The sequence below is a fragment of the Bacillus pumilus genome (assembly GCF_009937765.1).
GTDB classification, from domain to species: Bacteria; Bacillota; Bacilli; order Bacillales; family Bacillaceae; genus Bacillus; species Bacillus pumilus_O.
The window spans coordinates 1959989-2075331 of the sequence record NZ_CP047089.1; the positions used below are offsets into that span (position 1 = coordinate 1959989).

Genomic DNA, 115343 nt, shown 5'->3' on the forward strand with positions numbered 1-115343 from the left:
CTCATATTCTCAATAAGAATGGATAAGTGAAGCTCTCCGCGTCCAGATACAACCCAAGCATCAGGCGAATCAGTTGGATCAACACGAAGACTAACGTCTGTTTGAAGCTGCTGCTCTAGGCGCTCTTCAATTTTACGTGATGTTACATATTTTCCTTCACGGCCTGCAAATGGGCTGTTGTTCACAACAAACGTCATTTGAAGAGTTGGCTCATCAATACGAAGGATTGGCAGAGCCTCTTGGTGTTCAACAGGACAAACCGTTTCACCTACGTTAATGTCTTCCATTCCAGATACTGCAACAAGATCTCCTGCTTTCGCTTCGTTGATTTCCACTCGTTTTAACCCTTGGAAACCAAAAATCTTCGTCACACGGAATTGTTTCACACTGCCGTCCACTTTCATTAAGGCTACTTGCTGTCCTACTTGCATTGTTCCTCTAAATACACGACCGATCCCAATTCTTCCAACATAATCATTGTAATCAAGTAGCGCCACTTGGAATTGAAGCGGCTCTTCATGGTTATCAACTGGGCAAGGGATATGGTTAACAATGGCTTCAAACAAAGATTCCATGTTTTCATCTTGCTTGCTTGCATCGTTACTTGCTGTACCATTGATTGCTGATGCATAGACAACTGGGAATTCAAGCTGTTCTTCTGTCGCATCCAATTCAATGAACAAGTCAATTACTTCATCGACTACTTCAGCCGGACGAGCAAAGTCGCGGTCAATTTTATTGACAACAACAATTGGTGTTAAGTTTTGCTCAAGTGCCTTTTTCAGCACAAAGCGTGTTTGAGGCATACAGCCTTCATAAGCATCCACAACGAGAAGTACACCATCTACCATTTTCATGATACGCTCAACCTCACCACCGAAATCGGCGTGTCCTGGTGTATCTAAAATATTAATGCGTGTATCTTTATAATGGATCGCAGTATTTTTAGCTAAAATCGTAATACCGCGCTCTCGCTCTAAATCATTTGAATCCATGGCTCTCTCAGCGATATTTTCATTCGCACGGAAAGTACCAGCTTGATGGAGCAATTGGTCAACAAGCGTCGTTTTACCATGGTCAACGTGGGCAATAATTGCGATGTTGCGAAGATCTTTTCGAAGTTTCACATTTTCATCTCCTAAAATAATTAGATAACTTTCATATTATATCACAATCCCCTTTAAATGCCGATCGTTTTTCTGTAAACTTATATTAACTCTAAAAAAAGGGATGGAGAAAAATGAAACAAATCAAATGGCTTCTATTATTATGTGCATTACTTGCGGTTGTCAGTATGGCGTTTATTGGGGTAACTCTTGCAGAAAAAAACGTGCTGGGTATTTGTCTAAGTATTGTGTTTGCCATGATTTTCATGGGTACAGGATTCACATTAAAAAGAAAATTAAACGTGCAATCATAAAATTTCTCAAAAGCCTTTTACATTCTATATGTAAAAGGCTTTTATTTTTGGTCAAAACAAGACCAACCACCTATGAAAAGGCGCGTATAAAGACAGAACATATCATTTAGACTTGGCAAAAGTAAGTCATCTGAACCTCTCCATTTTTCGACAATAACGTTTATAGTTCTCCAAAATCAAACATAAAGTTACAATTTTCCTATTCTTCCACAAAGTTTCTCGTGATATGCTGTTCTTGCAACAAAATTTAACAGAAAAGGGAGAGAAAAGAAGCATGAAGAAGATTTTGAGCAAATCGCTCAGCTCTGTTGTATTTTTCGCTTTAGCTATTATTCTTACTTTCACAACAGTAGCTCCTGGGCAAGCAAGTGCTGCAACTTTCAAAGGGATTCCTTTTGAGCAGCAACAAGTCATTAAAGAATTATTGGAGAAAAACGAGCGTGTCATCAACATTCTCATCAACTCATTTGTTGAGGAAGACAACAACTACACATTTGATGTGAAAAAAGCTGTTGAGCTCGGACTAACTGAAGAAGAAGCGGCGACTGCTGAGAAATTCTTAGATCGCGCTGCTGTTCTGACAATCGTTTTCAGTGAGAGCGTCACTAAAAACGAAAAAGGAAAATTAGTTTTTGATGCAGCGAAAGCTGTTGAACTTGGTCTTACAAAAGAAGAAGCAGCTAAATTTGAAAAGCTGTTTAAATCAGTGATCAGAATTGCTGATCTTGCTGGTGATGCACTTGTTTTAGACAAAAAAGGTAATGTTGTCATTGATTCAAAAATCGCAAAAGGTATTGGATTCAGCTCTACTGAATTACTTGTTTTCAACCAAATGCTGAAAAAAATTCCTCAAGAGCAATTAAAATCAGTCTATGATGCAATTCAAATTGCTAAAGAAAAATTAAGCTAAGCTCAGAACCCCCCCACCTGGTTTATCCAGATGGGGGTTTTTTATTTCAGCCAATAAAGAATGATCATCTAGCTTTTTCATATCGATAGCCAGTTGTGTTTTTTTAAAAATTCATCAAACACAAAAAATCACTTCATTCTCATGAAGTGATTTGGTTTATTTTTTATTTTCACTGCCTTTTATGTAATCGTGTAAAATTTTTTCACAAACGGATCGATTTCCAGCGACGATGCTGTTTTTGTCTAGGAACGTTAGGCGCTCTCCGTGTATATTTGAGTAGACTGCCCCTACTTCATCAAGCAGCACACAGCCTGCTGCATAATCCCACGGCGCAAGCCTTAACGTGACGTATGCGTCACTTCTGCCGCTTGCGATATAAGCGAGCTCCAAGGCAGCTGATCCAATCGTTCTCGTCCCTCTCACATCACGCACAAGTCGGGCGAACGGTTTCGCATCAAAATAAGGGCTTTCAATCGCCCAGGTCGGGTTAATGCCCACGATGGCTTTTTCAATCGCTACATCTTTTAATGGAGGAAGTAGGGTATCATTCATATAAGCCCCTTCTCCTTTGATCGCATGGTAAAGCTCGTCATGAATGACGTCATAAATGAGACCGATTTTCCCAATGCCATTTTCAAATATCCCGATTGAAATGGCAAAGTTTCGTTTTTGATGGACAAAGTTCATTGTGCCATCGATTGGATCAATGATCCACACGACCCCATCAAGTGAGGTCACCTCTTCCCCTTGTCCTTCTTCACCTAAAATATGATGATCTGAAAATGTCGATTGGATCTTTTCAATGAAAAAACGTTCTGTTTCTTTATCGATATTTGTGACAAGATCATTTGGATTTGATTTTGTTTCAATTGATAGACCATCCTGCATGGACGCTTTAATACGGCTTCCTGCTTCTTTTACCCAAAGCTTTGCAAGACGGTCAATTTCCACCCAGTTTGTCATCAGACTGTAAACCTCTTTTCTATGTAATACCTATTTGTAATAGCATACTGATATTATGTACGTAAAAGCAAGAAAAAAGCAGCTTCATACAAAAACGAACCGATGAATTGGTTCGTTTTTACCTCACCTTGTTCTACCCTTTAAGCTGCTCCCATTCTTTTCTTAGGCGCTCAAGCTTTCGTTTGCTGCGTTCGATTTGGATGTCATCTTTTTGCTCGATGGCTTCATGAAGCGTAGAAAGCTCATAGTCCACCTCTAATCTCCACACAGCGATGCGATTCTTCTTCTCCTGTCTATACCCCTGCTTCACGATTTGCTTCATTTGGTCAACGCCCCTTCCAGAGAATGATTCATTCCTTGTCAGTTTTCATTGATAAAAAATTCAATCGATAAGAGAATTGGTTCTTGCTTATATCGTATGAAGCGATCGCATAACCGCAACGACATTCTGAAAATTGTGTCTTTACCTATTTGTTATGTACCACAAAATCGTTGTTTTTAAACGCTGCCCTACTTCCTCTACAATCTTTGATCTGACGGTGCATCTTTTTTTGAGCTTAACCCAAGCTATGATAAAATATGATCAGCGAAAGAATACAGGAGGCATACGATGAGTGAAATGCGTTTTAGAGATGAAGATTTTGAGACATTTACAGTTGACGGTTTAGATGAACGAATGACGGTATTAAAAGAAAGAGTCCGTCCAAAGCTTGAAGCACTTGGAGAACACTTTGCACCACTTCTTTCTTCTATTACAGGTGACGAAATGTTTGTACACGTCGCAAAGCATGCTAGAAGATCAGTCAATCCGCCTAATGATACGTGGGTTGCTTTTGCAAACAGCAAGCGTGGGTATAAAAAACTCCCTCATTTTCAAATTGGGCTTTGGAAAACACATGTCTTTGTTTGGTTTGCTCTTATTTATGAATCTCCTGTAAAAGGCGAATATGGTCAGCTCTTCGAAAAAGAACTAGATACCATTCAGAAGAAAATACCACAAGATTTTGTTTGGTCTAAAGATCATATGAAACCAGATGTCATGCGTCACAGCGAACTCGATGCAGAACAGTTGAAAACACTGTTTGAACGTGTCCAAACGGTAAAGAAAGCCGAGCTTCTTTGCGGCATTCAGCTACCTAGAGAAGAAGTCGTTCAAATGAATAATGAAGAATTCTTATCAAAAATTGAAGATGCCTTCCGAACGGTGACATATCTATACCGCTTTACACAAAAACAATCTGTATAAAAAAACGAGCCCATACAGGCTCGTTTTTTCTTACATACGAATAATGGTAGACTCTTCTGCTTCTCTTGCCGTTTTCACTGTACGATAAGGAGAATACCCGCTTTCTTTTTCAAACGCTGCACAATGCGTCTTTTCTTCTGCTTTTGATGGCACAATCTCTTTAAAACGTTTATAAGTATCTAATAACTCCTGCTTCGGTATTCCTTTTTCATAGGCTTTTTCAACAGCTTGAAAAAACGAAATAACCGCAATCTTTTCCTCTGTCGTCCAGTCGACGTCCATTGGATATTGATATTCCATTTACTTGTCCCTCACTTTAACACTCATTTCTTATTTGAGCTTTTATTATAGCATCTGTTCGATCAGAAACCGATTGATTTTATGCTTTACATTCCGATCAGTTCATAATATAATTCTTTTGTTTTATGCAATGAAATCTGTCGTTATTGGCACAATAATAGCAGGTATTTCGATGAAGGTGGGAAAGCAATTGTCACAACATGATACACCCTTATACACTGGACTAAAAAAACATGCAGCAACCAATCCAGTTCAATTTCACATTCCAGGCCATAAAAAAGGAGCCGGAATGGACCCTGAATTTAGAGCATTCATTGGCGACAATGCATTAAGCATTGATCTCATTAATATAGAACCTCTTGATGATTTACACTCACCTCGAGGAATGATAAAAGAAGCACAAGATTTAGCTGCTGAAGCATTCGGTGCTGACCATACGTTTTTCTGTATTCAAGGAACAAGCGGCGCCATCATGACAATGGTGATGACCGTATGCGGACCTGGGGATAAAATTATCGTTCCGCGTAACGTCCATAAATCAATTATGTCCGCGATTGTATTTTCTGGCGCAGTTCCTGTTTTTATTCACCCAGAAATAGACAAAGAGCTTGGCATCTCTCACGGCATTACACCAGAATCAGCGAAAAAAGCACTCACAGAGCATCCAGATGCCAAAGGTCTACTTGTGATTAATCCGACGTATTTCGGCGTTTCAGCAGACTTAAAATCGATTGTAGACATTGCCCATTCATTTCATGTGCCTGTCCTTGTCGATGAGGCACACGGCGTGCATATTCATTTTCACGATAAGCTCCCACTATCAGCCATGCAAGCAGGTGCAGACATGGCAGCAACAAGTGTCCATAAACTTGGCGGTTCCCTTACTCAGAGCTCTATTTTAAATATGAAGGAAGGGCTTATCTCAAAAGATCGTGTGCAATCGATTTTGAGCATGTTGACGACAACGTCTACATCTTATTTGCTCTTGGCGTCACTTGATGTCGCTCGAAAGCGATTAGCCACTGAAGGAAAGGCACTTGCAGATGAAGCCATCCGTTTAGCGGAATCAGCGAGGAACCGTTTGAATCAAATTGATGGCATTACGTGTATTGGCAAGGAAATACTCGGTTCAGCTTCTACGTATGATTATGACCCAACAAAATTAATTATTTCAATTAAAGACCTTGGGCTCAATGGTCACGATGTCGAAAAATGGCTGAGAGAAAGCTACCGGATTGAAGTAGAGCTTTCTGACCTTTACAACATATTATGTATTGTGACCCCTGGTGATTCTGATGAAACAATCGATGCGCTGATCACGGCCATGAAAGACATTGCCGCAACCTCTACAAGTGAGAGCGGCACACAAGAGGTAACTGAAGTCTTGCTACCTGAGATTCCATCACTTGCCATGACGCCGCGTGATGCCTTTTACGCCACAACAGAAGTAGTTCCGTTTAAAGAAGCAGCGGGCCGCATCATCGCAGAGTTTGTCATGGTGTACCCGCCAGGCATACCTATTTTTATACCAGGAGAAATTATCACAGAAGAAAATATCTCCTATATCTTTAAAAACATTGAAATTGGTCTCCCTGTGCAAGGACCAGAAGATTCAACGCTGGAAATGATTCGTGTCATTAAAGAACAAAAACCAATTTTATAAAAAAGAAACATGCAGCCCCAAATGGAGCTGCATGCTTTTTTATTTATTCAGAGGCTTCATCACAGCAATGACAGTGACCACACGTTCCGTATAGTGTTGTCACTTTTTCATTTTCAAATTGATCAATGGTCTCATTGCAATCTTGACAAATAATTGTACCCACGTACATTCCCCTTTTCTTCATTCAATATTTGAAAGCGTTTAATCTATTTCACACTTCTATAATATGATGTCACATTTAAGTTGTCAACGGTTAATTGTATGACACATTTAATTATTTTTTATGAATATGTGCTATTTTCTCATCATATTGTGGGAACGTTTCAATTGTATTTTGCTTCATATCAATTCTGTAACAATTGGGTAACAATCGAAAATTGTCAAAAAGGACATGATACACTAGAGTGACTAACAGGTAACCAGCTCCTAAAAATGTTGGGACAACCCCAAAGGATTTTGAGGTGAATAGATTGAATTTTATGAGGACACTTCTCATTATATTCCCCATGCTCTTTGTACTTAGTTCATGCTCATTAGCGTATATCATACCGAATCAGACAGACCAAGTCAGTCATATTCAAAAACCAAGAATTCTCTTTTTTACAGATGCAGAAAATCTTGATAAAGAAAGTCCTTATTATGATGCAGTCCTCGATTTAAAGAATGAATACCCGAAAGAAATGTCAAAAATGATTGTGAAAGAAGATCTTAAAGGCTGGAAAAATGAAGTAGACGAATTGCCGGCTATTTTACTTGTAAATAATGAAAAAGTCATTGTGAAGGTTGAAGGAAATGTCAGTAGTAAAGAGGATATTTTATCGCCATTATGCCACGCTTTAGACCGCGTGAATACAAATTAATGACCTCTCCTTGCACTTATATATCCATATGAAAAGCCCCTCATGAAATGAGGGGTTTTTCTCATGCAGCGCTCAAAAAACCCCTCTCCATCAAGGAGAGGGGTTTAATAAGTTCATTATTTTACGATATGGATTGGGCTTCCGATTGCTACTTCAGCCGTTTCCATTGTAATTTCACCTAAAGTTGGGTGTGCGTGAATTGTCATTGCGATATCTTCAGCAGTCACTCCAGCTTCGATTGCAAGGCTAAGCTCTGAAATCATATCAGAAGCGCCAACACCTGCGATTTGTGCACCGATCACAAGACCATCCTCTTTACGAGTGATCATCTTCATGAAGCCATCAGTTGCATCAAGAGAAAGTGCACGTCCGTTTGCTGCGAATGGGAATTTCGCTGCAACGATGTCGATTCCTTCTTCTTTTGCTTCTGCTTCAGTGTATCCAACAGTTGCAAGTTCTGGCTCAGAGAATACAACAGCAGGAATACCAAGGTAATCAATTTCAGCTGGCTCTCCAGCGATTGCTTCAGCTGCAATTTTACCTTCGTAAGAAGCTTTGTGTGCAAGTGGTGGTCCATCAACGATGTCACCAATTGCATAGATGTTAGATACGCTTGTACGGCATTGTTTGTCTGTTTTGACAACTCCGCGGTCAGTTAATTCAACACCAACTTGCTCAAGACCAAGCTCATCTGTGTTTGGACGACGACCAACAGTCACAAGTACGTAATCAGCATCAACTGTTTTTTCTTCACCTTTTACTTCGAAAGTAACAGTGACACCATCAGATTTTTCTTCAACGCCTTTTGCAAGAGCGTTTGTATGGATTTCAACGTTTCCTTTTTTCTTCAGGTTACGTTTAACCAATGAGCTCATTTGCTTTTCGAAACCTGGAAGGATTTCGTCTCCACCTTCAAGAATGACAACTTCTGTTCCAAAGTTTGCATAAGCAGTACCAAGCTCAGTACCGATATATCCACCACCGATTACAACTAACTTCTTAGGTACTTCTTTAAGCGCCAAAGCACCAGTTGAGTTGATCACGCGGTCTGTGTATTTAAAAGTAGGCAATTCAATTGGCCGAGATCCAGTTGCAAGAATTGCATTTTTGAAAGTGTACGTCTGTGCTGAATTTTCATCCATTACACGTACAGAGTTGCTGTCTACGAAATAAGCTTCACCTTTAACGATGTCTACTTTATTTCCTTTAAGAAGACCTTGAACTCCACCTGTTAATTTGTTTACAACAGAAGCTTTCCACTCTTGAACTTTTGTGAAATCAACTGTTACGTTTTCAGCTTTGATACCCATGTCTTCAGAATGCTTAGCATTTTCGAAACGATGGCCAGCATTGATTAATGCTTTTGAAGGAATACAACCAACGTTTAGACATACACCGCCAAGTGTTCCTTTTTCAACGATTGTTACTTTTTGTCCAAGCTGTGCAGCACGAATAGCAGCTACATATCCACCAGGACCTGCACCGATGACAAGAGTATCTGTTTCGATTGGGAAATCTCCTACTACCATGACATTACGCCTCCATTAAAATTAATTGTGGATCATTCAATAAACGCTTGATGTGGTTAAGGGCATTTTGCGCAGTAGCTCCGTCGATCATACGGTGGTCAAAGCTTAGGGAAAGAGCTAAGACTGGAGCTGCAACGATTTCGCCATCACGAACAACCGCTTTTTCAGCGATACGGCCAATACCAAGGATCGCTACTTCTGGGTGGTTGATAACTGGAGTAAACCATTGTCCACCAGCAGAACCGATGTTTGTGATTGTGCAAGATGCACCTTTCATTTCAGCTGGAGCCAATTTACCATCACGTGCTTTTGTTGCAAGCTCGTTGATTTCGTTAGATACTTCGAAAATTGCTTTGCGATCTGCATTTTTCACAACTGGAACAAGCAAGCCTTTTTCAGTATCAGCTGCAATTCCGATGTTGTAGTAATGTTTTTGAACAACTTCATCTGTTTTATCATCGATAGAAGTGTTAAGTACTGGGTACTTTTTCAAAGCAGAAGTAAGAGCTTTTACAACGTAAGGCAAGTAAGTTAACTTGATTCCTTGATCAGCTGCAACTTGTTTGAATTGTTTACGATGAGCAACAAGGTTCGTTACATCCACTTCATCCATTAATGTTACGTGAGGAGCTGTATGCTTAGAGTTCACCATTGCTTTCGCGATCGCTTTGCGGATTCCGCTCATTTTCTCGCGAGTTTCTGGGAATTCTCCTTCAAGAACTGGAGCTGCTGCTGCCGCTTTAGGAGCTGCTTCTTCTTTTGCACTTTCAGCTGCTTGAGGCGCTGCTTCTTGAGTTGCAGAACCACCATTAACGAAGCTGTCGATATCTTCTTTTAACACACGTCCGTTTTTACCAGAACCTGCAACTTTGTAAATTTCAATGCCTTTTTCGCGGGCATATTTACGTACAGATGGCATAGCGATAACGCGTTTGTTTGGATCAGCATCTACTTGCTCTTGTGCGCCTGCACCAGTTGCTGCTGCCGCTTCTTCTTGTGCTACTTCTTTCTTCTCTGGCTCGTTACCAGCTTCAGCAGTACCTTGTACCTGAGCTTCAGTTTTTGCTTCGCCTTCTTCTTCGCTGCCTTTAAATTGAAGATTTTCGTAACCAGGTGCATCAAACGTAATGATTGTTTGTCCTACAGTTGCAACTGTTCCCTCTTCAACTTTTAATTCTAATACTTTTCCTTTAACAGGTGAAGGAATTTCTACAACTGCTTTATCGTTTTGTACCTCTGCTAAAACGTCATCTTCATTAATTTCGTCGTTTGGTTTTACAAACCACTTAACGATCTCACCTTCGTGGATACCTTCTCCGATGTCCGGAAGTTTAAATTCAAATGCCACTGTTTTTCGCCTCCTAGATTTTGTTGAATCCTTGTTGTGTATGTTTACACGGTCATGTAATTGATAAAGGGGAAGAGAAATAAATTCTTTTCCCCTCAGTCATTTAATTAAAATTCAAGAACTTTCTTAGCTGTTTCAAGCACGTCTTTATGGTTTGGAAGCCATACGCTCTCAGCTTGAGAGAAAGCAAATACAGTATCAGGTGCAGCTACACGAAGTACTGGTGCTTCTAGGCTAAGGATTGCTCTGTCATTGATTTCAGCTACTACGTTTGCAGCAATACCAGCTTGTTTTTGTGCTTCTTGAACAACGATCGCACGACCTGTTTTTTCAACAGAAGCGATAATTGTTTCAATATCAAGCGGGCTTACTGTACGAAGGTCGATTACTTCAGCAGAAACGCCTTCTTTTTCAAGTTCTTCAGCAGCTTTAAGTGATTCGTGAACCATTGCACCGTAAGTGATGATTGAAAGGTCAGAACCTTCACGTTTCACGTCAGCTTTACCGATTTCAATTGTGTACTCTTCTTCAGGAACTTCCTGACGGAAAGAGCGATACAGTTTCATATGCTCAAGGAATACAACCGGATCATTATCACGGATTGCAGAAATTAATAGTCCTTTTGCATCGTAAGGTGTTGAAGGAATGACCACCTTGATACCAGGCTGTTGAGCGATAAGACCTTCTAAGCTGTCAGCGTGAAGCTCAGGTGTGTGAACTCCCCCACCGAATGGAGAACGGATTGTCACTGGAGAATGCCAGCGTCCGCCAGAACGGTAACGCATACGAGCCATTTGTCCAGAAACAGAATCTAATACTTCGTAAACGAATCCGAAGAATTGAATTTCCATTACTGGGCGGAATTCTTGTAGTCCAAGGCCAATTGCAAGACCGCCAATACCAGATTCAGCAAGTGGTGTATCGAATACACGATCCTCACCAAACTCTTTTTGCAATCCTTCAGTCGCACGGAATACGCCGCCGTTTTTACCAACGTCTTCTCCGAAAACGAGAACGTTTTCGTCATTTTTCAGTTCTGTGCGTAACGCATCAGTGATCGCTTGAATCATTGTCATTTGCGCCATGGCTTACTTCGACTCCTTCTGTTTGTAAATTTCAAGCTGTTCAACTAAGTTGAATGGTTTCACATCGTACATGTTTTCAATCAAGTCAGTGACTTTTTGCTTAGGCTGTTCGTCAGCTTCTTTGATCGCTTGTTTGATTTGTTCTTTTGCATCTTCGATGACTTTATTCTCTTCTTCTTCAGACCATAGGCCTTTGTTTTCCAAGAATTTGCGGTAGCGTACTAATGGATCTTTTTGCTCCCACTCGTTTTCATCTTCTTTTGTACGATATCTTGTTGGATCGTCACCAGCCATTGTATGAGGGCCGTAACGGAATGTAAGAGTTTCAATTAATGTTGGACCTTCGCCATTAACAGCACGCTCACGAGCTTCAGCAGTTGCTGCATATACAGCTAATGCATCCATACCGTCAACTTGTACGCCTACGATACCAGCTGCAGCCGCTTTTTGTGCAATTGTTTGCGCAGCAGATTGCTTCTCAACAGGAGTAGAGATCGCATATCTGTTGTTTTGGACAACAAAAATCGCTGGCGCTTTGTAAGCCCCTGCAAAGTTGATACCTTCGTAGAAATCACCTTGTGAAGCTCCGCCATCACCAGTGTAAGTGATTGCAACAGCATTTTTACCGCGCTTTTTCAAACCAAGAGCTACACCAGCAGCTTGAATGATTTGTGCACCGATAATGATTTGTGGTGAAAGTGCATATACATCTTCAGGCATTTGGTTACCAACAAAGTGTCCACGAGAGAACAAGAACGCTTTTGTTAATGGAAGGCCATGCCAGATTAATTGTGGTACATCACGATATCCTGGAAGAATGAAATCTTCTTTCTCAAGTGCAAAGTGAGTTGCAAGCTGAGAAGCCTCTTGTCCAGCTGTTGGCGCATAGAAGCCAAGACGTCCTTGACGGTTCAATGAAATTGAACGTTGATCTAATACTCGTGTAAACACCATACGGCGCATTAATTCTTTTAATTGGTCATCTGAGAGATCCGGCATTGCCGCTTCGTTTACGACTTCGCCTTTTTCGTTTAAAATTTGAAACGTTTCAAACTGCTTTTTGATGGCATCAAATTGCTTTTTGCTATCAACAATTGCTTTTTTTGTTTTTGCAGCCATTCTAAAGTCACCTCTTCCTTTCTTTTAACAGTCAATTTGTCGTGAATCCATTTATACATACAGATATAGGATAACCCAAAATACGCATATGACTCCTGTATATAATAGCCACTGGGATCGTTGTCGAAACATTGAATGATCACTCGTTTTTGAGTTCTTCTAACTGTATTAACGATAGTTCACAAATAACTAATACAACTTCTGTTAACAAGGACTAGTTTACAACAAGAAAAATAGTCCGTCAATTGATTTAACGGCTTTATTTAAATAAATGTATTCGCTTTACTTTTTATGGTGAGCTGTATCAATCTGTTTAACAAACAACTCCATCTGTACTAGTATAGAGTGTACTGCTGTACTACAATAGAAAATGTTTGTTTTTGTCGAAAAATAAAAAAAGAGCTGTTTTTTCAGCTCTTTTTCGACTCTTGATCTGCCGCTTTAGACAAAGCCTGTTTATGCTCATTCAATTGCTTTGTATATTGATTAAACTTTTTACCTTCTTTTCTGACTTTGCTATAAGAACGGTTCACCGTCTTCAGTTTGGATTTTAGCTCTTTATATCCTAAGTCCTTCTTCTTTAAAGATTTATATAAGTGCTGATCTTGTTTCAGCGCTTTTTGATATTCCTTGTAAAGCTGGTCATACGATGCATATCTTTTCTCAAGCGATTTGACCGTTTTATCTGCTTTTTCTTTTAAATCCGTATCTTGTATACGTTCCGCAGATTCTTTGACCGTTTTCAATTCTTTTTTCGATTCATCCATGCTGTCTTTTTCTGTTTTCAAATGTTCTTCTCTTTTCGCTGCAGATGCTAGCGCCTGATCAGAAAGGCTTGACACTGTTTTTGTGTGATTCTTCGTGGTTTGAATCATTTTTTTATAGAGCTGTTGCTCTTTTTTCTCATAGCTTTGCAGTGTACCTTGCTCTTTTTCAAAGGATGCCTCTTTTTCGCTCATTTTCGTCATTGCCTCTCGCATGTCATGAAACGGGTTTTGACCTCCGCATCCCGTCAGCAATAGGGTACATATCCCCGCTAAAGCAGCACCTGCTTTCATGCTTCTTCTTATTTGTTTCATCACAAGGTTCCCCCTTTATATCTCCACATACCACTATAATTTTTATAGGCGTTTGTGACAAGGAAAGAGGTCATTTTGAGGAGCCGAAGAAGATTTTTTTCAAGTGATAGGCGCATGACTATACAAATAGTGCATTCATACATAGTTTATATTACACGCTTCGCCTTCACTTATGAGAGGCCGAGTGTATTTCCAAAGGAGGTCAAAAGTATGTCTAATTATAGTCATGGAAGTATGTATGGTGGATACGGCGGTTACGGATATGGATACGGTGGTGGATATGGCGGTGGCTGTTGTTACCCAAGTTATGGCGGTGGGTACGGATACGGTGGAGGACGCACATTCGCTTTAATCGTTGTCCTTTTCATCCTATTAATCATCGTTGGCGCAGCATTCTTAGGCGGCGGTGGCGGCTGCTGCTAATGGCTGTTTAAGCCTCTGACCGGTCTCACAGGACCGGTCTTCTTTATTTCATTGCATATGTTGTGTATCATTTTATATACTTTACATACAAAGGAAATAGGAGTGAAGATTTGTGATTACCATGGAAGATATCGTACGGGATGGACATCCCGTCTTAAGACAAACAGCTGAAGCGGTCGAGCTCCCGCCAACAGAAGAGGAAAAACAGCAATTAGCTGATATGATTGAATTCGTCAAAAATAGTCAAGATGCTGAAATGGCTGAAAAGTATGGACTCAGACCCGGCGTTGGACTCGCTGCTCCGCAAATTAACATTAGTAAACGAATGATCGCTGTTCACTGTGAGGATGAAGATGGAGAGGAATACAGCTATGCCCTTTTCAACCCACGCATTGTCAGTCATTCTGTCAAAAGAGCTTATTTAACGACAGGTGAAGGCTGCTTATCTGTTGATGAAGCCATTCCTGGATTTGTCCCTCGATACCAAAAAATCAGGGTGAAGGCCACAACGCTTGAAGGTGAGGACATTGATATTCGCCTAAAAGGGTTCCCAGCCATTGTGTTTCAGCATGAAATCGACCATTTAAACGGCATTATGTTTTATGATCATATTCAAAAGGATCAGCCATTCGCTGAGCCAGACAACTCTGTTGCGATCGGCAGATCATAAAATAAAAAGAAGACCCAATAACCTATGGGTCTTCTTTCAGACCGTAGACAAACCCCACCTTTACTTCAAGTAAAAGTGGGGTTTTCGCATTTTTTTGAAAAAACATCATGTGTTTTACGCTGGACACGGTACTTTCCATGTCCAGTTTGCTAGCTTTTTAAGGTTCATGGCAGCGAAAGTAAGCATCGCTTGCATTGAAACTTTTTTTAGTCCACGAATTTTCGTCCAACGCATACCATGCTTTTCTTTTGCATCCGCAAAAACGCGTTCAATCGTTTCTTTCCGTTTTGCGTAGATGCTCTTATTTATTTCAGTGAGTCTCAGATTGTCTGCTTCATCTAGGTAATCCTGCCAAATATGCCGATGAATTTGTTTGGTGTGGTTTTGACTTTGGGTACAGTTATCTAAAAACGAGCAGGACTCACATACTTCTGAATCGGATGCATATTGCTTATAGCCTTCTCTAGTCGTTGTACGATAAGAGAGAATTTGCCCGTTGGGGCAAATGTAACAATCAAAATATGCATATCAGGTTGATAGGTCTGAGGTGGAAGCGTGGTGACACGTGGAGCTGACAGATACTAATAGATCGAGGACTTAACCTATATTCTATTGTGAAGTTTGAACATTGTTATCTAGTTTTGAGAGAACATTTTTTAAATATCTCTTGATTTATTTTCAATACATAGTATAATATCTTTTGTCACTAAATTGTCTGGTGATGATGGCGAAGAGGTCACACCCGTTCCCATACCGAACACGGAAGTTAAGCTCTTCAGCGCCGATGGTAGTTGGGGGTCTCCCCCTGTGAGAGTAGGACATCGCCAGGCTTTCTTCATTCCGCAGTAGCTCAGTGGTAGAGCTATCGGCTGTTAACCGATCGGTCGTAGGTTCGAATCCTACCTGCGGAGCCAATTTGGAGAGCTGTCCGAGTGGCCGAAGGAGCACGATTGGAAATCGTGTAGGCGGTAACCCCGTCTCAAGGGTTCGAATCCCTTGCTCTCCGCCACAATTTACATAATAGAGGGCCCGTTGGTCAAGCGGTTAAGACACCGCCCTTTCACGGCGGTAACACGGGTTCGAATCCCGTACGGGTCACCATTTTACAGAATATACACCAGTGTTTTTTATTTGGAGGATTAGCTCAGCTGGGAGAGCATCTGCCTTACAAGCAGAGGGTCGGCGGTTCGAGCCCGTCATCCTCCACCATATCTTTTATATCATCGCGGGGTGGAGCAGTTCGGTAGCTCGTCGGGCTCATAACCCGAAGGTCGCAGGTTCAAATCCTGCCCCCGCAACCAAATAATTTTATACAACCAAAATGGTCCGGTAGTTCAGTTGGTTAGAATGCCTGCCTGTCACGCAGGAGGTCGCGGGTTCGAGTCCCGTCCGGACCGCCATTTTTAAAAAGAATACATGGCTCGGTAGCTCAGTTGGTAGAGCAACGGACTGAAAATCCGTGTGTCGGCGGTTCGATTCCGTCCCGAGCCACCACTATTTGCCGGTGTAGCTCAATTGGTAGAGCAACTGACTTGTAATCAGTAGGTTGGGGGTTCAAGTCCTCTTGCCGGCACTGTTTTTCATATGTGGAGGGGTAGCGAAGTGGCTAAACGCGGCGGACTGTAAATCCGCTCCCTCCGGGTTCGGCGGTTCGAATCCGCCCCCCTCCACCATTTTTTCATAGGGGCATAGTTTAAAGGTAGAACAGAGGTCTCCAAAACCTCCGGTGTGGGTTCGATTCCTACTGCCCCTGCCAATTTTCTTAATATGATTCATAACATCTATGGCGGTTGTGGCGAAGTGGTTAACGCACCAGATTGTGGCTCTGGCACTCGTGGGTTCGATTCCCATCAATCGCCCCATTTTATTATTGGGCTATAGCCAAGCGGTAAGGCAACGGACTTTGACTCCGTCATGCGTTGGTTCGAATCCAGCTAGCCCAGTTAATTTGCGGAAGTAGTTCAGTGGTAGAACACCACCTTGCCAAGGTGGGGGTCGCGGGTTCGAATCCCGTCTTCCGCTCCAATAATGGCGGCATAGCCAAGTGGTAAGGCAGAGGTCTGCAAAACCTTTATCCCCGGTTCAAATCCGGGTGTCGCCTTTTTGAAAAGACTGCCGGGGTGGTGGAATTGGCAGACACACAGGACTTAAAATCCTGCGGTAGGTGACTACCGTGCCGGTTCAAGTCCGGCCCTCGGCACCATGTTTTTAATTATAAGTTGCGCTCTTTAATGATCATGCCGGTGTGGCGGAATTGGCAGACGCGCACGACTCAAAATCGTGTTCCTCACGGAGTGCCGGTTCGACCCCGGCCACCGGTATCTACTTTTAGATATTCTTTATGATCGTCAAGTACAGAAGAATAAAGGAATATCTACGTTTCAAACGTCTTTCTACAAATTGTAGGAGGGCGTTTTTTTATTTGTTTTTTAGCTGATTTTTCACACGAAAAAATTTCTTCAAATCGTGTTCAAAGGAAATTAACTTTTACTTTAATGATGGTTACCTTATGATTAAACTAAAGAGGCAGGATAATTGAAGAAGGATTGTATAAATTGTACATAGGTGGTGTTGTAATGATTACGGTTAAAAATGCTGAAAGTTATCTTAAAGATAGCATTGGTGAAGATATCGATGATATAAAAAAGGTTTGGGAAACATTTAAAGCTTTTTCAAAGGAGACTGTTGAGGGCCAAGAAGATAAAGAAATTTTATTTCAGTGTGGTGTCTATAATTTTACAGGAGAGGAACTATTTCATTTTGACTTGGTACGTCAGTTTACAGTTTATGAAGAAGATGATTATTCACACATGGAACAACTGCACTGTGAATTTTTATTTAAACCAACAAGCGAGTTAAAAAAGTTAAAGGTGGTAGAAGAATGGTCAATGGATTATGACGATATAGATCATTTTTTTAATCATATTGAAAGTATTCATGAGTTTACAATACCTTTGAGTTTAAAGCCGATAAAATTAGACATATACCAAGAAGAACTTTAATTCTTATTTTATTAAGAGGTGCTTTACTTTAAAAGGGGATACCGTGCCTTTTTGGAATAATTGATCGCGGAGTGCCGGTTTGACCCCAGCCACCAGTATCTATTAAAAGTTTCATAATCGGTTTTTACCGTCAACCTAACGTTCCACCCTCGTGGTGAAGCGTTTTTTTGTGGTTTAAAAGAGTTATTTAAATAAAAAATAGAAACCTATTAGAAAATAAAGAGTATGTACTTCTTTTAGCAGATTAATCTTTAGATGATTTGCAACATTTGATAAGATACATTTAATCATGGAAGGAAACAAAACGGTGTAGCACATTCACATCAAACAGTGCACTTTCTTTGAATAACTAAATGAATATTTGTGGGTACATTCACATCTTTAGCTGACATCATCATTGTGACCCAGTTTGAGGGGGAGAATTTATGAAAAAACAAAATAATCATGAGGAGTTATTGAAAGGTGGAAATGTCTCGAACGTTTATCGTTCGGGAGATACGGTTCGTCGAGAAGTAAAGTCAGACAATATCAATATACGAAAGCTGCTGAAACATTTAGAAAAAAAGAATTTCTCCTATGCTCCAAAGTTTTTAGGGGTTGATGAAAAAGGCCGAGAGATCTTGTCCTTCATTGAAGGTGTAGCCGGTCATGATCCCTTAGAAGAATACATGTGCTCTCACAATGCTTTAAAAGAAATAGCGAGAATGCTTAGACGGTATCATGATGCTATTTGTGATTTTCCCATTTCAGACGATTGGGAACGAATGGACAATACGCCTAACAACATAGAGGTTGTGTGCCATAATGATTTTGCGATGTACAACATTATTTTCAAAGATAAAAAGCCAGTGGGGATCATTGATTTTGATGTAGCTGCTCCGGGTCCAAGACTTTGGGATATCGCTTATACCCTTTATACATGTGTGCCTCTCAGTAGATTTTTTCGCAATGAAGCGGGGGAGATCGTTCATTATCACGCATTAGAACATGCAGGCCATATAAAGTATAGAGTCAACCTGTTTTTTGAAGCTTATGGTGAGAAAATAGCAGAAGGTTATGTGGAGATGGTGCTGCTGCGTTTAAAAGGGTTATGTCAGTACATGAAACGAAAAGCGAGTGACGGGGATATTGCTTTTCAAAAAATGATTGATGAGGGGCACCTTGAACATTATCAAAAAGACATACAATTCATTCATGAACACAGAAAAGAATGGGTTTGAGGATGCCAAGGGCCCTCTAAAAGAGAAGGAACAATTAGGTGTTTATACCACTCTTATCACGCTTACGTAAGAGACTAAAAGAAATTGACTTTATCTAGACCTAAAGTTATTTTTGAAATAGAGAAGATATGAAGGGGGCTGGAATTGTTGTTTGAAGTGATCGTTTATGATAAAGCAAAATATCATTATGATGGGGATTTTCCAAAGGACTTATCTATTGAACAAGCCTTCGTACATACAGGCATGTTTTTGGGTTGGATCATTGATAATGATTTGTTCAGTGAAGAATTTGAAGAAGACATTGAGGGTGAAATTCAAAAATTTAAATCACGAGAAGTGACAGGGACTCAAATTTATATGGACTGTGATGGAGTGTTTTCAAATGATATGCTGAATGATGAAGGAAATGAATTTGCCCAAGATTATTTCGATTTTGAAAATGGGTTGTATTTAGATGACTACGAGGAGACATTTCCAGAAGCTGAAGATGTATATGATGTTAAAGATAGTTGGGAGAACTACGAAAAAATCAAAAAAGTGATTCAAAAACGTTATTTAGATTGGGTAAATCAGCGTTAAGACATCAGATTTATGATTCAATTATAAATGAGTAATAGAATGTTAAAAAGGCGGAGTTGTTAACTTGCAAATGAAGACAATTTTACAGACCATCATTGAAGACGAGAGGTCACATGATTATCCGCTTTTTAGACAGTACTGTGTGAAGAAAGAACAGGGTCTGCGTAAAGATGCGTTAAAGGTTCTCCAGTTATTTGTTGAAGAGATGAATGAGAATGAATTTGCAGCACGGCGTTCATTTGTTGCTTGGCTATTTGAGAAAATTGAACGGTGTGACGATGGTCATCATGTGCTTGTGTATCCATTGATCATTGGGGTGATTCAGCCTGTTCTGCAAGAGTGGGAGAAGGTTGATCCGTTTGATGTGAGACCGTATCGCTGGCAAGGCTTGTTTGTGCAACAGGGAGAAGGGCTGCCCTATTTATTGAAAGCACTAGAGCTTGGAGGCAGCAAGGAGCAGCGTGTCATTTTTCAAATTTGCGAAACCTATTTATCTGCTTTATGGTATTCGTATCATCATATACATGAAGATCTTTATTTAAGCACCTATGAGAAAGACCAAGAGCGAATTCAAGGTATTGAAGATGTCATGATGCTGATTGAAGATAAGAGGATTCGCACTAATGTTGAAAAACAAGTAGCCTATTATGGTCAGCTTTTATCAGACTGGATGGAATTTCAGCAAACGGAGACAAGAGGTTTTATGAAATGGTGTGCGGAGCGTCAGAAGCCGTATGAGTGGGTAGAGGCTTTTTATTATCAACAATAGGTGAGGAAACGGCAGAGTTCATTCTGCCGTTTCTTTATGCCATATTCGCTCTATTTCTACATGATCTGGTTTGTAATATGTCAGGACATAGACATCTGGATTGCTTAGTTTCTCCCACTCTTTGAATCCAATCGTGGGATCGGCGTGTTTAAGAAGCAAGCTCATGATATTGCCATGTGTGACAAATAGCGTATGATCTTTTTCTGAATTTATTTGTTCGTAGAGTACTTCTACAATGCGATTCATGGCTTCAAGGCTTGATTCTCCGCCCTCACAAGTCAAATGTAAGTCCGTAAAACTGCGCTTTAGTTTCTCATACCAATCGTCTATTGGTTTGCGGCTTAGCACACGTTCAGAAAGACGCTGATCAATTTTGACTCTGAGTTGTTTTGCATGAGCAAGAGGTTCAGAGGTTTGGATCGCTCGCTTATAGGGACTTGAGATGATCTGGTTGAGATGGATGCTGGAAAAGAACTGTGCTAGTGCGTGAGATTGTGCGATGCCTTGTGGCGTTAAAGACGCATCCTCGGATTGTCCATTGGCTTGGCAGTGTCTAACAATATAATATGTTTTCATAGGTCACACCTTTCATCGAGTATAAAAAAATCATCCAGGATTGGATGAGGATAGGTTCATTTGTTCGGGTCTATTTCTTTATAGGGATCTGTGAGCTTCGAGGTGAGGTCTAAGTTGAACAAAAAATCATCTACGGTGTCTGTGCCAAAGGGAAGTGCGGAGAAGTTAATTGGGATGCTGTCTTCTTGTTTTTCAGAGGTGACCTGCTGTGTTTGCTGCTTTTTTTTCCAGTACTTAAACAAGCGCATGTGAAGCCCCCTTTTCTATGAAAAAGATGGATTTATACATAATATACGGGGAGAGTTGTCCAAGCGTCAAATGTTTTTTTCATAAGAATATATGAAAAGAGCCACACAGGATAGTGCGGCTCTTACATAGCACGATGTAATGCTTTTAGCAATTTGCGTTCGCATTTTAAGTTGTATCGCTTGCGATGGAGTTTATTCGTGTTACATCTGCCAATGACGTGTCTGACATCTTGATGATAAATGATAAGTTGTCTGTAAGCTGGATTATTTAATAATGCATGAAACCAGCTATACCTTTTGAGCTCGCTTGCGTTTCGAGAAATATCCTCTTCATCTACCTGTAGAAAAGGAATATACACAGCTAGTGAGAAGATATCAAAAATGAATCCCATGTTAATTCCTCCTTCCATATTATTTCCTACGCTTAGAAGGAGGGAAGGTTTCATTCAATCAAACTTTAAAAACAATCCCAATGCATAAACCATTCTTTTGTGTCTTTGTCGTAATAGAAATACATCGTGCCGTTATCACCAATCATAAACCGAGGTTTTTCTTCTGAGGCGATTTGTAGCATGAATTCGCCTGGTTGATGATGGGGTGGGGATTGAATATATGCGCCATACCCACCAATTTTTGTGAATGAATAATTGGTGTATTGATCAAAGAAGTGTTCTGTCGCTGCATCACTTTCATTTACTTCTGATAAATCGACGTATGACCACGCTTCTTCCCAGCAAGGGTGGTCTTCTTGCTCACTTTTCTTCCATTGAATTTGAAAGGGTTTTAATCCTCTCACTTCTTCGGGAGTCTCAACTACTTCTAATCCATCCATAGTTGAATATTCAATGAGTTTCCAGCCTTCGCCGTTTTTGGTGATATCTATCGGAAGTGCTTTCTGATTGAGAAAGATTTGAATCAATTTACATTCATTGAATCCGTTTAATCCTCCTGGCACTTCAGGTAAATGAATTTGTAAGATCGGAATCATGGCACCATCTTCATCTATGGGCCAGCCTTGAGCAGGGTGGATGAAGAAATGACCGGCCAGCTGTGTGCTGTTGGATCAGGACGAAAGCCACCAATCTTAGCCATGACGGGTGTTTTTCCTATTTGTTTTAATTCATGAAAAGCTTTGATCTCCATTACTTACCCCTCCAATCTTTAGCCTGCAATGTGAGCGTCATGAAAGGTGCCATTGATATTACCTGAGACAATGATGACATGTCCCCAAAATAAATCACCGTCGTGACAGTAGACCTCAAACTCTCCATCTGGGTAGGCATGCAAGCTTTCGAGTGAGATGCGGCTTATAAAGTGATCCAGCGTAAGCTCTTCTTGTGTTTCGGCGGAGTCATCTTGTGCCTGCCAGTCTTTAGCTAGTTCAATCAGTTGATTTGCTGCAAATGATTTAATAGAAGCATCCCATGTGCTCTGCTCTTCCATGAGCTGTCTAGCGGTTCGAAGAGAGTCGTTTATTTTTTCGTCTTCTTCGAGGTTGAAGTAGAGAAGGCACTCTTCATTGCTCCATTGGATTGTTGTTTCAAACAAGTCTAGTCCTTTCACTAATTCAAAGGTGCCTAGCAGGTCATCATGATAAAAGACAGGTTTTTGGGCTTCTTCTAGAATCTCTTGTAGCTCTTCATCCTGTGTATTTGTATCGATAAGTGATACTAGCATGAACTCACCTTCACCTTTTCGGACCTGAAGTGTCACAATTGATTCTTTATGTAATTGTGCCTGCTTTTCCCTTAACCCCTCTTCATCTGTTAACCAACATAGCCTTATGTTTTCGGTTGTGATGAGGTCTTTATCTTTCCAAGCAATTAGTGGAATAGAAGCGGTCCAAAGGGCTTCCTGTCCGGCTTTTCCTGCACCTACTCCTGAAGGTCCTGTGACAGCAATGATGTGGACTATTTCTTCTGAAAATCGTTCTTCAAATGCGTTTATTTGTTTGTTATGTTTCATGTGAATGTCCTCCAGCCTGATTTGTTGAAAATCTATATCTTTATCACACCGCATATGAGGAGGAGAAATCAAGCTTTTTCTGCTAAAACTTTTTTAGATTGTCAGAGAAGGGAAAATACATGGATGGCCTTGAGGTTGAGTCACAATAAACACGAATAAGATATGTAGCGAATTTTGTATAAAATTAGGATAAAGAGTCGAAAGACCTAGGTGATTCTTCCTTTTCTTTATAATTACTTTGACACGAATAGATGAAAAAAGTAAAGTAGTACTGAGTGATTTACAAACCCTTCTTCATCCATTGAATTGCAAAGTGTATGTAAATCAAACGTAAATGGATATTTTTCCTTTTATTTACTCGAATTTTTTTGAAACCTATGATGCTTCTCATACGTTATATTAAAGGAGCACACATATCCGGCGGAAACAGAGCATCGGAATGCTTGGTGAAGAAGATTTACATTTGCAATATCAGTGTAAATTTTTTATGATTTCATTTATATTAGAACGATAATAAGAAAGAAGAGGTTTTATGAAAAAAATATTTGCGAACAAATATAGCTTTTTTGTATTGGCTGTCCTTTTATTTTGGGCGAAATCGTATGCAGCCTACAAAATGGACTTTAATTTAGGAGTGAAAGGTTCTTTTCAAGAGGGTCTTCTTTTATTAAATCCATTTAGTTCAGCCATTGTGTTTTTGGGACTGGCTCTCTTTTTGAAGGGTCGTAAATCTGCCATTGTTTTAATTGTGATTGACTTTATTATGACCGCACTTTTATATGCGAATGTAGCGTACTACCGTTTCTTTGATGACTTTTTGACTTTCTCTACAATGAAGCAAGCAGGCAATCTTGGAGGAGGCATGACTGGCGGTGTGTTATCTAGTATTAAGCCACATGACCTTTTGTACTTCCTTGATATTATTATCTTGATTGCGATTGTGATCTGGAGACCAGAAGTGAAGAAATTCCAAATGAAAAAGACATTTGCACTGTTGATTGTGGCTGCAGGTGTAGGACTATTCTTTGTAAACCTTCATTTAGCTGAAAAGGATCGTCCAGAATTATTAACAAGAACTTTTGATCATAAGTATGTTGTCAAATATTTAGGTGTTTATAATTATACGATTTATGACGGAGTACAATCTGCACAAAATGCAACACAGGTAGCAAATGCGAGCAGTGAAGATTTAACGGATGTTGTCAACTATACAGCTTCTCACTATGCGAAACCAAACGCAGAGTACTTCGGTAAAGCTAAAGGGAAGAACATTATTAAAATCCATTTAGAAAGCTTCCAGTCTTTCTTAATTGACTACAAACTAAATGGAGAAGAAGTGACACCGTTTTTAAACAAGCTGGCTCATGGGAAAGAGGACTTTACGTATTTCGATAACTTCTTCCATCAGACAGGTCAAGGAAAGACAGCTGATGCTGAGCTGATGATGGATAATAGTATGTTCGGCTTGCCAGAGGGAGCAGCGTTTGTGACAAAAGGTGAAAATACTTACCAATCACTCCCTGCCATCCTAGATCAAAAAGCAGGCTATACGAGCGCAGTGCTTCACGGCGACTATAAATCTTTCTGGAACCGTGACACGATTTATAAGCATATGGGATATGATCAATTCTTTGATGCTTCCTATTACAACATGGATGAAGAAAATCTTGTGAATATGGGTCTGAAGGATAAACCATTCTTCAAAGAATCAATTCCGATGCTAGAATCAATGAAAAAACCATTTTATGCACATTTAATGACATTAACTAATCACTATCCATTTAATTTAGATGAAAAAGATGCGACGATTGCTAAGGCAACAACTGGTGACAAAACAGTAGATAACTACTTCCAAACAGCAAGATATCTAGATGAATCATTAGAGCAATTCTTTAAAGACTTGAAAAAGTCAGGTATGTATAAAGACTCTGTCATTTTATTATATGGTGACCATAATGGTATTTCTGAAAACCATAACCGTGCAATGAGCGAGATTCAAGGGAAAGAAATTACACCTTATCAAAATGCACAAAACCAGCGTGTACCACTCATGATTCGTATTCCTGGCAAACAGGGCGGCGTGAACCATACGTATGGTGGTGAAGTAGATGTGATGCCTACGCTTCTTCACTTACAAGGTATTGATTCAAATGAGTATGTGAATTTTGGAACAGATCTATTCTCTAAGAAGCATGATCAAACTGTTGCATTTCGTAACGGAAACTATGTGACACCAAAATATACACTTGTAGATAACACTGTCTACGATACAAAAACAGGTAAAGTTGTGAAACAAAATAAAAAGACAGAGGCGATTAAAGCCCGTGTCGATAATCAGTTAAGCCTTTCAGATAAAGTGCTTTATAGGGATCTTCTTCGATTCCATAAGCTGTCTGACTTTAAACCAGTGAATCCATCTGATTATTTCTATGGTAAATCAAAAGATAAAGAAGAGGATTCTTCTGCTAAGTAACTGAGTTTTGGGCAAGCACAGAAGGGTGCTTGCCTTTTTCTCTCTCATCGCTTGATTTGTTGGCAAAATTTGTTTATATTTAGGGTGATACAAGAGTAAATGCTGGCGTAAAGCTGGCAGAAACTCATTTCGTCCTAGGGGATTTCAGGAGGAGCTTATGACAACAAATACAAAAACACAAAAAAAGAAGTCAGAAGTATGGGGCTGGCTTAAAGCGATTTTAATCGCATTCATCGCTGTTTTTATCATTCGTAACTTTTTATTCGCACCGTACATTGTAAAAGGAACCTCTATGGAACCAACATTGCATAATACAGAACGGGTTTTTGTGAATAAAACGGTTGATTACTTCGGTGATTATAAGCGGGGACAGATCATTGTTCTTGATGGGGAAGACCGCAGCACTCATTATGTTAAACGATTAATTGGTTTACCTGGTGATAAAATTGAAATGAAAAATGACCAACTGTATGTCAATGGTCAAAAAGTGGCTGAGCCTTACTTAGCGTCAAACAAAAAGAAAGCAGCAGCAGATGGCATCTTGTTGACACCTGATTTTGGTCCTCTTACTGTACCAAAAGGAAAGTATTTTGTCATGGGTGACAATCGTCAAAATTCAATGGACAGTCGCAATGGCTTAGGTCTTTTTACAAAGAGTGATATTCAAGGAACGACATCATTTGTGTTTTATCCTTTCCAAGACGTTCGACTACTTAACGATTAATAACACGTAAAAAAGCACACCACAGTGTGCTTTCAGCTTGTAGACAAAGTCTACAAGCTTTTTTGTATAATAAGGGTAATAACAATAATCTGTGGGGGATAAACATGTTATCGAAACGTGAAGAAGAAAGAAGAAATCAATTAGAAGTAGTGGCTTTAGATGAATTAGTGCCTGAAGATCATCTTGTGCGGAAAATTGAACAAGCAATCGATTTCGATTTCATTTATGATCTTGTCAAAGATCATTATAGTTCTGATAATGGTAGACCAAGTGTTGATCCTGTTGTTCTCATTAAGATGGTCTTAATCCAATATCTATTTGGCATTCGCTCCATGCGTCAAACCATTAAAGAAATTGAAACCAATGTGGCTTATCGTTGGTTTATTGGGTATGGATTTTCGGAGAAAATTCCGCACTTTTCTACCTTCGGTAAAAACTACGTGAGACGCTTCCACGATACAGATTTATTCGAACAAATTTTTTATCGAATCTTAAGAGAAGCGATGAAAAAAGGGCTCGTTGACCCGTCTATCGCCTTCATTGATTCGACTCATGTCAAAGCGAACGCCAATAAGAAAAAACTTGAAAAGAAAATCGTTCGAGTTGAGACAAGAAGTTATCAAAATCAGCTTCATGAAGAGATCAATATTGATCGTGAAGAACATGGAAAAAAGCCCTTACCCCTACAGAATAAAGAAGAAACAAAAGAAATCAAGGTCAGTACAACTGACCCAGAGAGTGGCTATTATGTAAAGGATGAACGTGAAAAGTCATTTGCTTATTCATTTCATACAGCGTGTGATTCAAAAGGATTTATTTTAGGCTCGCTGGTCACAGGCGGAAATGTTCATGATAGTCGTATGTTGGATTCACTCGTATCAAAAGTGACAGAGAAAGTCGGAAAACCAAATGTAGTCGCAGTAGATGCGGGGTATAAAACACCTTACATCGCTAAGTTCTTAATGGATCAAGAGATAAGACCTGTCATGCCCTACACTCGTCCAAGAACAAAAGCTGGTTATTTGAAAAAGAATGAATACGTATATGATGCATATTTTGATTGTTACATTTGCCCCAACGGGCAAATTCTCTCTTATCGTACAACGACTAGAGAAGGCTATAAGCAATATGTATCCGATTCAGAAGTATGTGAGTCCTGCTCGTTTTTAGATAACTGTACCCAAAGTCAAAACCACACCAAACAAATTCATCGGCATATTTGGCAGGATTATCTAGATGAAGCAGACAATCTGAGACTCACTGAAATAAATAAGAGCATCTACGCAAAACGGAAAGAAACGATTGAACGCGTTTTTGCGGATGCAAAAGAAAAGCATGGTATGCGTTGGACGAAACTTCGTGGACTAAAAAAAGTTTCAATGCAAGCGATGCTTACTTTCGCTGCCATGAACCTTAAAAAACTAGCAAACTGGACATGGAAAGTACCATGTCCAGCGTAAAACACATGATGTTTTTCAAAAAAAATGTGAAAACCCCACTTTTACTTGAAGTAAAGGTAGGGTTTGTCTACGGTCTGAAAGCACACCACAGTGTGCTTTTTCTATTTTATTCAGCCTGACTTTTTGTGATTGCTTGTTCAAGGTCTGCGATAATGTCTTCAATCGCTTCTGTTCCAACAGATAAACGAATAAGCTCTGGTGTGACGCCTGTCGCTATTTGTTCTGCTTCACTTAATTGCTGATGCGTTGTGCTGGCAGGATGAATAATGAGTGATTTAGAATCGCCCACATTTGCAAGGTGTGAAAATAACTTAACGGAATCAATGAGTTTTTTACCTGCTTCTCGTCCACCTTTAATACCAAATGTGAGAATAGCGCCTTGTCCTTTTGGCAAATAGGTTTGAGCAAGCTCATAAGATTCATGGCTTTCAAGACCTGGATAGCTTACCCAATCTACAAGAGGATGATCTTGTAAGAATTGCGCTGTTTTTAATGCATTTTCACTATGTCTCTCCAGGCGCAGATGCAGAGTTTCTAGGCCTTGCAAAAGTAAAAATGAGTTAAAAGGTGATAAGGCTGCTCCTAAATCCCGTAAGAGCTGCACACGTGCTTTTGTGATATAAGCCGCTTCTCCAATTGCTTCGGTATACGTCAGACCGTGATAACTTGGATCTGGTTCAGTCAGCCCCTTGAACTTATCACTGTCAGCCCAAGGAAACTTGCCGCTATCGACAATGACACCGCCAATTGATGTACCATGACCGCCAATGAATTTCGTAGCGGAATGGACAACAATGTCTGCACCAAACTCAATTGGTCTTAATAAATAAGGACTTGCAAGTGTATTATCCACAATAAGCGGGATATGGTGCTTGTGTGCAATGGTTGAGATGGCTTCAATATGTAGAATATCGCCTTTAGGATTCCCAATGCTTTCTGCATACACTGCCTTCGTTTTGTCTGTAATGGCTGCTTCGAGTTCTTCTAAATTGGATGAATCAACAAATTTCACTGTAATGCCGAGTTTTTTGAGTGTATGAGCAAATAAATTGTACGTGCCTCCATAAAGGCTGCTGGATGAGACAATTTCGTCGCCAGCTCCTGCAATGTTTAAAATAGAATAAGTGGTCGCTGCTTGTCCAGAAGAGACAGCAAGTGCACCAATGCCGCCCTCAAGCTCGGCGATCCGTTTTTCAAAGACGTCATTTGTAGGGTTCATAATGCGAGAATAAATATTTCCGGGTTCCTGCAGTCCGAATAAATTCGCCGCATGCTCACTATCTCTAAAACCGAAAGAGCTTGTTTGATAAATAGGCACGGCTCTTGAATAGGTTGCTGAATCAAGCTCCTGACCTGCGTGAATGGCTTTCGTTTCTAAACGGAATGGACGTTCTTCTGACATGTGTGTATCCTCCTTTTGTTAGATAGAACCAACTACTTTGATAAGAAATATTTAATAAGACTATAAATCTTGTTTCATGCTTGGTCAATCATTTTTTAGATAAATCTGAAAAAATAATAAATAAAGTTGATAGGCTTTTTTATTTCAATAAGAAAAGGTAGGGACATGCTGGATGAAAAAGAGGGATGGTTTCATTAGAGAATACGGATCCGTTTTTTGAAAGCAATTAATCATTGACAGCTAGTGAAATCATGGAATGTTTATGTTGTATTGCTCTTTCATAGTAAGAAGCGAATCATATGTTGAATGTGACTTAAGAAAAGGAAGGGCTTTTTTCCCAACGGACTTTCTTGTATATACATATTTTAAGTGACAAGAGAAGAAGGAAAATAGACTCACTCTTTTGTCGGAATTATCAGTAAATATTTCATAAATAATGTGTTAACGACATATAATCAGGACTTTTTTATCTGATATATCGGGGGAATTCTTTCTATTTCACAAAAAAGAAAGAATATATAAAGGGATTGATAAATAAGGACTATTTCAAAAAATGAAGCTTTTATTGCCATTATATGGGTTTGGTGGTTCTTAAGGGGTGGGAAAATCTAGATAATAAGTTAGAGGTTCTACACTTAAAAGTGAAGAATTGAATAAAAAGTCACATTTTACCCAAAAGTACGTTCGGTCAAAAATGGGATCTTCTGTTGATGCTTGGAGAGTAGAGCCTATGATACGATCATCATAAGCTGGGAGGTGAAAAGTATGACTTATGCAGCGCCGCAAGTTGACTATTCCACTATGGAACCTGCTATTATGGACCAAGCTTGGTTCTTAGTATTTGTTGCTGTCCTTCTTGGATTGGGAGCAACAGTTGTTCTAGGAGCAGCAGTTTGGTGTATAGCTAACGGCAAGGGTAGCTTTACAGGAGCCGTTCAGTGGGAAAGTGGCTTAAAAGTCCAAATTGAATGTAAGTAGCTATACTTAGGATTCATCTTTTTACTTCTATGAAATGACACCAGGGCTAAACCGTCTGTGGCGGGCGGTTTAGCCTGATCTGTTTTTAAAGAATATGCAGACACTTGGAGGTTATATGTTTACGATCGAGAAATTAACCAAGACGTATAAAAATAACGTGACTGCTGTCAAAGATTTTCATTTAAAGATCGACCCTCATCAAATCGTTGCTGTCGCTGGACCGAATGGTTCTGGTAAAACAACGATGATTAACTGTATACTCGGCATCATCAAGCATACAGAAGGAACGATTTTTTTGCAGGACGTCACAAATGACGAACCATCCTTTAAAAAACAAGTAGCCTATGTTCCAGATGATCTGCTGCTCCCTGAAGCATTGACTGGTGCTGAATATTTAGATTTTGTTTCTTCTATGTATGAATGTAAAACAATTCATAGAAGAAATCAACTAATTGAACTGTTTGATATGGACTCAGCTTTATCAAGACCGATTGAAACCTATTCACATGGTATGAAAAAAAAGACACAGCTGATTGCCGCCTTTATGCTTGATAGTCAATTGGTGATTATGGATGAGCCCTTTAGAGGACTTGATATTGAAGCGGTTATAAACACAAAGAAACTGATGAAACGTTATGCCGAGCACCATGGTGCGATCTTGCTTTCAACGCATGATATGCTTTCAGCGGAAGAGCTGTGCCATAAAATCGCCATTATTTCTAAGGGAAATAAAATGGATGAAGGAACGGTCTCAGCCTTAAAGGAGAAGTATCAATCAAGCACATTGGAACAGGTGTTTCTGAAAGCTTCAATGTTAAGTGATAGGGGTGCACATTTTGATGAAATCATTAATCATTTCTAGAATGATGCTTAAAATGTGGCAGCAGGAGATGTATAAGCTCTTTGATACTCAGACGAAGCGGATCATTGTGATCTTATTCTTTTTATTTGCCGTCACAATGGGCGCCATCATCGGATACAGTTTTACGGGTGTCTTTATGAAGGCATTCTTACATGGCGATGAACGTTCACTTGGATTACTCGTTGTGTCAATGGCGATCAATGCATCCATCTTTACAAGTCTGTTATTCATTTTGATCAAGGTCAGAACGCCTGAGCAAGACCGTTTTTCTATGCAGCTCAGCTGGTTCCCGCTTTCTACTTTTCAGAAAAGCCTTGGATACTTTATTCCGATGGTGACAGTGGTGGCAGGGCTTGTTTTATTTTTTATCGGTATTCTGCTTTTACCTAATTTTATTGCCCAGGGAATAGGTGTTTATTTTATTGTTACGTTCTTTTTGATGGTGATTTTGCAATCGCTTTTTGTCTTAATGCTTTTGCAACTCATTTACAATATGACGTATTTGGTCGTTCTAAAATTAAAATTACCGTTGCAAAAATTTGCAGCGATCTTTGTTTTATTAGCACTGGTTGTAGCGTATGGAATGACGCATTTTGATATAAGTCAAATTCAGCAATCATATATACAGTTTGATTATCATTTGATGTATTTCACAGCACCGTTTTTCTTAGTGGCTCAAGGAATGTCTCCTGAAGGGGTAAACTATGCAATCTTGATTCTGTTTATCCTTTTATCGACGTGTGGCGCTTTTCTTTCTCTTGCGATGATGCCGATTATGGCAGAGAAAAAAGCGTTAACCTTTTTAAACAAATTGCCGTTCTCTTCTTCAAAAAAATGGTCACTGATTGTAAAGGAAATGAAATCACAGGTGCGAAATGAAGAAAACATTTTAAATTTTCTCATTCTCCTCATTGTGATCTTATTCGTCCGTTATCAGTTTGGGTTCCGCTTTGAAGAAGAAGCATTTTTTGTTCTCTGTGCTCTCGCTGGATTAACCGCCTTCAATTCATTTGGCAATGATAAACGAATGCTGGGGATGTACAAAACATTTGGCCTAAGATCGTGGGAAGTGGCTCTGTATAAGTTTATCGGGCTTTTGCTTGTTGGTGTAATGCAAATTGCCATCTTCATGCTGACAACGCTGACCCTTCCTGATCAAGTTTGGAACGTATTGATTGGGGCCGCTGTGCTATGCAATGCCACTGCGCTCTTTTATGTGGTAGGTATTTTACTTCCGCTTGATCGGAACAATCCCTACACAGGCATTTTTTCATTTGGAGCACTTATTTTACTCATGATTCCAATTGTTTTTATTGGAAACTATGTCATAGGGGAGTCGAGTCAAACGCTTCAGTGGCTGCTTGTAGCTGCATTTGAAGGTCTGCTCATCTTTGCCATATATAAAGGTTTTTCATGGAGGTATTCACATGATTCAACTTCTTAACAATAAGCTAAAGATTGAGCGGGTACCGGCACTCGCGCCGTATGTGACTTTACAAAAGAGACATCTCACGGATACGCAATATGGAAGCACACTCCCGATTAATGAAAGTGCCTATCATATGTTAACGAAAGTAGATGGCAAAAGGACAGAAGCGAGTATTACAGCAGAGCTCGCCGATTTGTTTCAAGTCGATGAGTCTGTGATTTCTCGAGACTTTTATCAACTGATGATGGGGTTGAATCAGCATCATTTACTGTCTATTCATTATCAATCACCGTATCGGATTGTGACAGCTTGCTGTCAATTTTTCAAACAGTATCAATTGAAAATGAAGGAACGATTTGATTGCACTGGTCACTCGTTCCTTCATATTTTTGGGACAGCATTACTCATGGTGACACGTAAAATCATCTTTTTCTGGATGCTTTTTATGGTCATGGCAGGAATCGCTTTTTTATTCATTCCTGATCGATCAATTGCAGCCATTGCGATTTATTTTACAATTATTTATTTTGGATTAATTACCGGGACCGCCTTACATGAGGCAGCACACGGCTATGCGCATCGTAAATTTGCGGGACGGGATGGTCCACAAGGTTTTTTTGCGAGTGATATGATGTCTGTGAAATTTGTGAGACCTGTATTAGATCCGTTTCAGAAAAAGCAGGTATGGATTACCTTGCTTGGGCCGCTTGTCCCAGGTGTGATCGGAGCAGCAGGGATCATTTTGACCGTATTATGTCTAAAAGAAAATCCAATTTCAACAGGTTTCTTTATTTTTTCTATCACGTATTTTATTCAATTACTCTATCTTCTTCCTTTTATGGGGGATGGTAAATCTATTATGAAGCAGCTATTGCTTGGGGGAATGGGAGGACAACGATCATGAACGTACAGGCGATGAAACAAGGTGCAATTGTTGGTGGTTTTCTTGGGTTTTTAGGCTTTCCGATGCTGACAATCGGTGTATTGTTCTATCATTTATTTCAATCAAAAACGAATGATGCTTTATTATTTAACAGCCTCGCTTTTGAGATGGAAGGTTCATCCGCATTTACTTTTCAGATCAAGCCAAACTTTTTTATTTATATGATGGTGATTTTTGCCGCGAGTTTTCTCATTGTGGCCATCTTATCAGCCATGAAGCAGAAAAAAGCGAAAGGTTAGGAGAATTCTCCTAATCTTTTTTTGTATATTAAACCAAATATTAGTATAATAGAAAATAAAAAACATCAAAGGGGATCTCAATGTTAAAAAAATGGAGTGTTCTTATATTCACTTTTGTTCTATTAGCAGGATGCGGCGAGAAGGCCGAAGAAACCACACAAACTGAGAAGACGGTATCAGAAAAACCTGCAACAGAAAAAAATAAAAAAACAGCAACTCAAAATGAAATAACTATCGAACCTATGAAACTAACAAAAAATGAAAAAAATCTTCTGGAATCATTATCAGATAAATCATTTGAAGCGATGACAGTGAAGGGATTAAAAGAAAGTGTCAAAAGTGTTTCCTTGATCGGTTTGCATTACAAGGATGGACAATTATTGAAAGAAGATACAAAAAAAATTACCCTGAAACTTCATCAAAATGGTGTCGATAACAGTGTCAAATTTATCTATCAGCTAGAAGAGAAAAAAGATGATCTGCTAAAAGTAACGTATAGCTTGTGGAAAGATAAGGAGCAGAGCGAACAAACGAAGCTCGCCACTAGCGTTGATTTTAAACAGGACGTGGGAGGAAACACAACGATATCAGAAACAGATATTTTTCACATGTCTCCTGGAGAGAAAAAATTAATTTCTATTACCATCACGACTGGAATGAACTATGAGTTTTCTGGTTTAACAAATTCTGAAAAGATTCTAAAAGAAGAATTAAAAAATGTGAAGCAGGCTTATTTGGTGTATTTGCAACTCGATAAATAACTATCGTAATATATACGGAGAATATGAAGTTTTTTGACGAAAAATCTTCATATTCTCTTGACGAATTGTTAAGAAAGTTGTAACATAATAAAAGTCAACGCGATGACGTTGCTTTTTAAAAATTGATGCGGGTGTAGTTTAGTGGTAAAACCTCAGCCTTCCAAGCTGATGTCGTGAGTTCGATTCTCATCACCCGCTCCAATACATAATTTTGTTTATAACGCAGTATTTCGTTTCATAGATAAACGAAGTGTTGCGTTTTTTATTATGTCAGTATAATGTGAAAAAGCACTGTCAATCTAAAGTGCTTTTTCAATAAGTTCATATTTACTTTCTCCACCATGTATCTGTACAAACATCTTCGTCAAGGATTGAATGAGAGCTTCACTCTTTTCCCGGGAAATAGATGGCGGAAACAGGATAATTTGCAGAATGTTTTTTGTGCCTTGAGAAATGTGAGCTTTACTTGGTTGAGAAAATAATCCTTTAAGTCCTGCTTTGTCTTGCCATTCAATGTGACCAGTCTCATGTTTTGCTAGTGAAAGTGGCTCTTCTACGCGATCAGCATCGAAGGTCAATATAGGCAAGAAATATTTTAAAGAGAAAAAGATCGACAAATCCTGTACGGAATTGGTCGAGTCAATAAATTGTTCCTTTTGGATATCCGCAAGAATTGGCAGGAAAGGAACGTCTTTTAAAAGATCCGTCCATTCTTTGATTGCTGGTACTTCCTCTAAGACTTTATCTTCGTATTCAAAGAATAAAGATTCTTGAAACAGGCGTAACCGGCCTTTTAACATTTGAGGGGATGTGCCAACTTCAATATGAGAATATTCAATCTGTCCAACATGGATAGACGGGTTTTCAGGATGAGAAATTTCCATATGTATCTTCACAGTGACTCACTCCAATCGGTCGTGATACACTCGTATTATACTGAAAACAACAGAAGAAACAAAGAAAGGAGGTTTGCAAGGTGATTCATGTTGGAGAATTAAAAGAAGAATTGATTCAATATGCGAAAGAAATTGGTGTTGATAAAATCCGATTTGCAAGTGCTGATACATTTGATTCATTAAAAGACCGCCTCATCTTACATGAATCGTTAGGGTATTTGTCAGGCTTTGAAGAGCCTGATATCGAAAAACGAACAAACCCTTCTTTGCTGCTTCCGAAGGCCAAATCAATTGTTGCGATAGCGCTCGCATATCCTTCTAAAATGAAAGATGCTCCTCGAAGTACAAAGGATGCAAGAAGAGGGATCTTCTGCCGTGCCTCTTGGGGAACAGACTATCATGTTGTGCTGAAAAAAAAGCTCGACATGCTTGAAGAATTCTTGCGTAGCAAACATGTCGACATCCGAACAAAATCAATGGTGGACACAGGTGAACTGTCTGATCGTGCAGTAGCGGAACGCGCTGGCATCGGTTTTAGTGCGAAGAACTGTATGATTATCACGCCAGAGTTTGGGTCTTATGTGTATTTGGCCGAAATGATCACAAATGTCCCCTTTGAACCGGATGAGAAAATTGAAGACCAGTGCGGGACGTGTAATAAATGTGTCGATTCGTGTCCAACTGGTGCACTTGTGAATCCAGGGCAACTGAATTCACAACGATGTATTTCCTTTTTAACGCAAACAAAAGGGTTTTTGCCTGACGAATTTCGTTCGAAAATAGGAAATCGATTGTATGGGTGTGATACGTGCCAAATTGTCTGCCCGATCAATAAAGGAAAGGACTTTCACCTGCATCCTGAAATGGAGCCGGACCCAGAAATTGCGAAGCCGCTCTTAAAGCCGCTTCTTACGATCAGTAATCGTGAGTTTAAAGAAAAATACGGTCATGTTTCAGGTTCATGGCGGGGGAAAAAGCCGATTCAGCGAAATGCAATTTTGGCACTCGCTCATTTTAAAGATACCTCTGCCTTACCAGTGTTAATTGAGTTGATGCACAAGGACCCAAGACCGGTCATTCGGGGAACGGCTGCTTGGGCAATTGGCAAAATTGGCGACGATCAGCAGCTTCCAGAGCTGGAAAAAGCCCTTGAACGGGAAAGTGATGAAGAAGCAAAAGAGGAGATTGTGAAAGGGATTGAGCTTTTACAGACACCTTTAAATACTAAATAACATCCCTGTGAACATAGAATGAACCAAACAGAGATTTTAAAAAATGTTTGGTGGTGTCTGTGTGAAACAATTATTAGAGAAAACTTTAGAAGACAGGCTGGCGTATTTAATCAATGACCGTGCAATCAAACAACCACAGCTCATGTCTGATGTGGAAGCAGTCGAACGGAAAAAAGAACTTTTTGCTAGAAGACAGGTGGAGATTGTCAAAGCGAAAGCCAAAGCAACACTCCTCGATTCTTCGATTCAGGATGACGGGGCTCAGCATGTGCAGTATCTCGCTCATCTTACTTATGTATGCAAGGATGTAGACGAATCTTTTTATTTAGAGGAGCAGGTAGAAAAAAGAGAAGCGTTCCTTTACAACGACATGCTTGTGAAAGACCGGTTGATGATAGAAAAGCGCCAAATGGAAGATCAAGTGGATGAGCGTTTTCAAACCGAAGAACAGTTTGGGAGAGCCTTTCACTATGACCGACGGGCAGCTGTGCAATATGCGGAGACGTACTGGAATAAACGAAATCCTGCCTATAAAAATTTTGAAGATAACTGCACAAATTTTATTTCACAATGCTTGAAGGCTGGAAATGCGCCAACGAGAGGGTATCCGAACCGCGGATCTGGCTGGTGGGTACGGCCGCATACGTGGAGCTATAGCTGGACAGTAGCTCATTCGATGAAAAATTATTTAGCAAATTCGAAAGCGGGTTTAAGAGCACAGAAACTCAAAGATGCACAGGAACTTCAAATTGGTGATGTCATTTGCTACGATTTTGAGGGAGATGGCAGGTATAATCATACAACCATTGTTGTCGATCACGATAAAGGTGGAATGCCTCTTGTGAATGCTCAGACATATGACAGTCGAATGCGTTATTGGTCGTATGAGGATTCAACCGCCTATACACCAGCTATTCGATATATGTTTTTTCACATTTTGGACGATGCCGCGAAGGATAGTTAATGGTATAATGTTGAGCGGAAAAGAAAATTAGAGGTGAACTTTTTTGGGACTTCATGTCGTTTTATATCAACCAGAGATTCCAGCTAATACTGGAAATATTGCGCGTACATGTGCAGCAACAAATACAACCCTTCATCTGATTCGTCCGCTTGGTTTTTCGACAGATGATAAAATGCTGAAGCGTGCAGGACTCGATTATTGGAAATATGCCAATGTAGTCTATCATGACTCGCTTGATGAATTGTTTGAGGCTCATCCAAAGGGGCAATTCTTCTATATCACAAAATTTGGCCAAAAGCCGCATACGACATTTGATTACTCTCAGCTAGATGAAGACTATTTCTTCGTATTTGGCAGAGAGACAAGTGGGTTACCGAAAGATTTGATCGAGCGGAATATGGACCGCTGTCTTCGTTTACCGATGACAGAACATGTTCGTTCTCTGAATCTATCGAATACGGCAGCAATTCTTGTGTATGAAGCACTTCGCCAGCAGCAATACCGTGATCTGATTTGAGGTCATAATGAAAGCCGGGATACTGATCTCGGCTTTTTTTATGTGAGATAAGAAACAAAAAGAAGGAAAATACGACACTTTTATACTTTTTTTGACATGTAAAAAAATAGGTAGTATGATAGATAATGATAACGTTTTCAAATAATGAATCCATTAGGAGGAAAAATGAGATGAAAAAGCTACTGATCACTAGTGCCATTAGCTCAGCTATTTTATTGGGGGCGATTCCAGTCAGTGTCCCAGGTCTTTCTCAGACGCAGGAAATAGAAGCAGCGCAATTATCGAAAGGTATCGGCGGACGTACTTAAATCAATAGCAATGGGTCCATATTGGTCACAAAGATTCAACTCCCTTCCGCAATGAGTGTATCAAATGGGACAGCTTATATTTATTCTGGATTCACAGGGTCAAAGGAAGCGGATATTGGTCTTCAATACAGTTCAACATATAATGTGTGGAAACCTACGATGAAAGTAGGAGCAAATAATCAAGAAACCTATATCGAAGGAAAAAATGATTTTACGTATACAAAAGGGTTTAAGCCTGGAAGTATTGTGCAAATGACCATTTATAAAAACTTGAATGGACATACAAGAGCAACGTTCTGGGGGACAAATAATGTTGGTTATACTGGGCGTATTATCACGGAAATCCAAAACTCTAACATTGGTTCTGTGACGAAGTGGAAATTACTGTCGACAGTAGCAGTGACTGACGATATCTATCGGAAAGATATTCGTGCGAACTTCTCTACTCGTTTTACTGACATCACATTAGACAGTCGTGCCGTCACACCTGTGATTGATACGCAAGACTTTACGTCCATTCAAGTATCAGGGAATACAGTAAATATGCAGGTGTTAAAAACAACGAATTAAATAAAAAAGGATGTTCCCTCATGGAACATCCTTTTTTTCATTTACCAGGCTTGCCTTCGTAGCCAGCTGTGAAAATGGATACTAAAAACGTAATGATGACGCCCATCATAATGACCGTTCTCATGTAAGCTCCCCCTTATCCCTTTGTTTCGATCGCTGCCTGTTTCATATGATGTGAAGTTCGCCTTGAAAAGCAGGAGAAGAAGATCATTTTTCTCCTGTTTTTCCTTTATTATGAAGGGTCTTGCGGATGGTTGTCAATTCAGTTTGCCAATTCGTCATTTTGAAGAACGAAAGCATGTAATAGGACGCCTCCGCATAGATTGTAAAACAGTATCTGATTACTTGCTTCAATCTTGAAAGAGGAGGTTCATATGGATATTTTAAAGAAAATCGAACAGCACAGAGAAGAAGAGCAGCGTCTTAAATGGGAAGGAACATTTGGCGAGTATTTAGACATTATAAAGGAAAATCCACTTGTCGCTCAATCTGCTCATTCTCGCGTTTATCATATGATTAAAGACAGCGGGATTGAAGAGGAGAATGGGGTCAGAACGTACAAATTTTTTGATCAGGAGCTTTTTGGATTAGAGGAATCGTTGGAAAGATTAGTGGAAGAATATTTTCACCCTGCTGCCAAACGGCTTGATGTGAGGAAGCGTATTTTGTTGTTAATGGGACCAGTGAGCGGTGGGAAATCTACACTTGTTACTAGGCTGAAAAGAGGACTAGAAGAATATTCACTGACAGATAATGGCGCAGTCTATGCGATCAAAGGCTGCCCGATGCATGAAGATCCGCTTCATCTTATTCCGCAAAATCTGCGTGAGGATTTCTATAGAGAGTATGGCATTCGTGTACAGGGGAATTTGTCCCCTTTGAATATGATGAGGCTGGAAGAGGAATTCGGCGGGCGAATTGAGGACGTAAGGGTTGAACGGATCTTTTTCTCAGAGGATAAACGGACCGGGATTGGTACCTTTAGTCCGTCTGATCCGAAATCTCAAGACATTGCTGATTTAACAGGAAGCATTGACTTTTCCACTATTGCTGAATTTGGATCAGAGTCAGATCCAAGGGCCTACCGCTTTGATGGAGAACTCAATAAAGCAAACCGGGGAATGATGGAGTTTCAGGAGATGTTAAAGTGTGATGAGAAATTTCTATGGCATCTTCTGTCATTAACGCAAGAAGGAAATTTTAAAGCAGGCCGTTTTGCCTTGATAAGTGCAGATGAATTGATCGTTGCTCATACGAATGAAACCGAGTACCGGTCGTTTATTTCAAATAAAAAGAACGAGGCTTTGCATTCAAGAATTATTGTGATGCCGATCCCTTATAACTTGAAGGTGACAGAGGAGGAACGCATTTATCATAAAATGATTTCAGAAAGTGATGTCGCAGATGTGCATATTGCACCGCACACGCTAAAAGTGGCAGCGATGTTCTCCATTCTGACAAGACTCAAAGAGCCGAAGCGTTCTGATATTGATTTGGTGAAAAAAATGCGTCTGTATGACGGAGAGAGTGTCGAAGGCTTTCAATCTGCTGATATTGATGAGATGAAAAAGGAATTTCATGATGAAGGGATGAGCGGAATTGATCCACGGTATGTCATTAACCGCATTTCCTCCACTATTATCAGGAAGAACATGGAATCGATTAATGCCCTAGATGTCCTTCGTTCGTTAAAAGAAGGACTCGATCAGCATCCGTCTATCTCCAGTGAGGACAGGGAGCGCTATTTGAATTTTATTTCTGTTGCTCGAAAAGAGTACGACGATATTGCGAAGAAGGAAGTACAAAAGGCATTTGTGTATTCCTATGAGGAGTCTGCGAAAACGCTCATGGATAATTATTTAGATAATGTCGAGGCATATTGCAACAAAAACAAGCTGCGTGATCCATTAACCGGTGAAGAAATGAATCCTGATGAAAAGCTTATGCGTTCAATTGAGGAGCAGATCGGGATTTCTGAAAACGCCAAAAAAGCTTTTAGAGAAGAAATTCTGATTCGTATTTCGGCTTATGCAAGAAAGGGCAAACGCTTTGATTATAATTCTCATGAAAGATTGCGTGAGGCGATTCAGAAGAAGCTGTTTGCTGATTTAAAAGATGTGGTGAAAATTACGACGTCAACGAAAACGCCGGATGAACAGCAACTGAAGAAAGTGAATGAAGTAGTAGCTAGATTAATTGATGAACATGGCTATAATTCTACAAGTGCAAATGAACTTTTAAAATACGTAGGTAGTCTTCTCAATCGTTAATCAATGAAGGAGGCATTATTGGCGCACCTGCACCGGTAATGTCTTTTTTAGAAATGACCGTCAACTTGGGTGACGAGCAGCATAAGATAAAGAAATCGGTGGTTAGAAGAATTGTGCAAAACAGGTGAGGAGGGGGATGGATGTCCCGGCAAGGAAAAAGTCAGTTTATTGTATCTCAGGAAGACTGGTCCCTCCATCGAAAAGGCTATGACGACCAGCAGCGTCATCAGAAAAAAGTCAAAGAAGCGATTAAAAACAATTTGCCGGATCTTGTCACAGAGGAAAGCATTATCATGTCTAATGGAAAAGATGTTGTTAAGATTCCGATTCGTTCGTTAGATGAATATAAAATTCGTTACAACTACGATAAAAATAAGCATGTGGGTCAGGGCGATGGAGATAGCGAGGTAGGCGATATTGTCGCACGTGATGGATCAGATAGTAAGCAAGGGCAAGGAAAGGGTCAGAGTGCAGGGGATCAGGCTGGAGAGGATTATTACGAAGCAGAGGTCTCATTAATGGATCTTGAGGAAGCGCTGTTTCGGGAATTAGAGCTGCCAAACCTTAAACAAAAAGAGCTTGACGACATCATTGTTGAGCAAATTGAGTTTAATGATATTCGCAAAACCGGGTTAACAGGGAATATTCATAAAAAACGAACGATGCTCTCAGCATTTAAACGAAATGCAATGACAGGTAGCCCTTCCTTTTATCCAATCTATCCAGAGGATATCAAATATAAGACGTGGAATGAAGTGACCAAACCAGAGTCGAAAGCCGTCGTTTTAGCAATGATGGATACGAGCGGAAGTATGGGGCTTTGGGAAAAATATATGGCGAGAAGTTTTTTCTTTTGGATGACACGTTTCTTACGGACAAAGTATGAGACGGTCGATATTGAATTTATTGCCCATCATACAGAGGCGAAGGTTGTCGATGAAGAACATTTCTTCTCGCGCGGCGAGAGCGGGGGAACGATTTGCTCCTCTGTCTATCGAAAAGCACTAGAGCTCATAGACGAACGTTATCCGCCATCGCGATATAATATTTATCCTTTTCATTTTTCTGATGGAGACAATTTGACATCAGATAATGCACGTTGCGTGAAGCTTGTGTCTGAAATTATGAAAAAAGCTAATTTATTCTGTTATGGTGAAGTGAATCAATACAACAGGCATTCTACATTAATGTCAGCATATAAGCATATACAGGATGAGAAATTTAAGCATTATATTTTGAAGCAAAAATCAGATGTCTTTCTCGCCTTAAAAAAATTTTTTCAGCAAGAAGAAGTTCTTTCGTAAATAGCACATTTGAAAAAACCTTTCAGCATAAGGGCTGAAGGGTTTTTTGTATGGAGAAGGAAGGGATCACCAGAAAAAAAGTAAAACTTTCTCTTTGACATTTCAATTTTCATTTATTAATATTTAATCTTGTTAAATATAAGTTTTTCAAAAAAGATGCCGATCGTCTTTTCTTCTTTTTCTACTCTTTGCTCATGAGTGAACAATAAGTATAAATGGGCTGCACACCATTATTCATGCGGGGAAGATGAAGGAGAAATAACAGTTTTATGAGCTTACTTCATATTCTGTCAGATGATGGGCATTCTAAGTTTGCTAAAGCAGATGACACTATATTTTTATACATGAAAGGAGAAACAAAACATGAACAGAGGGCGTTTATTGCTAACGAACATTATTGGCCTTATTGTGATTCTTGCCATTATTGCCGGAGGTGCTTATTACTATTACGAAAGCACAAATTTTGTCAAAACTGACGAGGCAAAAGTAACAGGTGACATGTATCAAATCACAGCACCAGCAGCTGGACAAATCAAAGGCTGGGATATCAATGAAGGTGACGAAGTGCAAAAAGACAGCACAGTTGCAAAAGTTGAAGGAGAAACAAAAACAAACATTAAATCAGTGGCTGATGGCACATTAGTCAAAAAAGAAGTACAAAACAATCAACAAGTGCAGCCTGGTACAGTTCTTGGTGAAACCATTGATTTAAGCAAGCTATACATCACAGCGAATATCAAAGAAACAGATATTAAAAACATTGAAAAAGGCGACAAAGTCGACATCGTGGTAGATGGTGATCCTAGTACAACATTTGAAGGAACAGTTGAACAAATTGGTTATGCGACAAACTCAACATTCAACATGCTACCAGCAACAAACTCAAGTGGTAACTATACAAAAGTGACACAAAAAGTAGCAGTGAAAATTTCAATTAAAAATCCATCAGACAAAGTACTTCCTGGTATGAATGCTTCTGTCAAAATTTCATCTTAATGATGATTGATATCAAAAAATGAAAGGAGGTTGTCTGAGATGGCAAATCAACCTGCAGCAACAAAACAGGGAGCAGGCTCCTTGTCTTTACTGATCATTTTAATGGCCGGGTTGTTCGTCGCGATTTTGAACCAAACGCTTCTGAACGTAGCCATGCCCCATTTAATGACTGAATTTAATGTGAGTGCAACGACAATTCAGTGGCTTACAACAGGTTATATGCTTGTCAACGGTGTGCTCATTCCGTTATCTGCGTTTTTAATCACACGCTTTGGACAGCGTAGCTTATTCCTAGTTGCCATGATCTCGTTTACACTAGGGACCTTTATTTGCGGGATTGCGCCGAACTTCTCGACCATGCTCATCGGCCGTTTGATTCAGGCAGTCGGCGGCGGTATCTTGCAGCCACTCGTGATGACAACAATCCTTTTTATTTTCCCTCCAGAAAACAGAGGGAAAGGAATGGGGATTTTCGGTCTTGCGATGATGTTTGCTCCTGCGGTAGGACCAACATTATCTGGTTACATTATTGAACATTATTCTTGGCGTATTATGTTTTATGGACTTGTTCCAATCGGAGCAATTGTCATTATCGCGGCTTTCTTTATGTTTAGAAATATTGTAGAGCCTAAAAAGATCAAGCTGGACAGCCTTGGTGCGATTCTTTCCATCGTTGGTTTTGCTTCGCTTCTATACGGAGTGAGTGAAGCCGGAAGTGATGGCTGGACAGATCCGATCGTCTTATCGACGATTATTGTTGGTGCGATTGCGATTATTCTCTTTATTTTCCAACAGCTGAAAGCTGATAATCCGATGCTTGATTTCCGGGTGTTTAAATACAGTATTTTCTCACTATCAAGTGTCATTAATATTATTATTACAGTTGCCTTATATACTGGGATGTTCTTACTACCAATTTATCTGCAGAACCTCGTTGGGTTTACGGCATTGCAATCTGGGCTATTAATGCTTCCAGGGGCACTTGCGATGCTGATTATGTCCCCGATTTCAGGGATTTTGTTTGATAAATTTGGACCTCGTCCGCTTGCGATTGTGGGAATGCTCATTACCGTTGTCACCACATTCGAGTTTACAAGGCTGACGATTGATACATCATATAGTCACATCGTGCTCATGTATGCAGTGCGTGCATTCGGTATGTCACTCCTTATGATGCCTGTGATGACAGCTGGGATGAACCAATTACCACAGCACTTAAACAGCCATGGTACAGCGATGTCTAATACATTGAGACAAATCAGTGGTTCGATCGGTACGAGTTTGATCACAACGATTTATACGAATCGGACAACATTCCATTATTCCAATATGGCGGATCAAACAAATACAGCGGACCCGTTCTTCATGAATTCGTTCCAGGCAGCTGTGTCGAATGTGATGCATCATATGGGTATGACAGCTGAAGCTGCTCAAAAATATGTATCTACCCAGCTCTTTACGAAAGCTCAGGTTGATTCAAATGTAATGGGTATCAATGATGCTTACATGTGGGTAACGTTATTCTGTGCCGCTGGTGTCATTCTCAGCTTGTTCCTGCGTGATGTACGTAAGGATAAAAAGCGAAAAGATCAGCAGCATAAAAAACAAGAAATGACACTGCTTCCAGCACCTAAGGAAGCAAACCAAGATGCAAGATAAGTGTGGAGGGACCGTACATGAAAATTTATGTCGTATACGATAGTGAAGGTGACCATACAAAAGCACTGGCAGAAGCAATTGCAGCGGGTGCAGGTGAAACGGAGCAGGCTGAAGTATTCGTTGATCACGTGAAAGATGCGGATATTCGCAAGCTTGATCAAATGGATGCAATTATTTGGGGCTGTCCTGGTCACTTTGGAACCATTAGTGCTGGATTAAAGACATGGATTGACCGTCTTGGCTACCTATGGGCTGAAGGAAAATTAATCGATAAAGTCGGTGCCGTTTTCTGTACAACTGCTACAACGCACGGCGGTTTAGAAATGACGATGCATAATTTGATTACCCCAATGTTCCACCAAGGGATGCTTGTCGTTGGTCTTCCTGGAAATGTGCCAGAGAATGCGTTATATGGCTCTTACTATGGAGCAGGTGTGACATGTCCGATTGATTCTGATGAAGTGATTTCGACAGAAGGTATTGAACTCGGAAAAGCATTAGGAAGACGTGTAGCATCAGTCACTGCGTCATTTAAGCGATAAGGAGAGGGTTCTTTTGGCGACGATTATTGTAGCGTTAGTAGCTGCTGTTCTAGTCATTATCGGATTAGTAGCATTCAATGTCAGACACGCTTCGGTCGAGAAGAAAGAGATCAATGAAGATGTGCCTCATCAGCCTGACGTGCCCCGTAGCGAGTCAGAAGCTGCGGCGAGACCTGTAGAGCCTGAAGTAGAAGAGGAAGCGTCAACGCCTCCTCAAACGAATGAACGAGTGTCTGGCGATGATTTCTATAGACAGGCGCTTCAAAAGTTTAAGCAACCAGAACCACCTGTCAAAGAAGAAGAGCCAAAGACAAAAATGAATGATGATATGTATCGTTCTGCCTTGCAGAAGCTAAAGCAGAAGGACAAATAAAAAGGAGAACCTCTCGTCAGGTTCTCCTTTTTTTTATGGGACAAAAAAACCGCCGGCAGAAGCCGAGCGGTTTTCCTTCACTCTATAAAGTGCTAAAGAGCAGATGCTCTTAAATTACGCTTTGTTAACGTTAGCAGCTTGTGGTCCACGGTTACCTTCAACGATTTCGAAAGAAACTGCTTGACCTTCTTCTAAAGTTTTGAAGCCTTCGCCTTGGATAGCAGAGAAGTGAACGAATACATCGTCTTGACCTTCTACTTCGATGAATCCGAAACCTTTTTCAGAGTTGAACCATTTTACTTTACCTTCTAACATGAAATTTCCTCCTAAAGCGATCTTAACGCTTAAATTCACTATTCTTGCTCTTACACAAACTTCAAAGACGAAAACTCTTTCAAAACTTTCTTCTTAAAGATGATACGAACAAAAATAATTACCTTTACTTTACCAGTGTTTGCGGGAAAAAACAACTGTTATACGAAAACTTTTTTAAAAATAATGATCGCTAACAAATTGAGGAAAAAGCCTATATTCATTGGCCTCTTTTTCTCCCTGAGAAGCTCACTTGATTTCGACCAGACTGCTTCGCTTTATAGAGCTCCTGATCAGCTATAATCGGTAATTGTTTGATGTCTGGACTTGTCCCAGAGTAATACGCACACCCAAGTGATACTGTAATATGAATGGACATGCCATTTTGTAAATAAACCGGCTGATCTGCTATTTTTCTCCGTAAACGTTCTGCAATCTGCCATGTTTTTTCAACTGTACAATTTGGTAGAAAGACAGCAAATTCCTCGCCACCGATCCTGCCAATATAATCAGAGCTTCTTGTGTTTTTGATCAGCCTTTTTCCGATTTCTTTTAAAACCATATCTCCCTCATGATGTCCATATTGGTCATTGATGGATTTGAAGTAATCGATGTCTAAGTAAATAAGGGACATTTGATGGGTAGGGTGCTTAAATTTCATCGAAAAAGCATCATTTAAGACCTCATCGAACTTCCGTTTATTTAAAACACCTGTTAAAAAGTCATAATGAGCTTGGAATTTATACAAATTCAACAGCTGATATGCTTTTGTTTGATGTTCAATGACGTAAAAGTTAAACAAAACTGCAATATATGAGAACATCCAATAAGTAAAATGCAGTTCAAATGATGTCTCATGCACGATCATGATAAACAGGCTTGTGGCAATCACATTACCGATCGTAATGGACAAAAGCATTTTCACAACATGATTCATATGTCGTTCAGCAATTAAAAAAGAAGCTGTAGCAATGATCATCATGGAAAAAATATTGATGAAAGAAGCGATGTTGGCTTCGATTAATAATCGACCAATGATCACAACAACGGCTGCAATAATGGTTTGGGCAATGCCTCCGTAAAAGGCCGTTAAAATAAGGGGGATATGTCTTAAATCGATGATAGCTGGTCCAGCTTTGATAGAGAAGAACATTAAGAGGACACCGAGTAACCCAGAAAGAATGCCTTTGCATAGTTGTCTGAGCAGGGTATCTTCTTTCTTTAGAAAATTCTCTTTAAACACAAGCATAAATAAATAATGGAAAGTGACAAGAATTGTTAAATTAATAAAGAGGTCTCTTAGCAAAATTAAATCACCTTTTTAAAATTACTAAAATTTGTTGCAAAAGAAAAGGGGAAAAAGGATAATTAATAAAAATTTCACTTATGAGGGGATCAAAACACATGCATGGAAAACGCTTCCCGGATGAACCGGACTTGTTTTCTTTTTTTGAAACGGAGCCTGATGAAAGGTTCGAGAAAGGGATGCCGATTGAATATCAAAACCTGACATTTCGATTTGAGAATCAAGACGAGCGCTTCGTTGTCACGATGTACCTTGGAAGTCAAGAATTTACGTTAAAGGCTGTTCGAAAAAAAGATGGATCTATTTTAGGCATCTATGATTTTAAAACCGTGCAGCATGTAGAGATAAAAAAGGACAATCAATACGAGAAAGAGCTTTTGATCATAGTAGAAGCTTATGGTGATTTTATGACAACAGTTGAAATCGCTTTTTTACCTTTCTTCTCTGTGATGGTGAAAGAGCATTTTTCAGAAGAATAAACAGGAGCCTCAATATTTGAAGGCTCCTGTTTTCTTATTTGTGCTCGATGTCATTGATTACTTGCTGGATTGATTCATCATCCATCACATTCATGACACTTTCATCAATGTGGAGAGACTGTGCATAGGACTCTCTTGGCTGATGGTTTCTTGATGTTGATTCGTGCTGATTCGAATGATTTGGCTGTACAGCTGTGAATGCCTGCTTCATCATTTGTCCGATTTCCGCAGTGCCCTTTGATTCTCTTTGTGCGTGTGACTCGTGTCGAGGCGAGTCATGGTGCTGTTGATCTTTTCCCTTCATCATTGAAGACATATTCATTTGCGTCATGCTTTTCAGCCTTCTTCGTAAAGCCGGGGAAAATAATGCAATGATGGCTGTTGATACTGCGATCATTGCGCCAGTGCTCATGCCTTTTCTTTTTTTAAACAAACGAATCCCTCCATTTGATCGTGATGATCTTTCATCAAGTTTAGGATGACCAAACACAGCTGAATTATGAATTCATTTTGCGGAAACAGAGGATGTATGCATAAAAAGTCGGCTGGATGAAAAACCTAAGAGCAAAAGGAGGGAATAAATGATGAATAAGAAATGGATGCTATCTTTACTACTCGTTCCAGCATTGATCACCACTGGATGTGGTATGAACAACCAGGGCGATGAGCGAAGAGGAACAATGAAACGACAGTATGAAAATGTCACATATAAGAATGACAACATGAGGCAGGATGAGCCAGATGTTCAAACACCTCAGAAGGTCAAAGTGGCAGACAAAGCGTCAGAGCTTGTAGCCAACATGCCTGAAGTAAAAACAGCGAACGTACTGGTTACAGGAAAGAATGCATTTGTTGCCGTAATGCTTGAAGGCGATAAAAGCGGTAATGTGACAGATGATTTGAAAAAGAAAATTTCTGATAAAGTCAAATCAACAGATCAACAAATCGACAATGTGTATGTCTCTGCCAATCCAGACTTCGTTGATCGAATGGAAGGATATGGAAAGAGAATTAGAAGCGGAGAACCCATCTCAGGATTTTTCGATGAATTTACTGAAACAGTCAGACGTGTCTTCCCTGAATCAAAATAGCTACGACAAAAGCCGTATGTCATATGCGGCTTTTTTGTTTGGAACCGCACCTTGCGCACCTGACTGCATAAAGTAAAAAATATATCACCTCTTGTTGATCTTTGTTTCTTCATAGAAAGAGAAAGAGGCTGCAGGATGAATTCAGGTGGGGAGCAAATGAAAGCCAAGCCGTCAATGATTCATAAAAAGCTTGTAGGCGGAATGATAGCAGCAGGTCTCATTTTTTATGCTTTCACCGCGTACTTGATTTATGTTGCGTTTCAGCTGACAGGACAATATTTAGAGCAGCAGTCTTCTCCTAAAACGATTTTAACGGAGAGACTCAATAAGCAAGTCTATGAACATATTAGAATATACTATACAGAGAAAGAGGACGCTTTTGTTGATTTGACAATCGAGGCCATAGAACAGGCAAAGAAGAGGACAGCGTCAGTGTTTCAATTTGATACTGACAAACCTTTAGACATTATTTATTTTGATGATAAAGAAACAATTGAGCAATATGCTGGGATCAAGCATATTACGGGTTTTTATTCTGATCATGATCAAATGATAGGGTTATATCCAGATAAACGGGAAGCATTATTGAAGAAAGAGACACTGCCTTTATACTTTTTCAACACGTTATTGATTCATGAATATGCTCACTTTGTTTTCTATGAAAAAGTTCATTCTTACGAAGTGTCTCCGGTGATCTTCCCACTTTGGTTCCATGAGGGAACAGCAGAATGGACGGCCTATGACGTGTTAAATGCCACGTCTGAACGGTTCGACGTCATTCCCTTCCAGTCTCTTCATTCTGATCAAGATTGGCAAGACTCTCGGATGACGTATGAGACAGATGTTTATGTGCAAAGCTACTATATGATCTATGAGCTGGTGCAGCTTTACGGACGAGATATCATACACGAGATTATGCAGGAAACGGCGAAAACAGGTCTATTTGCTAAAGGCTTTGAACAGGCGACAGGGCAACGGCTCGCAGATTTTGAAGATTATTTTCACAAGATATATCAAAGAAAAAACGGCTGACCAGTGAAAATGGCCAGCCGTTTTTTTAATGAAGGGGCTTTTGCTGATTCGCTTTGCTTGGCGGCATTTGAACCTGCCCTTGAAGCGGTGCAAAAGCTGATGTCATGGCCGTCATGTCTTGTCTGGAAAGCTGAGGGACTTGATAGTAGCCATGCTTGTTTTGATACAAGAATATTTCATACGCCATTTCGATAAAGTTCGGGATTTGCGCAGCAAGTACACGTCTGACAACTGGATTCGTTACTTCTAATGCTGACATGGAAAGTAATCCAGCATGTGATTTGACGAGGCTGAGCATATGCCCTGTGATGCCCAAGTCTTTGACATCCTGTAACGATTGATTCGGCTTCTTCGGCTGAGAAGGCTTGATTCCGTATGTCACTTGTGTGTGTTCTTTCATCATATAAGTAGCGGTTTCTTCACTAGGCTTTTGTCCAGTAGAAAAACAATCTACAGTGACATTGTACTGAGATAAAACGAATTGGTATTGTCGATCCAAGATGTCGGATAATGCAGGATCTTGAATAAACTGCCGTAGGATCATATACTGATCCAAAATATTAATTGTGCCGGCTAAAATTTCATGTAAGTCGAATAATTCATGTCCGCCATGATTGAGTTCAGGCTGGGGAGCGCTTCCTTGAAACATTGGTTGTTGATCGTTTTGCACTTGAGATTCCTCCTTCTATTTATACAATCTGTTTTAATGTGAGGATGTTTTCCTTCTTTCATGCAAAAACATTATTTACAATTAGAGGGTTTTCTTCCTTTTTGTCGAAAAAAAGTATCAGACGAATGAACATGGGGGTACCAGATGCAGGACAAAATCATTAATCGTTTGATAGAAGACGAACATGTGCAGACACCAGTGATTGGCATCGGTGTTTCGCCGTTTGAACAGCATCATCTTGAGGCTTTCTTTCAATCATTTCCACATGAATTAAATGCCTCTTTTATTGTTGTGCAAAATCATGTGACAGGCGATTGTATAACTGATTTGGAAGCACTTGTTTTACCGATTGGCTACCGGGCAAAAACGATTAAACATGGTGAGAAAGTCATGAAGAAGACGATTTATTTTTGTCCACAGCATGCGGTAGTGACGTTAACAGAAGATCAGCGGCTGCACCTATCAGAGCAGCTGCCTGCGTGCATGGCTTGCTCTGTGGACTTGCTTTTTCAATCTCTTGCCAGCGTTCAAAAAGAGGAGGCTTATGCGATTTTCTTTCAAAAAGGTCATTGCGTGGGAAATGGCTTGCTTCAGTTGGTTGAGCAGGGCGGTACAGCTTTATCGTGCAGTGAGGAAGAAAGTGGTTTTGATACTTTGTATCAACAATCATTCAAGGACCCTTCCACCCTTGCGGCATACATCTCCAATATCATGAATGTTCCGCATATTGATGAGGCAGATCCTGTTTTACTGAGAATCATTGAACGTCTTGAAATGTATAAAGGCATTGCCTTTTCAAACTATGAAAGGAAAAGGCTGCTATCTGTCATTCAAAAGCGAATGAAGGCTACAAAAAATCAGATTTCATTGTTAGCAGAGTACGACTACTTATTAGAAAGAGAACCAGATGAGCTTGACCTTCTGCACGTACAGCTTCTAAGCGGCATGACATCTTTTTTTAGAGATAGGGAGGCTTTTCATGTATGTGAACATCAAATCATTCCGACGATCATTGAAAATGCGGTGAAAAACGGGAAATCTCGTTGCCGTATTTGGATTGCTGGATGTTCGACAGGAGAGGAAGCCTATTCTTTTACGATCTTATTTTTAGAAGAAATGAAGCGAAGACAAGTGACCATTGAACTTCAAGTATTTGCAACAGATATCAATCGGAAAGCCATTCAAAAAGCTAGTAAAGGTCTTTACTCAGTAGAGTCTATGGCAAGGATGCCGGAAAAATGGCGGGCGCGATATTTCGAAAGGAAAGGTGACGCTTTTATTGTGAAGCAGTCGCTTAGAAAACATATTGTCTTTGCACCTCACAATTTATTGATCGATTCACCTTTTATCCACCTCGATTTTATCAGTTGCCGAAATGTTCTGATGTACTTCCAGCCTGAAGTGCAAAAACGAGTATTGTCCCGATTCCAATATGCTTTAAAAGATGAAGGGATATTAATATTAGGGCCAAATGAAACTGTACCCAATATCCCTCGTTTATTTCATTTATTTAATGAAAAATGGAACATTTACACCCATTCAAACATTTCAAAACCACATGTCCCTTGGACATCAGACGCTCGTGATATCGAGTTGAAAGCGCGAGCTGCACAATATATGAAAGAAGTAAGCGAGGATTATGATGCATGTATGGTCATCAATGATAGTGACAAAATCCTGGCAGTATCAAAGGGTGCATATTCTTTTTTAGATCATACAGAAGTGTCAGATCAATCATGTGAATATGTGACACCTGATTATATGAAAGAGATGCTCAGTCAAACCTTTCAAAAGGTGTGGACAGACGAGACAGAGGTTGTGTTTCAACATGTTCTCATTTCAGAAAAAGGCAGCAAGCAGTATGCAGATTTTACCGTGAAAAGTTTTGACCGCCGTTTTAAGGGAGTATACGTCATTCTCATACGAATGAATGAGAGAGGGAAAAATCAAAAGAACGGCAGGGAAATAGGGATGTCAGATCTGAATTCAGTCTATCAACAGCGTATAGTCGATTTGGAAAATGAACTCAATGAAGTCAAACAAAAGGAGCAGGAGGCAAGGGCTCAATTAAAAGAGAAACACACGCAGTTAGAGGAGATTGAGAAAAAACACGAGCATTATATAAATATCATAAACAATTTAAGGGTGACAAGAGAAGAACTGTACAAACCCTCTATCAAGCCGGAGCTTGCAACGCTGTTTGTAGACAAGGACATGAATATTCGCTATTACACTCCTACAGCTGCCTCTTTATTTACTTCAGCGAAAATTAGACATCAGCAATCCTTTCAGTCGATGGCTAAAAAACTCACGAAGGAAACGCTCTGTCATGATATCCAATCCGTCATATCGGATAGGCGCGCGATCGAACGTGAAATTGAAACGAACGAAGGCGAGCAATTCACCGTTCACATCACACCCATCTTCGATGAAGAACATGAAGGAGCGGTGATGACTTGGATGAAAATGACTGAAGTAACGAAAATTAAGCAGTCGCTTCATCTAGCGGTGACGGCACTTGATAACAGCCATATTCATATTGTTGTGGCAACTGAGGAAGGGGTCATCCAATGCGTGAACCAGCGTTTCTGTCAATTCGTCCAGCAACACGAATATGACCTGATCGGCAAAGATATTTTTTCCGTCTATCATTCACTATGTCAATGTGATGATTTAGAGAAACAATGGAAAGTTTGTTTAAGAGAGGGCAGCTGGACAGGTGAGTTGTACTTTCAAGATTTATGTGGACGTGAACGATGGGAAAGAGTCTCTTTACATCGAATTGATGATCCTGACAAGATGCAGTCAACCGTCATGCGGATTTCAGAGGATATCACCAATCAAAAGCAGTCAGAGAAGATGCTGATGAAATCAGAGATGCTGTCAGCAGTAGGGCAGCTTGCAGCAGGCATCGCTCATGAGATACGGAACCCGCTGACCTCATTAAAAGGGTTTTTACAGCTGATGATTCAAAGTAAAAAGTATCAGAAAGATTATGCAGATGTCATGATGTCAGAGTTTAATCGGCTCGAGTCAATTATTAATGAATTTCTCGTACTTTCGAGAAGCAAATCGGTGAAATTTGAACCGGTACATGTCAATCTTCTGCTCGAAGAAGTGATCATGGTCGTTGAATCTCAGGCGGTCTTAAAAGGCGTATCTATTCAGAAAAAGCTGTCTCCATCGCTCCCTAACATTCAAGGCATTCCGAATGAACTGAAACAAGTTTTCCTAAACATCCTTAAAAACGGAATAGAAGCGATGGATGGTGTGACAGGTGTCATCAAGGTGACCTCTCTCATGAAAGATCATCAGATGATGTTGATCTTTGAAGACCAAGGAAAGGGAATACCAGAGGACGAAATAGGGAAACTCGGTGAACCATTTTATACAACAAAAGAAAAGGGAACAGGCCTCGGTTTAATGATGACCATTAAAATCATTGAAAGCCATGGTGGCACCATTCGTTTTGAAAGTAAAAGCTTTGAGGGAACACGAGTGATAATTACCTTTCCGATGAGTTAAAAAAGACAAGTTTTACATGAAATCCATTCAACATCAATATTTACTTTGTACACTATGAGAGATGAAGCGCAAAGGGGAGAGGTCTAATGAAACGAATGTTATCTATTCGAATGATTTGTTGTTTGGTTTTGGTGATCTTTAGTTTGCAGTCCTTATTGCCTGGCATGTCCGCAGTGAGCGAGGTCAGTGCATCTGAAAAGAAAGAAATAAAAAAGATTGTGCAGATCAAAAAAGCCCGTCAGCTCATAGGAGAGACCGTGACGGTAAGTGGCATTGTAACAGCAGATCAATCAGCTATAGGCAATGGAAAACTGTCCACATACATTCAAGACAAATCAGCCGGAATCAATGTTTATTCAGCCCAGCCCAATCACTTCCCGGAACTAAAAGCAGGGATGAAGGTGACAGTGACTGGTAAGATCATGTCTTATAAAGGACTGATTGAAATTGTGCCAGATCAAGGTAGTCTGAAGGTAGATACTGTGAACCAACCCTTGCCAAAGGCGAAGCGAGTGTCTGTGAAGCAGCTAGAAATGGAACAAGCAGGTAAACATGAAGGAAGACTAGTGAAGGTCAAAGGCTATGTAGAGACAAAACCAGCTCAGCCGGCTGGCGGTGGATACAATGTGGTGATCATTGATAAAAAATATCACAGCACCACACTGAGAGTGATGGTCGATACGAATGTGATTGATAAAGTAAAGACAGGGAAATGGTACGAGTTTACAGGGGTGTTAAGCAGGTATGATACGCTGCAGGTGCTTCCAAGACATCAGGATGATATCAATCTTCTCAAACGCCAGCCAAAGCCGCCAAAGATGAAGAAAGAATACAAAGCAACGGTTGACCGTGTGGTGGATGGAGATACGATTCATTTAAAGAAGCCCGTTCTAGGTACAACAAAGGTGCGTTTTGTGAATATGGACACGCCAGAAACGTATCATCAGCCAAAAAGTGAATTAGACAAAAACCAATTGCGTTTTGGACAGCAAGCGACTGACTATTTAAAAACACTACTTTCGAGCGGTGACCAAGTCACATTAAAAATTGGTCCTGAAGCTAAGGATCACTATGGACGTCTTTTAGCTCAGGTGAAAACCAAAAAAGGGTTAAATACAAATCTAGAGCTTGTGAAAAAAGGATATGCCCCTACTTATTTCATCTGGCCAATTGGAGATGAAAAGGACTATCATACGTATCAAAAAGCAGTAAAAGAAGCAAAGGAAAAAGGACTGGGCATTTGGGACGAAGCGGTCCCTCTGCTTGAACAGCCGTTTGAATTTAGAGCACGTGAACAGAAAAAAGGACTGACACGCTATGTTGGCGATTCATCTGTCAAAACCTACGTGTCCCCTGACAAATGGAAAGAAATCGATGTGGATAAACGGATCTTTTTTGCTTCTAAAGAAGAAGCAGAGCAGGCTGGTTACGAGCCGGTAAAGGATGCGGGCGAAGTACCATTAACGATTTTAAGTATGAATGATTTACACGGTAAAATTGATCAAGAATACGAATTGGATTTAAAAGGTGACGGCAATAAAGCCATGTACGGGCGGATGGATTATGTCGCAGCCTATATGAAGCAAAAACAAGCAGCGCACAAAAATACGATTACGGTCCATGCTGGAGATATGATTGGCGGGAGCTCTCCAATATCTTCACTTCTGCAAGATGAACCAACCGTTGAACTCATGGAGAACATTGGATTTGATGTCGGCACGGTTGGCAACCATGAATTCGATGAAGGGGTAGACGAGCTATTGCGTATCTTAAATGGTGGAGATCATCCAAAAGGGACAAAGGGGTATGACGGACAGAACTTTCCGCTCGTTTGTGCGAACTGTGAGTACAAGGATACAGGTAAACCGCTTTTACCGGCTTACGAAATCATTGATGTTGAAGGAATCCCTATCGCATTTATCGGCGTTGTGACCAAGTCTGCGGCAGGAATGGTCATGCCAGAAGGGATTAAAGACATTCAGTTTACAGATGAAGTCAAAGCCGTGAATGAAGCCACGAAGGAATTAAAACAAAAAGGAATTAAAGCTATAGCGGTTTTAGCTCATATGACAGCCTCTCAAAATGGCGATACCATCACTGGAGAGAGTGCAAAGCTTGCCAAAGAAGGTGATGAAGAAATTGATGTCATTTTTGCAGGTCATAATCACGAAGTGGTCAATGGAGAGGTCAATGGAAAATTAATTGTGCAAGCCTTTGAATACGGGAAGGCGATTGGCGAAGTCAATGTGACACTTGACCGTAAAACGAAGGATATCGTCAAAAAGAGTGCAAATATCCAGTATGTAGATCAGGCTGGAATAGAAAAGGACAAGGAAGCAGCAGACATCTTGGCTCATTACGGGAAAGAAGTGGAGCCGATTATTAGTGAGGTTGTTGGAGAAGCCGGGGTCAAAATGGAAGGCGGCTATTCAAATGATGGAGACACGCCGCTTGGTAATTTGATTGCGGATGGTATGAGATATTCAATGAAAAGTGACTTTGCCATGATGAATGGAGGCGGTATTAGGCAAAACCTTGAAAAAGGGCCGATAAAATGGAGAGATCTCTTTAATATTCAGCCATTTGGCAACGTTCTAGTCAAACTAGAGATCAAGGGAAAAGACTTAGTAGAGATCATAGAAGCACAAATTTCTCCACAATTTGGACCAGATTATAGCATTTCAGGCTTTTCATATTCCTATGATCCTGTAACATATAAAGTAGTCGACTTGAAGCTGCCAGATGGTTCAGCCCTAGCTCTCGATCAAACGTATACACTCACTGTGAATAACTTCATGGCAACAGCAACTGGCAGTAAATATGCACCAATCGGCAGGCTTGGACAAAACCCTGAAACTGGCCCAGAAGATTTAGAAGCCACTGTCGATTTTGTGAAAAGCTTTGAGGGAGCTTCCATTGTGTATCAAAAAGAGGGACGAATTCAAAAAGCAAAACAAGAAGAAAAAGCAGCAAGCTAAAAAGCGTATCATCTAAGAGAAATGTAACAGGCAAAGGAGTTTAAGCATGAAAAAGTGGCTTGCGCTGACTGTGATGACAGCCGGGATTGTGCTGCTCGGCTGGGGGATATGGCAAATCGCATCAACTCATCTTCAAACAGCCCAATCATTAGACGAAGCGAAGAAGGTCGTGGCGACCGATCAAGGGATGTCCAAGAAGCAGTTTGCTCCTGAAATAGGTAAAGCCTCTGGCATCCTGACGATTCCAAAATTAAAAGCAGACCTTCCGATTGTCGAAGGGACAGATGCGGATGACCTTGCAAAGGGAGTAGGACACTACAAAGACAGTTATTATCCGGATCAAAATGGACAGATTGTCCTTTCTGGTCACCGTGACACGGTGTTTCGCCGGACAGGCGAACTAGATATTGGAGATCAGCTGAAAATCACTGTGCCGTATGGTGAATTTATATATGAAATCACACATACGAAAATTGTTGATCAGCATGATACATCCATCATTACGTTGCAAAATGAAAAGGAAGAGCTGATATTAACGACATGCTATCCTTTTCATTTCGTCGGCAATGCGCCAGAGCGGTATATTATATATGCAAAAAGAGTGTCTGAATAAAGAAAAAGAGCCTGCTTTCGTACGCAGGCTTTTTGTTAATGGATGATTTGACTCATGAGTTGGTCCATATCAGGTGGTAAAGGAGCTTCTATGATCAGATGCTCACCTGTAAAAGGATGTTTCATGTCAACTTGCTTGGCGTGAAGAGCACACCTGTTGATGTATTCACGAACTCCGTCATATAACGTATCTCCAGCTAGTGGGTGCCCGAGACTGCTAAGGTGGACACGAATTTGATGCGTTCTACCCGTCTCTAGTTGTAGTTTAACCGCTGTTAGTTGCAGACGTTTATTCATGTCCATGACCTGAAAATGAGTCACAGCTTTTTGCCCTGTAGGAGAAATTCTTCGTCTCACTGCGTGGTGTTTGTCACGACCGATCGCTGCATCGATGGTGCCTTTCTTCTTTTTGAAAAGTCCCTCTGCTATGGCGATATATGTGCGTTTAATTGTTTTTTTAGAAAGCATTTGATCAAGAGCCGCATGAGCTAATCTATGCTTTGCAAAAATGACGGTTCCGCTTGTGTCTTGATCTAGCCTGTGGATATGTCTTACCCGCTTTTCTTCTCCATTTGCTTGGAAATGAAATGCCACAAGATTTGCCAGTGTGCCAGTTTGTCCTTGTTCATTCGGATGAGTTGGTCGTCCGGCAGGTTTTTGTACAATTAATAAATGCTCGTCTTCGAAGAGTACTTCTAATTCACCGTATTCCGGTGTCACATCACTTTCTTCTGTTTCAAATAAATCAATGATGATCTGATCGCCTTGACTGACTTTAGCCGCGTGATGGGCAGGCTTTTGATTTAAACGAACCTTTTGATGCTCCATCCAAAAATGAATAATCGGTTTTGATGCAGATACGGCTGTCTTTAAAAAATGACTGAGTGAAGTGTGATGATACTGCTCGTCTACTTTTAGTGAGAGCGTGTGTCCTTTTATAATCATGATATCCGTTCCTCTCTTTGGGTATATATAGGAAACACTTACCTTGGCGAATGCCTTTTTTTCTGTGCTATTCTGAATGGAGAAATAACGACAGAGAGGTAGATGTCACGTGAGATTAATGAAAGCTGCTACAGACCTGCAAGAGCAGGCAATTGAAGAAATATCAAAGGATGTTGAAGATCTTCTTTCTCATGCTGTCAATGGACAGGAGCGGGATACGCGCCAGAAAGATCGCTCGCTTACCTTTATTGATGGCGTATATAACGGAACGATGGATGATGCTTTTCGTATTTTATCGGGACTTCAGCTATTACATACCATTATTGTAAAACCGAAACGTCATCTCACCAAACGAGATCGTGAGTTATTCGAGCGAAACCGTGAGCAGGTCAACGCCTGCGGCTTTTCTTTTCCTTTTGATCTAGACGATTTTGCTAGCCGTCACCTTCAAAATGCGTAAAAGATGGTGTGAACTTCCTTGTTAACTTACAAGGCCCTCGCACATACTATTTTTAAGGGAACGGAGAAACCTTTAAGATCTGTAATACCAAACCCGCTCTTTTTCAACATCGTCTATTTCTCCACGAATCGGAGCGCTTGGATCTCTTGCAGAATGAACCGAACACGGATAGGAGCCTGACAAACGATGCAGGCTCCTTTTATACATAATCATTTTAGCAGACATTCATCTTTGAAAGTCAATTTTATTCACGATATGATAGCATTGGGTATATGTTTGAGACTTTTGTAAAAAAAGGAGTGGCCTCGTTGGTAAAGGCGATTATATTTGATTTCGACGGATTAATTTTAGATACAGAAACACATGAATATGAGGTTTTACAAGAAATGTTTGCGGAGCATGAATCAGATCTGCCTCTTTCTGTATGGGGCAAGGTCATTGGCACGCAGGCAGGCTTTAAGCCATTTGAATATTTGGAAAAGCAGCTAGGGAAGACGCTGGATCATGAGACACTCACAGCAGATCGGCGTTCTCGTTTTCAACAAAGAATGAAGGACGAATCAGCAAGACCTGGTGTAGAAGCTTATTTAGAAGCAGCAAAGGAGCTCGGTATCAAGATTGGCCTTGCTTCCAGCTCAGACTATAAATGGGTGTCTGATCACCTAAAGCAGATTGGTCTTTTCGACTACTTTGAATGTATCCGCACGTCAGATGATGTGGAAGAAGTGAAACCAAATCCAGAGCTTTATTTGCAAACCGCACGATGCTTAGGGGTCGAGCCAAAAGATTGCGTGGCATTTGAGGATTCTGTGAATGGATCAGTAGCTGCCAAACGAGCAGGTATGAAATGTGTGATCGTTCCAAACAAAGTCACGAGCACGCTTCAATTTGAAGAATATGATGTCAGATTAGAATCCATGGCTGAAATCGAATTGCTCCAGCTATTCCATCAGCTTGAAAAAGAGGATCAGTAAGGGGGCAAATACATCATGGCAGAAAAACTAGACTTAACGCGTTTTGAAAAAAGAATGGTGATCCGTAATATTCGGGAAGAGGATATTGACCGAATCATTGCGTTGCAAGAGGTATGCTTTCCAGGCATGGACCCTTGGAAACGAGAACATCTTGAAAGCCATCTTGAGCATTTCCCAGAAGGACAGTTTTGTGCTGAATTCGAGGGAGAAATCATTGGCTCTTGTTCAAGTTTATTAATTAACTTTGACGAATACGATGATCGCCACACGTGGCAGGACATTACAGATGATGGGTACATTACAAACCATAATCCGGATGGAATGAATATGTACGGAATCGAAGTCATGGTGAGTCCTGAGTACCGACGAATGAAAATTGGACATCGTTTGTATGAAGCGAGAAAAGATTTAGCAAGAAGATTAAATTTAAAAAGCATCATCATTGGCGGACGCATTCCGAACTATCATAAATACCAAGAGGAAATGACGCCTCGCCAGTATGTGGAGCAGGTCATGCTTCATCAAATCTATGATCCTGTTTTATCTTTTCAGCTATTAAATGAATTTAGTCTTATGCGGATCAATCCGAATTACTTGCCAGATGATAAAGCATCGAGCACATATGCAACGTTAATGGAATGGAACAATGTCGATTATCGCCCGCAATCGAAAAGGTACTATAAATCGGCATTCCCTGTTCGAATTTGTGTGATTCAATATGCAATGAAACAAATTCATTCCTTTGAAGAATTTATGAATCAGGTCGAGTATTATGTAGATGTCGCATCAGATGCATCAGCTGACTTTGCCGTATTCCCAGAAATTTTCACGACGCAGCTCATGTCTTATTTAGAAGAGCGGTCACCAAGTCTTGCTGTGCAGCGAATTACGGAATATACAGAAGACTACATTAATTTGTTCACAGACCTTTCTGTGAAATATAACATTAATATCATCGGCGGTTCTCACTTCGTGGAAGAAGAAGGGAAAATCTATAATATTGCCTATTTATTTAGACGTGATGGAACGATTGAAAAGCAATATAAGCTTCATATCACGCCGAACGAAAGAAAATGGTGGGGGATTTCAGCTGGTGATCAAGTCAGGGTATTTGATACGGATTGCGGCAAAATTGCGATCCAAATTTGCTACGATATTGAATTTCCAGAGCTTGCAAGGATCGCAGCTGACAAAGGAGCAAAAATTATTTTCACTCCGTTTTGTACAGAAGACCGCCAAGGCTATTTAAGGGTACGTTACTGTGCACAGGCGAGAGCGGTTGAAAACCAGATTTATACCGTCATCTCTGGAACAGTTGGCAACCTTCCGCAAACCGAAAATATGGATGTTCAATATGCACAATCGGCTATTTTCGCCCCATCAGACTTTGAATTTGCAAGAGATGGGATTGTAGGAGAGTGTAACCCAAACATTGAGATGGTCGTCGTAGGTGATGTCGATTTAGAAATTTTAAGAAGACAAAGACAAGATGGGACTGTACGTCAGCTGAAAGACCGAAGAAGAGACGTGTACCATATTGAATATAAGAAATAATGAAGGAAGCGCCTATCGTTGAGGCGCTTCTTTTTGATAACATCAGATTTTTTTCAATGGCCAAAGGGATGCTGGAGAAAAAGCTGAATATACTGAAAGGAGATTATGTGTTCAAGAAGGGGAGGAACATGGGGCGACAATCTAAACATCTGTATATTAATTTGCCGGTAAATCATGTGAAGGAATCAATCGCTTTTTTTGAGCAGCTAGGCTTTGAATTTGAGGAGCAGTTTACGAGTGATCAGGCGGCCTGTATGGTCATTGATGATGCGATCACTGTCATGCTGTTATCTCTTAGGCATTTTCAATCCATTTCAGAGAAACAATTAGTGGATGCAAAAAAGGCATCAGAGGTGATTATCTCTATGCGCGTGCATTCACGAGAAGAGGTCGATGATCTTGTTGAACAGGCAATAGCGGCAGGCGGTTCACCTTTTAAGGAAAAGCAGGATCATGAGTTTATGTATGGATGGAGCTTTCAGGATCTAGATGGTCATTTGTGGGAAGTATTTTATATGGATGAGGAAAGAAGCGGCCTTTCTTAAGGGTGCTTCTTTTTTATTGTTTATCAGTGGTATGATAATGAGGAGCAGAAGGAATCTGGAATACAACTAGAGAAAAGTAGGTGCAGCATGGAGTTTTTACTTGTCTTACTGCCAGTGTTCGGCATATTCCTGATCGGGTATATCGGGCAGAAGGCGATCGGTTTTGATATACATACGCTCTCAACAATGTCTTTATACTTAATGTCACCATTTCTTGCGTTTGAAACCTTTTATCAAAACAAAGTGTCGATGGACTATGTATATCTATCCATTTTTGTTGTCGGGCTTTGTCTTGCACTTATTTTATGTGTCTTTATTTTATCTCGTATTTATGGGTATTCGAATGAAACGTATTGCGCCATGATTCTGTCGTCAGCTTTTATGAACAATGGAAATTATGGTACGCCTGTTGTGCTGCTTGTCTTTGGAGCAGCAGGTTTGGATATTGCCATCGTATTGATGGTGCTGCAGCAGCTTGTCATGAGTACAATCGGCATGTATTATGCAGCAAAGGGCGGAGAGGATGCAGGAGATGGAAAGGTCGTTTTGAAAAAAGTGCTGCGTATGCCAGTTGCTTACGGTGCGCTCATCGGTCTATTATTTCAGCTGATTGACCTTTCATTACCTAAAGAGCTGATGACGGGTATTCAGCTTGTTGGGAATGCTGCCATACCGACGATTATGCTTATTTTAGGCATGCAGCTTGCAGTGATCTCGTTTAAACAAGTGGATTATCGCCATATTTCTTATGCTGTTTTGCTGAAGCTGTTTATCTCCCCACTTATCGCATTTGGCTTTACGCTTATTTTACCGGTAGACGATATGGTGAAACAAATTATGATTTTAGTGGCAGCCATGCCGACAGCAGCAAATACAACGCTGATGGCTGTACAATTTCGAACGAAGCCTGAGTTTGTCTCAAGCACGACATTTCTCAGTACCATCTTAAGTATCGTGACATTACCAGTTTTATTATGGATTTTATCCATGCACCCTCTGGGATAGGGGATAGGCGGCAAACAAAGGGGGACATATGAATGAATGTAGATGTTCATTTCCAAGTGAGTGACGTGTTGAAAACGAAGCATTTTGCGCATGCAAAAGTGCTAGCAGGGGAAAAAGGATTGTTTCGGCAGGTCAAATGGATACATGTGTTAGAAGTGCCTGATGTAGAGGATTTGTTAAATGGAGGCGAGCTGATATTAACGACAGCCGCAGGCTTCCATGATCAACTGGATGTGTTTCAAGCGTTTTTACGTCAATTGATTGATTCAGGGGCGGCCGGCTTGTGTATTGAATTTGTTCCGCTAAGATTCGAAGTGCCGAAAGAATTACTGACTTATGCAGAAGAAAGGGATTTTCCACTTATTCTGTTTACAAAAGAAGTGAAGTTCGTCAACATCACACAGCACCTTCATACGATGATGATCGAGCGTCAGTATCAAATGATGGCTGATTTAGAAGCACTATCATCAAAGCTGAATGAGCTTTTACTGACCCCGCATCCGCAAATGGATATATTGGATCAAGTGTATCAGCACGTAAGGGGGATTCTTTTACTCCTTCCTGTTCAGGGCGAGCCGATTATTTTATGTGATTCTTCCAAACAAACGGAAGAATTGGTCATGAATTATTTGCAGTTTGCTTCCGTGCCAAAAGGATACGAAGTGACACAAAAACAAGTGCTTGCGCTCAAGCAAACATTTGCAGATCTTGTGCTCATTCATCAAGCAGACACGCTCTCAGAATTCGAACTGCTAGTCATGGATAAAGGAGCGAATGCTCTTGCCCAGCAAACATTAAGAGAACTTTATACAGAAGAGATAAAGAAGACAAAGGAAAATGAATGGCTGCAAAAATGGTTCCAAGAAGAGCATACAGAACAAGAGATCATAGAGCACCTTGAAGAAACAGAAGGTGTGAAAAAGCCAACTGGCTGTGTAGTCTTGCTCTTTCAAAAGCATCATGAAATGGAAGAAATCGCAGGGAACCTTTACTTTCTTGTCTCTTGCCGCTCCATTTTTCAGCGTGCTGGTTTCCATCTGATTGCATATGAGCATCAAGGTCAAACCTTGTTTATTTTATTAAACACGAGAAAAAAAGAGGACTGGAAAGCGCGTGCAGAAAAGGCTGCAAACGACATCAAACAATTGTATAACCGGGAGCAGCCCCGAGGAACCGAGATCAATTTTGGTATCGGTCAATATTGTGAAAAGTTTCAGCACATGAGAAAAAGCTTTCAAGCAGCCAAAGAAGTGCTGCATTTAAAAAAAGTGATGCCTCAGCGGGTGGAAAGTCCATTTTATCAAGATCTCCATATGCTCCGTCTCATGCCGATGATGAAGGAAAGCGGTCTGCTTGAATGTATGGTGAAAGAGTATTTAGAGCCCGTGATTGTATACGATAATCAAAACAGCGGAAGACTCTATCAAACGCTGAATATCTTTTTACAGACAAATGGTTCTAAAAAAGAAACCGCAAGCCAGCTTTATATTGTCAGACAAACCCTTTATCATAGACTGGATAAATTGCATGCCTTGCTTGGTGAGGATATGATGCAGGCGCCGAAACGACAGGCGCTTGAATTTGCGATCCTTGCTTATGAATTCCTACAAGGAAATCGACGTTAGCAGTTTTGCCAAGGTATCAAGAAAAGTGTCTTATGATGGTGTTCAATCAGTTGACGATCTGTCTAATGTATTCGGCCTGACCCCTTTTTTATAATGAGAGTAACGATTGGTTCTCTTTTACAGGCGTACTAGTGCCAGTTTCATAAGCCTCACGTTTCATCCATATAATGAATGGAGAGGCAATGTGCTGCTGAACTGGTCTAAGCTTCTTTATTGATGAAAACGGATACATGGGGGCGGGAAGATGAAAATACATGAGCAGGCTCAAAATCTTCAGGCAAAAGATGATCAGTTGATCTGGCACCATATGAAAGGGACAAACAAGGACAATGAAAGTATGGTCATTCACGAGGCAGAAGGCGCATGGGTGACAGATATTCATGGGAATCGCTGTTTAGACGGGATGTCAGGTCTTTGGTGTGTAAATGTCGGATATGGCAGGAAAGAGCTTGCAGAAGCGGCGTATAAGCAATTAAAGACAATGCCTTACTATCCGCTCACACAAAGCCACGTACCGGCGATTCAGCTGGCTGAAAAACTAAATGAGTGGCTTGGCGGTGATTATGTCATCTTCTTTTCTAACAGCGGTTCTGAAGCCAATGAAGCCGCATTTAAAATGGCCAAACAATATCATGCGCAAAAAGGAGAGAGTACAAGGACAAAATTCATCTCTCGGTATCGGTCGTATCACGGCAATACAGCAGCAGCTCTTGCCGCAACCGGTCAAGCGCAGCGTAAATATAAATATGAACCATTAGGTCAGGGTTTTATTCATGTCGCACCGCCTGATATGTATCGTCACCCTGAGGATCAAGAGAATCTGGCAAGTGCAGCAGCAATAGATCAAGCCATGACGTGGGAACTAAGTGAGACGATAGCTGGGGTCATTATGGAGCCGATCATTACAGGCGGAGGTATCCTAATGCCGCCAAAAGGGTATTTGAAGAAGGTCAAAGACATCTGTGAATCCCATGGAGCGCTTCTCATTGTAGATGAAGTCATCTGCGGATTTGGCCGGACAGGGAAGCGGTTTGGTTTTATGCATGAGGAAGTAAAGCCGGATATTATCACTATGGCAAAAGGGATCACAAGCGGCTATTTACCGCTTTCTGCAACGTGTGTGAAACGAGAAATCTATGAAGCCTATGCAGGAGAAGATACGTATGACAGACTGCGCCATGTGAATACATTTGGCGGTCATCCTGCTTCCTGTGCGGTGGCACTTGCCAACCTAGAGATAATGGAAAACGAGCAATTAGTGGAACGGTCCGAGACGCTCGGCCGAGATATGCTTGAACGTTTGCAAGAGTTAAAAGAACACCCATTTGTCGGAGATGTCAGAGGAAAAGGTTTGCTGTTTGGCATTGAGCTTGTTCAAGATCAACAAACCAAGAAACCAGCTGAACCTCATGTCGTTGGTCAATTGATTGCTGAATGTAAAAAACGGGGGCTGATTATCGGGAAAAATGGGGATACAGTGGCCGGCTTTAATAACGTTGCCCAGCTTGCACCGCCGCTGAATATAACAGATGATGACGCCTCATTTATCATCAATACATTAAAAGAAAGCATGGCACAGCTATAGCAGAGAGACTTCTCTGCTTTTTTTATGGAATAAAGGTTTGAATTTCATCATTTTGAGTTAGTTATAGGAAGAAGATGCGAGATGAAAGCGGTATTGGGCACACTACGTGTATTGAAAAATAGAAGAGTTTCTATTACTGTTAGGAGAAGACACTTTTGAAGGAGACGGCTTATGAGTTTTCATGATCAACCCATTTTACCTGCTGTTCGCAATATGAAGCAATTTGAGGAATTTTTAAAAAGTCCATTTACATATGGTGTTTTACTTGATGTTCACTTAGGCCGGCTGAAGGGCATCATGAATGAGGCAAATGCTCATCACAAAAAAATGTTTGTCCATGTCGATCTTATTCACGGGATTAAACATGATGAGTATGGGACCGAATTTATTTGTCAGGAAATGAAGCCAGCAGGAATTATTTCTACTAGGTCTTCTGTCATAGTAAAAGCCAAGCAAAAAAAGGTATACGCCATTCAGCGAATGTTTTTACTTGATACGAGCGCCATGGAAAAAAGCATGGAGTTCGTTGGGAAACATCGTCCGGATTTTATTGAAGTATTACCGGGCGTCGTGCCAAATTTAATTACAGAAGTGCGTGAGCGAGCTGGGATCCCGATTTTTGCAGGCGGATTTATCCGTACAAAAGAAGATGTAGAAAGAGCGCTTGAAGCAGGCGCTACAGCTGTGACGACCTCAAATACCACCCTTTGGAAAGCGTTCCAAAAGTGACAAGATAAAATGTGAATATTTATTGACAACGTTTTCATCCTCTGATACTATAGCACTAAGTTAATATCATGTGATGGAGAAACGGAGATCCACAACAACGCTTTACTAGGTGACAAATGACCCTGATGTAAAGTATGTTTGTTGTGGATCTTTTTCTTTATCTTTTCTACACATTCATAGGGGATGGCAACTGAACCAGAGGAGGAATTTTTCATGACACCATTTTGGGGAGAAGTCGTAGGTACAATGCTGCTCATTATTTTTGGAGGCGGCGTGTGTGCGGCAGTTAATTTAAAGAAATCACTCGCATATCAATCCGGTTGGATTGTAATCGCTTTCGGATGGGGATTTGCAGTAGCTATTGCAGCATATGCAACTGGTGGAATCAGCGGAGCGCATTTAAACCCCGCACTCACCATTGGGCTTGCGCTAGAAGGAAGTTTTCCTTGGGCTGATGTTCCAATGTATATTGTTGGTCAAATGCTTGGCGCATTAATAGGGGCTACTATTGTCTTTTTACATTACTTACCGCACTGGAAAGCAACAGATGATCCAGGTGCAAAACTAGGTGTATTCTCAACTGGTCCTGCGATTCCGCATACTTTTGCAAACGTACTTAGTGAAGTCATCGGTACATTTGTATTGGTTCTAGGAATCTTAGCGATTGGTGCAAATAAATTTGCAGACGGAGTCAATCCGCTGATTGTTGGTTTCTTAATTGTTGCAATTGGACTTTCTTTAGGTGGAACAACTGGTTATGCAATTAACCCTGCTCGTGATTTAGGTCCGAGAATCGCGCATGCGATCTTGCCGATTCCAGGGAAAGGCCCATCGAACTGGAAGTATGCTTGGGTACCAGTCGTTGGTCCAATTTTAGGCGGCGCATTTGGCGGTGTTTTCTACAATGCAGCCTTTAAAGCGAACGTCACTCCAGCCTTTTGGATTGTAAGCGTTATTTTGATTGTGGTATTGTTAGGACTCTATGTCTCTACGAAAAACCAAACAAATGCTGTAAATGAAAGTATGTAAGGGGAGGAAAACATCATGACAAAAGAAAAATATATTCTTGCATTAGATCAAGGGACAACAAGCACAAGAGCGATCTTATTTGATCAAGAAGGCAAAATTGCACATACAGCTCAGAAGGAATTTAATCAATACTTTCCGAACCCAGGCTGGGTAGAACATAATGCAAATGAAATTTGGAGCTCTGTTCTATCAGTCATTTCAACTGCTTTAATTGAATCAGGAATTGAAGCAGATCAAATCGCTGGTATCGGAATTACGAACCAGCGTGAGACGGCGGTTGTTTGGGATAAACATACAGGCGCACCAATTTACAATGCCATTGTTTGGCAGTCAAGACAAACGTCTGGCATTTGTGAAGAGTTAAAAGAACAAGGACACAATGAAACATTTAGAAATAAAACAGGGCTTCTCATTGATGCTTATTTCTCAGGTACAAAGGTAAAATGGATCTTAGACAATGTTGATGGTGCCCGTGAGAAAGCAGAAAATGGCGACTTACTGTTTGGTACAATTGATACTTGGCTGATTTGGAAGATGACAGGCGGTAAATCACACGTCACAGATTACTCTAATGCGTCAAGAACATTAATGTTCAACATTTACGATCTGAAATGGGATGAAGAATTACTTGATATCCTTGGCGTACCGGCTTCAATGCTTCCAGAGGTGAAACCATCTTCACACATTTATGGTGAAACAACAGACTATCACTTCTTTGGCAGAAATATTCCGATTGCAGGAGCCGCGGGAGATCAGCAGGCTGCTTTATTCGGTCAGGCTTGCTTTGAAGAAGGAATGGCGAAGAACACATATGGTACAGGATGTTTCATGTTGATGAATACAGGGGAAAAAGCCATTAAGTCGGATCATGGTTTATTAACGACGATTGCATGGGGCATTGACGGCAAAGTTGAATATGCTTTAGAAGGAAGTATTTTCGTTGCTGGCTCAGCGATTCAATGGCTGCGTGATGGACTCAGAATGTTTAAAGACTCGAAAGACAGCGAAGCTTATGCAGAGCGAGTTGAGTCAACAGATGGCGTATACGTCGTTCCGGCATTCGTTGGTCTAGGCACACCATATTGGGATAGTGATGTCAGAGGCGCTGTATTCGGGTTAACACGCGGTACTTCTAAAGAGCACTTTGTCCGTGCAACGTTAGAATCACTTGCTTATCAAACGAAAGATGTGTTAGATGCGATGGAAAAGGATTCAAACATTTCATTAAAAACATTGCGTGTTGATGGTGGAGCTGTAAAGAATGATTTCTTAATGGGCTTCCAAAGTGATTTACTGGATGTGCCTGTAGAGCGTCCAGAAATTAATGAAACTACGGCACTCGGTGCGGCCTATCTTGCGGGAATAGCAGTTGGCTTCTGGAACGACCGTTCAGACATTGCAAAACAATGGAACCTTGACAAGCGCTTTGATCCTAAGATGGAAGAAGGCAGCCGTGACTCGTTATACAGCGGGTGGAAAAAGGCTGTAAAAGCAGCTCAAGCTTTCAAATAAACCAAAAGTATGATATACTTTAAGTAAGTTAATAGAACGGTTGGAGAACTGGAGAGACCGCAGGCACTGAAGTGTAGAAATACGCTTTGGGTGTTTGCGGTCTCTTTTTCTTTACCGTACAACATGGGAGGAACAAGAGATGACTTTTTCTAGCTTAGAAAGAGAACAAATGCTGCAGGAAATGACAAAAAAACCATATGATGTGTTTATCATTGGTGGGGGTATTACAGGCGCGGGTACAGCACTTGATGCGGCTTCACGAGGAATGCGCGTCGGTCTTGCAGAAATGCAGGATTTCGCAGCAGGTACATCTAGCCGCTCAACGAAACTAGTGCACGGTGGACTTCGTTATTTAAAACAATTTGAAGTAAAAATGGTCGCAGAGGTCGGTAAAGAGCGTGCCATTGTATATGAAAACGGTCCTCATGTGACCACACCAGAATGGATGCTTCTTCCGATGCATAAAGGCGGCACATTCGGTAAATTTTCAACATCCATCGGGCTGAGAGTGTATGACTTTTTAGCTGGTGTTAAGCATAATGAACGCAGAAGCATGCTAAGTGCAAAGGAAACACTTGCAAAAGAACCGCTTGTGAAAAAAGACGGCTTAAAAGGCGGCGGCTATTATGTTGAATACCGTACGGACGATGCACGCCTCACAATCGAAGTGATGAAAGAGGCTGTGAAATTCGGAGCAGAAGCGGTCAACTATGCGAAAGTAAAAGAATTTATTTATGATAAAGGCAAAGTGGTCGGTGTTGTCATCGAAGATGTCATGACGCAGAAAACCTATGATGTATATGCGAAGAAAATTGTCAATGCGACAGGTCCATGGGTCGATCAGCTAAGAGACAAGGATCACTCAAAAGAAGGGAAGCACTTACAGCATACAAAAGGGATTCACTTAGTATTCGACCAATCAGTCTTCCCGTTAAAACAAGCGATCTACTTTGACACACCTGATAAACGGATGGTCTTTGCGATTCCAAGAGAAGGTAAAACGTACGTTGGTACAACCGATACAGTGTACAAAAAACAGCTGGAACATCCGCGTATGACAAAAGCAGATCGTGACTATGTGATCAAAGCGATTCAATACATGTTCCCTGATCTCAATATTACAGAAAACGATGTTGAATCTAACTGGGCTGGTCTTCGTCCACTCATTCATGAAGAGGGCAAAGACCCTTCAGAAATTTCTCGTAAGGATGAAGTATGGACATCATCTTCAGGCTTAATCACCATTGCTGGCGGTAAATTAACAGGCTACCGCAAAATGGCTGAGCACATTGTAAATCTTGTACGTGATGGACTGAAAGAAGAAACAGGCAAAGACTTTGGACCATGTAAAACAAAGCATATGCCAATTTCAGGCGGTCACGTAGGCGGATCTAAAAATATGGCTGCCTTTGTCCAAGCGAAAACATCAGAAGGAGCAGCTGTTGGTCTAACAGAACCAATTGCTCAAAAACTGGCCGAAAAATATGGCTCAAACGTTAGCAGTCTCTTCAAGCGTGTAGATCAGCTTCAAGGTGAAGCAGACAAACGAAAGATTCCAGCGTATGTACTGGCAGAGCTTGTCTATGCAATTGAAGAAGAATTAGCTGTTACTCCTGTCGATTTCTTCTTAAGAAGAACAGGAAGCCTACTATTTAATATCAACTGGGCAAAAAAATATGCACAGCCTGTCGTTGATTATATGGCAGAGCGTTTTGGCTGGGATGAAGCAGTCAAACAGAAGCTTCAAACAGAATTAGATCAACTATTCCATGAAGCAGTTGTACCGCTTGATGCTGAATAAAAGAAAAAGCCGATCATATATCGGCTTCAGCGTGTAGACAAACCCTCGCATTCGTTGTCAGTCCTGCGTGCTGGTGCTCACGAATGTCAAATTCGCTCCGCGCCAGTACTCGTCCTTCCTAGATTGCAAAGGTTTTCTATCACGCTGAAAAGAAGACAAAGAGCTAAAATAAAGATCATTTTAGCTCTTTGTCAACAACCTGAAGCCGATCATATATCGGCTTTTTTTATTTGTTCATCATATTTTTAGATATAGCATGACATTAAGGGTGATTAGATATAAAATAAAAATAGATATTATTTATATTTGATGGAGATATATAGGAGGAAGACCATGAATTGGAAGACGAATTATGAGCGATGGATCAATGAGAAGCACCTGAATACTGAGCTAAGGGAATGGCTGGAGGCACATCAAGATGATCAACAAGCACTTGAAGACTGTTTCTACAAAAACCTTGAGTTCGGCACTGGAGGAATGCGTGGGGAGATTGGTGCTGGCACGAATCGAATGAATGTGTACACGGTTCGTAAAGCATCAGCAGGTCTTGCTGCGTATATTGCAAAACATGGGGAGGATGCAAAAAGAAGAGGCGTCGCCATTGCATACGATTCACGCCATAAATCGCCTGAATTTGCGATGGAAGCAGCTAAGACTCTTGCCGCGCAGGGCATTAAAACATACGTATTTGACGAACTGCGTCCAACACCAGAGCTTTCCTTTGCTGTTCGTGAGCTGAATGCATTTGCTGGGATTGTCGTAACAGCAAGTCATAATCCACCAGAATATAATGGCTATAAAGTATATGGAGAAGACGGCGGACAGCTGCCGCCATTTCAAGCAGATCAAGTCATTCAGGAAGTAGATGCAATAGAAAATGAACTGTCGATTTCAGTTGATTCAGAAGAAACGTTAAAACAACAAGGGCTGATCAACATGATCGGAGCAGAAATCGATCTTGCTTATATTGAAAAATTAAAAACCATCAGTGTTCACCCTGAGCTGGCAGATGAAGTCGATGTTAAAGTCGTTTTCACCCCGCTTCATGGCACGGCCAATCAGCCTGTCCGAAAAGGGCTTCAAGCTTTAGGCTATCAACATGTGACCGTTGTGCCTGAACAGGAAAGGCCAGACCCACAATTTTCAACAGTGACATCGCCAAATCCAGAAGAGCATGCCGCATTTGAATATGCTATCAAGCTTGGCGAAAAGCAGAACGCTGATATTCTTATCGCAACAGATCCAGATGCGGATAGATTAGGTATTGCGGTCAGAGATCATGATGGCGAGTTTACCGTCTTAACAGGCAACCAAACAGGAGCCTTATTGCTCCATTATTTATTGTCTGAAAAACAAAAACTTGGTCAGCTGCCGCCTCGTCCTGTTGTGATGAAAACGATTGTTACAAGTGAGCTTGGGCGTGCAGTTGCTTCCGCATTTGGTGCCCATACGATTGACACACTGACCGGCTTTAAATTTATTGGAGAAAAAATCAAGCAATTTGAAGAGAGCGGAGAATACACGTTTCAGTTCGGTTACGAAGAAAGCTATGGCTATTTGATCGGTGACTTTGCCCGAGATAAAGATGCGGTGCAAGCAGCGCTGTTAGCTGTCGAAGTCGCTGCTTTCTATAAAAAACAAGGCAAGTCCTTGTACGATGCGCTTGTTGATATTTTCAAGGAATTTGGATTTTACCGAGAAGGGTTAAAGTCGTTAACCTTAAAAGGAAAAGAAGGAGCAGAGCAAATTTCAGCGATCCTTCATACCTTTAGAACAAATCCGCCAGCTGCTATCGCGGGTCAGCGCATCACTGTCATCGAGGATTATCAATCAAGTCAAAGACATCTCGTTGCTGAAAAAAAAGAAGAAACCATTCATCTGCCAGCATCAAATGTGCTGAAATATTTCCTTGAGGATGGCTCGTGGTTCTGTTTAAGGCCTTCCGGCACTGAGCCTAAAGTGAAATTTTATATGGCTGTCAAAGGTACATCTTTAACAGATAGCGAAGAAAAGCTGAAGCATTTGTCAGAAGAAGTGATGAAAGTCGTTTATGAGATCGTGGAAGAAACAGCTAAATAAACAAACAAGGCCATCGTGTGAATGCATGATGGCTTTTTCTCCATCAAAAGGATGAGAAAAAATCATCCTTTTAGAGAAAGAACCGGCAGAATGCTCATGATATAATGAGCATAATGAAAAGAGAAGGCAGAAAATGCCGGGGGTAAACAGAATGGGAGAATATCAAGAGAAGGTTGAAACATTAAAAACGTTAAAAGAAATTGCTGAAAAGCTGAATGAAGGCACGGAAATGAAAGATACGCTTCATGAAGTGCTCCATATGCTGATGGATGTCACAGGCTTTCACTCCGCATGGATTTATTTTATAGAAAAAGACGGCTCGTACGAACTGATGGCAGAGGTTTCCTTACCGGAAGCGCTGGCAACTCATCAAAAAGAGCTCATGTGCCAAAACGATTGCTATTGCATCAATCGATACACAAAAGGTTCACTCCAATCAGCCACAAACATTATGAATTGTAAACGCATCGAAACGGCGATGAAAAAGAAACTTGGGGATACTGAAGGTATTACGCATCATGCGACAGTTCCCCTCAAAGCATGTAAGCGTACATTCGGATTATTAAATGTGGCAGCAAAGGGAAAAGTCACATTTACGCAAGAAGAATTGAACTTGCTTGAAAGCATTGCGCTTCAAATTGGTACGGCCATTCAACGGATGAAGCTTGTGCAAAACGAACATCAACATGCTCTTTTGGAAGAAAGAAACCGGCTTGCACAGGACTTACATGATTCCGTCAACCAAATGCTATTTTCTGTTAGTCTGACTGCTAAAGCTGCTCGTCAAATGACGAATGATCAGAATCTAGGGGAAATGATTGATTTTATTCAGCATTTGTCACAAGATGCCTTGGTTGAAATGCGGTCACTCATTTGGCAGCTAAGACCAAGAGGACTTGAAAAAGGATTCACAACAGGAATCCAAGAGTATGCAAAACTTTTAGGATTACGCTGTACATTATCTTTATCAGGCTGTATGGAGATGGATCATTCACAGCATGAAACGTTGTTTCGAGTATGCCAGGAAGCGCTGAATAATTGTCAAAAACATGCGGAAGTAGAGGAAGTCAAAGTTCAGCTTGAACAATCAAAAGACACGTTTGAAATGAAAATTATTGACCACGGAAAAGGGTTTCAGTATGACGAGCAAATGAACCTCCCTTCACTTGGTCTGAAAGGGATGTCTGACCGCATCAAAAGAGCGGGTGGTACATTTTGTATCGAGTCTGAACTCGGTAAAGGAACAACGATTCAAGTGAAGGTGCCATTTTCTCAAGAAAGGAAGGGGTCGTCATGAGAGTTGTCATTGCAGATGATCATCATATTGTGAGAAAAGGGCTTGTGTTTTTCCTCCAGACACAGCCTGACGTTGAAATCGTTGGTGAGGCTTCTAATGGAGAAGAAGCATTAGAAATTGTTAGGCAAACGCGGCCTGACATCGTTCTCATGGATCTATCAATGCCTGTAATGAATGGCATTGAGGCAACGAAACAAATGACGCTGGAAATGCCTGATACCCGCATTGTGATCCTGACAAGCTATGCGGATAAAGATTATGTTATCCCAGCCATTCAAGCAGGGGCAAAAGCCTATCAGCTCAAGGATGTAGCACCAGAAAAACTCCTTACGACCATGATTGACGTACAAAAAGGTACCTATCAATTAGATGGTCATATCACCAATTTTCTTGTGCAGCATTTGACTGAGCCAAAAGAGCAAAAATGGGAGTTAATGAAAGAGCTGACCAATAGAGAGCGAGATGTCTTATTCGAAATTGCAAAGGGGAAAAGCAATAAAGAAATTGCCTCATCCTTGTTTATTTCTGAAAAGACTGTCAAAACGCACGTATCTCATGTATTATCAAAGCTAGAGCTGGCAGATCGTACCCAAGCGGCTCTTTATGCAGTGGATTATCAAAAAAGTCAGCCTAAAGAGCTGCTATAACAGAAGGGAATTTAGTCGTTATGCTAAAACTTTTAAGCGCACATTCAGTTCAATGAATTGAATAAAAAGAGCACGGTAGCTGGTTTATTTAACGTGCCCTTTTGCGTGAAAAGAGAAGCATGTTCAGTCTAATTTCTATGAGATAAACGTTAAAAGACTTGATGAGTATATGCTCATCAAGTCTTTTTTTATTTTGAAGGAGGTGATAAATCGGCTGACTAAAGGTGAAATGATAAAAGGAGGAAATGAGCATGGAGACATATGAATTAGTGAGTGATTATCGCCATGATGACAAATTGAAAGAAAGCTTTAATCAGTTAGCGATCCATACATTTGATGTGGATTTTAGTGACTGGTACAAAAGAGGATACTGGGATGAGAAATATATTCCTTATTCCTTTGTCCATCACGGGAAAGTGATCTCAAACGCTTCCGTTTATCTCATGTCACTGATCATTGATGGAAAAACGTATCGAGCTGTTCAAATTGGCACGGTGATGACGGATCAAGCTCACCGCAACAAGGGATTAGCATCAAAGTTAATGCAGCACATTATGGATACGTACGAACATGATTGTGATTTGATTTTTCTTTTTGCCAATGAAACTGTACTGGATTTTTATCCGAAATTTGGCTTTACCCGTTACCACGAAAGTGAATTTAGTCTCGATATCGGCAAAAGTGCCATTCAAATAAAAAAGAACGTGCGTCTCAAGCAGCTGACATTGGATCATGACCTGCCATTACTTGAACAGTTCGCAGAAAAACGCCAAATCGATTCAATGAAATTAGATGCTAAGGATCATGGCAGCTTATTGATGTTCTACTTTACATTAGTTTGGCCGGATGCCATTTTCTATATTGAAGCGTTGGATACGATTGTTCTGATGAATGAAGAAAATGAAACCATACATGTCTTTGATATCATTTCTTCAGAGCCACAAAATATAGAGGAAGTTGTTGCACATATTGTGGGTGAAACGACGGAAAAAGTGATGTTCTATTTTACACCTGATACGTCAATTGATGGCTTACATGCGGTGATGGTGCCAAATGACGAGGATGCGCTGTTTGTTTATACAAAAAAAGATTGGGGCAAAGGCCACTTTATGCTTCCAATCACTGCGCACTGCTAAATGTATGTAAAAAGGCTGATGATCAGCCTTTTTCTTTATGTGTACATCGGTTGTGAATAAACTTCAGCAGCAGCAGCTTCTGAAGCATGGTCAATGTACTGCAAGAGCCCATATAAACATTTTTCAACATCAGCATCGTTCCGGTTAAATTGATACGCGTGTAAGAAATGCTCAATACGTTTCGAGAGCAAGTCATCTTGCGTACGTACCATAAGAATAAGTAAATTATCCCACTGCGAGCGATGCGTATAATAAAGTGCTTTATCATAATCCGCCACATTCATTAAACCTTCTCCTTTCCCTTGAGAAGTCCTCATTAGTTTGCTCGGAACATATCGACATTTTCAGGGGAAAAGTTGGTGTCCGCATCAATCGTGTACCGGGAATTATAGGCTGAATAAATGCTTCATGTATGAAAATGGATCGATCAGCAAAACATAAACAAAATATACATGAAAGTGAGATCAATGATATTATGCAGCCGAAATGGTGGGTGCCTTTTGTAGCGGCAATGGTTTTGTTTGGCAGTTTCATGATCCATCCTGCAACAAATGCAGCGACGCAGCCTGTTGAAAATTGGGAAAGACTTGCGTACACAGCGTTGCAAGAGGAATATGAAGGCGCCGCTCTAAACGATTATCAATATATCGGGCGTACACAAGTAAATGAAGATCAGACAAAGGATGTCTTTCGCGTCACCGTGAAGGAAGGCTCAGCACTTTTTGCTGCGCATGCAGAAATCTATTTTCACCCGATCACCGGTCATTTGATTAGTATTAACGTTTTCCGGCTATAAAAAAAGCACCTCTTTATTAGAGGTGCTCCAGCGTGTAGACAAACCCTTGCATGCTTGTGCTCAAAGAATGTCTATCATGCTGAAAAGTAGACAAAAGGCTAAAATCAAGATTATTTTAGCCTTTTGTCAATATTCTTAAGCCATTATTTCATGTTTCCTTGAAGGTATGAGCGGATATCTACGCCAAGTGAATCGGCTAATCGTTGTCCGTAATCTTCATCTGCACGATAGAAGTTGCAGATCGCAAGTAATTTTGTTTTATCATTTACGTCTTTCAGATCAGCTGTTAGGTTTTTGATCAATGCTTGTTTCTCTTCTTCTGAGTAGCTTCGATATTTTTCCCCAGCTTGTTTGAAATCGTTTGGTTTTTCAATTTTTTGTCTCACCATACGATCATCGTGAAGGACTTGTTCACTTTCCTTGTAGTGAGGGTTTTCTTTTGGCTGATCATCGTAACGGTTTGGTTCATAGTTAATATGACCGCTTGGACGAGTCGTTGTCATAAAGCCATCCTGCTGATTATTGTGTACAGGTGCATAAGGACAGTTCACCGGAATGCGCATATAGTTGGCACCAAGACGATGACGCTGCGTATCTGGATATGAGAACAGACGACCTTGAAGCAGTTTATCTTCAGATGCTTCAATTCCTGGAACAAGTGCACTTGGTGTGAAAGCAGATTGCTCTGTTTCAGCAAAGAAGTTCTCAGGATTGCGGTTCAGTGTCATGCGTCCTACTTTTTGAAGCGGGTAATCTTCTTCACTCCATGTCTTTGTTGGATCACATGGATCATAATCAAGATCATCATAATCGCTCAGCGGCATCAACTGGACATATAAGTCCCAGGCTGGATAGTTGCCGTTTTCAATGCGGTCATATAAGTCTCTTGTCGCATGCTGGAAATCATTCGCTTGGATTTCTGCTGCTTCTTCCATTGATAAATTACGAATGCCTTCTGAAGGTCTCCAGTGATATTTCACATATTTTGTTTCTCCATATTTGTTGACCCATCTAAATGTATGCACACCAGAACCGCGCATTTCAGCGTAGTTCGCAGGAATTCCTTCATCAGAGAAGAGCCATGTGAGCATATGAGTGGATTCAGGTGTTAAGGTCATAAAATCCCAATAACGGTCAGGATCTTGGATATTCGTTACAGGATCTGGTTTGAGAGAGTGAACCATATCAGGGAATTTCAATGCATCACGTATAAAGAAGATCGGCAAGTTATTACCAACTAGATCATAGTTGCCTTCTTCTGTATAAAATTTGACAGCAAAGCCGCGCGGATCACGCAATGTTTCAGGTGAACCTTTAGGATGAATAACGGTAGAGAAGCGAACAAAAACATCTGTCTGTTTTCCATCTTCACTTAAGAAGGCAGCTTTTGTATGTTTCTCCATGCTATTTTCAACTTCAAACACACCATAAGCGCCGGCGCCTCTTGCATGAACAACACGCTCTGGAATGCGTTCACGATCGAAGTGTGCAAGTTTTTCAATCAAATGGTAATCATCAAGAAATGTAGGACCGCGGTGACCAGCTGTTCTTGAGTTTTGATTATCGCCAACAGGTACGCCTTGGTTCGTTGTCAAATTTTTATGATTTGAATTTGTCATTCTTTTTCTCCTCCTGTAAACAAAAAAATAGTATCTAGCAATCTATATACCCTAATTATATTGAATCAAACATGATAGTCAATATCTATTTATAATAATTTTAAATTAATTATTATTACAAGAAGGTAAAGAAAAAGACGAAAGAATAGAATTCTTTCGCCTAAAGGAGGAGCTCTCTAAGAGCATCTTTGTTTTGAGTTAAATCTTTTAATGTGTATTGGTCAAGAACGCGCAAGTAAGCAGAGAGTGCTTCATGAAGTACATGCTTTAATGAACAAATCGGAGAGATGATACAGCTGTTTTTCCTAGGATCAAAGCATTCAACCATGACTAAATCATCCTCTGTATAACGGACAACCTCTCCAATGTTAATGCTTTCTGGGCTTTTCCCAAGCCTAATCCCGCCATTTCTTCCACGGATCGTTTCTACATACCCGCGTTTTCCAAGATGATAAATCACCTTTGTCAGATGATTTTTAGAAATGTCATAAACATCGGCGATCTGCTGAATATTTGACAGTTCATTGTTCTCTCTTGATGCTAAATAAATGAGTACTCTTAATGAGAAATCGGTATAATTCGTTAGTTTCATTTTGACGACCTCTAAACCTGATAGAGTTTTGTATCATCGTAACACATTTTAGACAAAAACTGTTCGAGAAAGTGTTAAATGTGACAACATTTAAAACATGTATTATAAATATTGCTTTTATAAGTTGTCATCCGTTACGATAAAGATGTATTTAAAATACACCTTTTGAAAGAAGGAATGACGATGTTATCTAAAGATCAAATGAATGCTATTAAACAATCAGCCCCTCTATTAAAAGCCGAGGGAACCAAACTTGTGACTGTTTTTTATCAAAATATGATTCGTCAGCATCCAGAGCTACTCAATCAATTTAATAAAACAAACCTCATGAACGGAAGTCAGCCAGAGGCGCTTGCTGCAACACTATACCAAGCTGCACTGCACATCGATCGATTAGAAGAATTACTCCCTGTGGTTAAACAGATCGCCCATAAGCATGTCAGTGTGATGGTCAAAAAAGAGCAATATCCAATCGTCGGATATCACCTGATTGAAGGAATGAAAGAAGTGTTTGGTTTAACGGAAAAAGATGACACGCTTTTAGCTTGGAAGGCGGCATATGACATCATTGCGAATATCTTTATTACGATTGAAGCAGAAATGATGGAGGAGAATGTAAAACAAAAAGGCGGATGGTCAGATGTGAAACCGTTTGTGATTAAGAAAAAGGTACAGGAATCTCCAGCGCTGATCTCCTTTTATTTAGTACCAGAAGATGAATCAGAGCTGCCGATGTTTGAAGCCGGTCAATATATTACGGTTCAGGCAGATATGCCAGGTGAGGCTTATATGTGCAGTAGACAATACAGCTTATCAGATCAGCATCATCCATCTTATTACCGCATTACAGTGAAGCGCGATGGTCATGTGTCTACATTTTTGCATGATGAAATGGAAGAAGGAGACGTTCTTCAAGTGAGTATGCCGCAGGGAATGTTCTGCTTGCAAGAAGACACAAAAGAGCCTGTTTATTTCATTAGTGCTGGTTCTGGCGTCACGCCAATGATCGGTTTATTGAAAACAGCAGCGCAAAACAGTCATCCATTTACAATGATTCATGCAGATCGATTAGAGGATGTGACCGCCTTTGAACATGAATTTGAAAGCGTTCTATCATCAGCTCCGCATGGCCGCATCCTCTTATGTAATGAACAATTTGCGCAGTCTGGTAAGGGAGAGCTTGTTGAAAAAGCAGCTTCCCGCATTGACCGTTCATTCCTTCAATCAGTGGTTGGAGAAGGGAAAGGTCAATTTTATCTATGCGGTTCCCCTGTGTTTACCGAAGAGATGATTCATATACTAAAAGAGTTGGGAATTCCAGAACAGAATATTCATTTCGAATCATTTGGAGGGCAATCCACAAAAGAAATGGAAGTCGTCTAAACGAATGCTGGAACATCATGTTTTATTAGATGCGCTCATATAGTAGGAATAAGTCCGATGAGGAGGGATGGTTTCCTTGAGCGTATCTGAAAAACGTCTTTTACAAAAAGCCATTGATGAAATTACAGAAATTGCAGAAGGATTTAGTCTAGATTTTTATCCGATGAGATATGAAATCTGTCCCGCTGAAATTATTTATACGTTCGGTGCATACGGAATGCCAACACGATTCAGCCACTGGAGCTTCGGGAAACAATTTCATAAAATGAAGCTTCATTATGATTTAGGATTAAGCAAAATTTATGAGCTGGTCATCAATTCAAATCCTTGCTATGCCTTTCTACTTGATAATAACACGCTTGTTCAAAATAAATTAATTGTGGCTCATGTATTGGCACATTGTGATTTCTTTAAAAATAATTGCCGTTTCCAAAACACAAAACGAGACATGGTAGAAAGCATGTCAGCAGCGGCTGAGCGGATCAAAGAATATGAGCATCTTCATGGAACAAAAGAAGTTGAATCTTTTTTAGACGCCGTATTGGCTCTCCAGGAGCATATTGATCCGTCTCTTGTTCGCTCAAAACTAAGCTGGAACATCGGCGATGAAGAAGAATATGAAGATGACCAGCCAAAGCGCCAGACGCCGTATGATGATTTGTGGGGGATGGATGAGCCAAAAATACGTGAGAAAAAGAAAATCGTCAAGCCATTTCCACCAAAGCCGGAAAAAGATATTTTACTCTTTATTGAGGCGCACTCCCGGGAGTTAGAGCCATGGCAGCGTGATGTTCTCACGATGCTGAGGGAGGAAATGCTCTATTTTTGGCCGCAGCTAGAAACAAAGATTATGAATGAAGGCTGGGCATCGTATTGGCATCAGCGGATTATGCGAGAGCTTGATTTGGATTCAAGTGAATCGATTGAGTTTGCCAAATTAAATGCTGGCGTTGTGCAGCCGTCAAAAACAGGCATCAATCCTTACTATTTAGGTCTGAAGATTTTTGAAGATATCGAAGAGCGCTATGATAATCCATGTGAAGAATTAACAAAAGCAGGGGTGACAAAAGGATCAGGCCGCAGCAAAATGTTTGAAGTCAGGGAGATTGAATCAGATATTTCCTTCATACGAAATTACTTAACAAAAGACCTTGTGATGAGAGAAGATTTGTACTTGTTTCAAAAACAAGGGAGAGATTACAAAGTCATCGATAAAGAATGGAAGGCTGTTCGTGATCAGCTAGTCAGCATGAGGGTCAATGGCGGCTTTCCTTATTTGACAGTGATGGATGGCGACTATTTAAAAAACAATGAACTTTATATTAAACATTGGTATGAGGGCATTGAACTAGATCTGAAATACTTAGAAAAAGTACTTCCTTATTTGCATCAACTATGGGGAAGAAGTGTGCATATCGAATCCATTCTTGAAGGAAAAGAAGTCATGTTTTCGTATGATGGAAAAGGAGTTCATAGAAAATATCTCGCATAAAAACAAAAAGATGTCTCTGAGCAGACATCTTTTTTGCCGATTTTATTGGTTTTTCAGCAGTTTGAAAATGTGTTTTGCTTGATCGGTGTTTTCCATCAAACCTTTTAGCTTTTGGCTTGTTGGACCATACGCAAAGAATGGCACTTCATCACCCGTATGACCTGATGTGGTCCAGCCTGTATGTGATCTCACGTTGATTACTTCTTCAATTGCATCATCAATTTTAACCGCATCCTTTGTTTCAGCAGCTTTTTGAATGGAGGCCATTTCTTCTTTTGTGAAATCAAGATCGATATATTGTTTCAGTGCTGATTCAACAGTCATGCCACTGACGATTTTGTTTGCGATAAAATCAGGGGTCTTTTTCGCTGCTTTTACCGGTTTGTAATCCCAGCTACCCGAGCCGTCTGCCCCAAAGGAGAGTCCGCCAGTTGAATGATCGGCAGTGGTGATAACTAACGTATTTTTATCCTTTTTTGCAAAACGAATCGCTTCTTCAAATGCTTTTTCAAAATCCTTCATTTCACTCATGGCACTCACAATATCATGATCATGGCCAGCCCAGTCAATTTGGCTGCCTTCAACCATAAGGAAAAACCCATTTTTGTTTTTAGACAGCTGTTTAATGGCTGAGTGCGTCATGTCTTGCAGGGAAGGGGTCTTTTTATCACGATCAATCGCTTTATCAAGGCCGCTATCTGCAAAAATGCCTAACACCTTTTGGTTCTTGTTTTGTTGTAAGTCATCTTTATTGGTGACATAATCATATCCTGCTCGCTTAAATTCCTTCGTTAAATCCCGATCCTTCCGGACAAAATCGACGAGTCCTCCGCCAAGCATGACATCGACTGTATGCTGTTTTCCGATTTTTTCATCGAAGAAATCATCAGCGATGGCTGCTGTGTTTTTTCTCGATACATCATGAGTCGCATACGCAGCAGGGGTAGCATTCGTTAATTCAGAGGTCACGACAAGCCCCGTAGATTTTCCCTTCCGTTTTGCTTCTTCTAGTACTGTTTTTAATTTTTTGCCGTTTTTATTTACACTAATTGCATTGTTGTAAGTCTTTTTACCAGTTGCCATAGCTGTACCAGCCGCTGCTGAATCCGTGATATTGCTTTTCGAATCATTAGGGTATGTTTTATGCATGCCTGTGAGGTAAGGGTCAAACGCTGTTTGCTTTGAAAGGTCTCCGTTGTGCTTAAATGAACGGTAAGTTGAAAGATACGGTGTTCCCATGCCATCCCCGATCAGCACAATCACATTTTGCACGTCATTTTTTGGCTTCTTTTTAGCCTCTGCTTTGTCAGCCTGTCCAAATTCAATTCCTGAAAAAATGCCAATCGATAGCACAGATGCTGCCGCCACTGCAGCTATTTTCGTTTTCGAGCTTTTCAACACACTCATTCATTTTGCCTCCTCATTGTTTATGTATCGCTCTTACGTTTACAATGGTAGAGCAGAATTGTGGATTCCCATTTACAGGATCGTAAAAATCCCTTTAAAATTGTAAAGGACCACTTTACATAGAATGGACTAAAAAGAGAAATGAATGTATCATTTATCCATGACAAGATGCATTTATTTTGTCATGATTGTGTAATGAAAATGAAATATAAAGAACCCTAAAAAAAAATAAATTTTGCCGAATTAATAAGCATAATGTCGTAGGAAGTCAAGACTATTTCTTCTGGTATTTGATCCTTATAATAGTAAGTAGATAAAAATTCGGATCACGATAGATACATACAGGAGGAACAAATGAAAAAACAATTGATCACAGCTGCAAGTGCAGTTCTACTTGGGACGACATTATTTGCCGGAGCTGCCTCAGCACAATCAGTAAAAGTTCAAAAAGGTGACTCTCTTTCTGTTCTAGCGAAAAAATATAAGACAAGCGTAAGCAAGATTAAATCAGACAATAAACTGAAATCTAATACGATATATGTTGGACAAACGTTAAAAGTAAATGGTACTGCCGCAAAAAAAACAACGAAAACATCAAAAACAACGACTAAAGTAAAAGCGGCGTCAACGGCAGCGACTCATAAAGTTGTAAAAGGTGATACGTTATCTAAAATCGGCAAAAAATACGGCATGACCGTAAAAGAGCTGAAATCGTTAAATAAACTCAAAACAAACCTGATCAAAATTGGGCAAAAGCTAAAGGTCAAAAAGACGTCTAAAAAAGTGAAGACAACACCTGTGAAAGAAAAAACAGTTTCTGTTTCTTCTTTGAACACGTCTAAACTTGTAGCGGATGCTAAAGCGCACAATGGCACACCATATAGATGGGGTGGAACGACACCAAAGGGCTTTGATTGCAGCGGGTTTATGTGGTATATCATTAACAAGCAAAAAAAGATTTCAAGACAAACAACTGAAGGTTTCTGGGGATCAATGAAAAGCGTATCTTCTCCAAAGATTGGCGATTTTGTGTTCTTTACAACATATAAATCGGGTCCATCTCACATGGGTGTCTACATTGGGAACAACAAGTTTATCCATGCTGCTTCTGATGGTGTGACGATCAGTGATATGAATTCAAGCTATTGGAAGCCGATTTACCTTGGAGCGAAAACATTTGTGAAGTAATTTATTTTAAAAGACTGCTGATGAAGCAGTCTTTTTTATTTGCGCTATAGACATAAGAATATAAATTGATATTCAAAAAAGCCCGTGCTACTTGGCATTAGTCAAGTAACACGGGCTTTTCATGTTGAGAATGGCTTAAAAACCTAATTGAAGATCAACATCGATTGATACGATGGCATAGACACATACAATGACAAAGATATTCAGTACGACACCGAGGAATCCAGGGCCCGTACGGCCTTTTTTAATGAACAGTTCAATAATGCCAAATGGAACTGCGGCCATTGCAAAAGGAAGCATCTGAAAAGAATAAAATGTCACATTACTGATAATGGCGAGGTTCAGCATGAGCAGGGATAATATCGCAGTACCGACAGAAATCCAGCCAAATACATTATGCTCTTTAAAAATTCTTACCAATTCCATAATTCCACCTCGCTCACTTTTGCCGTTTTAATGCGTTTTGTCTTCACAAATTTCTCAATTTCTTTTGAAGGACCTGTGATCACAGAGCCATAAATCGTAACACCATTTTGGTTGATATAGCGTATTCGGTTTGACAGATCCAGTTCAGGTCTGCCAGATATCGTTTTTGCCCAGGTTGGGTGCTGATTGACGTAAGTAAGGGCATCTTTAAATTGATCGACCTCTGTTTTTGATGTGTGCTGAAGTTCTTTTAAGAATTCAGAGTCTCTCCCAGGAAAGCCAATTGGCCGCTGATTCCCACTTAAAGAATCCTCTGTTTTAATCGCATTCCAGAGCACTTTCATATCATATTTTTTAGCAAAGGAATAAACGTCCTTTGGTGTATATGCTTTGTCATAAGAAACATACACTTCACTGACTGTTCCTTCAGGAAGCTTGTCTAAAGTAGTCAGTGTTTGTTTTTTAGATGCATCTGCCTGAGTAGAAGGATGGGTAAAGAAATCCTCCGTATCACGTGAGCTGTCACCATAATATGAAATCATAGGCTGCTTTAATTTATCGAAAAACATCTCGATTTGTTCACTGCCAATGGCTTCTGTTTTATTGCCAATTTGTTTTTGCAGCTTCAATTCGGTGTTCATTCCAAAAAGCTTGACTTGGCCTTTTAAATCCTTCATATCAATCGCCACGTTTGGTTTCGTCAAAGCGACTGTTACAGCAGCTGTTTCCATGAAGTGATTTCCTTTACTCTCTGCTCCGCCAACACCGTAGTATAGATAACTTCCTAATGTACAAAGCGGTAAAATAATAAGTGTAGAGATGACAGCAAGTACAGAAATACGTAAATAAGACTTTCTTTTTCCGTATTGTAAGATGGCTTTTTGCTTTTCAGGACTGATAGAAAAATCGGTCCAATCCGAGTCGTTCAGTTCCTGACTTAAGCGTTTTTCATTTTCTTCTAGCTCTTCTTCAAAAGCCATCATTTCTTCCTCGTTCATCTCACCATTATTATATTGTTCCCATCGCTTGTTAAACTCTTCATTCATCATTAACACCTCTGTTGTAAAGTGCTTTTAGGCGCTGCCTTGCACGAAATAAAACACTTTTAAAATTTGCTTCAGTAATATTCATGACCTTGGATGCTTCCTTGTAATTCAGTTCTTTTAAATAATACAATGTCAACGCTTCCTTATAGTTATCTGGAAGCTGTTCCAAATACATGTTGAGGACTTCTTTTATTTCAACCTGTTCAGCAGGGCTTTGTACAGATGTTTGTAAAAGGCCGCCAATAAGATCATCCGATATGGTCACTTCTTTTTTATGTTTCCTGACATAATCAATAAAAGCATTTCGTGCCACCTGAAATAACCAAGGTTTCACTTTGCTATGGTCGTAGGAATGAATATGTATATAAGCACGCATAAAGGTTTCCTGCAATAAGTCTTCTGCCAAATGTTTGTCTTTTGTCATGGAGAGCAGAAACCTGTAAACATCGTTCATATACATTTGATAAATTTCATCGATCGTCACTGATTTTTCTCCCCTCTATGTTATACACGCATAAGAAAGGCATAAAGTTGCACGAAACTTCTCAATACCGTACAATACTCATCTCTTTCGCCGAATCAAAATCATTTCTCCTTATCATAGCGAAATTTCCACCATTTATAAAGCATTTTCAATAGAACAAAGCAGGAAAAAACCTTAAAAAACGACAAAATTGGACACAATTCCTCTTCTATTCTCTCCTAAAACCATGGACCTGAATACAGAAAGAACAATCATTCTGAACGAAAAATGATGTGATGGTTTAGTTGTTTCAAGAAATTTTTAGTACCAGGTAATAAAAAATTTGTTATAATAGAAACAAATCCTTCATTCTTCAAACAAAGGAAGTGCACTATGTATAAATTTTCAGGTTATACCATTAAAGTATTATTTACTCTTCGAGGCGGAATCAAAGTATATCAAAGAGAGAATCTGCCAACGGATCGGGGATTTGTCATTGCATGTACACATGAGGGTTTTGTGGATGTTCTTGCATTAGGCGCAGGGATTCTTCCATTTGAGATCCACTACATGGCGAAAAAAGAATTGTTTGCAAATAAATGGATCGGTGGATTTTTAAAGAAGATTCATGCCTTTCCAGTTGATCGAGAGAATCCTGGGCCAAGCAGTATTAAAACGCCCATTAAATTATTAAAAGAGGGAAAAATCGTTGGGATTTTTCCAAGCGGAACACGTACAACAGAAGATGTACCTTTAAAAAGAGGTGCGGTTACCATTGCGCAGCTTGGTAAAGCGCCAATCGTCCCAGCAGCGTACAAAGGACCGTCCAATGCAAAAAGTCTTTTTAAAAAGGGAAAAATGCGCTTAATTATCGGTAAACCGATTGAGCAGTCAGAATTTGAGCATCTACCGCCAAAAGAACGATTAGGTGCCATGACAGAAGTTTTAAACACAAGAATCAAGGAACTTGAAGCTCAATTAATGGAAAAAGCATAAGAAAAACGACCGCTTGCTTTGGCAAGGGTCGTTTTTTTATTAAGAAGCGCCTTCTTCAGCGGCTTCTGCTAACTGTTCATTTAACTTTTTAACTTCGATATATACCACATGGTGTCCATCGACTTCATTAATAATAAATTCATAGCCTTGTTCACGAATGGTGTCATTTTTCTCAACTTCATATTTCTGAGTAAGGAACCAGCCGCCAATCGTATCGACTTCTTCATTATCAAGCTGCGTACCTAAGAGCAGGTTGACTTGGTCAACTAGAACCTTTCCATCAAAGATATAATGGTCTTCTCCAAGTTTACGCACTTCGTTGATTTCATCAATATCGAATTCATCACGAATTTCACCGACGATTTCTTCAAGGATGTCTTCTACAGTCACAAGACCAGCTGTACCGCCATATTCATCTGATAAAATCGCCATGTGTACACGTTCGCGCTGCATTTTGAGCAATAAATCATGTACAGGAACGGTTTCGATCACATGAATAATTGGATTGACAAACTTTTCAATCGTATCACTTGTAGAACACTCACCGCTAATACAAGCTGTGAGAACCTCTTTGATGTTCAGAACACCAATCATATTATCTTTATCGCCATCTTCAATTGGATAACGTGTATATTTCTCAACCTTGGTCACTTTCAGCATTTCCTCAATGGTAATATCATGAGGGAAACTGACAACTTCGGTACGAGGAATCATAATTTCTTTCGCCAGACGGTCATCAAATTCAAAAATTTTATTTACATATTTGAATTCAGACTGGTTAATTTCGCCGCTTTTATAGCTCTCTGATAAAATAATCCGCAATTCTTCTTCAGAGTGCGCCATGTCATGCTCAGAAACTTGCTGAAGACCGAACGCTTTTGTTAACAAACGAGCAGATCCATTTAATACCCAGATAAACGGGAACATCACTTTGTAAAAAATCATGAGCGGTCTAGCAAAAAGAAGAGATACTTGCTCTGCCTTTTGAATGGCGAGTGTTTTTGGTGCAAGTTCTCCAACCACAACGTGTAAAAACGTCATAATACTAAACGCAATAATAAAAGTGACAATCGAACTAGCTGATTGAGGGATTGATAGCTCTACAAAAAGTGGAGCCAGCATGTGCGCAATGGTTTCTTCCCCTAACCAACCAATACCAAGGGCGGTAATGGTAATACCGAGCTGACAGGCCGACAGATACTCATCAAGGTGAGTGGTGACATGCTTGACAGCAACTGCTGTTTTATTACCTTCTGCGATTAACTGATCAATTCTTGAGCTTCTTAAGCGAATGATCGCAAACTCTGATGCAACGAAAAATGCGGTTAAAGCTATAAGCAAAGCAACTATAAGTAAATTAACTATGTCCAATTAAGGCCTTCGTTCTGACTTTGAGAACGAAGGTAACACCTCCTGTTTAGTAAAAATTTTAACTTAACAGCAGTAAAAATGATTGGACAGCCGTCATCTTCTCAGGTGTAAGCTGTTCTTTTAATTTTTCACGTTGTTCTGGTTCAAGCTGCTTACAACGTACCAAAATGCGGTCCATATGCTCGTTCATCCGATCGATATCAGAGGTTAAATGGACAAGTTCATCAGAAGCTTCCTTTTGAGAAGGGAATTGTTCATCTAATCTGGATTTGATGTCAGAAAGAGCCAATCTCTGCTGTTTGCAAAGAACGATTAATTGTAATCGTTTTAAAGCATGTTCATCGTAATAACGATAATTTGAGCAAGATCTAACAGGCGCAAGCAACCCTAGATTTGTATAATAATCTACAGTACGTTTCGTCACCTGTGCAATCTGTGCTAGTTCACCAATACGATACTTTTTCTCAGCCCCATCTGAACATCTCCTCCTAACCGTCACGTTATAGTTTATGAAAATAGTTTAATATAATTCTAGCCTGAAATACAAGTTAATTGTTCAGATTTCCTGCCGATATGAAGAGGAGAGAGGGATTTCTCAGTCTAAATGGTCCTGTCAAATTTCACATAGTGATACAGGAATTTTCAGATTATTTATGGTAAGATAAAATGAATACCGTTTCATATATATGTAGAGAAACGGATTTATACGTGAACCGGAGGTGGTTAAGTGGGGCCCTCAATATAGTCTTATTTAATCAGTTAACCGTTTTACAAAACATAACATCATCAATCAGGAGGTGACTCCTTGTTCTTCTAAGAAAGAGCAAGGTTAAATGGACGATATTGTTAATCTGAGTATAGTCGGTGTTTTGATTGCTTTAACAGCTTTCTTTGTTGCATCTGAATTTGCCATCGTAAAGGTGAGAAGCTCAAGAATTGATCAGCTTGTTGCCGAAGGGTCCAAAAAGGCGATGGTGGCGAAAAAGGTGACATCAAGGCTGGATGAATATTTGTCAGCCTGTCAGCTTGGTATTACTGTGACATCACTTGGTTTAGGGTGGATTGGTAAGCCAGCTGTAAAAGAACTTTTGGTTCGAGGTTTTGGTTTGACAAACATTCCTGATTCAGCAATCAGCCTGATCTCAGCAACACTTGCGTTCTCTATTATTACCTTTTTGCATGTAGTCGTCGGTGAGCTTACACCAAAAACACTAGCGATTCAAAAGGCGGAAAAAATGACGCTTTGGTTGTCAGGTCCGCTACATGCATTTTATATCCTAATGTTCCCTTTCATTTATGTGTTAAACGGGTCAGCCCGTGTTTTAACCAAAATGATGGGCATCGATATGGGGTCTGAAAAAGAACATTCCCATTCTGAAGAAGAATTAAAGATTTTACTATCTGAGAGCTTAAAAAATGGGGAAATCAACCCGTCAGAATATAATTATATGAATAAAATTTTCGACTTTGATAATCGAATTGCCAGAGAGATCATGGTCCCGCGGAGAGAAATTTGTGCCATTCCAGAAGATATGCCGCTAGATGAAATCCTCTCCATCATGACGCAGGAGAAGTATACACGCTTTCCCGTGTTTTCAGGCGATAAAGATCATGTCATCGGCATGCTGAACAAAAAGCAGCTCTTTGCAGATCTTGTGTATCAAGGAGAAAAGGATCAATTGAAGATCCAAGATTATATATATCCAGTGATTGAAGTCATTGATACGATTCCTATTCAGGAGCTTCTCGTCAAGATGCAACGCGATCGAATGCACATGGCGATTTTAACCGACGAATATGGCGGAACGTCTGGACTTGTCACAACAGAAGATATTTTAGAAGAGATTGTTGGAGATATTCGAGATGAATTCGATGAAGATGAGCAGCCGGTTATTCAAAAAAGAGCCGATCATCATTATGTTTTAGATGGCAAAGTCAGATTAGAGGAAGTACAAGATTTGATCGAAATGTCATATCATGATGAAGAAATTGATACAATAGGCGGGCTCATCTTAAATGAGAACATTGATATCCGAGAAGGACAATCCATTTATCTTGACGATATTCGGATGAAGGTCTTGGAGATGGATGGACGCTATGTGAAAAAGATCGATTTGAAGAAAGGCGTCACGTCAACAGATAAAGGAAATACACGCACAGGGCTTGATATAAAAGAGCCGCTGTTAGTAAATGAAATGACCTTGAGCGAAAAATAAGCTCAAGGTTTTTTTAGGTATTTAGTCTCTTTTTACGAATGTTTGTTCGGGTTATAATAGGAACAAACGTTCGATAGAGGGGGATGGACATGCTTTGGTATGAAACAGCGAGTATCACGGAGAAAAAAACCTCAATGAAACGAATTGAGTTTCATTTGAAGAATTTCAAAAATTACCAGGCGGCGATTTTAAATATCGAAAGACAGCTTGAAAAAAGAAGTTCGCATCATTTGGAACACATGACACGGAAGAAGTTAGAAGAGCAAAAAAATCAGTATGAACTCATCGTTGCTTGTATTGAAACAGCACTAAAAGAGTTGGATGAGATAGAGAAGCAGCTCATCGATTACAAATACTTTCGAGATTGGCGGATGGCCAAGTGTGCGATGGAAATCGGCTATAGTGAAAAAACTCTTTTTTTAATGAAACGCCAGCTTATGGATCAACTGCTCATTAGCTTAGCTGCGATAACCAATGTTTAAACAAGGTGTTGTCCTATTTGATAGAACGTGGCAAAGAGACAGAAAGACCCGATGATTGTGATCAATAAGTAGACAGCTAGTTTTCCAATTTGCCGCTGCTGTAGCATGGTCGCAGACTCTACACTAAACGTAGAGAATGTTGTAAAGCCTCCGAAAAAACCTGTTCCAATGATCATTAGTAGCGGGTGATTGGCAGTCACGGCACCTGTTAGTAAACCTAAACCGGCAGCACCTAATAAATTAATGAGAATAATACTGTACGGGAAACGAGCATGAGACTTAGTTTTCTGCATCAATTGGCTAATGAAAAAACGAAGGGCGCTGCCAATCCCGCCGGCAATAGCTGTATATAAAACGATCATTTATCTGCCTCCTCTCTCCTACTTATTTCGTTGAAAGAGCCGCTGAGCTAGCATTAGTCCACATAAGGCAGCCGCTAATCCGGCAATGACTGAGAGCAGGATGTAGGTCACACTTAAAGTGAATTGCCCAGTCTGTAATAAAAGAATTGTTTCTTTAGAAAAAGTGGACATTGTCGTAAAGCCTCCGCAAAATCCTGTTCCGATCAAAGCGGCAAGATATTTTTTTCTCTTTTGGAACATAAAATATCCTGTTGAAAAACCAAGAAGCAGACTGCCTGCCACATTTTCGATTAGTGTTGCATAAGGAAATGTTTGGCTGACAACAGATTGGCTAAGTTCATATCTGCAAAGTGTCCCAATCAGTCCGCCAATAAATACGGCAAGATAAGCTTTCATTTACATCATTTCTCCTTTAGAAAAAATGGCGGGTGATCCGTCACGACACCATCAACGGAATATTTTTTGATCCGATCAGCTGTTTTTTGATCTTTCACAGTCCATATAAACACATCCATCCCGAATGAGTGGATGCGGTCTATCCACCATCTGTTGATCATTGTCTTCTTCATATTAAGGCAATTGGCAAACGAGCTGTATGCCATTAACTTTCTTTTCGTCAGTTTAAATGCATTAGGCTTTATAATCAAAGCTGTTCGAAGAGAAGGGGCGAAAGCTTTGATTCTTTGAAGTGCATGATCATCAAAAGATTGAATCATCATATGGCGAGAATAGGCAAACCGGTTGATGATGCGGGCAACTGCCTTTTCAATTCCTATCTGCCGTTTTGGGTGTTTGATCTCAATCAATATCCCGATCCTCTGGCTGTATCTTTCAAGAATTTCTTGTAATGTTGGAATTCGTTCATTCGTGTACTGTTGGTCAAACCAGCTTCCTGCGTCCAGTTTTTTTAGCTGATCAAGTGTATAGCTTTTGACTAAGCCGTTCCCGTTCGTCGTTCGGTCTACAGTATCGTCATGGATCACGACGACATGCTGGTCCAATGTGAGCTGTACATCTAATTCAATATAATCTGCACCTTGCTGAACAGCTAAATCAAATGCGGCAATTGTATTTTCTGGGGCAGTGCTTGATGATCCTCTATGCGCAATAATATACACATGCTCCAGCTCCTGACTTAAGTTCTGGTTTTATCATATCAAATGCTTTACCATTTTTCCTTGTTTACTATATGGCCGAAAGAAGAGCTGTATGTAATGGTGAATCACAATGTGAAAAGTTGCAGGAATATCCCAAGCCATGATTGAGTAAATCTGAAGTACATCAATTTTTTCTTCGATCAATTTTGTCCAAATCGTCAGCGTTCGCCAAAATATTAGTGCTTTCGTCATGTTGACTGAAAATTCTGATGTTTTATAATGATGAAAAGGAGGCGAGATGATTGGGTAAAGGGAGAATTAGAGTGGAAGAACGTATTAAGGTCGAAACGGATGCTGAAATGTTTAAAGCGACTCTCCTTGATCAGGCTCAGAAGAAAAAGTAGTTTGCTGCCCGTCGATATGTCTCTAGCCAAAATTTCATAATTGAACATCATGCCTCGGGACTCGTCCCGAGGCTTTTTATTTAGAGGTCAGACATTTATGAGAGGACATAAACGAAGGTTATATTATAAACTAGAGAGGATTGTTTTAAAGGAGAGAGACAAACATGTTTACACAAAAATGGATGGATACATATTTTACAGTAGATGTTGCGATCCAAATCGGTATTAGTCTTTGTATTTTATTGCTTTTTTTATTGCTTCGGAAAGTATTTACGAAGTACTTATTTCATCTTCTCTTTAGGCTGACCAATCGGTCTAAAACGGAGGTCATTAATCAAATTGTTGTGGCATTCGAAAAGCCAGCCAGACTGTTTTTTGTCGCACTTGGGTTATATTTTGCGTTAAGACAGGCACCATACTTTGAGCATCATATGGATGTCATCATCAAATTATATAGATCCTCCATTATATTGATGCTGACGTGGGGGCTTTGTAATTTAACTGCAGCTTCTTCTTTCTTATTTCAAAAAGTAAATTCGAAATTTGAATTAGAAATGGATGATATTTTAGCGCCGTTTTTATCGAAGGTGTTTCGCTTCATTATCATTGCACTCAGTATTAGTGTCATTGCACAGGAATTTAATTATGATGTAAATGGACTTGTGGCAGGTCTCGGTCTGGGTGGTCTAGCTTTTGCACTTGCTGCACAGGATACGGTGGCGAACTTTTTTGGAGGGATCGTCATTATTACAGAGAAGCCTTTTACGATGGGCGACTTTGTGGAGACACCAAGTGTTCTTGGGACTGTCGAGGACATTACATTTCGAAGTACAAAGTTTAGAACACCTGCTGAAGCTGTCGTGACAGTTCCGAATTCTACGCTTTCAAAGGAACCAATCACGAACTGGACGAGAATGAATAAACGCCAAATAACGTTTTCCGTACGTGTATCCTACAATACACCAAAGGAAAATTTGGACCATTGTATCAAGCGACTTAAACAAATGCTTGATGAGCATGATGGGGTACACAAGGAGACAATCATGGTGAATCTCGATGTACTGGCAGACAGTTATTTGAATTTATTTTTCAACTTTTACACAAACACGACGGTCTGGGCTGAAAACCTGAATATTAAACAGGACATTAACTACCGTATCATGGATATCTTCCATGAAGAAGGTGTAGAATTTGCCTTCCCTGGACAGACCATTTACATGAAACAAAAAGGTGAAAAACAGCTGAGTGAATAAAGGAGGATGGATGAGTGGATCAAACAAAGGTGGCAGTGCTAAAAGAAAAATTAACGCAGTCTTCACATATTATGGTACTTTCAGGTGCGGGTATGAGCACGGAATCAGGTATTCCTGATTTTAGGTCAACGGGCGGTTTATGGACTGAAGACACCAGTCGCATGGAGGCGATGAGCAGGTCCTACTTTTTATCAAATCCTCATCAATTCTGGCCGAAATTCAAGGAATTGTTTCAGATGAAAATGAGCGGGGCGTACGAGCCGAATAGCGGGCATACCTTTTTAGCCAACCTTGAGAAACAAGGAAAGCATGTGGATATTTTCACCCAAAATATTGACGGATTACATAAAAAAGCAGGAAGCCAGCATGTATATGAACTCCACGGTTCCATTCAAACCGCTACTTGCCCATCGTGCCATGCAACATATGATCTGCCTTATTTATTACAAGAAGAAGTGCCTGTATGTCTCAAGGTTTCCGCAGACGGACGGACATGTGGGCAAGTGCTGAAAACAGATGTTGTCCTTTTTGGAGACAGGGTCAAACATTTTGATCAAGTAGAGAAATCACTTCAGCAAGCGGACCTTCTGCTCGTCATGGGAACCTCCCTAGAAGTAGCGCCAGCAAGATATATTCCAGAAGATGCAGGTCAAAATCCTTCCATCTTCAAGGTGATGATGAATTTGAGTGAAACAGAATACGATCCATTGTTTGATCTTGTCTTTCATGAACGAATTGGCGATCTCGTGAAAGATTTATAAAACATTAAAACACCCGCATCCGATAGGTGCGGGTGTTTCTTTATTGCTGCAGCGGCTTCATTGTTTCATCAAGAACTTCAAATGTATAGCCCTTGGCTTTTAGCTGTGTGAGCAAACTGTTTAAGTATTTTGCTGTCGCTGGCTGATCGTGCATTAAGATGATTTTTGGTTCTTTTGGATGTTTTGTCTCTAGCACTTGCAGCTGATTCAAAACTTCTGGTACATATTTTGAGCTTTTATATTTCCAGTCAAGACTGTCAATTGTCCAATCCCAGTAGATAAAGCCTTTTTGTTTTAAACGTGCTTTTTGCTGATCGGTTAAATTGGGGGCGCTGCCATAAGGTGTCCTCACAAGGTGCGTATACTCTCCTGTGACAGAAGCCAAAATGCGCTGATCTTCTTTCATCTCATTGACCGGAGAATCACTTTTTTGATAAAAACGTTTCACATCATGTGTGATCCCATGAAGCCCTAACTGATGACCTTCTTGATGAAGTCTTTTCACAGCTGCCGGATGTTCCTTAATCTGCGGCCCGAGCATGAAGAATGTGGCCTTTACTTGATGCGCTTTGAGCACATCCAAAAGCTGGTTTGATGTGGCTGACGGACCATCATCAAAGGTTAAAAAGATCGTTTGATCTGTTACATGTTTGTTTGGGTTGATCTTAAAATGTACATCTAATGTTTTTGTAGAATCATCTTTTGCTTTCAGACTTGTGCTTGTGTCTCGAAATTCACTGCTCGCAGACATTTGAGCTGGCTGATCTGCTGCCTGCATATTGGTTTTAGATATATCCCAAATAAAAAAGAGGATCAGTGACAGAATCACTAAACCAATCGCCTTTGAGAGCAGCATCGTGTTTGAAGGTGTCTGTTTTTTCGTAACCCGTTGCATTACAATCGCTCCAATAAATCAAAAATTTGTGTCGAATCATGTAGTAGATTCTGTCTTTTTTCGATGTTTTTTGTCGTGTCCATATGGAGTAAGTATACAGGAAAAAAGAGCCTATGAATATAGAAGATGCTAAAAAATTGGAATCTTTTTGGTTATGAGTCTATGTTTGTTACAATAGAAAGTTGACCATTTATCATGATGTGAAATAATTCTGAATAATCATTGAAACATACCCATTTATCCGCTAAGATAGCATCAGATTCAACCATTATTGCGAAGCGAAGGGGAGATTCCGTATGAAAGTATTGTATAATGACGATTTCATTGAAAAAGAGGATGCTCGTGTTGATATTGAAGACAGAGGCTATCAATTTGGTGATGGTGTCTATGAGGTCATCCGTGTATACAATGGGACTTTGTTTACATTAAAAGAGCATACAGAGCGTCTGTTCAAGAGTGCAAAAGAAATCGGCATTCATCTTCAAGGTGCAGTATCAGATATGGAAGAAAAATTAAAACAGCTCGTCGCCCATAACCAATTAACAGATGGTGGAGTGTATATTCAAGTGACTCGTGGCGTCGCACCTCGTAAACATCAATATGGAAATTCTCTCACTCCTCAAATCACAGCATATACGTTTCAAGTGAAAAAGCCTGTTCATGAGCAGACAGCTGGTGTAAAGGCCATCATATCTGAGGACCTTCGCTGGTTAAGATGTGATATTAAAAGCTTAAATCTCTTATATAACGTCATGGAAAAACAGAAAGCATCTGAAGCTGGTGCATTTGAAGCCATTCTCATTAGGGATGGTTTTGTGACAGAGGGTACCTCCTCGAATGTATATGCCGTCATTGATGGCGTGATTCGCACACATCCCGCAAACAATTTAATTCTAAATGGTATTACCCGTAGAAAGCTTCTTGAAGTATGTGAAGAAGAGGGAAGCAGTGTTAAAGAAACGCGTATCAGTAAAGAAGAGCTGCTGGGAGCGCAGGAAATCTTCATCAGCTCGACGACTGCTGAAGTCATTCCGATTGTTGAAATTGATGGTCAGCCAGTAGGTGAAGGCGTTCCAGGAGAGTTAACAAAACGTATACAAGAAGGCTTTCAGCAAAAAATTAAACAGGAAAGTGAAGCATCAATTTCTTCGTAAATAAAAAGAGGCTGTAAACGAATGTTTACAGCCTTTTGTGATTCTTTTATTTTACAATGAGCACAGGTATATCTGATTTTGATGATAATTTTTCACTTACACTACCAAAGAGCATTTTTTTCAATCTGCTTTGGTCACGGGCTCCCATGACGATGAGGTCTGCTGAAATCTCTTCAGCATATTCGATAATCGCTTCTGCTGGTTCTCCCTCAACAATTTCAATGGCAGCTTCAAACTGCTCCTCATTTAAAAGCATTCTTGCTTCTGCAACGACCTCTTCTGTATGATCTTCAAAAATCAAGGGACTTTGCTGTTCATCATGAGGTACATACACAGGGGGTGTTTGAAGGTCTGCCATACCGCCACCGATATAAGCTCCGCCAGTCATTGGGCGAGGTGCATCAAACACCTGTCTGCTTGATTTGCCATCATGTGCATAGGCAATGGTCAGTTTGGCATGCAGGGTTTTGGCTAAAGCGATTGCCTTTTTTAATGCTTTCTTACTGTCTTCATGTCCATCAAACGCAACGACCATCCGATCAGCTTGAAACAATGTCCTCATTCCTTTCAAAAGGAGTCTTTACACTCATGGTATACCCGTTATCTGAAAAAGATACACATCAAGGATGTGTATCTTTTTGTTAGAAAATTTCATTTATTGAAAAATATTTATTGACAAAATGGTGACAGCCACTATAAGATAAAAAAAGATTCAAGAGCCAAAAGGAGGAAATGTCATGTGCAACATCATTGGAAGAATGAAATCAAACTGCATGAATGGGTTGATTCACGTGACAATTACACCTTCATTGGTCATTGAAAAGGGACTCGTATGTTCCAATTGATCGGATGAATCAAGGCGTATGTTGCGTATTTGTCAACATGCGCCTTTTTACATGAAGAAAAGAGGCGTACCAGATAGCTGGTTGCCTCTTTTTTTGTTGTATTCATTTCGTATTTCGAAATAAAGGGATGGAGATCAACAAGTAAATGAAGAGGAGTGAAAGCATGTGAACATGCCAAAAACAAGACAAATGACAAAAACCAAAAAAACAATTCAAGGTGACAGCCAAGAAAATTTAGAAAGCGGCTAGCTTTAAAAGGAGAGACAAATATGTTTTCGGTATTTACAAAATTAGGCTGGTTCTTCAAACAAGAGTGGAGACGTTATACGATCGCCATTACGCTCCTGCTCATAGTGAATGTGCTTGAAATGCTACCCCCAAGATATCTTGGGCAGGCAGTTGATGACATTCGTTCTGGTCAATTTACAACTTCGAGTATGATGTTTTATGTAGCCATTTTTTGCTTGCTAGGTGTTGTCGTCTATACGCTGACCTACTTTTGGATGTATCAGTTATTTGGCGGCGCAAATGTCATGGAGCGTGTGATGCGCGGGAAGCTCATGCGCCACTTACTTAAGATGACACCCACCTTTTATGAAAAGAAAAAAACCGGTAACTTAATGGCATTAGGTACAAACGATTTGAATGCTGTAGCTTTAACGACAGGTTTTGGCGTTCTGACATTGGTGGATTCCACTGCTTATATGCTAATGATCTTTTTTACGATGGGACTGACGATCAGCTGGAAATTAACATTAATGGCGATCATCCCTATGCCGCTGATGGCGCTTTTGATTGCGTATTATGGCAGTAAGATTCATGATCGCTTTACAGTTGCTCAAGATGCATTTGGTGATATGAACGATCGCGTGCTTGAATCGGTCGCAGGCGTCCGGGTCATCCGGTCTTTTGTACAGGAGAAACAAGATGTCGAACGCTTTCGTGAAATGACAGATGATGTATTTCAAAAAAATATGAGAGTGGCGGTCATTGATTCATTATTTGAGCCGACAGTGAAATTACTTGTCGGTGTCAGCTACTTAATAGGAATTGGATACGGAGCCTACCTTGTATTCCAAAGCGATTTAACCATTGGTGAGCTTGTCGCTTTTAACGTGTATCTTGGGATGATGATCTGGCCAATGTTTGCGATCGGCGAGTTGATTAATATTATGCAAAGAGGAAATGCGTCGTTAGACCGGTTGAATCATACACTCAGCTACAAGCCGGATGTTACAGACGCTTCTCAGCCAAAAACGTTACAAGAGCCTGGGGATATTCAGTTTGACCATGTGACATTTAGGTATCCAACTTCCCCTAAAAATAACTTAATTGATGTGTCCTTTACCGTTCGAAAGGGACAGACAATCGGAATTACAGGCAAAACAGGAAGCGGAAAAACAACTATTGTAAAACAGCTTCTGCGCCAGTATCCAACAGGTGATGGTCAAATCCTGCTATCAGGAGTCCCAATCCAAGAGATCGAATTGGATCAGCTATTTCAATGGATCGGATACGTACCGCAGGATCATATTCTTTTTTCTAAAAGTGTAGAAGAAAATATGCGTTTCGGTCATCGAGACGCAAAACAAAATGAATTAGCACAAGCGATCAAAGATGCTTATTTTGAAAAAGATTTACGCCTTTTGCCAGAGGGACTCGAAACGATGGTCGGAGAAAAAGGTGTGGCGCTATCAGGTGGACAAAAGCAGCGAATTTCCATTGCGCGCGCTTTATTAATAGATCCCGACATTTTAATACTGGATGATTCCCTTTCTGCGGTAGATGCAAAAACAGAAACCGCTATTTTAGAAAATCTAAGACAAAATCGTCATGGAAAAACGACGTTTATTACGACTCATCGTCTATCAGCTGTTGAGCATGCGGATCTCATACTTGTTATGGAAGAAGGACGCATCGTCCAAAAGGGAACTCACAAAGAGCTCATTCAGCAAGATGGATGGTATAAAGAACAATTTCTGCGTCAGCAGCTGACAAACCAGCTGGAAGGAGGGGATGAGGCATGACAACAGGAAGAAGACTCCTTACCTACGCACTCCTTTATAAGAAAGTATTGTCTGTTGCCTTGATCTTTCTCATCATTGCAGTAGGTGCTGAACTGACAGGACCATTTATTGGGAAGAAAATGATTGATGATCATATTTTAGGTGTAGAAAAGCCATATGTCGAGGTCAATGAAAAAACAGACAAAACCGTTTATTACCAGGGAAATAACTATATACGAACCGATCGATTAGACAGTGATATGGAATCCGGAAAACAAATCAATGTGGTGCAGGTCGGATTTGGTTACTATTTTGTGAATGAGCCGATTCGATTTGATGGAAACCGAAAGATATCGGGGGATCAGCTTACCATTGAAAATGGAAAAGAGCGCGAGACCTATCAAGTACAGCGTTTATCAAAAGAGGAAATTTTCTCTTTTTATGAGCCTGAAATTAGTGGTTTGGTGCAGCTTGTTCTATTTTATCTAGGGCTTCTCGTTATTGCGATTTTCTTTCAATATGCGCAGCATTACTTGCTACAGCGAATAGCCAACCGAATTATTCAAAAAATGAGGGTTGATGTATTTGAGCATATTCAAACACTACCTATTCGGTATTTTGATAATTTACCGGCTGGAAAGGTCGTAGCTAGGATTACCAATGACACTGAAACCATTCGTGATTTATATGTGACAGTTCTCGCCAATTTTGTGACGAGTGCGATTTACATGATTGGGATTTATATTGCCATGTTTTTATTAAATGTGAAGCTGGCACTTATTTGTTTGGTGGCGGTACCGATTATTTTCCTATGGTCAATGACCTACAGAAAGTTTGCATCGGTTTACAACCACCGCATTCGTTCAATCATTAGTGATATCAATGCCAAGCTAAATGAAGCCATTCAAGGAATGACCATTATTCAAGCGTTTCGTCATGAAAAAGTGACAAAAGAGGAATTCGATGAGCTGAACAACAATCACTTTCGATATCAGCGAAAGATGCTTCATTTAAATTCACTTCTATCACATAACTTGGTTAACCTGCTTCGAAATTTAGCCTACGTGGCACTTATTTGGTATTTTGGCGGTGCGTCTTTAAGTGCTACGGGGATAGTGTCGATTGGTGTGCTTTATGCGTTTGTCGATTATTTAAATCGATTATTTCAGCCGATTACAGGCATTGTGAACCAATTCTCGAGATTAGAATTAGCACGGGTTTCATCAGAAAGGGTTTTCAGATTATTGGATGAACCAGGAACAACAGTGGAAGAACCTGTCCATAAGGAAATGGAAGGACACGTTCAGTTCCAAGATGTCACCTTTGCTTATAATGAAGGGAAGAATGTATTAAAGACCATTACATTCGAGGCCAAAAAAGGCCAGACAGTTGCACTTGTGGGGCATACTGGATCTGGGAAAAGCTCGATCATGAACTTGCTGCTTCGTTTTTATGACATTCAGCAAGGAGACATTCTCATTGATGGGGAAAGCATTTATCGCCAGTCCCGGCAAACCTTGCGGAAACAAATGGGCATCGTACTTCAAGACCCGTATTTATTTTCTGGAACGATTGCATCCAATGTTAGCTTAGGAAATGAAGACATTAAACGAGAAACGATTGAATCATCATTAAAACAAGTAGGCGCAGTAGAGTTATTGAAGCACCTACCAGAAGGATTTGATGAACCGGTCGTTGAAAAGGGAAGCACTCTTTCCTCAGGGGAACGTCAGTTAATTTCATTTGCTCGTGCACTAGCGTACGATCCAGCGATCTTAATTTTAGATGAAGCCACTGCAAACATTGATACAGAAACAGAAGCGATCATTCAGCGAGCGCTTGATGTCGTCAAAGAAGGACGAACAACGTTTGTCATTGCTCACCGATTATCTACCATTAAGAAAGCCGATATGATTTTGGTTTTAGAAAAAGGTGAAATTGTCGAGCGGGGTAGTCATGATCAACTCATGCAGCAAGAAGGGCTATATGCGCAAATGTACGAACTGCAAAAAGGTGCTGTGGCAAACTAGATGATGAATCACAAAAAAGAGCCTCACATTGAATGAGGCTCTTTTGATTTGCATAAAAAAGGCGAGGATTCGTTTTTGACCTCGGTCTTTACTCGTTATGAATCATTAGTAGGCAATACCGACGCGTTGATGTACAAATTCCTTCGAATTTAACTGCTGATATAAAAAGTGTGCGGTGTCTTCAACTGAAATTTTCTTTCCATCTATAGGGAGAAAATCTTTCTCATAGCGATATGACCGTGTCACTTCTCCATCTGGTAAATAGGTTGGACAAATAATGGTCCAATCTAAATCAGTCGATTGAAGGAGTTCAAACGCTTTGGCATGCTCCTTAGCTGCTCGGGAAGTGGTCCGCTTTGATTCATTTGTTTCAAAACGGTAAAGCTCCGGCTGCTGCCTTGCTTTTAAAATGCCTGCCGTACCTATTGTAATAATTCGTGATGTATTTGATTGCTTCATGGCTTGTACGATATGCTCCATTGAAACAGATAATGTATCATCACCATCTGTCGATAGACAGCTCACAACAATATCTGCTCCTTTGATTGTCTCAAGCACATCATCTCGATTTCTTGAATTGCCGGTGACTTGAAACATACCCGCAAGCATTTCTTCTCGGTTTGTCCGAATCAATGAACGAACTATGTAACGATCATCTACTTGAATGAAACGAAGAAATGCTTGTCCTACACGTCCATGAGCACCGAAAAGAGCTATTTTCATCTGTTCGATCCCTCCACTACATACTATAAGTGAAAAGAACCGAAAATGGTACAACTTTTATGTGATGCTTTTTTTATAAAGGTGAAAGGACCGAATGCTATGAGCATATTCACATAATAGAGAGATACCTACGAATTGTAGAAGTTCAAAGTTCATACCGGAAATAATGTCCATGAAGATCCGCTCCTTTCTACTACATGATATGAGATGGAAAGGAGGTTGGTGAGGGATAATAACAAAAAAAGAAGACACCTTAAGAGGTGCCTTCTATGATCCAAATATGAAATTAAGCTTTTGTTCCACCCATGTGTTGTTGAGCGTAAGACACAAGACGTTTTGTGATTTCTCCACCAACTGAACCGTTAGCGCGAGCTGTAGTTTCTGCTCCAAGGTTAACGCCAAATTCAGAAGCGATTTCGTATTTCATTTGATCGATTGCTTGCTCTGCTCCAGGAACTAGTAATTGATTTGAACTATTAGAATTAGCCATGATGTGAATCTCCTTTTTGTATATGATTTTTTTATGGTTGGGTTTGCTGGAGTCGCACCAGCGAAATGATCAAGTCATTTGCCACTTGGCGAAACCCAATGCAGTAACTTCTTTGTACTAAGTATTATGGTGATTTTCATAAAAAACATACGAGAAAAGGACATGGTAAATGTTGTTCAACATGCAAAAAAACCATCACTCAATCATGAGTGATGGCACTGCATATATTTCTTTATTCAGCGGAACGAATGCGGAGCTCCGTATCCGAGTCAAAGAAGTGGGCTTTGTTCATATCGATGGCAAGAGGTATAGATTGTCCAGCCTGAACATCGGTACGAGAATCAACACGTGCAATAAAAGATTGACCATCGAGAGAAGAGTAAAGCATCGTTTCTGCTCCCATTAATTCAGCAACTTCTACGCTCGCATTGATCTTTGTGCCCTCAGATGCTTCTATAAACACGGGTTCATCATGAAAATCTTCTGGTCTGATTCCAAGGATGATCTCTTTTCCGATATAACCTTGGCTGCGTAATACCTTCATCTTTCCTTCTGGTACACGTATATGCGTTTTTCCAACTGCAATGGCACCGTCAGAGAGCTTTCCTGTGAAAAAATTCATCGCAGGAGAGCCAATGAATCCACCTACAAATACATTCTCTGGATTTTCATATACATCCTTCGGCGCTCCAACCTGCTGAATAAAGCCATCTTTCATTACGACAAGACGAGTAGCCATTGTCATTGCTTCAGTCTGATCATGTGTGACATAGATAAATGTCGTTTGCAGACGTTGATGAAGCTTAGATATTTCAGCACGCATTTGAACGCGAAGTTTTGCATCTAAATTAGAAAGCGGCTCATCCAAAAGAAAGACCTTTGCATCACGCACAATTGCTCTACCGAGTGCAACACGTTGTCTTTGACCGCCGGACAGCGCTTTTGGTTTCCTGTCTAAATATTGCTCAAGCCCTAATATTTTAGCGGCATTTCGAACCCGCTCATCAATTTCTGATTTCGGGAATTTTCGCAACTTTAATCCAAAAGCCATATTATCGTATACATTCATGTGAGGATATAATGCGTAATTTTGGAAAACCATTGCGATATCCCGGTCTTTTGGTGCTACATCATTCATCCGTTTTCCATCTAAAAGAAAATCCCCTTGTGAAATCTCTTCAAGCCCTGCAATCATGCGAAGGGTTGTTGATTTTCCGCAACCAGATGGACCAACAAACACAATAAATTCTTTATCTTCTATATGTAGATTAAAGTTGTCTACTGCTGTTACCTTGTTATCGTACACTTTATAAATTTGATTAAGCATCATTTCAGCCATAGATGATAACCTCCCCATTCATTTATTGAAAGCGCTTCACTTGTATATAAAGTGTATAAAATGGGGAAGTGTCTGTAAATGGACAACGTGCACAACATCTCATTTTCATTTTTGGGCAGGGTGCTCATGTCACTGATTGTTATGAAACGTCGAGAAGATTCATCATAAAATAAACAGCAGATGCTTCTGGAAAATGTCGTATATCAATTGCTGTGCGCTCAATAAATTTATCGATTCGATATTGAAGGCTGTTTCTGTGAACATATAAAGCTTTTGCTGCCTTAGATGCATTTAAGTTACATTGCATATAAGTCATGAGGGTACGGTAAACATCCCGATCAAGAATCGCCTCTTTAAAAGCATCTGAAATGGCATGAGAGAGGATGGGTTCATCGTAACGCAACAGTGAGGGCAGACATTGATAAAATGTGCTAATCCCTGACCTAACCTTGCCTCGCTGCATATGGTCCAACACAAGCTGCTGTTCATTTAACAATTTCTTCTGTAAATGTTCATTTGGCAAATGGAGCTGTCCTTGTAAAAAGACTGAGTCTGTTAAAAAGTCACTTGTAATGGCTAGAGACAAATCATATAGCAGTTCTAACTGACTGTTTTCTGATGTAGCGTTTGTTTGAATCAGCATCGCTGTATCAGCGCCTGTCCAAATGAAATGAGTATGTTCGAGGCTGTGGACCACAGCCTCTTTTATTTGCTGCCTTTGTTCAGCTTGATGGGACATTTTAAAATAATACACACGGACGGGGTGCTGTACAGTTAGTGATGTGTTATCGAATAGATAGCTGTACCATTTTTGTTCATCCTCAGTTTGCTTTGTATGAGATAGATCAATTGGTGTAAGGAAAGTATTGAGAAGAATTATTTCTCTTGCTGTAAGCTTTGATTTGTCTACTCCAAATAATTCGCCTTCGTCTGTTTGATACCAAAGAATTTGATGATCATTTGTAGGGGAGCTGATGATATGCTCTCCGTAAACATGCTTTAATTTTTCTAACATGGCGAAGCTCCTTAAACAGTTTAATCATAGACATGGAACAGCATTAATTCGTGGATTTCTTCTTTTAAGGTTGGTTCGACTTCATGGGGCGGAAGCTGAGAGCCCCATTCAATATCACCTGTTTTGTGGTAGATACCTTCGTAGTGTGCACCATTGTGAAAAAAGGATATTTTCCACCCTGGCAATTGTGCTTTTTTAAAGAGAGGTTTCCATTGAAAATGAGAAATCATATCATTATTGCCTCCTTGCTTTTATTGATGAACCAATAAATAAACACGACAATACGGAAACAACCTTGAACTTGATTTTATTGTATCTCATCTGATGAAAAGAGCATAGGAAAAGCATAGATTTCATAACATCATCATTTAAAACAAAAACAGTCAGTAGACGTTAGTGTAATCTGAAGTTGTTAAGTCTGTTTGTGAAAGGTAAGCTGCGTAATCCATCAAATTTTTTCCGATCAGTCTTTCTGAGTTTCGCAATGAGACATGCTGGAAAACATCGCGGCCAGGTCGAGAATTGGCTTCAAACATCCAGATAGCTCCTGTCTGGTCAATGCCTAAATCAAAACCGATTTCACCAATATGACCGGACACTTTTTCATCAATGACTTGGCTAAGTGTAATGGCAGTATAAGAAAGCTGCTCTAACATTTTTAAACGCGTCTTCTTTTCTGGAAAAACATCATATAGAGTTTTCACCGTACCGCCATATGAATGATGAGTCGTGACGGTGTGATGGCCAGATATTTTTGCTACTGCTGCCGTGACTGTCCAATGACCGTACTTATTTTTATTGGTATGAACTCTGAAATCCATTGGTTGATTGTCTATTTGTAGTAGTGCTATGCCTTGTTGAGCCATAAAGTCTTGAATTGCATGGTCCTTCCGAAGATTGGTCACGAAGTGCTCTACTGAGTCAAATGGAACAGCCCTTCCTTGATTTGAGCTTACAGTGATTCCATAAGTCGTTTTGTTTAATTGATAAATACCGTCGCCATGACTTCCATTTGACGGTTTTAAGTAAATGACCTCATGTAGATGGAGGAGTGTTTCTATTTTATTAAGAGCGTCTACCGGATCCAATTGTATGGAATGGGGAAGAAAAGGACATGTTTTTTCATCTGTTAACAATTGTTCATGAATATCCCATTTATTAAAAAAAGAAGGGTTGAACCAAGGAATGTCATAGTCTTGCGTGAGTTTGCGTTTTGTTTCTTGAACGAATGCTGACTGAGCTGCCTTTCTATTTGGAAGACGATCGTAAATGACTGAGGGCAAGGGCATCTTTTTTTTAATCCATGTTTTCTGTTGATACAACAATCCTTCAACTATTCCTTTATCCCAGTCAATCGAATGAGTACCAAAAAGATAGGCAAAACCGACATGCTGTTTGAAAGAGTGCAGCAGGTTAATAAAAAAATCTGATCTCGTTCCTAGTGGCTGCGTGCTTTTCTCAAAACCTGCGGTGAAAATACCAAGCAGCGGCCCTATAAACAAGGTATGATCGATGGCGATCACATCAGCTCTTGATTGATAAGGAATGAGTAAATCTTTATATAGATCTTCTGATAATAAAATTTTATTTGGATGTTGATGATAGGAAACGGTGAAGTCATCTACTAGACGAGAACCTAAAGCAAGAGAATAGATCACCTCCTGCTGTTTAAAATGGACGGGAAGATGAATTGTTTTTTCACTTGCGGGATGAGTGGCGATGATGCAACGATTTTTGTTCACGAGAAATCTCCTTCGGTTGTGACTTCATCGATTGAGCATGTGCAAGAATGGTACGAATCAATTCATTTTCCTTGTCAGGATAAGCTTTTAAAAAAGCGGATCGACCTGGCTTTGATCTTATATTTGATATAAAAAGCCTGCCTTCCCTTGTATGGAGTAAGTCTACAGCGAATTCAAAGCAAGGAGAAAAGGTTTTATCTATATATGCTGGCAGAAATGCTTGAATAGATGCTATATCATCTAAAAGAAGCTCTCTGATGTGCGGTTGCAAGGTATTGATATAGTGATCAAAGCCTATCATGGAGGCTGTTTTTTGTGTAATGCTTAAATGACTATTTTCTGCAGGTAATTTTGTGTGAATCCCTATGCGATTCCATTGATTTTGTGAATCTTTCATCAGGAAAATCCTTATTTCATTGAATAAAAAGTCTTTTTGATCACTCGTCTGGAAAAATTGAAGGAAATATCGGCCTACATACTTTTCGCACCAGCGCTCTATATCTGATGGACGCGAAAATGTGATGACTTGCCCAGGATTTTGCTGAACAGTGAAAGTGTTGTCTTTTAAGAATATGAAGTAAGTAGATGTTGCATGGTGTTGAGAGAGCGGCTGCATTTTACAATAACCGTCTTTCCTTAACATGCTAAGAAGGTCTGATGGGTCTTTTAATAATGAGCAGACAGGTAAATATGGCTGCAAAGATGGGAGAAGGCGGAGCTGCTCGAATAGCATCATTTTATTTGAAATACCTGTATTTAGAAAATCTGTTTTCGGATACTTTTTCAGCCATTCCATGATTGGTTTTGCTTTTTTAGATTGTGCGTCATGCTTGTAAAGGCATCGATCGTAAATCAAGTCAGGAATCTCAAATTCTGCTGCTGCGAATCCTTGACCATCCGTAAAAGTTTGACCTTGTATCATATTTGAAGCTGGCTTTAAATCAAATGGTGTAAAACGAACAACCTTTAAACCATAAGCAGGGGCAGCTTTGGCTAGCCCACGAGTGAATGCCTCTTCATACTTCGGAGAAAGAGTCACAATACCTAATGTTGATGTCATTAAAAAACACCTTCTTTTCAACTTCTTTTTTTAACAGCAGAAAAACACTTTTTCACGATTTTACATAAAGATTGCGTTCCTTTATCATTACGATAGATCAATTGATCATATGTCTAGCAGCATGCTTCATTTGCTTGAGGACATGACAAGAACTATAATACGAATAGATTAAACCAATAAACATCGGGTGTTGTTTGAAAGGTAGATGACGACTTTGAATATATTCACAACGTTTCTCTTTATGATTGTTATAGGAGCCGTTATAGGAGCAGCGACAAACCATCTTGCGATTAAAATGCTTTTTCGCCCTTATAAGCCGTATTACTTATTCGGGAAACAGCTTCCTTTTACACCGGGGCTCATTCCTAAAAGAAGAGATGAAGTAGCGAAGCAAGTTGGAGTCTTGGTTATGGAGCATTTGCTCACACCAGAAGGTATTCAAAAGAGATTTGAATCATCTGAGGCAAAGCAGGAGATCTTGCATACAGTCCATCGATTGATTGACAAAGGCGCTGACATGGAGATTACAGTGCTCTCTTTGTTAGAAAGATTCGGTGTATCACATGCTGACGTCAAAGCAGATGAATGGCTTCATCATTGGTCTGATCGGAAGCTCGCTTCACTGCTAAAAAAATATAACGAGCAAACGTTATCTGAGTTACTCCCATTAGAAGTGGAAAACAAAATTTCGTCAAAAATTCCAGATGCAGCAGATTATATTTTAAAGAGAGGCATTCATTACTTTGAAAGTGAAGAAGGTAAAGCGAGGCTTGGCAATATGATTGATGATTTCTTAAAGGAACGAGGCATGCTTGGCGGTATGGTTCAAATGTTTTTAGGAAATTCAAGCTTAATTGACCGAGTACATCCTGAAATCATTAAGTTTTTAAGAAATGCAGAAACAAAGAAGTTCTTAACAGATTTACTAGTTCAGGAATGGGAAAAGGTGAAACAATTTTCACTTCAGGAACTGGATGATAAATGGAATGTAAAGGAGCTTGCTTATAGTGTGAAAAAGCAATTGCTTTCACACTTCTCTACAAAGGTGATATTGGACAAGCCAGTTGGATCTTATGTCAGTGAAGTAGCTGTTGATCTCAAAATATACTTGGCACCAGTGCTTGTCGATAAGGGAATTAAAGCAGCATCAAATGCATTAGAGGGACTGCTCGCAAAGCTCAAGTTTGAAGATATCATTCGTGAGCAGATTGAACTTTTTCCGCTTAAAAAAATGGAGGAGCTTGTCATTAGCATTTCCAACAATGAACTTAAGATGATCACGTTTTTAGGCGGTTTTTTAGGAGGATTAATCGGCGCAATCCAAGCAATCTTTGTCACGCTCTTTTAAAACAGACTAGAGAAAATTTCATGAATTCGTTGTATATATGTGAAACGAAAGCCATAGTTTGTTATAGTGGAGTGGTGTCCGCCGATCATATCGGTGATAACGGATAGAAAGGAGACATAACATGTCTGTAAATGTTTATGATGTTGCATATGACCTTGAAAAAGCACTGCGTCATAGCGAAGAATACTCAACTCTAAAAAATCTTTATGATGAGGTTAACGCGGATGAGTCCTCTAAAAGAATGTTCGAGAACTTCCGTGACATTCAAGTAAACCTTCAACAAAAGCAAATGACTGGTCAAGAGATCACACAAGAAGAAGTGGAGCAAGCACAAAAAACAGTGGCACTTGTTCAACAGCACGATAAAATCTCTCAGTTGATGGAAGCAGAACAACGTGTGAGTGTTCTCATCGGAGAATTAAATAAAGTGATCATGAAGCCTCTTGAAGAGCTTTATGGGAATCCAGAAGAAAATTAATGAAAAGGGCGATGATATTCGCCCTTTTTTTATTTAACAAGTTCCCTGTCTAACTTTTCAAAAAAAGGTTGTCGAAGCTCATAAATTCTGCGATAATACTTATATTGAAAGTGCTTTCAACAAGCGCTCTCATGGGGCAATTGGGTGCGTTTCACTTGGGATTTAAGGCGATTAGCCAAACGAGAGAAGCGCTTCTGGGAGAAACGCAAAGCATAAGGGGATCTGATATAAGCAATGCTTTGGTGTGTGAAAGATAAGGGGATCATGGGGAGCTTCATCACCTCATTGTGACGCATCCAAACCATACATAAAAAAAAGCCTAGGGGTAGGCTTTTTTTATTTGCAAAAGATTCATAACAGACAGAGCTCTTTCAACTGCATGTTCTAAAGCACCAAGCTAGGGCATATCCTCATCGTAAGTACAGTCATCAAGAAGGGGGATGCCTCAGTGTCAAAAAAACTACTTGCACTCAATATAGATGGAACGTTACTTCGTTCCAATGGAAAAATCCATTCCGCTACAAAAGAAGCTGTGGAATACGTGAAGAAAAAAGGAGTTTACGTGACGCTTGTCACCAACCGGCATTTTCGTTCCGCACAAAAAATTGCCAAGGCGTTGAAGATTCCAACGTCAACCCTTGTGACGCATAGTGGTGCATTTATAGCGAATAAACTCGATGAGCCACTTCATGTGAAGAAACTAACGGAAGAAAAAACATTTAATCTTGTACAAATTCTTGAAAGCTTTGATTGTAATGTTCGCTTGCTACATGAGAAATTCTCAATTGGCAACCGGAAAAAAACGCAGTCACAGCTGATGGGAAAGACGTTGATTCATCCGTCTGATCCGATTTTCTATCCCGTGCAATTTGTTGAATCGTTAAGTGATATGCTGATGGATGAACCGGTTAGTACACCAGTGATTGAAGTATATTCAACCAGTGAGCTTCAGCCTGAAATTCACCAAACCATTCAACAAGCTTTTCCATCTGTCGATCTTATTCAGATCAGTGATGAGAAAATGAATATTGTATGCAAAGGTGTATCGAAAGAAGCAGGGCTTTCTCTTTTGACCTCAGCTTTAGGTTTAACTTTAGAAGATACGGTGGTCATTGGGCATGGAACAGATGATATCCCAATGCTCGAATTGGCTGGCTTAGGCGTTGCGATGGGAAATGCAACTCATACTGTTAAGCGTAAAGCCGATTGGGTGACACGCTCGCACGATGAACAGGGAGTCGCTTATATGATCAAAGAATACTTTAGAATGCAGCAAAGAGAAGGATTTTTACATCAATTCGATATTAAACGATAATTAGACGAAGGCTCTGTCAATCAAGAAATGGCAGGGCCTTCAACTGTTCCAGTCATTGCTTTTCCTACATAGATTTTGTAAAATGAAACAAGTTTGAAGATAAAGGTGATACGATGCGAATTTTAATTAAAGGGCTGTCAGATGATCGATTTCATCGCCCGCTTGTCAATATAGCCAATTTATTTGAAGAAGATAGTGAAGTGCTGTTTGATCCAGGTGAATTGGAAGATGGCTTCACCATGGTGTTTAGCTGGGAAGAAGAAAATGGAACGGTGAAAGCATCTGGTTATATCGCTGGATCAGACATCACTAGTCGTTTTTCGCGAGACGTCCCAGAGGGTTTGAACGACAAGGAGCGCTGGAAGCAAATCAAAAACACAGTGCTGTCTGTTTATTTACATCTGCTTCAGGAGTACACAGGAATGACGCAAAAGTGGGGTATTCTCACAGGGATACGTCCTACAAAATTACTTCATAAAATGCTGAGAGAAGGTATGACAAAGGAAGATGCGCATGCCGCATTAAAGCGTGATTATTTGATTCATGATGAAAAAATCGATTTGATGCAGGAGATTGTGGACCGTCAGCTTCAAGCGATTCCGGATCTGTATGATCTTCAGCAGGAAGTAAGTATTTATATTGGTATTCCTTTTTGCCCAACAAAATGCGCTTATTGCACGTTTCCTGCTTATGCAATTAAAGGACAAGCCGGAAGAGTGGGGACGTTTTTGTTTGGTCTGCATTATGAAATGCAAAAAATTGGTGACTGGCTAAAAGAACATCGGATCAAAGTGACAACCGTTTACTTTGGCGGTGGTACGCCGACGAGTATCACGGCGGAAGAAATGGATTTGCTGTATGAAGAAATGTATCGCTCGTTCCCTGATGTGAAACATATACGGGAAGTGACTGTCGAAGCCGGGCGTCCTGATACGATTTCGCCTGATAAGCTAGAGGTGTTAAACCGATATCATATTGATCGAATTAGTATCAATCCACAATCGTATGAGAATGAAACACTGAAAGCCATTGGCCGGCATCATAGTGTAGAAGAAACGATTGAAAAGTATCACTTATCAAGAGAGTATGGTATGAATAACATTAATATGGACTTAATTATTGGTTTGCCAGGAGAAGGGCTCAAGGAATTCCAGCATTCCTTGAATAAGACTGAAGAACTTAAGCCTGAATCGTTAACTGTGCATACGCTCTCCTTTAAAAGGGCGTCTGAGATGACGCGTAATAAAGACAAATATCAAGTAGCAGACCGAGAAGAAATCACACGTATGATGGATGAAGCAGTTGCTTGGACGAAAGCACATGACTATCACCCTTATTATTTATATAGACAAAAAAACATCTTAGGGAACCTTGAAAATGTCGGATACTCATTAGATGGACAGGAAAGTTTATATAATATTATTATTATGGAAGAAGTGCAGACAATCATTGGGATTGGATGCGGTGCTGCTAGTAAGTTCATTGATCCGCGTTCAGGAAAAATTACGCAGTATGCCAATCCAAAAGATCCAAAATCGTATAATGACCGTTATGAACACTATACTGAGGAGAAAATTCAATTTCTTGAGTCATTATTTGTTCCTCACGTTTAAACACTGCGGTGACGCAGTGTTTTTTTCATCTGTAAAAGGGTATATAAGTGATAAAAAGTTAAAGCAGGTGTACATATGATTGATGTGATCGGAATTGGGGTTGGGCCTGCCAATTTAGGGTTGGCGGCTTTGTTAGAGGAGTATGAAGATGTTTCATGCTGTTTTTTTGAACAGGAGACGGAATTTGCCTGGCATCCTGGCATGCTGATCAAAGGAACGGATTTACAAGTCTCCTTTTTAGCTGATCTTGTGACGATGGCGAATCCAAGGAGCAGATATACATTTTTAAATTATTTACATGAATCAAATAGACTTCACCGTTTCTATACATTTGAACAGTTTGACATTCCACGAAGAGAATTCAATGAATATTTATCATGGGTCGCACATGAATTAGATAGCTGTCATTTTGGGATGAAGGTAGAAGAAGTGACGGACTGCCAAGGTGGTTATCTTGTGAAAGTCAGGTGCTTGAAGGATGGATCGCTTTCTGAGTATCGGGCAAAGCATGTCGTGCTCGGAACAGGGAGCAAACCGATGATTCCGGTTGATGTACCTGATGCTGCACTGCCTTATGTGACCCATAGTAGCCGTTATTTAGACCAGCAGAAAGAACTTCAAGAAGCTGATGCAGTGACGGTGATTGGTTCTGGGCAGAGTGCAGCCGAAATCTTCTTAGACCTGCTCCAGCATCAGAAGAAAGGGCAGCAGCTTTCTTGGTTTACACGATCTAGTGAATTTAGAGAGCTAGAGACGGCTGAGCTTGGTCAGGAGCTGTTCACACCAAAGTACGTCGAGTATTTCCATTCACTTCCTTATGAAGAACGAATGAACACATTGCCTAGGCTGACTGGATTAAGAAATGGGATAGATGCATCGACGCTCTCACGTATTTACCAGGAATTATATCATCGGTCTGTTTCAGGTGAGGAGCCATCTGTGATCATTCAACCCATGACCGAGCTTGAAGCCATTCAGGTGGAGGAGAATCAGTCCCTCAAACTGAACCTAAAGCAGTGGCAGCTAAAGAAAGAAAAGAGCATAATAGTAGATCGTGCTGTATTGGCTACAGGATACACACCGAATATCCCGGCGTGGTTTAGTGCGTATGAACCTTTAATTGAATGGGAAA

At 40.2% G+C, this 115343-nt stretch carries 112 protein-coding genes, 17 tRNA genes, 1 rRNA gene and 2 pseudogenes (2 of these 132 running past the window's edge); 87 read left to right on the forward strand and 45 right to left on the reverse strand.

Annotated features, from left to right (window positions below):
- Positions 1-1127: the 5' portion of a translational GTPase TypA gene (gene typA / locus GPS65_RS09510; RefSeq protein WP_012009833.1), read on the reverse strand. It extends 712 nt beyond the left edge of the window; the window shows 1127 of its 1839 coding nt (coding positions 1-1127); the start codon lies at positions 1125-1127; its stop codon lies beyond the left edge, outside the window.
- Positions 1128-1240: 113 nt separating this feature from the next.
- Between typA and GPS65_RS09515 the strand changes: the two genes are divergently transcribed.
- Positions 1241-1420 carry a DUF5325 family protein gene (locus GPS65_RS09515; RefSeq protein WP_003211596.1) on the forward strand — a complete coding sequence of 60 codons (180 nt, stop codon included), beginning with the start codon at positions 1241-1243 and terminating at the stop codon, positions 1418-1420.
- 274 nt (positions 1421-1694) lie between these two features.
- Complete coding sequence (locus GPS65_RS09520) at positions 1695-2330, forward strand: hypothetical protein (RefSeq protein WP_012009832.1); 636 nt, start codon at positions 1695-1697, stop codon at positions 2328-2330.
- 156 nt (positions 2331-2486) lie between these two features.
- On the opposite strand, the gene GPS65_RS09525 is transcribed toward GPS65_RS09520, so the two are convergent.
- Both GPS65_RS09525 and GPS65_RS09530 read right to left on the reverse strand, forming a co-directional pair.
- A complete protein-coding gene (locus GPS65_RS09525; protein ID WP_012009831.1) occupies positions 2487-3293 on the reverse strand; it encodes an inositol monophosphatase family protein in 807 nt (268 codons plus the stop codon).
- 133 nt (positions 3294-3426) lie between these two features.
- Positions 3427-3615: a hypothetical protein gene (locus GPS65_RS09530; protein ID WP_003211901.1), complete on the reverse strand. Its 189-nt coding sequence runs from the start codon at positions 3613-3615 to the stop codon at positions 3427-3429.
- A gap of 288 nt (positions 3616-3903) precedes the next feature.
- Here GPS65_RS09530 and GPS65_RS09535 point away from each other — a divergent pair, with 288 nt between their 5' ends.
- Entirely contained in the window at positions 3904-4539 is a 636-nt protein-coding gene (locus GPS65_RS09535; RefSeq protein WP_012009830.1) for a DUF1054 domain-containing protein, read from the forward strand.
- A gap of 30 nt (positions 4540-4569) precedes the next feature.
- Here the strand turns inward: GPS65_RS09535 and GPS65_RS09540 are convergent, their stop codons facing one another.
- Positions 4570-4839, reverse strand: a complete 270-nt coding sequence (locus GPS65_RS09540) for a UPF0223 family protein (RefSeq protein ID WP_012009829.1) — start codon at positions 4837-4839, stop codon at positions 4570-4572.
- 190 nt (positions 4840-5029) lie between these two features.
- Between GPS65_RS09540 and GPS65_RS09545 the strand changes: the two genes are divergently transcribed.
- Positions 5030-6502, forward strand: coding sequence for an aminotransferase class I/II-fold pyridoxal phosphate-dependent enzyme (locus tag GPS65_RS09545; RefSeq protein ID WP_119184394.1), 1473 nt, complete (start codon positions 5030-5032; stop codon positions 6500-6502).
- 43 nt (positions 6503-6545) lie between these two features.
- Here GPS65_RS09545 and GPS65_RS09550 read toward each other — a convergent pair whose 3' ends face one another.
- Positions 6546-6665: a GapA-binding peptide SR1P gene (locus GPS65_RS09550; protein WP_003212464.1), complete on the reverse strand. Its 120-nt coding sequence runs from the start codon at positions 6663-6665 to the stop codon at positions 6546-6548.
- A gap of 316 nt (positions 6666-6981) precedes the next feature.
- Between GPS65_RS09550 and GPS65_RS09555 the strand changes: the two genes are divergently transcribed.
- Entirely contained in the window at positions 6982-7362 is a 381-nt protein-coding gene (locus GPS65_RS09555) for a hypothetical protein (protein ID WP_224925233.1), read from the forward strand.
- A 116-nt stretch (positions 7363-7478) separates the two neighbouring features.
- Here GPS65_RS09555 and lpdA read toward each other — a convergent pair whose 3' ends face one another.
- The 5 genes from lpdA to GPS65_RS09580 all read right to left on the reverse strand — a co-directional run bounded on the left by lpdA (position 7479) and on the right by GPS65_RS09580 (position 13522).
- Complete coding sequence (lpdA, locus tag GPS65_RS09560; RefSeq protein WP_003211097.1) at positions 7479-8891, reverse strand: dihydrolipoyl dehydrogenase; 1413 nt, start codon at positions 8889-8891, stop codon at positions 7479-7481.
- 4 nt (positions 8892-8895) lie between these two features.
- The gene (locus GPS65_RS09565) at positions 8896-10239 is read right to left on the reverse strand and encodes a dihydrolipoamide acetyltransferase family protein (protein ID WP_088001598.1); all 1344 of its coding nucleotides are present in this window, start codon (positions 10237-10239) and stop codon (positions 8896-8898) included.
- 107 nt (positions 10240-10346) lie between these two features.
- Positions 10347-11324 carry a pyruvate dehydrogenase complex E1 component subunit beta gene (gene pdhB, locus GPS65_RS09570; RefSeq protein ID WP_012009824.1) on the reverse strand — a complete coding sequence of 326 codons (978 nt, stop codon included), beginning with the start codon at positions 11322-11324 and terminating at the stop codon, positions 10347-10349.
- Between the two features lie 3 nt (positions 11325-11327).
- Positions 11328-12443: a pyruvate dehydrogenase (acetyl-transferring) E1 component subunit alpha gene (gene pdhA / locus GPS65_RS09575; RefSeq protein ID WP_012009823.1), complete on the reverse strand. Its 1116-nt coding sequence runs from the start codon at positions 12441-12443 to the stop codon at positions 11328-11330.
- 410 nt (positions 12444-12853) lie between these two features.
- Positions 12854-13522 carry a YkyA family protein gene (locus GPS65_RS09580; RefSeq protein WP_119124796.1) on the reverse strand — a complete coding sequence of 223 codons (669 nt, stop codon included), beginning with the start codon at positions 13520-13522 and terminating at the stop codon, positions 12854-12856.
- Positions 13523-13756: 234 nt separating this feature from the next.
- On the opposite strand from GPS65_RS09580, the gene GPS65_RS09585 reads away from it, so the two are divergent.
- Together GPS65_RS09585 and def are read left to right on the forward strand one after the other, a co-directional pair.
- The gene (locus GPS65_RS09585) at positions 13757-13945 is read left to right on the forward strand and encodes a YjcZ family sporulation protein (RefSeq protein ID WP_041816227.1); all 189 of its coding nucleotides are present in this window, start codon (positions 13757-13759) and stop codon (positions 13943-13945) included.
- Between the two features lie 112 nt (positions 13946-14057).
- Positions 14058-14615 carry a peptide deformylase gene (def, locus tag GPS65_RS09590; protein ID WP_088003895.1) on the forward strand — a complete coding sequence of 186 codons (558 nt, stop codon included), beginning with the start codon at positions 14058-14060 and terminating at the stop codon, positions 14613-14615.
- A gap of 114 nt (positions 14616-14729) precedes the next feature.
- Here the strand turns inward: def and GPS65_RS09595 are convergent.
- Positions 14730-15140, reverse strand: a pseudogene (locus GPS65_RS09595) (transposase); the annotation flags it as partial.
- A gap of 189 nt (positions 15141-15329) precedes the next feature.
- On the opposite strand from GPS65_RS09595, the gene rrf reads away from it, so the two are divergent.
- The 21 genes from rrf (at position 15330) to GPS65_RS09700 (ending at position 20185) form a co-directional block, all read left to right on the forward strand.
- Positions 15330-15445: ribosomal RNA gene (gene rrf / locus GPS65_RS09600) — 5S ribosomal RNA — on the forward strand.
- A gap of 9 nt (positions 15446-15454) precedes the next feature.
- Positions 15455-15529: transfer RNA gene (locus tag GPS65_RS09605), tRNA-Asn, on the forward strand.
- A 4-nt stretch (positions 15530-15533) separates the two neighbouring features.
- Positions 15534-15624: transfer RNA gene (locus tag GPS65_RS09610), tRNA-Ser, on the forward strand.
- A 17-nt stretch (positions 15625-15641) separates the two neighbouring features.
- Positions 15642-15716 (forward strand) — tRNA-Glu (locus tag GPS65_RS09615).
- A 32-nt stretch (positions 15717-15748) separates the two neighbouring features.
- Positions 15749-15824 (forward strand) — tRNA-Val (locus tag GPS65_RS09620).
- Between the two features lie 15 nt (positions 15825-15839).
- A tRNA-Met gene (locus GPS65_RS09625) sits at positions 15840-15916 on the forward strand.
- Positions 15917-15938: 22 nt separating this feature from the next.
- Positions 15939-16015 (forward strand) — tRNA-Asp (locus tag GPS65_RS09630).
- Between the two features lie 18 nt (positions 16016-16033).
- Positions 16034-16109: transfer RNA gene (locus GPS65_RS09635), tRNA-Phe, on the forward strand.
- A gap of 6 nt (positions 16110-16115) precedes the next feature.
- A tRNA-Thr gene (locus GPS65_RS09640) sits at positions 16116-16188 on the forward strand.
- A 15-nt stretch (positions 16189-16203) separates the two neighbouring features.
- Positions 16204-16288: transfer RNA gene (locus GPS65_RS09645), tRNA-Tyr, on the forward strand.
- A gap of 9 nt (positions 16289-16297) precedes the next feature.
- Positions 16298-16371, forward strand: a tRNA-Trp gene (locus GPS65_RS09650).
- Between the two features lie 30 nt (positions 16372-16401).
- Positions 16402-16477: transfer RNA gene (locus GPS65_RS09655), tRNA-His, on the forward strand.
- A 9-nt stretch (positions 16478-16486) separates the two neighbouring features.
- Positions 16487-16558, forward strand: a tRNA-Gln gene (locus GPS65_RS09660).
- Between the two features lie 7 nt (positions 16559-16565).
- Positions 16566-16640: transfer RNA gene (locus tag GPS65_RS09665), tRNA-Gly, on the forward strand.
- A gap of 5 nt (positions 16641-16645) precedes the next feature.
- Positions 16646-16716 (forward strand) — tRNA-Cys (locus GPS65_RS09670).
- 13 nt (positions 16717-16729) lie between these two features.
- A tRNA-Leu gene (locus GPS65_RS09675) sits at positions 16730-16818 on the forward strand.
- A 36-nt stretch (positions 16819-16854) separates the two neighbouring features.
- Positions 16855-16936, forward strand: a tRNA-Leu gene (locus GPS65_RS09680).
- Between the two features lie 255 nt (positions 16937-17191).
- The gene (locus GPS65_RS09685; RefSeq protein ID WP_119124609.1) at positions 17192-17617 is read left to right on the forward strand and encodes a hypothetical protein; all 426 of its coding nucleotides are present in this window, start codon (positions 17192-17194) and stop codon (positions 17615-17617) included.
- A gap of 425 nt (positions 17618-18042) precedes the next feature.
- Entirely contained in the window at positions 18043-18837 is a 795-nt protein-coding gene (locus GPS65_RS09690) for a phosphotransferase (protein WP_119124610.1), read from the forward strand.
- A 147-nt stretch (positions 18838-18984) separates the two neighbouring features.
- Positions 18985-19416: a DUF7832 domain-containing protein gene (locus tag GPS65_RS09695; RefSeq protein WP_119124611.1), complete on the forward strand. Its 432-nt coding sequence runs from the start codon at positions 18985-18987 to the stop codon at positions 19414-19416.
- 64 nt (positions 19417-19480) lie between these two features.
- Positions 19481-20185, forward strand: a complete 705-nt coding sequence (locus GPS65_RS09700; RefSeq protein ID WP_119124612.1) for a hypothetical protein — start codon at positions 19481-19483, stop codon at positions 20183-20185.
- Between the two features lie 18 nt (positions 20186-20203).
- Here the strand turns inward: GPS65_RS09700 and GPS65_RS09705 are convergent, their stop codons facing one another.
- From GPS65_RS09705 to GPS65_RS09725, 6 genes are all read right to left on the reverse strand, one after another.
- Positions 20204-20761 (reverse strand): histidine phosphatase family protein, encoded by a 558-nt coding sequence (locus GPS65_RS09705; protein ID WP_119124613.1) that lies wholly within the window; start codon positions 20759-20761, stop codon positions 20204-20206.
- A gap of 56 nt (positions 20762-20817) precedes the next feature.
- Positions 20818-21009 carry a hypothetical protein gene (locus tag GPS65_RS09710; protein ID WP_088003881.1) on the reverse strand — a complete coding sequence of 64 codons (192 nt, stop codon included), beginning with the start codon at positions 21007-21009 and terminating at the stop codon, positions 20818-20820.
- A gap of 122 nt (positions 21010-21131) precedes the next feature.
- Positions 21132-21401, reverse strand: a complete 270-nt coding sequence (locus GPS65_RS09715) for a hypothetical protein (RefSeq protein WP_041815304.1) — start codon at positions 21399-21401, stop codon at positions 21132-21134.
- Positions 21402-21466: 65 nt separating this feature from the next.
- Positions 21467-22057, reverse strand: a complete 591-nt coding sequence (locus tag GPS65_RS09720; protein ID WP_313958013.1) for a DUF1963 domain-containing protein — start codon at positions 22055-22057, stop codon at positions 21467-21469.
- Entirely contained in the window at positions 22012-22152 is a 141-nt protein-coding gene (locus GPS65_RS19455; RefSeq protein ID WP_238389089.1) for a hypothetical protein, read from the reverse strand. Before GPS65_RS19455 ends, GPS65_RS09720 begins: the two co-directional genes overlap by 46 nt.
- 18 nt (positions 22153-22170) lie before the next feature.
- A complete protein-coding gene (locus GPS65_RS09725; RefSeq protein WP_012009358.1) occupies positions 22171-22974 on the reverse strand; it encodes a DUF2262 domain-containing protein in 804 nt (267 codons plus the stop codon).
- A gap of 532 nt (positions 22975-23506) precedes the next feature.
- Between GPS65_RS09725 and ltaS the strand changes: the two genes are divergently transcribed.
- From ltaS to GPS65_RS09740, 3 genes are all read left to right on the forward strand, one after another.
- A complete protein-coding gene (ltaS, locus tag GPS65_RS09730; RefSeq protein WP_012009359.1) occupies positions 23507-25447 on the forward strand; it encodes a lipoteichoic acid synthase in 1941 nt (646 codons plus the stop codon).
- A 157-nt stretch (positions 25448-25604) separates the two neighbouring features.
- Positions 25605-26171 carry a signal peptidase I gene (gene lepB, locus GPS65_RS09735; RefSeq protein ID WP_041815306.1) on the forward strand — a complete coding sequence of 189 codons (567 nt, stop codon included), beginning with the start codon at positions 25605-25607 and terminating at the stop codon, positions 26169-26171.
- A gap of 104 nt (positions 26172-26275) precedes the next feature.
- Positions 26276-27631 (forward strand): IS1182-like element ISBpu1 family transposase, encoded by a 1356-nt coding sequence (locus tag GPS65_RS09740; RefSeq protein ID WP_012008915.1) that lies wholly within the window; start codon positions 26276-26278, stop codon positions 27629-27631.
- 106 nt (positions 27632-27737) lie between these two features.
- Here the strand turns inward: GPS65_RS09740 and GPS65_RS09745 are convergent, their stop codons facing one another.
- The gene (locus tag GPS65_RS09745; RefSeq protein WP_012009373.1) at positions 27738-29033 is read right to left on the reverse strand and encodes a homocysteine synthase; all 1296 of its coding nucleotides are present in this window, start codon (positions 29031-29033) and stop codon (positions 27738-27740) included.
- Between the two features lie 765 nt (positions 29034-29798).
- Here GPS65_RS09745 and GPS65_RS09750 point away from each other — a divergent pair.
- The 7 genes from GPS65_RS09750 to GPS65_RS09780 all read left to right on the forward strand — a co-directional run bounded on the left by GPS65_RS09750 (position 29799) and on the right by GPS65_RS09780 (position 34446).
- Entirely contained in the window at positions 29799-30011 is a 213-nt protein-coding gene (locus GPS65_RS09750) for a hypothetical protein (RefSeq protein WP_012009371.1), read from the forward strand.
- A gap of 115 nt (positions 30012-30126) precedes the next feature.
- Positions 30127-30873, forward strand: a complete 747-nt coding sequence (locus tag GPS65_RS09755; RefSeq protein WP_041815311.1) for an ABC transporter ATP-binding protein — start codon at positions 30127-30129, stop codon at positions 30871-30873.
- A complete protein-coding gene (locus GPS65_RS09760; RefSeq protein WP_119124615.1) occupies positions 30851-32317 on the forward strand; it encodes a hypothetical protein in 1467 nt (488 codons plus the stop codon). Before GPS65_RS09755 ends, GPS65_RS09760 begins: the two co-directional genes overlap by 23 nt.
- On the forward strand, positions 32301-33206 hold the full coding sequence (locus GPS65_RS09765) for a PqqD family protein (protein ID WP_119124616.1): 906 nt from the start codon (positions 32301-32303) through the stop codon (positions 33204-33206). Before GPS65_RS09760 ends, GPS65_RS09765 begins: the two co-directional genes overlap by 17 nt.
- Entirely contained in the window at positions 33203-33484 is a 282-nt protein-coding gene (locus GPS65_RS09770; RefSeq protein WP_012009367.1) for a hypothetical protein, read from the forward strand. Before GPS65_RS09765 ends, GPS65_RS09770 begins: the two co-directional genes overlap by 4 nt.
- An 80-nt stretch (positions 33485-33564) precedes the next feature.
- Positions 33565-34245 (forward strand): hypothetical protein, encoded by a 681-nt coding sequence (locus tag GPS65_RS09775; protein ID WP_119124617.1) that lies wholly within the window; start codon positions 33565-33567, stop codon positions 34243-34245.
- A gap of 127 nt (positions 34246-34372) precedes the next feature.
- Positions 34373-34446: transfer RNA gene (locus GPS65_RS09780), tRNA-Gly, on the forward strand.
- 98 nt (positions 34447-34544) lie between these two features.
- On the opposite strand, the gene GPS65_RS09785 is transcribed toward GPS65_RS09780, so the two are convergent.
- On the reverse strand, positions 34545-35141 hold the full coding sequence (locus GPS65_RS09785; protein WP_238389090.1) for a hypothetical protein: 597 nt from the start codon (positions 35139-35141) through the stop codon (positions 34545-34547).
- An 83-nt stretch (positions 35142-35224) separates the two neighbouring features.
- Between GPS65_RS09785 and queG the strand changes: the two genes are divergently transcribed.
- The 10 genes and pseudogenes from queG to GPS65_RS09835 all read left to right on the forward strand — a co-directional run bounded on the left by queG (position 35225) and on the right by GPS65_RS09835 (position 45876).
- Positions 35225-36373 (forward strand): tRNA epoxyqueuosine(34) reductase QueG, encoded by a 1149-nt coding sequence (gene queG, locus GPS65_RS09790; RefSeq protein ID WP_041816180.1) that lies wholly within the window; start codon positions 35225-35227, stop codon positions 36371-36373.
- Positions 36374-36434: 61 nt separating this feature from the next.
- Positions 36435-37337, forward strand: coding sequence for an amidase domain-containing protein (locus GPS65_RS09795; RefSeq protein ID WP_012009363.1), 903 nt, complete (start codon positions 36435-36437; stop codon positions 37335-37337).
- Between the two features lie 43 nt (positions 37338-37380).
- Complete coding sequence (gene trmL / locus GPS65_RS09800; protein WP_003211950.1) at positions 37381-37854, forward strand: tRNA (uridine(34)/cytosine(34)/5-carboxymethylaminomethyluridine(34)-2'-O)-methyltransferase TrmL; 474 nt, start codon at positions 37381-37383, stop codon at positions 37852-37854.
- Positions 37855-38024: 170 nt separating this feature from the next.
- A pseudogene (locus GPS65_RS09805) lies at positions 38025-38732 on the forward strand (YrpD family protein).
- 374 nt (positions 38733-39106) lie between these two features.
- Complete coding sequence (locus GPS65_RS09810; protein WP_012009374.1) at positions 39107-41002, forward strand: PrkA family serine protein kinase; 1896 nt, start codon at positions 39107-39109, stop codon at positions 41000-41002.
- Positions 41003-41142: 140 nt separating this feature from the next.
- The gene (gene yhbH, locus GPS65_RS09815) at positions 41143-42306 is read left to right on the forward strand and encodes a sporulation protein YhbH (RefSeq protein WP_012009375.1); all 1164 of its coding nucleotides are present in this window, start codon (positions 41143-41145) and stop codon (positions 42304-42306) included.
- Positions 42307-42669: 363 nt separating this feature from the next.
- Positions 42670-43302: a biotin/lipoyl-containing protein gene (locus tag GPS65_RS09820; RefSeq protein WP_012009376.1), complete on the forward strand. Its 633-nt coding sequence runs from the start codon at positions 42670-42672 to the stop codon at positions 43300-43302.
- A 39-nt stretch (positions 43303-43341) separates the two neighbouring features.
- A complete protein-coding gene (locus GPS65_RS09825) occupies positions 43342-44961 on the forward strand; it encodes a DHA2 family efflux MFS transporter permease subunit (protein ID WP_012009377.1) in 1620 nt (539 codons plus the stop codon).
- Between the two features lie 17 nt (positions 44962-44978).
- Positions 44979-45503, forward strand: a complete 525-nt coding sequence (locus GPS65_RS09830; RefSeq protein WP_012009378.1) for a flavodoxin family protein — start codon at positions 44979-44981, stop codon at positions 45501-45503.
- Positions 45504-45516: 13 nt separating this feature from the next.
- Positions 45517-45876: a hypothetical protein gene (locus tag GPS65_RS09835; RefSeq protein ID WP_012009379.1), complete on the forward strand. Its 360-nt coding sequence runs from the start codon at positions 45517-45519 to the stop codon at positions 45874-45876.
- Between the two features lie 114 nt (positions 45877-45990).
- Here GPS65_RS09835 and cspB read toward each other — a convergent pair whose 3' ends face one another.
- Both cspB and GPS65_RS09845 read right to left on the reverse strand, forming a co-directional pair.
- Positions 45991-46191 (reverse strand): cold shock-like protein CspB, encoded by a 201-nt coding sequence (gene cspB, locus GPS65_RS09840; protein WP_003212277.1) that lies wholly within the window; start codon positions 46189-46191, stop codon positions 45991-45993.
- A 217-nt stretch (positions 46192-46408) separates the two neighbouring features.
- On the reverse strand, positions 46409-47494 hold the full coding sequence (locus GPS65_RS09845; protein WP_012009381.1) for a GGDEF domain-containing protein: 1086 nt from the start codon (positions 47492-47494) through the stop codon (positions 46409-46411).
- A gap of 98 nt (positions 47495-47592) precedes the next feature.
- Between GPS65_RS09845 and GPS65_RS09850 the strand changes: the two genes are divergently transcribed.
- Positions 47593-47973, forward strand: coding sequence for a hypothetical protein (locus tag GPS65_RS09850; RefSeq protein WP_119124619.1), 381 nt, complete (start codon positions 47593-47595; stop codon positions 47971-47973).
- A 34-nt stretch (positions 47974-48007) separates the two neighbouring features.
- Here GPS65_RS09850 and GPS65_RS09855 read toward each other — a convergent pair whose 3' ends face one another.
- Positions 48008-48406 carry a spore coat protein gene (locus GPS65_RS09855; protein WP_088003862.1) on the reverse strand — a complete coding sequence of 133 codons (399 nt, stop codon included), beginning with the start codon at positions 48404-48406 and terminating at the stop codon, positions 48008-48010.
- A 148-nt stretch (positions 48407-48554) separates the two neighbouring features.
- On the opposite strand from GPS65_RS09855, the gene GPS65_RS09860 reads away from it, so the two are divergent.
- Together GPS65_RS09860 and GPS65_RS09865 are read left to right on the forward strand one after the other, a co-directional pair.
- A complete protein-coding gene (locus GPS65_RS09860; RefSeq protein WP_012009384.1) occupies positions 48555-49064 on the forward strand; it encodes a YhcN/YlaJ family sporulation lipoprotein in 510 nt (169 codons plus the stop codon).
- Between the two features lie 156 nt (positions 49065-49220).
- The gene (locus GPS65_RS09865) at positions 49221-50096 is read left to right on the forward strand and encodes a hypothetical protein (protein WP_041816192.1); all 876 of its coding nucleotides are present in this window, start codon (positions 49221-49223) and stop codon (positions 50094-50096) included.
- Between the two features lie 25 nt (positions 50097-50121).
- Here GPS65_RS09865 and GPS65_RS09870 read toward each other — a convergent pair whose 3' ends face one another.
- The gene (locus GPS65_RS09870) at positions 50122-50766 is read right to left on the reverse strand and encodes a spore coat protein (RefSeq protein ID WP_012009386.1); all 645 of its coding nucleotides are present in this window, start codon (positions 50764-50766) and stop codon (positions 50122-50124) included.
- Positions 50767-50910: 144 nt separating this feature from the next.
- On the opposite strand from GPS65_RS09870, the gene GPS65_RS09875 reads away from it, so the two are divergent.
- The 3 genes from GPS65_RS09875 to GPS65_RS09885 all read left to right on the forward strand — a co-directional run bounded on the left by GPS65_RS09875 (position 50911) and on the right by GPS65_RS09885 (position 57882).
- Positions 50911-54291: a CheR family methyltransferase gene (locus GPS65_RS09875; RefSeq protein WP_012009387.1), complete on the forward strand. Its 3381-nt coding sequence runs from the start codon at positions 50911-50913 to the stop codon at positions 54289-54291.
- A gap of 86 nt (positions 54292-54377) precedes the next feature.
- Positions 54378-57269, forward strand: a complete 2892-nt coding sequence (locus tag GPS65_RS09880; protein ID WP_144481824.1) for a 5'-nucleotidase C-terminal domain-containing protein — start codon at positions 54378-54380, stop codon at positions 57267-57269.
- A 46-nt stretch (positions 57270-57315) separates the two neighbouring features.
- Positions 57316-57882 (forward strand): class D sortase, encoded by a 567-nt coding sequence (locus GPS65_RS09885; RefSeq protein WP_012009389.1) that lies wholly within the window; start codon positions 57316-57318, stop codon positions 57880-57882.
- A 35-nt stretch (positions 57883-57917) separates the two neighbouring features.
- Here the strand turns inward: GPS65_RS09885 and GPS65_RS09890 are convergent, their stop codons facing one another.
- A complete protein-coding gene (locus GPS65_RS09890) occupies positions 57918-58826 on the reverse strand; it encodes an RluA family pseudouridine synthase (protein ID WP_144473827.1) in 909 nt (302 codons plus the stop codon).
- Between the two features lie 109 nt (positions 58827-58935).
- On the opposite strand from GPS65_RS09890, the gene GPS65_RS09895 reads away from it, so the two are divergent.
- The 15 genes from GPS65_RS09895 (at position 58936) to GPS65_RS09965 (ending at position 76804) form a co-directional block, all read left to right on the forward strand.
- Complete coding sequence (locus GPS65_RS09895; protein WP_012009391.1) at positions 58936-59286, forward strand: DUF5365 family protein; 351 nt, start codon at positions 58936-58938, stop codon at positions 59284-59286.
- A gap of 308 nt (positions 59287-59594) precedes the next feature.
- The gene (locus tag GPS65_RS09900) at positions 59595-60260 is read left to right on the forward strand and encodes an HAD family hydrolase (protein ID WP_012009393.1); all 666 of its coding nucleotides are present in this window, start codon (positions 59595-59597) and stop codon (positions 60258-60260) included.
- 15 nt (positions 60261-60275) lie between these two features.
- Positions 60276-61814, forward strand: coding sequence for a bifunctional GNAT family N-acetyltransferase/carbon-nitrogen hydrolase family protein (locus GPS65_RS09905; RefSeq protein ID WP_012009394.1), 1539 nt, complete (start codon positions 60276-60278; stop codon positions 61812-61814).
- Positions 61815-61942: 128 nt separating this feature from the next.
- Positions 61943-62359 (forward strand): VOC family protein, encoded by a 417-nt coding sequence (locus tag GPS65_RS09910; RefSeq protein WP_144458733.1) that lies wholly within the window; start codon positions 61943-61945, stop codon positions 62357-62359.
- 87 nt (positions 62360-62446) lie between these two features.
- Positions 62447-63364, forward strand: coding sequence for an AEC family transporter (locus tag GPS65_RS09915; RefSeq protein WP_012009396.1), 918 nt, complete (start codon positions 62447-62449; stop codon positions 63362-63364).
- Between the two features lie 32 nt (positions 63365-63396).
- Entirely contained in the window at positions 63397-64989 is a 1593-nt protein-coding gene (locus tag GPS65_RS09920) for a PucR family transcriptional regulator (protein ID WP_012009397.1), read from the forward strand.
- 244 nt (positions 64990-65233) lie between these two features.
- A complete protein-coding gene (locus GPS65_RS09925; protein WP_012009398.1) occupies positions 65234-66574 on the forward strand; it encodes an aspartate aminotransferase family protein in 1341 nt (446 codons plus the stop codon).
- Between the two features lie 171 nt (positions 66575-66745).
- Positions 66746-67303 (forward strand): glycerol-3-phosphate responsive antiterminator, encoded by a 558-nt coding sequence (locus GPS65_RS09930; protein ID WP_012009399.1) that lies wholly within the window; start codon positions 66746-66748, stop codon positions 67301-67303.
- Positions 67304-67516: 213 nt separating this feature from the next.
- Positions 67517-68332: an MIP/aquaporin family protein gene (locus GPS65_RS09935; RefSeq protein ID WP_012009400.1), complete on the forward strand. Its 816-nt coding sequence runs from the start codon at positions 67517-67519 to the stop codon at positions 68330-68332.
- A gap of 15 nt (positions 68333-68347) precedes the next feature.
- Positions 68348-69844 carry a glycerol kinase GlpK gene (gene glpK, locus GPS65_RS09940; protein ID WP_012009401.1) on the forward strand — a complete coding sequence of 499 codons (1497 nt, stop codon included), beginning with the start codon at positions 68348-68350 and terminating at the stop codon, positions 69842-69844.
- Between the two features lie 139 nt (positions 69845-69983).
- Positions 69984-71645 (forward strand): glycerol-3-phosphate dehydrogenase, encoded by a 1662-nt coding sequence (gene glpD, locus GPS65_RS09945; RefSeq protein ID WP_012009402.1) that lies wholly within the window; start codon positions 69984-69986, stop codon positions 71643-71645.
- A 333-nt stretch (positions 71646-71978) separates the two neighbouring features.
- Positions 71979-73724 (forward strand): phospho-sugar mutase, encoded by a 1746-nt coding sequence (locus tag GPS65_RS09950; RefSeq protein ID WP_144456172.1) that lies wholly within the window; start codon positions 71979-71981, stop codon positions 73722-73724.
- 151 nt (positions 73725-73875) lie between these two features.
- The gene (locus GPS65_RS09955; protein WP_041815320.1) at positions 73876-75021 is read left to right on the forward strand and encodes a GAF domain-containing sensor histidine kinase; all 1146 of its coding nucleotides are present in this window, start codon (positions 73876-73878) and stop codon (positions 75019-75021) included.
- Positions 75018-75668, forward strand: a complete 651-nt coding sequence (locus GPS65_RS09960; protein WP_003212112.1) for a response regulator — start codon at positions 75018-75020, stop codon at positions 75666-75668. Before GPS65_RS09955 ends, GPS65_RS09960 begins: the two co-directional genes overlap by 4 nt.
- Positions 75669-75919: 251 nt before the next feature.
- Positions 75920-76804 (forward strand): GNAT family N-acetyltransferase, encoded by an 885-nt coding sequence (locus tag GPS65_RS09965; protein ID WP_041815322.1) that lies wholly within the window; start codon positions 75920-75922, stop codon positions 76802-76804.
- Between the two features lie 35 nt (positions 76805-76839).
- Here the strand turns inward: GPS65_RS09965 and GPS65_RS09970 are convergent, their stop codons facing one another.
- Positions 76840-77088, reverse strand: a complete 249-nt coding sequence (locus tag GPS65_RS09970) for a YhdB family protein (protein WP_024425297.1) — start codon at positions 77086-77088, stop codon at positions 76840-76842.
- A 128-nt stretch (positions 77089-77216) separates the two neighbouring features.
- Between GPS65_RS09970 and GPS65_RS09975 the strand changes: the two genes are divergently transcribed.
- Complete coding sequence (locus GPS65_RS09975; RefSeq protein ID WP_012009408.1) at positions 77217-77600, forward strand: YqzG/YhdC family protein; 384 nt, start codon at positions 77217-77219, stop codon at positions 77598-77600.
- A 143-nt stretch (positions 77601-77743) separates the two neighbouring features.
- Here GPS65_RS09975 and GPS65_RS09980 read toward each other — a convergent pair whose 3' ends face one another.
- Both GPS65_RS09980 and GPS65_RS09985 read right to left on the reverse strand, forming a co-directional pair.
- On the reverse strand, positions 77744-79219 hold the full coding sequence (locus GPS65_RS09980) for a catalase (protein ID WP_012009409.1): 1476 nt from the start codon (positions 79217-79219) through the stop codon (positions 77744-77746).
- Between the two features lie 160 nt (positions 79220-79379).
- Positions 79380-79811 carry an Rrf2 family transcriptional regulator gene (locus GPS65_RS09985; protein ID WP_012009410.1) on the reverse strand — a complete coding sequence of 144 codons (432 nt, stop codon included), beginning with the start codon at positions 79809-79811 and terminating at the stop codon, positions 79380-79382.
- Positions 79812-79994: 183 nt separating this feature from the next.
- Here GPS65_RS09985 and GPS65_RS09990 point away from each other — a divergent pair, with 183 nt between their 5' ends.
- Together GPS65_RS09990 and GPS65_RS09995 are read left to right on the forward strand one after the other, a co-directional pair.
- Positions 79995-81194, forward strand: a complete 1200-nt coding sequence (locus tag GPS65_RS09990; protein ID WP_144473823.1) for a globin domain-containing protein — start codon at positions 79995-79997, stop codon at positions 81192-81194.
- A gap of 67 nt (positions 81195-81261) precedes the next feature.
- On the forward strand, positions 81262-82686 hold the full coding sequence (locus GPS65_RS09995; RefSeq protein WP_391509241.1) for a SpoVR family protein: 1425 nt from the start codon (positions 81262-81264) through the stop codon (positions 82684-82686).
- A gap of 42 nt (positions 82687-82728) precedes the next feature.
- On the opposite strand, the gene GPS65_RS10000 is transcribed toward GPS65_RS09995, so the two are convergent.
- Positions 82729-84093 (reverse strand): alkaline phosphatase, encoded by a 1365-nt coding sequence (locus GPS65_RS10000; RefSeq protein WP_012009413.1) that lies wholly within the window; start codon positions 84091-84093, stop codon positions 82729-82731.
- Positions 84094-84447: 354 nt separating this feature from the next.
- Here GPS65_RS10000 and GPS65_RS10005 point away from each other — a divergent pair, with 354 nt between their 5' ends.
- Positions 84448-85281, forward strand: a complete 834-nt coding sequence (locus GPS65_RS10005) for a C40 family peptidase (RefSeq protein WP_144481825.1) — start codon at positions 84448-84450, stop codon at positions 85279-85281.
- Between the two features lie 135 nt (positions 85282-85416).
- Here the strand turns inward: GPS65_RS10005 and GPS65_RS10010 are convergent, their stop codons facing one another.
- From GPS65_RS10010 to GPS65_RS10020, 3 genes are read right to left on the reverse strand one after another with little or no spacing between them, the layout of a single operon-like run.
- Positions 85417-85707 (reverse strand): hypothetical protein, encoded by a 291-nt coding sequence (locus tag GPS65_RS10010; protein ID WP_024425288.1) that lies wholly within the window; start codon positions 85705-85707, stop codon positions 85417-85419.
- Positions 85695-86753 carry an anti-sigma factor gene (locus tag GPS65_RS10015; RefSeq protein WP_088003975.1) on the reverse strand — a complete coding sequence of 353 codons (1059 nt, stop codon included), beginning with the start codon at positions 86751-86753 and terminating at the stop codon, positions 85695-85697. Before GPS65_RS10015 ends, GPS65_RS10010 begins: the two co-directional genes overlap by 13 nt.
- Positions 86746-87237, reverse strand: a complete 492-nt coding sequence (locus GPS65_RS10020) for a sigma-70 family RNA polymerase sigma factor (RefSeq protein ID WP_003211938.1) — start codon at positions 87235-87237, stop codon at positions 86746-86748. Before GPS65_RS10020 ends, GPS65_RS10015 begins: the two co-directional genes overlap by 8 nt.
- 372 nt (positions 87238-87609) lie before the next feature.
- Here GPS65_RS10020 and GPS65_RS10025 point away from each other — a divergent pair, with 372 nt between their 5' ends.
- Positions 87610-88212: a lysophospholipid acyltransferase family protein gene (locus GPS65_RS10025; RefSeq protein ID WP_012009418.1), complete on the forward strand. Its 603-nt coding sequence runs from the start codon at positions 87610-87612 to the stop codon at positions 88210-88212.
- 39 nt (positions 88213-88251) lie between these two features.
- Here the strand turns inward: GPS65_RS10025 and GPS65_RS10030 are convergent, their stop codons facing one another.
- On the reverse strand, positions 88252-89583 hold the full coding sequence (locus GPS65_RS10030) for a hemolysin family protein (RefSeq protein ID WP_012009419.1): 1332 nt from the start codon (positions 89581-89583) through the stop codon (positions 88252-88254).
- Positions 89584-89641: 58 nt separating this feature from the next.
- Positions 89642-90082, reverse strand: a complete 441-nt coding sequence (locus GPS65_RS10035; protein WP_012009420.1) for a MerR family transcriptional regulator — start codon at positions 90080-90082, stop codon at positions 89642-89644.
- Positions 90083-90416: 334 nt separating this feature from the next.
- Between GPS65_RS10035 and GPS65_RS10040 the strand changes: the two genes are divergently transcribed.
- Both GPS65_RS10040 and GPS65_RS10045 read left to right on the forward strand, forming a co-directional pair.
- A complete protein-coding gene (locus tag GPS65_RS10040; RefSeq protein ID WP_144473819.1) occupies positions 90417-91799 on the forward strand; it encodes a hemolysin family protein in 1383 nt (460 codons plus the stop codon).
- Between the two features lie 89 nt (positions 91800-91888).
- Entirely contained in the window at positions 91889-92281 is a 393-nt protein-coding gene (locus GPS65_RS10045) for a hypothetical protein (protein WP_012009422.1), read from the forward strand.
- Here the strand turns inward: GPS65_RS10045 and crcB (GPS65_RS10050) are convergent.
- The 3 genes from crcB (GPS65_RS10050) to GPS65_RS10060 are packed head-to-tail and all read right to left on the reverse strand — an operon-like array spanning position 92278 to position 93761.
- Complete coding sequence (gene crcB / locus GPS65_RS10050) at positions 92278-92643, reverse strand: fluoride efflux transporter CrcB (RefSeq protein ID WP_012009423.1); 366 nt, start codon at positions 92641-92643, stop codon at positions 92278-92280. The genes GPS65_RS10045 and crcB (GPS65_RS10050) overlap by 4 nt on opposite strands.
- Before the next feature lie 18 nt (positions 92644-92661).
- A complete protein-coding gene (crcB, locus tag GPS65_RS10055) occupies positions 92662-93039 on the reverse strand; it encodes a fluoride efflux transporter CrcB (protein ID WP_012009424.1) in 378 nt (125 codons plus the stop codon).
- A gap of 5 nt (positions 93040-93044) precedes the next feature.
- The gene (locus tag GPS65_RS10060) at positions 93045-93761 is read right to left on the reverse strand and encodes a glycerophosphodiester phosphodiesterase (RefSeq protein ID WP_012009425.1); all 717 of its coding nucleotides are present in this window, start codon (positions 93759-93761) and stop codon (positions 93045-93047) included.
- Between the two features lie 281 nt (positions 93762-94042).
- Between GPS65_RS10060 and GPS65_RS10065 the strand changes: the two genes are divergently transcribed.
- The 3 genes from GPS65_RS10065 (at position 94043) to GPS65_RS10075 (ending at position 96158) form a co-directional block, all read left to right on the forward strand.
- Positions 94043-94144, forward strand: coding sequence for a YhdX family protein (locus GPS65_RS10065; RefSeq protein WP_008359843.1), 102 nt, complete (start codon positions 94043-94045; stop codon positions 94142-94144).
- Between the two features lie 164 nt (positions 94145-94308).
- Positions 94309-95397 (forward strand): mechanosensitive ion channel family protein, encoded by a 1089-nt coding sequence (locus tag GPS65_RS10070; protein WP_012009427.1) that lies wholly within the window; start codon positions 94309-94311, stop codon positions 95395-95397.
- A 29-nt stretch (positions 95398-95426) separates the two neighbouring features.
- Complete coding sequence (locus GPS65_RS10075) at positions 95427-96158, forward strand: NAD-dependent protein deacylase (protein ID WP_391509244.1); 732 nt, start codon at positions 95427-95429, stop codon at positions 96156-96158.
- Between the two features lie 40 nt (positions 96159-96198).
- Here GPS65_RS10075 and GPS65_RS10080 read toward each other — a convergent pair whose 3' ends face one another.
- Positions 96199-97053, reverse strand: coding sequence for a polysaccharide deacetylase family protein (locus GPS65_RS10080; RefSeq protein ID WP_119124635.1), 855 nt, complete (start codon positions 97051-97053; stop codon positions 96199-96201).
- A 296-nt stretch (positions 97054-97349) separates the two neighbouring features.
- On the opposite strand from GPS65_RS10080, the gene dat reads away from it, so the two are divergent.
- On the forward strand, positions 97350-98207 hold the full coding sequence (gene dat / locus GPS65_RS10085) for a D-amino-acid transaminase (RefSeq protein WP_012009430.1): 858 nt from the start codon (positions 97350-97352) through the stop codon (positions 98205-98207).
- 46 nt (positions 98208-98253) lie between these two features.
- On the opposite strand, the gene GPS65_RS10090 is transcribed toward dat, so the two are convergent.
- On the reverse strand, positions 98254-98760 hold the full coding sequence (locus tag GPS65_RS10090; RefSeq protein ID WP_008348950.1) for a universal stress protein: 507 nt from the start codon (positions 98758-98760) through the stop codon (positions 98254-98256).
- Between the two features lie 561 nt (positions 98761-99321).
- Here GPS65_RS10090 and bmrC point away from each other — a divergent pair.
- Together bmrC and GPS65_RS10100 are read left to right on the forward strand one after the other, a co-directional pair.
- Positions 99322-101079 carry a multidrug ABC transporter ATP-binding protein BmrC gene (bmrC, locus tag GPS65_RS10095; RefSeq protein WP_144468251.1) on the forward strand — a complete coding sequence of 586 codons (1758 nt, stop codon included), beginning with the start codon at positions 99322-99324 and terminating at the stop codon, positions 101077-101079.
- The gene (locus GPS65_RS10100; RefSeq protein WP_119124636.1) at positions 101076-103088 is read left to right on the forward strand and encodes an ABC transporter ATP-binding protein; all 2013 of its coding nucleotides are present in this window, start codon (positions 101076-101078) and stop codon (positions 103086-103088) included. The genes bmrC and GPS65_RS10100 overlap by 4 nt, the downstream gene beginning before the upstream one ends.
- 105 nt (positions 103089-103193) lie before the next feature.
- On the opposite strand, the gene GPS65_RS10105 is transcribed toward GPS65_RS10100, so the two are convergent.
- From GPS65_RS10105 to GPS65_RS10135, 7 genes are all read right to left on the reverse strand, one after another.
- Positions 103194-103811, reverse strand: a complete 618-nt coding sequence (locus GPS65_RS10105; RefSeq protein ID WP_012009434.1) for an NAD(P)-dependent oxidoreductase — start codon at positions 103809-103811, stop codon at positions 103194-103196.
- A 286-nt stretch (positions 103812-104097) separates the two neighbouring features.
- Positions 104098-104301 (reverse strand): alpha/beta-type small acid-soluble spore protein, encoded by a 204-nt coding sequence (locus GPS65_RS10110; protein ID WP_003210761.1) that lies wholly within the window; start codon positions 104299-104301, stop codon positions 104098-104100.
- Between the two features lie 232 nt (positions 104302-104533).
- Positions 104534-105640: an ABC transporter ATP-binding protein gene (locus tag GPS65_RS10115; RefSeq protein ID WP_012009435.1), complete on the reverse strand. Its 1107-nt coding sequence runs from the start codon at positions 105638-105640 to the stop codon at positions 104534-104536.
- Between the two features lie 139 nt (positions 105641-105779).
- Complete coding sequence (locus GPS65_RS10120) at positions 105780-106655, reverse strand: helix-turn-helix domain-containing protein (RefSeq protein ID WP_012009436.1); 876 nt, start codon at positions 106653-106655, stop codon at positions 105780-105782.
- Between the two features lie 20 nt (positions 106656-106675).
- Complete coding sequence (locus tag GPS65_RS10125; protein ID WP_003211787.1) at positions 106676-106885, reverse strand: YheE family protein; 210 nt, start codon at positions 106883-106885, stop codon at positions 106676-106678.
- A gap of 153 nt (positions 106886-107038) precedes the next feature.
- Positions 107039-108397 carry a YheC/YheD family endospore coat-associated protein gene (locus tag GPS65_RS10130; RefSeq protein WP_119124637.1) on the reverse strand — a complete coding sequence of 453 codons (1359 nt, stop codon included), beginning with the start codon at positions 108395-108397 and terminating at the stop codon, positions 107039-107041.
- Positions 108354-109457, reverse strand: coding sequence for a YheC/YheD family protein (locus GPS65_RS10135; RefSeq protein ID WP_161985411.1), 1104 nt, complete (start codon positions 109455-109457; stop codon positions 108354-108356). The genes GPS65_RS10130 and GPS65_RS10135 overlap by 44 nt, the downstream gene beginning before the upstream one ends.
- Positions 109458-109671: 214 nt before the next feature.
- On the opposite strand from GPS65_RS10135, the gene GPS65_RS10140 reads away from it, so the two are divergent.
- The 5 genes from GPS65_RS10140 to GPS65_RS10160 all read left to right on the forward strand — a co-directional run.
- Positions 109672-110805 carry a DUF445 domain-containing protein gene (locus tag GPS65_RS10140; protein ID WP_012009439.1) on the forward strand — a complete coding sequence of 378 codons (1134 nt, stop codon included), beginning with the start codon at positions 109672-109674 and terminating at the stop codon, positions 110803-110805.
- 121 nt (positions 110806-110926) lie between these two features.
- The gene (locus GPS65_RS10145) at positions 110927-111283 is read left to right on the forward strand and encodes a YlbF/YmcA family competence regulator (protein ID WP_012009440.1); all 357 of its coding nucleotides are present in this window, start codon (positions 110927-110929) and stop codon (positions 111281-111283) included.
- A gap of 448 nt (positions 111284-111731) precedes the next feature.
- Positions 111732-112598 carry a Cof-type HAD-IIB family hydrolase gene (locus GPS65_RS10150; protein ID WP_012009441.1) on the forward strand — a complete coding sequence of 289 codons (867 nt, stop codon included), beginning with the start codon at positions 111732-111734 and terminating at the stop codon, positions 112596-112598.
- A gap of 113 nt (positions 112599-112711) precedes the next feature.
- Entirely contained in the window at positions 112712-114211 is a 1500-nt protein-coding gene (locus GPS65_RS10155) for a coproporphyrinogen III oxidase (RefSeq protein ID WP_012009442.1), read from the forward strand.
- A gap of 75 nt (positions 114212-114286) precedes the next feature.
- A protein-coding gene (locus tag GPS65_RS10160; protein ID WP_012009443.1) for a lysine N(6)-hydroxylase/L-ornithine N(5)-oxygenase family protein crosses the window boundary here: on the forward strand, positions 114287-115343 show its 5' portion. Its footprint extends 218 nt past the window's final position; 1057 of the gene's 1275 nt are visible here — the first part of the coding sequence; it begins with the start codon at positions 114287-114289; its stop codon lies off the right edge, out of view.

What these genes read in the sequence shown, in the direction of transcription:
- GPS65_RS09925 (WP_012009398.1), top strand. Translation starts at nt 65,234, where the DNA reads ATGAAAATACATGAGCAGGCTCAAAATCTTCAGGCAAAAGATGATCAG.
- GPS65_RS09755 (WP_041815311.1), top strand. Translation starts at nt 30,127, where the DNA reads ATGTTTACGATCGAGAAATTAACCAAGACGTATAAAAATAACGTGACT.
- GPS65_RS10045 (WP_012009422.1), top strand. Translation starts at nt 91,889, where the DNA reads ATGCTTTGGTATGAAACAGCGAGTATCACGGAGAAAAAAACCTCAATG.
- GPS65_RS09885 (WP_012009389.1), top strand. Translation starts at nt 57,316, where the DNA reads ATGAAAAAGTGGCTTGCGCTGACTGTGATGACAGCCGGGATTGTGCTG.
- GPS65_RS09955 (WP_041815320.1), top strand. Translation starts at nt 73,876, where the DNA reads ATGGGAGAATATCAAGAGAAGGTTGAAACATTAAAAACGTTAAAAGAA.
- GPS65_RS09860 (WP_012009384.1), top strand. Translation starts at nt 48,555, where the DNA reads ATGATGAATAAGAAATGGATGCTATCTTTACTACTCGTTCCAGCATTG.
- GPS65_RS09850 (WP_119124619.1), top strand. Translation starts at nt 47,593, where the DNA reads ATGCATGGAAAACGCTTCCCGGATGAACCGGACTTGTTTTCTTTTTTT.
- GPS65_RS10155 (WP_012009442.1), top strand. Translation starts at nt 112,712, where the DNA reads ATGCGAATTTTAATTAAAGGGCTGTCAGATGATCGATTTCATCGCCCG.
- glpD (WP_012009402.1), top strand. Translation starts at nt 69,984, where the DNA reads ATGACTTTTTCTAGCTTAGAAAGAGAACAAATGCTGCAGGAAATGACA.
- GPS65_RS09580 (WP_119124796.1), bottom strand. Translation starts at nt 13,522, where the DNA reads ATGAAACAAATAAGAAGAAGCATGAAAGCAGGTGCTGCTTTAGCGGGG.
- GPS65_RS09810 (WP_012009374.1), top strand. Translation starts at nt 39,107, where the DNA reads ATGGATATTTTAAAGAAAATCGAACAGCACAGAGAAGAAGAGCAGCGT.
- GPS65_RS10080 (WP_119124635.1), bottom strand. Translation starts at nt 97,053, where the DNA reads ATGCAACGGGTTACGAAAAAACAGACACCTTCAAACACGATGCTGCTC.
- GPS65_RS10115 (WP_012009435.1), bottom strand. Translation starts at nt 105,640, where the DNA reads ATGGCTGAAATGATGCTTAATCAAATTTATAAAGTGTACGATAACAAG.
- pdhB (WP_012009824.1), bottom strand. Translation starts at nt 11,324, where the DNA reads ATGGCGCAAATGACAATGATTCAAGCGATCACTGATGCGTTACGCACA.
- GPS65_RS09830 (WP_012009378.1), top strand. Translation starts at nt 44,979, where the DNA reads ATGAAAATTTATGTCGTATACGATAGTGAAGGTGACCATACAAAAGCA.
- GPS65_RS09715 (WP_041815304.1), bottom strand. Translation starts at nt 21,401, where the DNA reads ATGGGATTCATTTTTGATATCTTCTCACTAGCTGTGTATATTCCTTTT.
- GPS65_RS09935 (WP_012009400.1), top strand. Translation starts at nt 67,517, where the DNA reads ATGACACCATTTTGGGGAGAAGTCGTAGGTACAATGCTGCTCATTATT.
- GPS65_RS10105 (WP_012009434.1), bottom strand. Translation starts at nt 103,811, where the DNA reads ATGAAAATAGCTCTTTTCGGTGCTCATGGACGTGTAGGACAAGCATTT.
- GPS65_RS09980 (WP_012009409.1), bottom strand. Translation starts at nt 79,219, where the DNA reads ATGACAAATTCAAATCATAAAAATTTGACAACGAACCAAGGCGTACCT.
- pdhA (WP_012009823.1), bottom strand. Translation starts at nt 12,443, where the DNA reads ATGGCTGCAAAAACAAAAAAAGCAATTGTTGATAGCAAAAAGCAATTT.
- GPS65_RS10015 (WP_088003975.1), bottom strand. Translation starts at nt 86,753, where the DNA reads ATGAATGAAGAGTTTAACAAGCGATGGGAACAATATAATAATGGTGAG.
- GPS65_RS09915 (WP_012009396.1), top strand. Translation starts at nt 62,447, where the DNA reads ATGGAGTTTTTACTTGTCTTACTGCCAGTGTTCGGCATATTCCTGATC.
- GPS65_RS09775 (WP_119124617.1), top strand. Translation starts at nt 33,565, where the DNA reads ATGTTAAAAAAATGGAGTGTTCTTATATTCACTTTTGTTCTATTAGCA.
- GPS65_RS09930 (WP_012009399.1), top strand. Translation starts at nt 66,746, where the DNA reads ATGAGTTTTCATGATCAACCCATTTTACCTGCTGTTCGCAATATGAAG.
- GPS65_RS09530 (WP_003211901.1), bottom strand. Translation starts at nt 3,615, where the DNA reads ATGAAGCAAATCGTGAAGCAGGGGTATAGACAGGAGAAGAAGAATCGC.
- GPS65_RS10110 (WP_003210761.1), bottom strand. Translation starts at nt 104,301, where the DNA reads ATGGCTAATTCTAATAGTTCAAATCAATTACTAGTTCCTGGAGCAGAG.
- GPS65_RS19455 (WP_238389089.1), bottom strand. Translation starts at nt 22,152, where the DNA reads ATGGAGATCAAAGCTTTTCATGAATTAAAACAAATAGGAAAAACACCC.
- GPS65_RS10010 (WP_024425288.1), bottom strand. Translation starts at nt 85,707, where the DNA reads ATGGAATTGGTAAGAATTTTTAAAGAGCATAATGTATTTGGCTGGATT.
- GPS65_RS09965 (WP_041815322.1), top strand. Translation starts at nt 75,920, where the DNA reads ATGGAGACATATGAATTAGTGAGTGATTATCGCCATGATGACAAATTG.
- GPS65_RS09920 (WP_012009397.1), top strand. Translation starts at nt 63,397, where the DNA reads ATGAATGTAGATGTTCATTTCCAAGTGAGTGACGTGTTGAAAACGAAG.
- cspB (WP_003212277.1), bottom strand. Translation starts at nt 46,191, where the DNA reads ATGTTAGAAGGTAAAGTAAAATGGTTCAACTCTGAAAAAGGTTTCGGA.
- GPS65_RS09765 (WP_119124616.1), top strand. Translation starts at nt 32,301, where the DNA reads ATGATTCAACTTCTTAACAATAAGCTAAAGATTGAGCGGGTACCGGCA.
- GPS65_RS09985 (WP_012009410.1), bottom strand. Translation starts at nt 79,811, where the DNA reads ATGAAACTAACGAATTATACCGATTTCTCATTAAGAGTACTCATTTAT.
- yhbH (WP_012009375.1), top strand. Translation starts at nt 41,143, where the DNA reads ATGTCCCGGCAAGGAAAAAGTCAGTTTATTGTATCTCAGGAAGACTGG.
- GPS65_RS09990 (WP_144473823.1), top strand. Translation starts at nt 79,995, where the DNA reads ATGTTATCTAAAGATCAAATGAATGCTATTAAACAATCAGCCCCTCTA.
- GPS65_RS10135 (WP_161985411.1), bottom strand. Translation starts at nt 109,457, where the DNA reads ATGACATCAACATTAGGTATTGTGACTCTTTCTCCGAAGTATGAAGAG.
- GPS65_RS09880 (WP_144481824.1), top strand. Translation starts at nt 54,378, where the DNA reads ATGAAACGAATGTTATCTATTCGAATGATTTGTTGTTTGGTTTTGGTG.
- GPS65_RS09740 (WP_012008915.1), top strand. Translation starts at nt 26,276, where the DNA reads ATGTTATCGAAACGTGAAGAAGAAAGAAGAAATCAATTAGAAGTAGTG.
- GPS65_RS09555 (WP_224925233.1), top strand. Translation starts at nt 6,982, where the DNA reads ATGAGGACACTTCTCATTATATTCCCCATGCTCTTTGTACTTAGTTCA.
- lpdA (WP_003211097.1), bottom strand. Translation starts at nt 8,891, where the DNA reads ATGGTAGTAGGAGATTTCCCAATCGAAACAGATACTCTTGTCATCGGT.
- GPS65_RS09725 (WP_012009358.1), bottom strand. Translation starts at nt 22,974, where the DNA reads ATGAAACATAACAAACAAATAAACGCATTTGAAGAACGATTTTCAGAA.
- GPS65_RS09950 (WP_144456172.1), top strand. Translation starts at nt 71,979, where the DNA reads ATGAATTGGAAGACGAATTATGAGCGATGGATCAATGAGAAGCACCTG.
- GPS65_RS09975 (WP_012009408.1), top strand. Translation starts at nt 77,217, where the DNA reads ATGAAAATGGATCGATCAGCAAAACATAAACAAAATATACATGAAAGT.
- GPS65_RS09820 (WP_012009376.1), top strand. Translation starts at nt 42,670, where the DNA reads ATGAACAGAGGGCGTTTATTGCTAACGAACATTATTGGCCTTATTGTG.
- GPS65_RS09970 (WP_024425297.1), bottom strand. Translation starts at nt 77,088, where the DNA reads ATGAATGTGGCGGATTATGATAAAGCACTTTATTATACGCATCGCTCG.
- ltaS (WP_012009359.1), top strand. Translation starts at nt 23,507, where the DNA reads ATGAAAAAAATATTTGCGAACAAATATAGCTTTTTTGTATTGGCTGTC.
- GPS65_RS10025 (WP_012009418.1), top strand. Translation starts at nt 87,610, where the DNA reads ATGTATAAATTTTCAGGTTATACCATTAAAGTATTATTTACTCTTCGA.
- GPS65_RS09535 (WP_012009830.1), top strand. Translation starts at nt 3,904, where the DNA reads ATGAGTGAAATGCGTTTTAGAGATGAAGATTTTGAGACATTTACAGTT.
- GPS65_RS10100 (WP_119124636.1), top strand. Translation starts at nt 101,076, where the DNA reads ATGACAACAGGAAGAAGACTCCTTACCTACGCACTCCTTTATAAGAAA.
- GPS65_RS09745 (WP_012009373.1), bottom strand. Translation starts at nt 29,033, where the DNA reads ATGTCAGAAGAACGTCCATTCCGTTTAGAAACGAAAGCCATTCACGCA.
- GPS65_RS09890 (WP_144473827.1), bottom strand. Translation starts at nt 58,826, where the DNA reads ATGATTATAAAAGGACACACGCTCTCACTAAAAGTAGACGAGCAGTAT.
- GPS65_RS09760 (WP_119124615.1), top strand. Translation starts at nt 30,851, where the DNA reads ATGAAATCATTAATCATTTCTAGAATGATGCTTAAAATGTGGCAGCAG.
- GPS65_RS09525 (WP_012009831.1), bottom strand. Translation starts at nt 3,293, where the DNA reads ATGACAAACTGGGTGGAAATTGACCGTCTTGCAAAGCTTTGGGTAAAA.
- crcB (WP_012009423.1), bottom strand. Translation starts at nt 92,643, where the DNA reads ATGATCGTTTTATATACAGCTATTGCCGGCGGGATTGGCAGCGCCCTT.
- GPS65_RS09515 (WP_003211596.1), top strand. Translation starts at nt 1,241, where the DNA reads ATGAAACAAATCAAATGGCTTCTATTATTATGTGCATTACTTGCGGTT.
- GPS65_RS09750 (WP_012009371.1), top strand. Translation starts at nt 29,799, where the DNA reads ATGACTTATGCAGCGCCGCAAGTTGACTATTCCACTATGGAACCTGCT.
- GPS65_RS10070 (WP_012009427.1), top strand. Translation starts at nt 94,309, where the DNA reads ATGTTTACACAAAAATGGATGGATACATATTTTACAGTAGATGTTGCG.
- glpK (WP_012009401.1), top strand. Translation starts at nt 68,348, where the DNA reads ATGACAAAAGAAAAATATATTCTTGCATTAGATCAAGGGACAACAAGC.
- bmrC (WP_144468251.1), top strand. Translation starts at nt 99,322, where the DNA reads ATGTTTTCGGTATTTACAAAATTAGGCTGGTTCTTCAAACAAGAGTGG.
- GPS65_RS10040 (WP_144473819.1), top strand. Translation starts at nt 90,417, where the DNA reads ATGGACGATATTGTTAATCTGAGTATAGTCGGTGTTTTGATTGCTTTA.
- GPS65_RS09905 (WP_012009394.1), top strand. Translation starts at nt 60,276, where the DNA reads ATGGCAGAAAAACTAGACTTAACGCGTTTTGAAAAAAGAATGGTGATC.
- GPS65_RS09865 (WP_041816192.1), top strand. Translation starts at nt 49,221, where the DNA reads ATGAAAGCCAAGCCGTCAATGATTCATAAAAAGCTTGTAGGCGGAATG.
- GPS65_RS09585 (WP_041816227.1), top strand. Translation starts at nt 13,757, where the DNA reads ATGTATGGTGGATACGGCGGTTACGGATATGGATACGGTGGTGGATAT.
- GPS65_RS09540 (WP_012009829.1), bottom strand. Translation starts at nt 4,839, where the DNA reads ATGGAATATCAATATCCAATGGACGTCGACTGGACGACAGAGGAAAAG.
- GPS65_RS09875 (WP_012009387.1), top strand. Translation starts at nt 50,911, where the DNA reads ATGCAGGACAAAATCATTAATCGTTTGATAGAAGACGAACATGTGCAG.
- GPS65_RS09960 (WP_003212112.1), top strand. Translation starts at nt 75,018, where the DNA reads ATGAGAGTTGTCATTGCAGATGATCATCATATTGTGAGAAAAGGGCTT.
- GPS65_RS09705 (WP_119124613.1), bottom strand. Translation starts at nt 20,761, where the DNA reads ATGAAAACATATTATATTGTTAGACACTGCCAAGCCAATGGACAATCC.
- GPS65_RS09685 (WP_119124609.1), top strand. Translation starts at nt 17,192, where the DNA reads ATGATTACGGTTAAAAATGCTGAAAGTTATCTTAAAGATAGCATTGGT.
- GPS65_RS09690 (WP_119124610.1), top strand. Translation starts at nt 18,043, where the DNA reads ATGAAAAAACAAAATAATCATGAGGAGTTATTGAAAGGTGGAAATGTC.
- GPS65_RS09995 (WP_391509241.1), top strand. Translation starts at nt 81,262, where the DNA reads ATGGTTTCCTTGAGCGTATCTGAAAAACGTCTTTTACAAAAAGCCATT.
- GPS65_RS09825 (WP_012009377.1), top strand. Translation starts at nt 43,342, where the DNA reads ATGGCAAATCAACCTGCAGCAACAAAACAGGGAGCAGGCTCCTTGTCT.
- lepB (WP_041815306.1), top strand. Translation starts at nt 25,605, where the DNA reads ATGACAACAAATACAAAAACACAAAAAAAGAAGTCAGAAGTATGGGGC.
- dat (WP_012009430.1), top strand. Translation starts at nt 97,350, where the DNA reads ATGAAAGTATTGTATAATGACGATTTCATTGAAAAAGAGGATGCTCGT.
- GPS65_RS09770 (WP_012009367.1), top strand. Translation starts at nt 33,203, where the DNA reads ATGAACGTACAGGCGATGAAACAAGGTGCAATTGTTGGTGGTTTTCTT.
- GPS65_RS10145 (WP_012009440.1), top strand. Translation starts at nt 110,927, where the DNA reads ATGTCTGTAAATGTTTATGATGTTGCATATGACCTTGAAAAAGCACTG.
- GPS65_RS10005 (WP_144481825.1), top strand. Translation starts at nt 84,448, where the DNA reads ATGAAAAAACAATTGATCACAGCTGCAAGTGCAGTTCTACTTGGGACG.
- GPS65_RS09910 (WP_144458733.1), top strand. Translation starts at nt 61,943, where the DNA reads ATGGGGCGACAATCTAAACATCTGTATATTAATTTGCCGGTAAATCAT.
- GPS65_RS09520 (WP_012009832.1), top strand. Translation starts at nt 1,695, where the DNA reads ATGAAGAAGATTTTGAGCAAATCGCTCAGCTCTGTTGTATTTTTCGCT.
- GPS65_RS09710 (WP_088003881.1), bottom strand. Translation starts at nt 21,009, where the DNA reads ATGCGCTTGTTTAAGTACTGGAAAAAAAAGCAGCAAACACAGCAGGTC.
- GPS65_RS10125 (WP_003211787.1), bottom strand. Translation starts at nt 106,885, where the DNA reads ATGATTTCTCATTTTCAATGGAAACCTCTCTTTAAAAAAGCACAATTG.
- GPS65_RS10000 (WP_012009413.1), bottom strand. Translation starts at nt 84,093, where the DNA reads ATGAGTGTGTTGAAAAGCTCGAAAACGAAAATAGCTGCAGTGGCGGCA.
- crcB (WP_012009424.1), bottom strand. Translation starts at nt 93,039, where the DNA reads ATGAAAGCTTATCTTGCCGTATTTATTGGCGGACTGATTGGGACACTT.
- GPS65_RS10120 (WP_012009436.1), bottom strand. Translation starts at nt 106,655, where the DNA reads ATGTTAGAAAAATTAAAGCATGTTTACGGAGAGCATATCATCAGCTCC.